Origin of the sequence: Photorhabdus tasmaniensis, from assembly GCF_011189505.1 — a bacterium.
Lineage (GTDB): Bacteria > Pseudomonadota > Gammaproteobacteria > Enterobacterales > Enterobacteriaceae > Photorhabdus > Photorhabdus tasmaniensis.
The window spans coordinates 1-115,343 of record NZ_PUJU01000012.1; the positions used below are offsets into that span (position 1 = coordinate 1).

Sequence of the window (115,343 nt, forward strand, 5' to 3'; positions counted from 1 at the left end):
TGATGAAAAAGCGATGAGTTTATTTTTTCCGCTGAAAAAGCAAGAAAAAGTCATACACAATAAGGTCATTTATTGGTGAGTGCAAAATTGATCTTATTTTTTGTATTGAGAGTTTTTAGAGGTTCCCTGTTGTCAATTTATGTGGCAATGGCTTCAACATGTAAAGGTATTCATGGAACGCCGCATCATGACAACAGCAAAAATCGGGAAGGGTAAAAATGGGTGTATCACTATTATGAAAACCTATTTAACCTGTTATCGGAAATCGTTTTTTACTCAATGGATTTAATTGTTATAAAGTTTTAACCGTTGTTTTACCCCTTTAACACCTGTTTTTTATTAAGTTTAATCATCATCGGATATCGTATTTTATGTTTAACGAACACGGATTATATTCACTTTTTATCTTTTTTGATGCTGTTAAATAACTGGCGAGAAAGCGCTTTAATATCCGTTTATTCGGGTGATGTTATTTTACGTGCGACTTCTTTTCAACTTTGGATTTAATGGGTATAAAGTTTTAACCGTCGTTTTTACCCCTTTCAACACCTGCTTTTTATTAAGTTTAATCATCATCGGATATCGTATTTTATGTTTAACGAACGTGGATTATATTCATTTTTTATCTTTTCTGATGCTGTTAAATAACTGGCTAGAAAGCACTTTAATATCCGTTTATTCGGGTGATGTTATTTTACGTGCGATTTCTTTTCAACTTTGGATTTAATGGGTATAAAGTTTTAACCGTTGTTTTTACCCCTTTTAACATCTGATTTTTGTTAAGTTCAATCATCATTGGATATCGTGTTTTATGTTTAACGAACGCGGATTATATTCACTTTTTATCTTTTCTGATGCTGTTAAATAACTACTGGGAAAGCGCTTTAATATCCATTTATTCGGATAATGTTATTTTACATGCGATTTCTTTTCAACTTTGGATTTAATTAGCATAAAGTTTTAACCGTTGTTTTTATCTCTTTCAACACCTGCTTTTTGTTAAGTTTAATCATCATTGGATAGCGTGTTTTATGTTTAACGAACGTGGATTATATTCACTTTTTATCTTTTCTGATGCTGTTAAATAACTGGCGAGAAAGCGCTTTAATATCCGTTTATTCGGGCAATGTTATTTTACGTGCGATTTCTTTTCAACTTTTGATTTAATGGGTATAAAGTTTTAACCGTTGTTTTTACCCCTTTTAACATCTGATCTTTGTTAAGTTTAATCATCATCGGATATCCTGTTTTATGTTTAACGAACGCGGATTATATTCACTTTTTATCTTTTCTGATGCTGTTAAATAACTACTGGGAAAGCGCTTTAATATCCATTTATTCAGATAATGTTATTTTACGTGCAATTTCTTTTCAACTTTTGATTAATGGTTAATGATTTTCTATTAAATACTATTAACAGAAAACTTAAAATAAATCAGCGAGAAAAAGAATATTATCCAAAAAAACATAACGGAGTATCTTTATACCACCAAGCTATTTAAGGATTGATTTATGAAGATAAAAAACTTATAAAAACCGTTCATAATCACCAGTAAAACAACATCAGTAAAGATAAAAAGCGAATATGATTAACATTGATTAAACTTAATAAAAACCAAGTGTTAAAAACAGTAAAAACAACGGTTAAAACTTTATTATACCAATTAAAACAAGAGGTTTAAAACCTACCCACCATAAATCTATCAGTGAAAATGAGAAAAAGCATTGGCTTTATTAATGCTTATATACCCTGTAAAAAGACACATAATAATATATAATGGATTAATCAGGCAGCATATTAAAAGAAGAACCGAATTTAATAACGCTTTCAACCGGAGAGTGAATTCTTTATCAGCTAGTTAAATAATTATTCGTTAAACATAGGAATAACAAAATCTGCAAATAAATGATTTAATCGAATGCGAATTTGTCTACTCGCAGAGTAATTATATCAAAAATATATTAACCTTAATATCCATAAAGATAATAAGAACTCACCATTCATGGCAATACAGCGGAAAAAAATATGCTCTTACTAAGCGACATTTCTTAATAAGAGCCAATGATTAAGGACGAACACCCAGAGTATGACAAATTGCATAACTCAGTTCCGCACGGTTTAAGGTATAAAAGTGGAAATCCTTCACACCTTCACGACTTAAAATTTTCACCATATCCATTGCGATAGAAGCACCAACCAGATTAGAGCTCTCAGGATCATCATCCAACCCCTCAAACATTCTGGTCATCCAGCTTGGAATACGAACATTGGTCATTGTCGCAAAACGTTTTAGCTGACGGAAGTTGGATACCGGCAAAATACCCGGTACGATTTCCACATCAATTCCGGCGGCAACACAGCGGTCACGAAAACGCAGATAACTTTCCACATCAAAGAAGAATTGAGTAATCGCACGGTTCGCACCCGCATCAATCTTTCGTTTCAGGCAAATCAGATCAGCCTGAGAATTTTTCGCTTCAGGATGAACTTCAGGGTAAGCAGCCACTGAAATATCAAAATCAGCTTCTTTCTTAAGTAATTCAACCAGATCAGCCCCATACATTTTGGGTTTTTCACTGTTATCAGGTAAATCACCCCGCAGAGCCACAATATGACGAATACCATTATTCCAATAATCACGGGCGATTTCGCACAATTCATCGCGGCTGGCATCAATACAGGTGAGGTGCGGAGCAGCCTCAAGACCGGTTTTCTCTTTTATTCCTTTGATAATGCTATGGGTACGGTCACGTTCACCAGAGTTAGCCCCATAAGTAACAGAAACAAATTTAGGCTTGAGGGTGCTCAAGCGACCAATGGATTTCCACAGGGTTTTTTCCATCTCAGCTGTACGCGGTGGAAAGAATTCAAATGAAACACGGATCTGCCCTTCCAGTTCAGCCAGATTCTGATTTAGCGCTTCTCGCTGATTAGCGTGAAAAAAACTCATACCCTGTACCTCGTTAAACAAGCGGAATAATTTCCTGTCTTATAATTTGCCAGTTACTTTTATTTAAACATCTAAACACCTAACCACCTAACCACCTATACGTTTAGACGTCTAAATAAGATGAAGGATTGGGATTTTTTAGTCAACAATAAATTTGAGCTAAGAGAATGAGTAATATTCATACTGAATCGGAAAAAAATTCATCAGAGAATATTTAACTTTGTTTATATCGAGTTGGCAGATCAAGATGCCCAAGGCAACGATGAAGAAGGGTGTCTTTACCAGAACACGCTTCCTCTCGCTACCTCAAATATCAGGCGAAGGAAATCACATCAGATAACAAATGAGGGTTTTGCAACCTAAAGCAGTTGTGACAAACGGTTAAGATCAGACTGAATCGCGCCGGCGGTGACATCACGACCAGCACCCGGCCCACGGATCACCAGCGGATTATCACGATACCAACGGCTCTCAATTGCAAATACATTGTCGCACGGTAACAAGGAAGCCAATGGGTGATCGGGACGTACCGCTTCAACACCGACTTTAGCCTTACCATTCGCATCAAAACGGGCAACATAGCGCAATACCATACCCATTTCTTGTGCCGCAGCCAATCGCTGTACCATTTGCTCATTGATAGCACCGCTGTTATCAAAGAATTGCTCAATAGAACCTGATTTCGCTTCTTTCGGAACTAATGACTCAACACGCACCTGCTCTGGCTCAATCTCATAGCCAGCTTCACGGGCGAGGATAATCAGTTTACGCATGACATCCTGACCAGACAGATCAATACGTGGATCAGGTTCTGTCAGTCCCTGCTGCCACGCCTGTTCAACCAAATCACTGAATGGCACTGAACCATCAAATTGCAGAAACAACCAGGATAACGTACCGGAGAAAATACCACTTATGGACAAAATGGTATCGCCACTCTCGCGTAAATCTCTCACTGTATGGTTGATCGGTAAGCCTGCACCAACAGTTGCATTGTAAAACCAGTGACGACCGGTTTTGGCAAATGCATCACGAATAAGACGATAATCGTTACTACTGGAAGCGCCAGCAATTTTATTAGCACTGATAACGTGGAAACCATAACTGGCAAAATCACTGTAACATTGAGCCAGTTCTTCACTGGCTGTCACATCCAAGATCACCAGATCGTCATAAGGGTGTGCCCGCATCCACAGGAACAACTCATCAACATCATGCTCTGTCGCTTCAGTATCAAAGAAAGCTAATGCCCGGCTGGCATCAATCCCCTGATAGTCGAGTAAACTCCGGCGACTATCCGCCACTCCTGCCAGAATAAATTCAAAATCACTGCGGGCAGAAATATTTTTCTGCTCACGGGCAAATAACTCCAACCAGCGGGAGCCAATATTCCCTTTACCAAACAAAATCAGGCCAATTCGCTTTTCAGCACGGAACAAACTCTGATGCAGCCCCTGAATCACATGTTCCGTCTGATTGGTCCGCAACACCGCGACAAGACTGATACCCTCCTCCGCGTGCCAGATAAATTCTACCGGCTGATCTTTAAGCTGCTGATAAAAACGATGGCAATGCAATGGATTCTTACAGACACCCGCCCCAACCAGCGCCACCAACGCCAATCCTTCTCTCAGGGAAAGTTTCCCCGGCAGCGTAGCATCTTCCAAAACCTCCAGTGCGCTATTCACCACTTCGGAAGTGTAGCAGAGCTGAATCAGATTACAGTCCGGATGGATACCGGTTGCCAATGGGCGGATTTGTCCCCGTTTTAACAACAGATCAATATCTTTATATATCTGTTTAAAATCATTATGAGCAGCCACATGCAACTCAATCAGACAAACGTCATCATGGCTGGTGACAATTTTTGCCCCAGTCCCGGAAGCCAAAACCCTTTCAATACGGGTGGAACCCTGCTCCGGCTGGTAGCTGCAACGCAGCAGTAAATCAATATCACTGACAGAAACAGGCTGTAAGGTACGAGTATGCAGCACAGGTGCGGCAAGACGAGCAAGTTCACTCGCTTCATCCAAACGTAATAAAGGTAACAGACAAGCGTCCTTTACTTTTCTCGGATCAGCACTGTAAACACCAGCGACATCACTCCAGATAGTTACCCGTTTAGCCCCTGCCAGAGCACCAACCTGCGTCGCCGAGTAGTCACTGCCATTTCGCCCCAGTAAAACCGTTTCTCCATCATGATTACTGGAGATAAACCCCGTTACAACCAGTCGCTTATTAAGATTTTGAGTTAACAGCTGATTCAGTAATGGCTGAGAAAGGTCAACATTAACTTGAGGTTGAGCCGCCCGTTCCGCGCGTAAAAACTGACGGGCATCCACCCAGTCACTGGCGATGCCCTGAGCTTCAAGTACCGCTGACATTAAACGTGCAGACCAGATCTCTCCATGACCCACAACTTCTGCATAAGTCACATCACTTACCGGTTTATCCAGTAATGCACTCAACCTTTCAAGATCGGCAATAAAACGCTTCACCAACTCTTCAGCAACAGTTTCAGGCAGCAAACCTCTGATAAGATCCTGCTGATAACGGCGCAAAACCTGCTGTACCTGATGGGCAGAAATACGGTCGTTCTGGCTGAGTTTAAGCCAGTTAATTAACTGGTTGGTTGTGCTGCCTGCCGCAGATACCACCATCAAATCACCAGGTTGGCTATAATTAGCCATAATCTTGGCTACCCGTTGATAACATTTCACATCCGCAAGACTGCTACCACCAAACTTATGTAATTGGCGGCCATTTTCCGCCCCTGCTACTGCCAGTGCACTCATGGTTACTCCTTTAATACTGCCTGAAATGCATTTTCTAAATCAGCGATTAAATCCTGACTATCTTCAATACCCACAGAAACACGCAACAGTGAATCCGTAATACCCGCTTCCGCTCTTGCCTGTGCTGACATTCCCGCATGAGTCATGGTAGCCGTGTGGGAAATCAATGTTTCCACGCCTCCCAACGATTCCGCCAAAGTAAATAATTTCAACTCAGACAGAAAACAGCGTATTGCCGATTCATTGCCATCTAACTCAAAACTGATCATGGCGCCAAAACCGGACTGTTGCTTACAGGCAATTTCATGCCCTGGATGATCTTTTAAAGCAGGATAAAAAAGTTTCTTCACTAACGGTTGCTGTTGAAGATAATTCACAATCTCCCGCGCATTATTTTGCTGTAAAAGGATCCGTGGCGATAAAGTACGCATCCCACGCAACAGAAGATAACTATCAAACGCCGCACCGGTCACACCAATATTATTCGCCCACCAGGCAAGCTCCGTCGCGATATCTTCATCTTTTGCAATAATGGCTCCGGCAATAACATCAGAATGTCCGTTAAGATATTTAGTACAGGAATGAACAACCAGATCTGCCCCCAATGCCAGCGGTTTTTGTAATACAGGACTCAGGAAAGTGTTATCAACAATCACTGTCGCACCGACCTCATGGGAAAGCCGGCATATATGGGCAATATCCACGATACGCAATAAAGGATTACTTGGCGTTTCAATTAATACCAACTTTGGCTTTCTGGACAATACCTGCTTTAACGCCTGTTCATCACTCTGATCGACAAAAACCACGTCATAAGCACCACGTTTACTCTGGCTGTCAAACAAACGGTAGCTGCCGCCATAACAGTCATGGGGAGCAACCAACAGATCACCCGGCTTAAGAAAAACCGTACATAACAGGTGAATCGCTGACATGCCGCTGCTGGTCATAACAGCGCCGACTCCCCCCTCCAGTTCAGCCAATACCCTCTGCACCATATCGCGGCCTGGATTACCCCTGCGGGAATAATCATGTGTTCTCGGCTGATTAAAATCTGTAAAATTATAGGTACTGGAAAGATAAATAGGCGGAACAACACAGCCATACTGCTCATCATTATTCAACCCACTGCGAACTGCTATTGTTGCCTGTTTGCGTGTCATATCAGTCACCACTGCCTGCCATAAATTCAAGTCAAGGAAGAATACCCGCCACCACAATAGACGTCAACACATCTAGACATCTAAACCTCTTTACGGTTAGATTAAGTAATGGGATAATTATCCATTACAACTATGCTGCTTTTATTATTAGTCGTCATTATCTTATCGCATATACTATAACTGTATAATTGATAAGGAAATCACGATAAAATGGCAATATTTTGCAACGAAAGCGGGTTCTGTTATCCGACTTACTTTTATGATTTCACGACTATTTAAGGTACCCCATGGCTGAGTGGAACGGTGAATATGTCAGCCCTTATGCTGAACATGGCAAAAAAAGCGAACAGGTGAAGAAAATCACAGTTTCAATTCCTTTGAAAGTGTTGAGGATCCTCACTGATGAGCGCACCCGCCGCCAGGTAAATAACCTGCGTCACGCGACTAACAGTGAATTGCTGTGTGAAGCATTCCTGCATGCATTTACCGGGCAACCACTGCCCGATGACGCTGATTTACGTAAAGAGCGTAATGACGAAATCCCAGAGGTTGCCAAAGGGATCATGCGGGAATTAGGCATTGACCCCGATACCTGGGAATATTGATAGTGGTATAACGAAACCTCCTGCAAAATTCAGGGGGTTTTTTACTATGTCAAAATACAAAACACCCGATTGTTAAAATACAAAACGCCCGATGCAAAACATCGGGCGTTTGTTCGTACCAGTTGATCTGCTGTATCAGCAGACACAATTTGGCAATTATTTACCAACACCTGGAACATTGAAACGTTTGTTGAAGCGATCAACACGACCACCGGTAGCAACATCACGTTGTTTACCAGTATAGAATGGGTGGCATTGACCACATACGTCCAGATTCAGAGCGCGATTAACGGTAGATTTGATCTGCATTACATTACCGCAAGAACAAGTTGCAGTAATTGCTTCATATTTAGGATGAATATCTTTTCTCATGGGATAACCTCTGTTAAGGCCGTGTCGCTATCCAGCCCTGTTGCCGCCAGACACCACACGTCGTGTTGATAAAATAAGTTTGGTATCTTTTGTACCAAAGGCGGCGGATCATACAGAATATCTGCCTATCCCGCAATGAAATCCGTTGATTGTCTATGATACTCTATAGGCAATTTTTGCTTTATTTATTGATTGCCAGGAATAATTTTATGGCTGTTGTTCAGGTTGCCCTGCCTATCCCTCTTGCCCGCTCTTTTGATTATCTGTTGCCCGCAGAAAGCCAAGTACCCGTTGCAGGAATGCGGGTAGCCGTCCCATTTGGCAACCGCAAGGCGATTGGCATTGTCACAGGAACCTCTGATAGCAGTGATATTCCAACAGAACAACTGAAATCAATAGAATCTATTCTCGATACTCACTCCCTGTTTGCAGAAGATCTCTGGCAATTATTACTCTGGGCATCCAGCTATTACCATTATCCCATCGGAGAAGTGCTGTTCCATGCATTGCCGATACTGCTTCGTCAAGGAAAACCCGCCGAATCTGCCCCGCTCTGGCAATGGCAACTGACTCCGGCGGGAACTGAAATACCCTTGGCACAATTGAAACGTTCACCAAAACAGCAACAGGTACTGGCAGCACTGCGCCAGAAAGCGATATATCGCCATCAGATTACAGAGCTGGAATTAAGCGAAAGTGCCTTCCAGTCACTCAAAAAGAAGTCACTTATTGATTTATACCCGGTGCAACCTGAATCTCAGAACTGGCGAAATCACTTCCAAATCACCGGCGAACGCCTAAAATTAAACACAGAACAAGCCACAGCGGTTGGCGCTATCCGCGCAGAAGATCAGCAATTTTCTCCTTGGTTACTGGCTGGTATTACCGGATCAGGTAAAACAGAAGTTTATCTCAGTGTGCTGGAAAACATTCTGACGCAAGGTAAACAAGCGCTGATACTGGTACCGGAAATCGGCCTGACACCACAGACAATCCATCGTTTCAGAGAACGCTTCAATGCTCCGGTTGATGTTCTTCATTCAGCACTGAATGACAGTGAACGCCTTGCTGTATGGCTACGGGCGCAACGTGGTGAGAACGCGATTGTCATCGGTACACGTTCAGCTTTATTTACCCCCTTTGCCTGCCTTGGCGTCATCATTATTGATGAAGAACACGACAGCTCTTACAAACAACAGGAAGGTTGGCGTTACCATGCCCGTGATTTAGCCGTATTCAGGGCAAAAAAAGAGAATATCCCGGTGATTATGGGTTCTGCCACTCCGGCACTGGAGACACTTTATAATGTACAACAGGGCAAATACCGCCAGCTAACATTATCCAAACGAGCAGGCCATGCCCAATCAGCAACTCAACATCTGCTGGATTTAAAAGGCTTGCCACTCAAAGTCGGGTTATCTCAACCACTGATAAAGCGCATTGAAGAACACCTACAAGCCAGCAATCAGGTCATGCTGTTTCTCAATCGCCGTGGTTACTCACCTGCCCTACTCTGCCATGAATGTGGCTGGATTGCAGAATGCCAACGTTGTGACCATTATTACACCTTGCATCAGCACCATCGTCAGTTGCGTTGCCATCATTGTGACAGCCAACGCCCGGTTCCTCGCCAATGTCCACAATGTGGCTCAACTCATCTTCAACCTGTTGGCTTGGGTACAGAGCAGCTTGAAGACGGTATTGCTGCGCTGTTCCCTGATGTACCGGTTACCCGCATTGACCGGGATACCACCAGCCGCAAAGGAACACTGGAACAACAACTGGCCGACATTCACGCTGGTGGTAGCCGTATATTGATTGGTACCCAAATGCTGGCAAAAGGCCACCATTTCGCCGATGTCACACTGGTCGCTTTGCTGGATGTTGACGGTGCCCTGTTCTCAGCCGATTTCCGGGCAGCAGAACGCTTCGCACAGCTTTATACACAAGTTTCCGGTCGGGCTGGCCGGGCAGGTAAACAGGGAGAAGTGGTTCTCCAAACTCATCATCCTGACCATCCGTTGCTGCAAATTTTGTTAAATAAAGGCTACGACACCTTCGCTACTCAGGCGATGGATGAACGCCAAAGTGTATTTTTGCCGCCATTTACCAGCCATATTATCTTGCGGTCAGAAGATCACGATAATCAGCAAGCACCGGCTTTTTTACAGCAATTGCGCCTGCTTTTTGAAAATCATCCTCTGCGTGATGATAACTTATGGATAATGGGGCCAGTTCCCGCATTACAGGCAAAAAGAGGTGGACGTTATCGCTGGCAACTATTGATTCAACATCCATCCAGAATTTTTTTACAAAAAATCATGATGATGGTTTATCCACAAATAATGGCTCTGCCGCAAACCCGGAAAGTGAAATGGAATATTGATGTTGACCCAACGGATGGTTAGTGATTGATCATCTTTATTTTAAAGCATATAACGTTATCAGATTAAGCATACTTCTATTAACGAATTAGTAACATCACACTAAGTCATCCTCAATTAATAAAAAATTATTCACTAATTTGCGAGCCATATCGAATAAATGATTCATATCACACTTTTTTACAAACTAAAGAACAAACGAATTTGCCAAACTGTTTAGAATGGTCCCTTAAAAACATTGTCATCACCTTAAACCAAAATGTCGTGACTTTCCTAAAGTCACTGACGGTCTCCCGGCAACCAGAAAATGACAATCGTTTAACTAATCAGTCAGTAAATGAGGAGTGAGTTTTGGAGCAGAAAAAGAATGGCACCTCCGCAACAATGAAAGATGTCGCTGAAGTGGCTGGCGTTTCTACCGCAACAGTATCAAGAACACTCATGAATCCAGAAAAGGTTTCTTCCCAGACACGACAAAAAGTGGAACAAGCTGCACTGGCTGTGGGTTATTACCCAAATAATTTATCCCGCAATCTTAAACGCAATGAGTCAAAAACGGTTTTAGTCATAGTGCCAAATATCAGTGACCCCTTTTTCACTGATGTGATTTGCGGTATTGAAGAGACAGCAACACAACAAGGTTATCTGGTTTTAGTCGGTGATTGTCAACATCAGCAAAAACAGCAACACACATTTCTCAACCTGATCGTCACCAAACAAATTGATGGCCTGCTGCTGCTTGGATCCAATATTCCGTTTGACGCCAGTAAAGAAGAACAAAAAAACCTGCCCCCCATGGTAATGGCAAACGAATTTGCACCAGAGCTGGAACTGCCGACTATTCATATTGATAACCTGACCGCAGCATTCAACGCCACTCATTACCTGCAAACACTGGGGCATAAACACATTGCCTGCATCTCCGGGCCGGACGATATCCTGCTTTGCCGCTACCGACTTCAGGGATATATTCAGGCGTTGCGTCGTTCTGGCGGGACAATCCGTGAAGATTATATCGTCCAGGGTAACTTTACCCATGAAAGCGGCGCAAAGCTGACCGAGCAGCTGATGTCTCTGCCAGAACCCCCAACAGCTATTTTCTGCCACAGCGATGTGATGGCGATTGGCGTTATGTGGCAGGCTAAAAGAATGGGCTTAAGAATACCGCAAGATTTATCCATCATTGGGTTTGATAACTTAAGCCTGGCCATGTACAGCGATCCGCCATTAACAACCGTTGGACAACCCCGTTATGAGATTGGTCAAAAAGCAATGTTATTGTTGTTGGATCAAATCCAGGGCCATACAACATCTGGCGGTTCTCAATTACTGGAATCTGAATTAATCATCCGGCAAAGCACCTGTTCGCCTAAAAGCTAGGCAAATAACGCCAGGTTAAGTAACATGTCGTTTATTTCCTTTTATTTAAATAACTCAGCGAATTAGACAGTGGCACAACGAGATTATGTGAGTCGCGGGCGTTCAAACGCCCGCCGTAAAAACACCGATAAGAAAAAACACCAGTCCCAGGGTCTGCCAAAAACCACTCTGGCAGTCGCGGTAGCATTGGTCGTTATCTTTATTGGCGGCCTTTACTTTATTACCCATAATGGACAAAAAAGCACGCCAGACGTACTACCAAAACATCCTCAGCAAAATAATGGCTTACCGCCAAAACCAGAAGAGCGCTGGCGCTATATCAAAGAATTGGAAAACCGCCCTGTTGGTATCGTGACGCCACGTGAGCCATCATCCGGTGGGCAGACAAATTCACGAACTCAATTGACCGCAGAACAACGGCAATTACTTGAACAAATGCAGGCAGATATGCGTCAACCAGCGACCTCACTGCCAGAAGTTCCATACAATGGCGTTCAAGTGCCGCGTTCACAAGTGATCATCAAACCATCAGCAGAGACGCAACAACCGCTAGAAACAAGACCACATCCGCAACCTCAGCAAACATTGCCACAACAACAAATACAGACTCAGCCAGTTCAGCCACAGACACCGCCAACGGCAGAAACCAGCAAGCCTAAACCAACAGAAAATGCACAACGTATGATTTTGCAATGTGGTTCATTCCGCAATATGGACCAAGCTGAGTCAGTACGCGCTAGCCTGGCATTTGCGGGTATTGAAAGCCAAATCACCACAGGAGACGGCTGGCATCGTGTCGTTCTTGGCCCTTACAGTAAAAGCACCGCAGGAAAAATGCAGGAACGCCTGAAAGGCGCTGGCGTACCCGGTTGCATTCTCCGTGTTACTGGGGGTTGAAAAATGATAATTCTCCCCCATTTATACTGCTAACACCGTGCACACGGTATTTTCGATAGCCATATACACTGTCGAAAGTACCGTGCGCCACATTTATCTATTTTTGTAACCAAGGGCTTACTCGTGACTACAATTGTAAGTGTTCGCCGGAACGGCCAAGTCGTAATCGGTGGTGATGGACAGGCAACGATGGGTAATACCGTCATGAAAGGCAATGTCCGCAAAGTTCGCCGCCTCTATAATGACAAAGTAATCGCGGGTTTTGCTGGCGGTACAGCCGACGCTTTTACTCTGTTTGAACTGTTTGAACGTAAACTTGAAATGCATCAAGGGCATCTGACCAAGGCAGCCGTTGAACTGGCCAAAGACTGGCGGACCGACCGCATGCTACGCAAACTGGAAGCATTGCTGGCAGTCGCAGATGAAAATACCTCCCTGATCATTACAGGTAACGGCGATGTCATTCAGCCGGAAAATGACCTGATTGCCATTGGTTCCGGTGGTCCATACGCGCAATCCGCTGCACGGGCAATGCTGGAAAATACCGATCTCAGTGCCAGAGAAATCGCAGAGAAAGCCCTGACAATTGCCGGTGATATCTGTATTTACACCAACCATAATCACAACTTCGAAGAACTTCCTTCAAAAGCGTAAGGGTAGATAGTATGTCTGAAATGACTCCACGCGAAATTGTCAGCGAACTTGACAACCACATCATTGGTCAGGACAAAGCGAAACGTGCTGTAGCTATCGCACTCCGTAACCGCTGGCGTCGTATGCAGCTAAATGAAATGCTGCGTTATGAAGTGACGCCTAAAAATATTCTGATGATTGGCCCAACAGGTGTCGGTAAAACCGAAATCGCCCGGCGGCTGGCAAAACTGGCGAACGCGCCATTCATCAAAGTTGAAGCGACAAAATTCACCGAAGTTGGCTATGTTGGTAAAGAAGTCGACTCCATCATCCGCGATCTGACCGATGCTGCGGTTAAAATGGTTCGTCTGCAATCCATTGAAAAAAACCGTTACCGAGCTGAAGAGTTGGCAGAAGAGCGCATTCTGGATGTCTTGATCCCACCAGCAAAAAATAACTGGGGACAAGCGGAGACGCAATCTGAGCCTTCAGCCGCTCGTCAGGCATTCCGTAAGAAGTTACGTGAAGGCCAGCTTGATGACAAAGAAATCGAGATCGATGTTGCCACCACACCGGTGGGCGTAGAGATCATGGCACCTCCTGGCATGGAAGAGATGACTAACCAATTGCAATCCATGTTCCAGAACCTTGCCGGTCAAAAACATAAATCCCGTAAGCTGAAAATCAAAGATGCTTTCAAACTGCTGGTGGAAGAAGAAGCCGCTAAACTGGTTAACCCGGAAGAATTGAAACAACAGGCCATTGATTCGGTTGAACAGCACGGTATCGTCTTCATTGATGAAATCGACAAAATCTGTAAACGCGGCCAGACCTCAGGCCCTGACGTTTCCCGTGAAGGTGTTCAGCGTGACCTGTTGCCACTGGTGGAAGGCTGTACAGTATCCACCAAACACGGCATGGTAAAAACAGACCATATCCTGTTTATCGCCTCCGGCGCATTCCAGGTTTCCAGCCCTTCAGATCTAATCCCTGAATTACAAGGGCGTCTGCCAATCCGTGTGGAATTACAGGCATTAACCACAGAAGATTTTGAACGTATTCTGACTGAACCCAATGCATCCCTGACGGAACAGTACAAAGCGCTGATGGCAACAGAAGGAATGAACATCAGCTTCACCGCTGATGGCATCCGCAAAATCGCTGAATCGGCATGGCGGGTAAACGAATCAACCGAAAATATCGGTGCCCGTCGCTTGCATACTGTTCTTGAGCGATTGATGGAAGATATCTCTTTTGACGCCAGCGAACGTCCTGGTCAATCAGTTGATATCGATGCCAATTACGTCAAAGAACATTTAGATGAGCTGGTTGCAGATGAAGACCTGAGCCGATTTATCCTATAATCGGAATATACGGTTTCTTATCCGCTATAATTATTGATGGGAGGCTTGCCTCCCATTTATTTTTTATAATATTTGAAGGAGTAAGTTAACGTAGAAATGAACTCACCAACTTCCGTCAGTCAAACTCAAGCATGGCTGGAGAGTTTACGCCCTAAAACGCTACCACTCGCCCTCGCAGCCATTATTACCGGCTCCGCCCTTGCTGTCTGGACAGGACATTTCAAGCTGCCTGTCGCCTTACTGGCTCTGTTAACAGCAGCGATATTACAAATCCTGTCCAATCTTGCCAATGATTACGGCGATGTTATCAAAGGAAGTGATACTGAAAAACGTATCGGGCCACTACGCGGTATGCAAAAAGGCGTTATCACCGCCTCACAGATGAAAAAAGCGCTAAAGATTACGGTGCTGTTGGCTTGCCTGTCCGGCATTGCCCTTATTGCCGTTGCCTGTGAAAAACCCAGGGACATATTCGGTTTTCTGGTCCTTGGTCTGCTGGCAATTGTTGCCGCAATTACCTATACCGTCGGCACAAAACCCTATGGCTATATAGGACTTGGCGATATTTCCGTATTGATATTCTTTGGCTGGTTAAGTGTTGCCGGGGCTTATTACCTTCAAGCGGGTTTTTTTAACTCAATTGTTATGCTGCCAGCCACCGCCTGTGGTCTTCTTTCCGCTGCTGTTTTAAATATTAACAATTTGCGTGATATTGAAGATGACAAACGGAATGGCAAAAACACCCTTGCTGTCCGCCTCGGCCCCCAAAAAGCCCGCTACTACCATGCCTGCCTCATCATCGGAGCAATCCTCTGTTTGGTCTTGTTTACCATACAAAACCTGCCAGGCTGGTCCGGTTGGCTGTTCCTGCTCGCATTACCTTTGTTAATCAAACACATGTGGCATGTGCTTAATGAACCCACACCAGAAGGCATGCGCCCAATGCTGGAACACATGGTTAAAGCGGCATTGCTGACTAACATTCTGTTTTCGGCTGGGCTTGTTCTTAATTATTGATGATTTTGCTAACATCAGCCTGAAAGGGATATACTGACTGTTCCATACCTTAACCAGACGTAAATCCTATGAAATATGATACTTCCGAGCTTTGTGACATCTATCAAGAAGAAGTAAATGTGGTAGAGCCTATGTTCTCCAATTTTGGTGGGCGTACTTCATTTGGTGGTCAAATCATCACAGTCAAATGTTTTGAAGACAACGGGTTAATTTACGACCTACTTGAAGACAACGGTCACGGCCGTATTTTACTGATAGATGGTGGTGGTTCTGTACGTCAGGCATTGATTGACGCAGAACTGGCACAACTCGCTGTGCAAAATGGATGGGAAGGCATCGTCATTTACGGTGCAGTACGTCAGGTTGACCAATTGGCAGAGCTCGACCTTGGTATTCAGGCTATAGCGGCCATCCCTGCCGGTTGTCGTGATGAAGGAACCGGTGCAAGCGATATCCGGGTAAATTTCGGTAGTGTAACCTTCTTCTCTGGCGATTATCTGTATGCTGACAATACGGGTATCATTCTATCCGAAGAGCCATTGGCACTTGATGACAGCGAAGATGAAGAGATCATCTAACGACAGCGTAATAAAACCAAGGGCGATTTTTTGGATCGCCCTTTTTTGTCTGCCGGCAATGTGTAATTACTGGACATCTTCCATTTTGCCTAACAAGGCACGCAAACGCTCCTGCCATACTTGCTGCTCTTGTTGTAATTGCTCATTCTCATGAACCAGAGACTCGCGGCTGCTGGCTGCGGTTTCAATCTCCTGAGACAAAGACTTATTTTTTTCTTTTAATTCTTCAATTTCCATTTGTAGCAGGGTAATAGTATCAATCGCCTGCTGAACCTTGGCTTCCAGCTTTTCAAAAACTTCAAATGACATTCTCGGTTCCCCCTTATAAGCAATCGTCTGATTGTATGTAGCCGAAGCGCCCCTGTCTAGCAACATCCCCAACACTTGAAAAATAACTATCAAATAAAAACTACAAAGTGCCTCACACTTTAATTTTTAGCAAAACGCCAGAAAAATGCGGAATTGCTCATTTTGTTGACACAACACACACATTTCAATTTCGCTATTTCTCGTTTCCGCTCATTAACGATAAATTTACAACACCTTCCTTTCAATGCTGAAAGGCGAAAATAATTACCACTCTAAAATCTTCTTCGTAGGATAGAACATATGAGCCAAACCACTAGCACGACATTAACCGGACAATGTATCGCTGAGTTTCTTGGTACCGCACTATTGGTTTTCTTTGGCGTAGGTTGTGTTGCCGCTGCCCGTATTGCTGGCGCACAACTGGGCTTGTGGGAAATCAGTATTATTTGGGGGATGGGTGTCGCACTGGCAGTTTATCTCACCGCAGGTGTTTCCGGTGGTCACCTTAACCCGGCGGTGACAATTGCCTTATGGCTGTTTGCCCGTTTCGAGGGCAAAAAAGTCGTTCCTTTTATTATTGCCCAAATGATCGGTGGTTTTATCGCTGCCGCTATCATCTATATGATGTACTACAGCGTATTCCTTGATTACGAGCAAGTCCATAATATCGTTCGCGGTACCCCTGAAAGCCTGTTTACAGCAGGTGTATTCTCCACTTACCCGATGGCATCACTATCTATTTCTCAAGCATTTATGGTAGAAGCCATCATTGCCGCAGCGCTACTGTGTCTGATTCTGTCACTGACTGACGATGGTAACGGTGTTCCGCGCGGGCCTCTGGCTCCGTTATTGATTGGTATTCTGATTGCCGTTATTGGTGGTGCCTTTGGCCCATTAACCGGCTTCGCCCTGAACCCAGCCCGTGACTTTGGTCCTAAACTCGTTGCTTATCTGGCAGGTTGGGGAGATATCGCCCTGACTGGTGGACGTGAAATCCCTTACTGTCTGGTTACTCTGACCGCACCGATTATCGGCGGTATTATAGGAGCATTCGGCTACCGCAAACTTATTGGCCGCCATTTACCATCTGATGCCAACAAGACTAAAGACCAAAACAATAAAGAAAGCCTAAAGTAGAGCATTACCAAAACAGGTTATTATCATGACAACAAAAAATATGATTGAGAAAAAATATATTGTCGCTCTTGATCAGGGAACGACCAGTTCCCGGGCAGTCATTCTTGATCACGATGCCAATATTATCTCTATTTCCCAAAGAGAATTTACTCAAATTTATCCTAAACCGGGCTGGGTCGAACATGATCCCATGGAAATTTGGGCAACCCAAAGCTCAACGCTGGTAGAAGTACTAGCAAAAGCGGATATTAGTTCTGATCAGATTGCCGGCATTGGCATTACCAACCAACGTGAAACAACAATTATTTGGGAAAAGGAAACCGGTAAACCCATCTACAATGCCATTGTTTGGCAATGTCGTCGTACCGCAGATGCCTGTACCAAACTGAAACAAAAAGAAGGTCTGGAAGAATATATTCGCCAGAACACAGGATTGGTCGTGGACCCTTACTTCTCTGGCACCAAAGCAAAATGGATTCTGGATCATGTTGAAGGTGCCCGTGAGCGGGCAGAAAAAGGCGAGCTACTGTTTGGTACTGTAGACACCTGGCTGGTATGGAAAATGACCCAAGGCCGTGTCCACGTTACCGACTACACCAACGCGTCCCGTACGATGCTGTTCAATATTCACAATCTGGAGTGGGATCAACATATTCTTGATGAGTTACAAATCCCACGAGCCATGTTACCCACTGTTCATTCATCTTCTGAGATTTATGGTCAGACCAACATTGGCGGTAAAGGCGGCACCCGGATCCCCATCGCCGGCATTGCCGGTGACCAACAGGCAGCACTGTATGGTCAGCTTTGTGTCCAACCCGGTATGGCGAAAAACACCTACGGAACAGGCTGTTTCCTGCTGATGAACACGGGGACAGATGCCGTGCGCTCCAACCACGGCTTGCTGACAACCATTGCCTGTGGTCCCCGCGGCGAAGTGAACTATGCGCTTGAAGGTGCGGTTTTCGTTGGTGGTGCCTCTATTCAGTGGCTGCGTGATGAGCTGAAACTTATTGCCGATGCGGCTGACTCCGAATACTTTGCCACCAAAGTTAAAAACAGCAACGGCGTCTATGTGGTTCCCGCTTTTACCGGTCTTGGCGCGCCCTACTGGGACCCTTACGCCCGTGGTGCCATTTTCGGCCTGACCCGTGGTACAAACAGCAATCACATTATCCGTGCAACACTGGAATCCATTGCCTATCAGACTCGTGATGTACTGGATGCCATGCAAGCGGATGCAGGTACCCGATTGCAAGCCCTGCGTGTAGACGGAGGTGCCGTTGCTAATAACTTCCTGATGCAATTCCAGTCAGATATCCTAGGTACCCGCGTAGAACGCCCTATAGTGCGTGAAAGCACGGCATTAGGAGCCGCATTCCTCGCAGGATTGGCTGTAGGCTACTGGCAAGATCTGGATGAAGTGAAAAGCAAAGCCACCATTGAGAAAGAATTCCGTCCGGGTATTGAAACCACCGAGCGTAATTACAAATACAATGGCTGGAAAAAAGCGGTTGCCCGCGCGCAAGTCTGGGAAGATAAAAGCTAAGATTTGCTGATAGCAAAATAAAGAAAGGGTGGAAAATTCCACCCTTTGAAATTCTATTTCTTTCCTATTTTCAGAAATTTTCTTTTAAAACTGAATCGAACATTAAGATCTAACGTAAAGCCTAATTTCGACAAACTTTTTATTATCTCGTAGATAGGATCAGAATATTCCTTTGATAATTTATCTCTACATTTATAGATAAAATCTATAGCATGGCAAACTGTTAGTTTTCTGAATTTTCTACTGAAATTCTTATCAGCCATTAAGATAACCTCAACTATTCAAACCAGCAATTAAGAAAAACAGATTCATTTCCCTATGACACAGAATCGATAATGGTATTTATATCGATAGACTAAAATCACGGCATAAAAACAAACTGTTCCGGGGTTTCAAGATAGGAGATTAATCCCAATGGCAAACTGGATTACAGGAAAAGTCACACAAGTGATTCACTGGACGGATACCTTATTCAGCATCAGGATGCATGCACCGGTTGAAGAGTTTACCGCGGGTCAATTCGCTAAACTGGCGCTGGAAATAGAGGATGAACGGGTTCAGCGGGCCTACTCTTACGTTAATGCGCCGACAGATAATAATCTTGAATTCTATTTAGTGACGGTTCCTGAAGGCAAACTCAGCCCACGATTAGCAGCACTGCAACCCGATGATGACCTATTAGTTACAGAACAAGCCGCCGGATTTTTTATTCTTGATGAAATACCGGATTGCAAAACATTATGGATGCTTTCAACGGGGACAGCCATTGGCCCTTATCTGTCAATCCTTCAGCAAGGGGATTATCTGGACAGATTCGAGAACATCGTATTAGTGCATGCAGTCAGGCTAACACAAGATTTAAGCTACCTGCCCTTAATGGAACAATTAGTGCAGCGCTTCAATGGCAAATTACGAATTCAGACGATTGTCAGCCGCGAGCAAAATCCTAGCTCATTGACTGGCCGTATTCCGGCATTGATTGAAAATGGCGAACTTGAGGCGGCTGTCGGGCTGCCGATGAACAGCGACAACAGCCATATTATGCTATGCGGTAATCCCCAAATGGTGAAAGATACCCAACAACGGCTAAAAGAGCAGCGTGGAATGGCAAAACACCTGCGCCGCAAACCAGGGCATATCACCAGCGAACAGTACTGGTAATTTTAATCATCTTTGGCAGAAATAAAATCCACTTTTTCTGCCCCCTTACCAAACTGGTTTGGCCCATCCGTGCCACGGAATACACCGCAATCAAGCACCATCATAACGATGATTAATGTGGGGATAAAACGGCCAATCCCCCATTGCCAAAAGGGTTCCATTCCACCCCAATCAGCGGCAATCAGCAACCATGCCAGCAATAAAAGCAGCGACCAGCCTCCTCGTTTATTGCGATCATGCAAACGCTTCGCCATTATTGCCGCTGCGGGATACATTACCAAAACCAGCGCAAAAACAGCATAGTGCATGGTCAAAGAACTCATTCCCTGAATAGTCAAGATAACAAACATCAAGGCCAGACAAACACCGATGCCAATCCAGAATTCCCGTCGCCCAATTCGCCCTTTAAATGAAAAACCCCATTGTTGTAATGTCATCTATTCTTTTCCAATCGTGTATTCTATTTTTCGGTGCAGTTTAACCCAAGCGAGCGGCAACATGAAAATGGACATTTATAAATTTCTGGCGATAACGTTAATGGCAAGCAGCGCGGGCTTACCGTTAGTAACCCATGCCGATAAATCCAAAACAACTGGCCCCATCGTACAAGCGGCCTACCTTCTGCCAAATGCCCCCTCTTTTGATGAAACCATTCCGCAGTTTCGTGAAAAATATAATCGCCGCAACCCGGCATTGCCACTACACGAGTATCGGGTCATTACCGGCAAAGACATTTATCTGCCACTGACACGGGCAGCCAGCAAAATCAATGAGAAACTTTACTCCTCGGCGGTATTGGAACGGGGAAGTGAAAAAATCAAAAGTCTGCAACTGACATTACTACTCTCAGAAAATGAAACAGAAACTCAGAAAAATCAAATTCTGACAGAGCAGTACATGATAGCGTTAATGCGCCACTTTAACCCGACCCTTTCACCGGAGCAAGGCAAAGAAAATATTGATAATTTGCTGAAAAACAGCAAAAAATTGCCATTTTACCGCCACAACATCGGTGCCATTCGCTATATTGTGGTAAACAGTCGCGAAAAAGCGCTTACTTTTGCCATTGAACCGATTAAGCTGTCGTTATCTGGACCAGAAAACTAATCAAAATTAGTGATAAAAAGCAAAGCTATTGTTTGTAATGATCACTATACTGTGGACCACTGATCTAACGACTTGATCCCAAGAATGAATTTCATTCAATCCACTACTTAAAAATTCTCTGGTTGGAGGAAAAAACATGCGACATCCATTAGTTATGGGTAACTGGAAATTGAATGGCAATACCCATATGGTCAATGAGCTTATTACTGGCTTGCGTAAAGAACTGAACCATATTGCTGGCTGTGAAGTCGCTATCGCGCCCCCAGCACTTTATCTCTCTCAGGCTAAACAAGCGCTGATTGGCAGTCACATGGCTCTGGGCGCACAAGATGTTGACGTCAACCTGTCTGGCGCATTTACCGGTGAAACTTCCGCTGAAATGCTAAAAGACATTGGCGCAGAATATATCATCATCGGCCACTCTGAACGCCGTACTTACCACAAAGAAAGTGACGAATTCATTGCGAAAAAATTTGCCGTTCTTAAAGAACAAGGCCTGATCCCGGTTCTGTGTATCGGTGAAACTGAACAGGAAAATGAAGCTGGCCAAACTGAAACCGTATGCGCAAGACAAATTGATGCTGTTCTGAACACATTAGGTGTAGAAGCCTTCCAAGATGCGGTAATCGCTTACGAACCCGTTTGGGCGATTGGTACCGGTAAATCAGCAACCCCAGCGCAAGCTCAGGCTGTGCACAAATTTATTCGTGACCACATTGCGAAGAGCGACGCGGCAATCGCAGAGCAAGTGATTATCCAGTACGGTGGTTCTGTGAACGCAGGTAACGCGGCTGAATTATTCACCCAGCCGGATATTGACGGTGCACTGGTTGGCGGCGCTTCCCTGAAAGCTGACGCTTTCGCTGTTATCGTAAAAGCCGCCGCAGCAGCGAAAAGAGCTTGATTCAAATTTTAGTGATCATTGTCCGCCGTGCACCTACGGCGGTTATTCACTGCTGACGTTGAATAATCTCATCAAATACACCGCCAGTCACAAAATGCACTTTTTGCGCTTTTCCCCAGCCATCAAATACTTTATCGACCGTAAATAACGTCAATTCCGGGAAAAAGGCCCGGTATTTATCGGCAATGGCTTTATCACGTGGGCGATAATAGTTTTTAGCCGCTATCTCCTGCCCAACAGGAGAGTAAAGGTATTGCAAGTATTCCGTTGCCAACTGACGACTGCCACGTTTATCCACTACCTTATCAACAACAGAAACTGTCGGTTCAGCAAGGATTGAAACGCTGGGTGTCACAATTTCGAATTTATCTTTATCAAGCTCATTGATAGCCAATAAAGCTTCATTCTCCCAGGCAATTAAGACATCGCCGATCCCACGTTCAACAAAAGTATTGGTCGCTCCTCGCGCGCCGGAATCCAGCACTTCAACATTCTGATAAAGCGCTTTAACAAACGCTTTGGCTTTATTCTGATCCTGATTGTTATGCGCCAACCCATAGCCCCACGCAGCCAGATAATTCCAGCGTGCGCCGCCTGATGTTTTTGGATTTGGTGTCACAACAGCCACACCTGGACGAATTAAATCCGGCCAGTCTTTAATTTGTTTTGGATTGCCTTTCCGCACCAGAAAAACAATTGTTGAAGTATAAGGCGCAGAATTATCGGGTAAACGCTTAACCCATCCTTTATCTATCCGGCCACGCTCGGCAATGGCATCCACATCATAGGCCAGAGCCAGTGTCACCACATCCGCCTCAAGGCCATTAATAACAGATGTTGCCTGCTTACCGGAACCGCCATGAGATTGCCGGATTGTCACTTTATCCCCGGTCTTCTGCTGCCAATAATCACTGAAAGCTTGATTATATTGTTGATATAACTCTCTGGTTGGATCATAGGAAACATTAAGAAGTTGAAGATTCTTTGCCCATACACTGCTACCGGTCATCAACAGTAACGCCAATGCCACATGCCATCTGACTCTCATTTGAATCTCTCCACAAACTGTTTTCACTGTTATGAAATTCAAGGCTGACAGAAAGCGTTATCACTCAGAAATAATTAAAAACATTTACTTATATGCAAGAGGAATATACTGAAAAGTAATTACAGCCTCCAGAGAGGCTGCAACAGATTTAAATTTGCTTGTATTGACGTGATCAATACAGCTTTTTCGCAGTTTCCAGCCAATCCTGTTTAAACACACGTTTCATATTCTGCACCGCATCAATGATGTCATGATGAACAAGTTTCTCATTCTGGATACCAACACAACGGCCACCATAACCTTCCAACAGCAATTGAATGGAATATGCCCCCATACGGGAAGCCAGAATACGGTCGTAAGCGACTGGGGAGCCACCACGCTGAATATGGCCTAAGACGGTTGCACGGGTTTCATGATGAGTCTCTTTTTCGATATGCCGCGCAAGTTCATAGACATCACAAACATGCTCGGTAATCGCCACGATCGCATGGCGTTTACCTTTATCAATACCTGCTTTAATCTCAGCCACCAGTTCATTACGACTAAATGAGACTTCAGGCAAAACGATAAACTCACACCCCCCTGCAATAGCGGCTGACAGAGTAAGATCACCACAATAACGCCCCATCACTTCAACAATGGAAATACGTTTGTGGGAAGTTGAAGTATCACGCAGACGGTCAATGGCTTCAACAACCGTTTCTAGCGCGGTGAAATAGCCGATGGTATAGTCCGTACCCGCCACATCATTATCAATGGTCCCCGGCAAACCGATACATGGGAAACCGGCTTCGGTCAGTTTCTTCGCCCCAAGATAAGAACCATCACCGCCAATAACCACTAATGCATCAAGACCGATTTTTCTCATGTTCTCAATAGCGATAGCACGAACTTTCTCATCCCTGAACTCAGGGAAACGAGCTGAACCCAGAAAAGTACCACCGCGGTTAATCATGTCGGATACACTGAAACGGTCAAGTTTCTTCATGCGGTTTTCATACAAGCCAAGATAGCCATCATAAATACCGAAAACCTCTAACCCTTCGGTTAATCCTGCACGAACCACACCACGAATAGCCGCATTCATACCCGGCGCATCACCGCCACTCGTTAAGACACCGATTCTTTTGATCTCGTTGATCATGATGACCTCTAAACTTGTAGATGTAATAATTGCAAACCCGCTAACGGCGGACTTCGTATGCTATCACTTTGCCTGAAACAGAAATCTGCCTTTTTAACCTGTTATCGCCCAGCGCACTGAGGCAATCATGCTGAATTGATTCAACCTTGCATATAATACGGTAAAAAACCAAGTCTGCATTAACAATGGATCCCTTTTTGAGATCAATTTAACTGAAAATAATTTAATTATAACTCCGCGACTCCTCACACTGATCAGGAATACGCCTTATCAGCAATAAAAAAGAGGCCAGCACTGTGGCAACCTACACCACAGTACTGATCAATCATCTATAACCCTCATTCATTACACTGGTATCTTTCCACTACGTATAGAAATAACGTGTCAGATGGAAAAATACTGGGGCGGCAAAACATAAAGAATCGATTCTGTCTAACATTCCGCCATGACCTTCAATCATTTCACCAAAATCTTTGATGCCACTATCGCGTTTTATCGCTGACATACACAAACCGCCGATAAAACCCATCAACGTAATCGCCAACGACATCAAACCCGCCTCCCACGGAGAAAATGGCGTTACCCAGTAAAGTGACATTCCCAATAAAACGGAAGCCAAAATGCCGCCGGCAAAACCTTCAACGGTTTTATTCGGGCTTAACTTAGGCACAATCGGATGTTTACCAAACAATTTACCAAACACATACTGCAAAACATCCGACATCTGCACCACAATCATTAAAAACAGTAATAATTCGACATTCTCCCCTTCATAGCCTGGAATATCCAACATCAATAAAGCAGGCGCATGGCTAATACAGAATACAGCCACTAACATTCCCCACTGTATTTTAGCTGTCCGCTCCAGAAAGTTTGTCGTATCGCCAGCCAAAGCAATACGGGCAGGTAAAAACAGGAAAACATAAACAGGAATGAAAATAGAAAACACGCCATACCACTGAATACCAACAGCAATATATTGCAATGGCATGAAAATAAAGAAACACCAGAACATGGCCTCATGGTCACTTCGTCGTGTTGGTGTCAAAGTGAAAAATTCCCGTAAAGCAAAAAATGACATACTTGCAAATAATAAAACTGAACCGATTGGCCCAACAATGACGGACAACACACAAACAATGCACATTCCCCACCAACCACGGATGCGGGCATTCAGATTCTCAATTGTCGGATGGCTTCCCCCTGAATGCTTAGAGGCCAACATTGCCCCAACAATACTGGCAACAATTAACGGCACAAACATGCCACCCAGTAACAAAAGCAATTTATTATTAAGCATAGTCATAGTATTAACGCCTCCAATGCCAGGCGAGCTCGCTGTAGAAAATCAGCTTTTTCCTCGTGTTCGCCTAATTTTTCCAACGGCCGGCCAAATGTCGCCGAACAAATAACCGGAACAACAAGTGCCGAACCTTTTGGCAAAACCCGGTTTAAATTCTCCAGATAGACAGGAATAAGCTCAACATCAGGGTATTTCTTGGCTAAATAATACAGACCACCTTTAAATTTATTGATTTGCTCGCCACTTCCCCGCGTCCCTTCTGGGAACAAGATCAAAGACTCCCCACGCCTTAATACATCCTCCATTGGTATCAGCGTATTTTCTTTTAAACCATCCTCCCCTTTGCGATCAATCAGGACAGCCCGAAAAACTTTATTGATAAAATATCTGCGCAGACCTGTCTTACTCCAATAATCACGGGCAGCGACCGGATGCACTCGATAGCGTAATACCCGGGGAAATCCGGCCCAAATAACTAATCCATCCAAATGGCTGGTGTGATTGGCATAATAAATCCGGGCAACGACCGATGGCTTACACCCAATCCAACGAATACTCACCCCGGTTAATAAACGGCAAAGCCCGGACAGAAAAGAGCCCATCCCTTTACTTACCAAAGTCACTTCTTGCGATCTATTCATTCTATTCATCACAAGCATCCTTCTCTTGCAACTCAGCCAATATGACTCTGGTTCGCCGAATACATGTCCAGAGACAACCTAATGTAATAACAACTAATATCGCAAACAAAAGATACTGGCCCCATAACTGAGATAAAAAAGCGGCGACGATTGAACCAACCGTAATTAATGCCATCCGGTGCTGTTTCGCCATGGGGCCAAGGAAACGCTGAGGTAAACCACAAGTACCACCTAATAAACGAATATAAGCTGTCAAAACAGCCAATAATGCAGCAATACAGCCAAGAGAAATCGCAAATGGAAAAAGTGTTAAACCATATCCCAATCCAATCAGAATAAAAGAATCCGCAATACGATCTGGAAGATCATTAAAAACCGCGCCAGCAGCCGTCTTCAATCCCCCTTCAACAGCAACCATCCCATCCAATAAATTACACATTAGCCTGGCTTGAATAAGTAGCGCCCCAGTAATCAATAAAATTGAAGTTAGCCAGAAAGGTCTAATCAGAAAACAAACCGCAAAACACAACCCAGCTAATACAGCAAAAACAACACTGGCAACAGATATACCATTTGGTGTCACCCCTCTATATTGCAGCCATTTAGCCGTTTTCCCGACCCATATTGCATTACGTGTTTTTATCGGACGCCTATCTTTTACCTCATTACCAGACATATCATTTCCCTTTCAAAAAACAAATGAACAATCAAATCCACTTAAGTTAAATGAAATAAGATAAACAGGATTGGTTAGAATAACAACAATAAAAAAACCTGCCGGAGGGAGGAGGGAAAGATTTTGGTATCAGCATCATCTAAGCCCAACTGACCTAAAGAGCAAGCAACCCATGTCCTCAGACACACTTTTGCCAGCCACCTCATGATGAATGGAGGGAATATAATTGCATTATTAGGGCACGCCAGCATAATCCAAACAAAATGGTCTATGCACACCTTGCCCCGGACTATCTGCAACACGCCATTACATTAAATCCTCTTAATGGCGGAATTGAGCTAGAGGGCGTAGAGAGCGTCCACACTCAAAAACTTTCGTATACTTTCCAGCCCCCCTCATACTTTTTTATGTTGCTGTTTTACAAAGAAATGTGTTGTAAGTAACTTAAAAAAGCCCGGTTACTCTTCTGGAGGTGTGCAATATTCTGAGAATTTTTATATTTTCTATATCCTCATCGTAACGGTAGAGCATGATGAAAGGAAAATGAGGGACAATGAGTTTTCTATAACGTTCATCTGGGCTGTTACGAGCCTTTATGCCTACATATGGGCTAACTTTCAAAAGTTCAGCCATTTCCGAAAATTTTGTATTAATTTCATCAGCCAATAACAACTCAGCCTGTTCAAAGAAGTAGAGATAAATTTGCTCCCGGTCAGTGTGGGCGGTTTCTTCCCATGAAATACGTATCACTTTATCCCCTGCTCAACTTATTACGCAGTAGAGCCATCCGGCGATGACTTTCTGAATCATCAATAAAATGAGCCAAGCCGTTTTCACATCGGTCAATTGCTTTCTCAATTTCCGCTTCTAACCAGTGAGCATGGGTATTTTTTTGATACTCACGTTCTTCATTCGCCAACTCTTCGGCTTTTTGTCTCATTAACTTTGTTAAGTCTGTCTGATGGCGTTTGGCAGTTTGCATGGCTAAACGCTTGGTTTCTTCATCAATACGAAAATGAATCGTCTCCATTCATCCTCCTTAGTTCACTATTGCCTCAAAACATGTTGTCATTTGTGTTGTCACATTAGCACAATAGCCTATAACAACAATGTTGTTTTCAAAGAAAACAAAAAAATGATAACCCGCCATATCTGGGAGACCAGTAAAGAACAGGCCAGAGAAAACCGATTAACCCTATGGGGGAATAAAGATCTACAAACGACGAAAGGAGGTGATAGAGCGCAGTTTTGCGGATGCGAAGCAACATCACAGACACCGTTATACCCGTTTTCGTGGGTTGCAGAAAGTGCAAATATAGTGTTTTTTGGCAGCAACAGCCCAAAATATCAAGAAGATAACATTACTGATCGGGTTGGTAGGACTAAGCAGAACGTTGGTAATGCGGCCTGATCTGCCGTATACTTGACGTATTAACTATTAATACATTGGTGAGATATGAGAAAAATTACTACTGTCAGTATGGGCGAACAGCTTGACAGGTTCGTACAGCACATGATTGAAAGTGGTCGTTATGGAAATGCCAGTGAAGTTATGCGTTCAGCTCTGCGTTTGCTGGAGCAACAAGAAACTTACGATGAGATTGTACGCAAGGCGGTTACTGCTGGCTTGGAAAGTGGGGAAAGCTCGCTGACCCTACGGGATATAGCGGAACAACGGAAACGCAGACATAATGTATAAGCTCACGGATCAGGCTGCTGAAGATTTTGCTGGGATTTATGATTATACACTTTTGCAGTTCAGTGAAGCTCAAGCTGACCATTATACGGAGGCACTGGAAGCATTTTTTGACACGCTAGCTGAGATGCCACATATAGGGAGGGAATACCCATTTGTCCCAGGTGTAATGCGGGTTGAGTTTCACCGCCACACGGTTTTCTATACTATCCGGGATACCGATATTCTGATTGCGCGTATCCTTCATCAACAGATGAATCACCCCCGTCATCTTCTTTGAGCGGGCGGATGCTACGTTGTTAAGCAACCGTAGCACTCAAAAGTGTCCACACTTAAAAATTTCCACGCTACTTATGGGAAATTATAGTTAGCAGGTCTGAATTGCAGCCTGATTTATGATAACGATGATCTTCGATATGAAAATCATAAATCGCTGTTAACTATCAGAACATAACTGGCACATCATGTTCGAATTTAAAAATGGTGATGCTTATACTTTAAACTTGGAGGATTATCACTAATGAGACAAGCTATTGTTTCTCATCCGGGCGTTATGGTATCCAACATGCTGGAGGATTTGGGGGGTTGGCGTTCGCTAGTTTGCTAAAAACATCGGCGTAACTCCAGCGTTTTGGATGCGCTTACAGACGAACTACGACTTGCGCCAACTGGAAGATGAAATCGACACGTCAGAGATTGTTCTCTACGGCGACAATGACGAAACACCGCAGATCACTTCAAAGCATTAAGCAAAAGTAAAAAACCAACAAATGTAGGGACCAGTATAGCCCACATTAACTACATCTTTAATAACTGACGGTTAAGTTTATGATTAACATAAGTCACTATTGCAGTATCTGTTATCGCTGGGGTGGTTGAGTAGACCCCAACAACCCCAAGCAGCAATAAAAACAAGTTTCGTCACTGTCCGGCGTTATCTATTTTATTGAAGTTCCCGCTCAAGCAGCTGAACTATGAACTGGTTCTTTGAGACTGCGTGTGATATTGTCACCGCAGTCAAGCGAGCTTCCAGCCAGCCAGGATAACGAAGAGTAAAAGATTTTAGCTTGCCCTCTTCCTTGAATGGGTTAATTCCCTCTTCCTCGCACGTTTCTATATATTCAGCCAGTGAGATTTGTCCCTCTTTTTCAAGCCCGTCAATACTGTTTGATACGAAATCACAATATCCGGTGACATCCAGAAATTTGCCGCGAAAGGCCCTAATTTCTGCTTCGTAGGTAACAGAAGCGGGATGGCCGTCGATAGTCATAATGTTGTTGCTTTTAATCATGTTCGACTCCTATTACATTTTCGAACCACTCACGAAGGCCATTGACTGCGCCTTTATCCATTACGTTACCAGGATGAGGTTGATGAGTCTGATAGACTGAGCCCATGAGGATAAACTTCCGGCGTGATCCGTTGCCGTTCTTGATCTTCCCCCCCCCCCCCAGTTTGTTAATCAGGCTGACTACATCAGCCCATTTTATGCCGGATTTCGGCGGGATGGTCAGCACATCCGCAAGGATCTTGCGGTGCTTTGAACTCAGCTCTTTAACCTTAATCATCTTTCATCCCATTGACGTCATTTGATGATATCATTCTATTTTGGTCCCATTTTGATGTCAAACAATGACGTCATTTTTCGCTTCTTAAGTTTGTTAATTGGGGCTTGAGTTGAGTAGACCCGCCGGTTACCCGGACGGACCCCTCCTTAGAACCGGACGTGCGGAACTACCGCATCCGGCTCCCAACAGATCAGAACCCCCACACATATTCAGCGAGCCCTGAATATTGATCGGGTTTTCCATTTCGTTGGATAACCCATCATTTTCAGGATCAGATTCAGCTTTTTCCACGTCAGTTGGCGACGACCACCTTTACGGTTGAACCATCTTCATTTATCAAGGCCGAACAGGAAAATACCCTCGATAAGTCACTATTGCAGTATCTGTTATCGCTGGGGTAGGAGCATATCAACCTAGCTGGGGATTACCTCTGGCGCAACAGCATAGACCACTACGACCACTGTTGCCGAATTAACGTGCTTTATTTAGTGAACCATCCACCACGAATGATAAGACACAACTGAGTGATTTCATCAATATTTGGTGGCTATATTACGGACAAAACACAGACAATGGAGCAATAGAGAAGCGACATCTCACCAAAACAATGAGGCAGCTTAACAACCCCACAATAGGTCACCTCACAAAGAGAGTCATCATGGAACATCGGGGAAAACGGCTGGCTGATGGAATAAGCGAGAAAAATGTTGCTATGACCTATCTCACAACACCAGAGATAGAACTACTGCTTAATTCTCTAAATAAAGAGGAAAAAAAGCTGGCTTTACTTTGCCTTAGCACTGGCGCTCGCTGGGGGGAAGCGGAAAGTCTGGCCGCTCAACAGGTACTAAAAGGCCGTGTAATTTTTCTAAATACCAAAAATGGAGATCAACGCATCGTTCCCATTTCTGACAAATTAGAGAAAGAAATTCGCGGCAAAAAGAAAATGGGCAAGCTGTTCAATGTTGACTACATAAATTTCTGTAAGATCTTACATGTAGTAAAGCCCGACTTACCTAAAGGACAAGCAACTCATGTCCTCAGGCTCACTTTTGCCAGCCACTTCATGATGAATGGAGGGAATATAATTGCATTACAACAGATATCAGGACACGCCAGCATAATCCAAACAATGGTCTATGCACACCTTGCCCCGGACTATCTGCAACATGCCATTACATTAAACCCTCTTAAGGGTGGGATAGAAGTAGAATAAAGCTAGAGAGTGTGGCGAACGTCCACCAAGCGTCCACACTCAAAAACTTTCGTATACTTTCCAACCCCCTCATACTTTTTTATGTTGTTGTTTTACAAAGAAATGCGTTGTAAGTGACTGAAAAAAAAGGCCCTAAAAAGGGCCTGAAAGACAGGGATGGTGTCTATGGCAAGGAAAAATTTCGTTTGCTACTATTTACTGCTTACTGCTATGGGTATTACAAATCAGTTCGGTAACTGAGACATACGCTGCTGATGATGTTGCTCCAATTGCACCTGCTGCTCAGGAGTCAGCAACTGATACATCTGATGATGAATACGGGCCATTTCTACCTGACGTTCAACATTATATTTGAGCATCTTTTCAACCTGAGCCTTTACTGCCGCTTCATTAAAATCTTTCGCAGTGACCAGCTTACGCATCTCTTCACGTTCTGCACGACTCATGGACATTGATGAACGCTGTTGATGTTTTTGCCCCACCAAATCACGCATTTGCTGACGCTGTTGCTCAGTCAAAGTAATACCATTAAACATATGGTCGTTATCACCGATTTCACTATTACGGTAATGATGGTTGCCCTCACTCTTATAACCACAAGGTACACAATGACCAGGTATCGTAGCAGCGTGTACTATACTTGCTGTTTCAGCTAAAGATGCCGTCGAACCAAGAACAAATATTGACGCTAAAACTGACACTGCTATGTTACGCATTAAACAACTCCTCGTTTCCCCGAACGATGCTATTCGATTCAAATTATAGACAACTATACCTACGTGGCTGCAAACTAGCGTCAAAGCTTGTAAAAGAACGTAAAGTCGTGGAATAGCAAAGTTCGTTATCGTATTTTGCTCTTGGAGGAAGTAATCAATGCATAAAATCCTATTAGTTGATGATGACCGAGAACTGACATCACTATTAAAAGAATTACTTGAAATGGAAGGATTTAACGTTGTTATCGCTCATGACGGAGAGCAGGCATTAAAATACCTTAACGATTCAATTGATCTGCTATTACTCGACATTATGATGCCGCGTAAAAATGGCATTACAACGCTGAAAGAACTCCGGCTAGACCATCAAACCCCGGTGATTATGCTGACAGCACGGGGAAGCGATCTAGATCGTGTTCTGGGACTGGAATTAGGGGCAGATGACTATCTCGCCAAACCATTTAACGATCGTGAATTGGTAGCACGTATACGCGCTATTCTGCGCCGTTCAAACTGGAGTGAACAGCAACAGGTAGAAAACGGCCCTCCCCCCGTTCAGGTTGATAAACTGCACTTAAACCCAGGCCGACAGGAAGCCAGCTTTGCTAATCAAATATTAGATTTAACCGGGACTGAATTCACCCTACTCTATTTATTGGCTCAACACTTAGGCAAAGTTGTTTCCCGCGAACAACTGAGCCAGGAAGTATTAGGTAAACGACTGACTCCGTTTGACCGGGCAATTGATATGCATATTTCCAACCTGCGCCGTAAATTACCTGAACGGGAAGATGGCCTGCAATGGTTTAAAACGTTACGTGGCCGCGGATATTTAATGATTTCCCCAACATGATAAACAGTCTAACAGCACGCATCTTCGCCATTTTCTGGTTTACCCTGGCATTAGTCCTAATGTTGGTCTTAATGGTGCCGAAACTGGATTCCCGGCAACTAACCTCCCTGCTGGAAAATGAATACCGGCAGGGCGTCATGCTGGAACAACATATTGAAGCAGAATTAGCTCAAGATCCGGCTAATGATTTACTTTGGTGGCGCCGTTTATTTCGCGCAATTGAAAAATGGGCGCCACCAGGACAACGCCTAATACTGGCGACAAGTGAAGGACGGATTATTGGTGCCCAGAGAAGCGAAATGCAAGTTGTCCGCAACTTTATCGGCCAATCCGATAACGCGGATCATCCGAAAAAGAAAAAATATGGCCGTTCTGAGATGTTAGGACCATTTTCTATCCGGGATGGGGAAGATCATTACCAACTTTATTTAGTTCGCCCGGCGAACAGCCCGCAATCAGACTTTATTAACCTGATGTTTGACCGGCCACTATTATTATTAACGGCCACCATGTTAATCAGTGCGCCATTACTATTATGGCTGGCATGGAGTTTAGCCAAACCTGCCCGTAAATTAAAAAATGCCGCAGACGACGTTGCGAAAGGTAATCTGCGTCAGCATCCCGAATTGGAAGCTGGACCACAAGAGTTTTTGGCGGCGGGTAACAGCTTTAACCAAATGATCAGGGTATTAGAGAGAATGGTCACAGCACAACAACGGCTCATCTCCGACATCTCCCATGAACTGCGTACGCCTCTTACCCGTCTGCAACTGGCAACGGCATTACTTCGCCGCCGTCACGGTGAAAGCAAAGAATTGGAAAGAATCGAGACAGAAGCCCAACGTCTGGACGGCATGATTAACGATCTGCTGGTGCTCTCCCGCAGCCAGCATAAAAACGAACTCCTGCGGGAAAATATCAAAATCACCGATTTATGGAACGATATTCTTGATAACGCCATCTTCGAAGCTGAACAAATGGATAAAACCCTTGAGGCAACCTTACCACCGGGCTCCTGGACCATTTACTGCAACCCATTAGCGCTTGGCAGTGCTTTTGAAAATATCGTGCGTAATGCCTTACGCTACTCTCACCACCATATTGCGGTCACATTCCATGCTGATCATCAAGGGATCACCATTACCGTTGATGATGATGGCCCAGGCGTCAACCCGGAAGACCGCGAACACATATTCCGTCCTTTCTACCGTACAGACGAAGCCCGCGACCGGGAATCCGGCGGCACAGGCCTTGGCCTGGCGATTGTTGAAACCGCCGTTAGCCAGCACCGCGGCTGGGTACGTGCTGAAGACAGCCCATTAGGCGGCTTACGTCTGGTCATCTGGCTACCGCTTCATGGGCGGTAATACAAATATCAAGATCGCCTAACCTTATTCTATCAATTCATCAAACAAGTATTCTGTCAGGCTTGACCCAGAAGGGCTGACAGTTTACTCTTTTTAACAATCATTAATAAACCTTATCTTTACCTGCTTATTGCTACGACAAGCGGCAGAAAAAAACACTGAAAAATCAAAACATTAAATGAATTTATAGAATTATATGGATTTCTGGGAACCAATAACCTAGTGCGGTAGCTTTATTATTATTTCACTATTTATTATTTCAACAATAGACCTTACGCAAACTATTTAAAAATAGCCTGTTAAAGTTTCATCTGCCAAATAGCACTTGTGAAAATAAATAGCATCCTAATTAAAAACTGCGAAATATTATTTATTTTCACAAGTTCATTTTCAGGTCATAATATTAAAGGCAAAATATGTCATCACTAAACATTCTCACCGATAAATTTGATAATAAAACCGCCATTATTGCCATTGTTGGTCTTGGCTATGTTGGTCTACCTTTAATGCTGAGATATAACGATATTGGCTTTAAAGTTATTGGGTTTGATATTGATAAAGCAAAAACAGATAAATTAAATCAAGGCCAGAGTTATATTGAACATATTCCCGCAGCCAAAATTAATCAGGCCATCCATACCGGTTTTGAAGCTACCACAGATTTCGAAAAAATAACCGAATGCGATGCGATTATTCTTTGCGTCCCCACGCCGTTAAATAAATACCGGGAACCCGATATCAGTTTCGTGATTAATACCACCGAGATGATAAAACCCTATTTAAGAGCCGGACAACTCCTCTCCCTGGAAAGTACCACTTATCCCGGCACCACCGAAGAGGAATTATTACCCCGGGTAGAAGAAAACGGGTTAAAAGTGGGAGAAGACTTCTTCCTGGTCTATTCACCCGAGCGCGAAGATCCCGGTAATCCTGATTTCGAAACCCGTACCATCCCAAAAATCATTGGCGGTCATACTGAAAACTGCTTAAAAGCCGGGATAGCCGTTTACCAACAAGCCATTGACCGGGTGGTTCCCGTCAGTTCAACCAAAGCAGCCGAAATGACTAAATTGCTTGAGAACATACACCGGGCGGTCAACATTGGTTTAGTCAACGAAATGAAACTGGTTGCCGACAAAATGGGCATTGATATCCATGAAGTGATTAAAGCTGCGGCAACCAAACCTTTCGGCTTTGTCCCCTATTACCCCGGCCCGGGATTAGGCGGTCACTGCATCCCCATTGATCCCTTCTATTTAACCTGGAAAGCCAGAGAATACGGTATCAATACCCGCTTTATTGAACTCTCCGGTGAAGTCAACTCATCCATGCCCGACTATGTTGTTTCCAAAACCGTCTTAGCCCTGAATAAAGCGAATAAATCCATTAATAATAGCCACATTTTAGTTTTAGGTATCGCCTATAAAAAGAATGTCGATGACATGCGAGAAAGCCCTTCGGTACATATCATGGAGAAATTAAAAGAACTGGGTGCCAACGTAGAATATTCCGATCCTCACGTCCCGGCATTCCCTAAAATGCGTGAACACCATTTTAACTTAATCAGCCAGCCTATCACTGAAAAGAACCTAAAAGAATTTGACTGCGTTATTTTAGCCACCGATCACGACAAATTTAATTATGAACTCATCATCAATAACGCAAAACTAATCGTTGATACCCGCGGTAAATATTCCCCGAATCACCCAAACGTGATCAAAGCTTAATCCAGGACAAACCATGCTTAACATAATTAAAGACCGAAAAATAAAATTCGCTTTAGTGGGTTGTGGCAGAATTGCTAAAAATCACTTTCATTCTCTGGCAACACATCAGGAAAACGCTGAATTAGTGGCAATCTGTGATAACGATCAAACGGTATTAAAAGCGGCAATAGAAACAACCGGTGTCCCGGGTTTTAGCAGCCTCAATGCGATGCTGGATAATATCACTGCCGATATCATTATCCTGACCACCCCCTCCGGGCTGCATCCCGAACAAGCCATTGCCTGCTTTAATAAAGGCTTTCATGTCGTCACAGAAAAGCCCATGGCGACACGACTGGCCGATGGCGAAAACATGGTCAAAGCCGCAGATAAAGCCGGAAAACGTCTCTTCGTCGTCAAACAGAATCGCTTGAACGCCACATTACAATTACTGAAACGGGCGGTCAGTGAAAAACGGTTTGGCAAAATCCATCTGGTTCACCTCAATGTTTTCTGGACCCGACCGCAAGAATATTACGATCAAGCCGCCTGGCGGGGCACATGGGAATTTGATGGCGGTGCCTTCATGAATCAGGCCAGCCATTATGTTGACTTAATTGAATGGTTAATCGGCCCGGTCAAAGATGTACAGGCCATGACATCAACCCACCTGGATATCGAAACCGAAGATACCGGGGTACTGAACATCCGCTGGCGAGACGGAACACTAGGCTCGATGGCCGTCACCCTGTGCACTTACCCTCAAAACCTTGAAGGCTCCATCACCATTCTGGGTGAAAAAGGCACCGTCCGGGTGGGAGGTTTAGCCGTCAATGAAATCCAGGAGTGGCATTTTTCCGACGAAAAAGAGTATGACCGGCAAGTCAAAGAAGCAAATTATGAAACCACTTCCGTTTATGGCTTTGGTCACCCACTTTATTATAAAAATGTCATTGAGGTCATGAAAGGCGAAGCTAATCCCATCACGGATGGCCGGGAAGGATTAAAATCATTAGAACTGCTTATCGCTGCCTATCTCTCAGCCAGAGATAATAAAACCCTCTCGTTACCTTTAACGTATTAAATAAAGGGAAAAGATCTCATGTCAACTGAACACATAATGATACATCCCAGTGCCATCGTTGATGAAGGGGCCCAAATCGGGAAAAACAGCCGCATTTGGCATTTTACCCATGTGTGTTCCGGTGCCCAAATTGGTGAAGGCTGCTCTTTAGGACAAAATGTCTTTATTGGTCATCAAGTCACCCTCGGCAATCATTGCAAAATACAAAATAACGTCTCTGTTTATGACAACGTGCATTTAGAAGAGGGGGTATTTTGTGGCCCAAGCATGGTATTTACCAATGTGTATAATCCACGTTCATTGATTGAAAGAAAAAGTGAATATAAAACCACCCGGGTGAAAACAGGTGCCACATTAGGTGCCAACTGCACCATTGTGTGTGGTATCACCATCGGTGCCTATGCCTTTATTGGTGCCGGTGCGGTCGTCAATAAAGATGTACCGGATTATGCCCTGATGGTCGGCGTGCCGGCCAAACACATTGGCTGGATGAGTGAATTTGGTGAACAATTAGATTTACCGCTGCACGGGCAAGCCATAACAACCTGCCCGCACACGCAGCATATTTATCAACTCAACCATCATACCGTGACCCGAATTAAAGTATAAAAGGTAAAGAACAATGCAATTCACCGATCTCGCGGCCCAGCAACGCAGAATTAAAGATAAAATTGACGCGAATATCCAGAAAGTCCTCACCCACGGAAAATATATTTTAGGGCCCGAAGTGGCGGAATTAGAAGAAAAGCTGATAGCCTACACCGGAGCCAAATATTGTATTACCTGTGCGAACGGCACTGACGCCCTGCAAATTGCCTTAATGGCCATTGGCCTCAAACCCGGCGACGAAGTTATCACCCCCGGATTTACCTATATCGCCACCGCAGAAACTGTTGCACTACTGGGTGGCATTCCGGTCTATGTTGATGTCAAGCCCACAACCTATAACGTAGATCCGGCCCTGCTGGAAGCCGCGATTACCCCGAAAACCAGGGCAATTATTCCGGTTTCTTTATTCGGCCAATGTGCCGATTTTGATGAAATTAATGCCATCGCAGAAAAATACAACCTGACCGTAATAGAAGACGCGGCCCAAAGTTTTGGCGCAACTTATAAAGAGAAGCGCTCCTGCAATTTAACCACGCTCTCGTGCACCAGCTTCTTCCCCAGCAAGCCCTTAGGGTGCTACGGTGATGGCGGGGCTATTTTCACCAACGATGAAGAACTGGCGAAAATTATTCGTCAAATTGCCCGTCATGGTCAAGACAGACGATACCATCATATCCGAATAGGCATTAACAGCCGTTTAGATACGCTACAAGCGGCCATTCTGCTGCCCAAACTGGACATCTTTGAGGAAGAAATAGCATTACGTCAATGTGTGGCAGAAAACTACAATCAAGCGTTAAACAAAATCGGCATCACAACCACACCATATATTGAACCCCACAATCTCTCTGCCTATGCACAATATACTATTCGGGTTAAAAACCGCGATGAATTGCAACGCAGACTAAAAGAACAAGGCATTCCAACCGCAGTGCATTACCCCATTCCCTTGAATAAACAACCTGCGGTTGCCAGCAATATTACTCTGCCTGTCGGTGACGAAATAGCCCAGGAAGTGATTAGTTTGCCTATGCATCCTTATTTATCCATAGATTTAATTAACAAAATCTCCAGCTCAATTTAAATTCTATGAATAATAAATTTCTAAGGAATCTATCTGGCTTATTACTTTCGTCATTAATAAGCCAGATATTACTACTGCTATCAACACCAGTACTGACAAGATTATTTTCACCTGAAGAATTAGGGATTTATGCTTCACTTTCCTCCATTTTAAGTATTTTGGCAGTAGGTGCTTGCCTCCGTTATGAATTTTCAATCAGCGCATCAGAAAAAGAACGTGAAATTAATTCATTAGTCACATTATCTTGTATAATTTCAATCATCATTAGTTTTATAGCAATCACTATTTTTGCAATAGTTAATATCCCAGAAAAAACAATCATAGGAAACCACCTATACTATATACCTCTAGGCATTATTACTTATGGGTTTTATAGAGCAATGAGCTTCAACAGTATAAGAAAAAAACAATACCGTGAATTCTCTATCACTAAAATAGCTCAAACGGTCACGATGATTAGTGTTCAAATAATCGGGGGTATCGCTAGTTTAGGCGCAAGCAGTCTTATCCTGGGGCAAATATTAGGCCAATCATTAGGTGTGATATTTTTGAGTAAAAAATCTCAATATCGTCTGGTGATAAAGAAAAACGAGTTTAGAAAAATAAGACTACTTGCTAAGAAATATTACAAATTTCCAGTTTATGACTTCCCAGCCAGCTTAATTAATACGGTTAGTAATGAACTCCCTCAATTGTTCATAATGTCTGCCTACGGGCTAAAATCCGCAGGATTTTATTTAATCGCATCTAAAATATCAGGTGCGCCGATTACACTACTAAACCAAACCGTTTCATCTATATTACAAGGATATTTAAAAGGTACTCCTGCATCATCTTTCTTAAAAATCAAAAAAACATGCTATTACCTAACACTCATTTCTCTCTTATTTGCCACAGTAACATACTTGGTTGGCATACCAATTATAACATTTATTTTTGGTGAAGAATGGCATGAATCAGGTAAATATCTATTATGCCTAATACCTCATTTATCTGGACAAATAATATATTCATCATTATCAATATATTTATCCATTTATGAATACCAGAAGAGCAATTTATTTATTCAAACAACATCTATTATATTAAGATTTATGGCTCTTTCCATTGGATACATATTAGGAGACATTTATCTCTCCATTCTATTATTCTCATTCACCAGTCTTACCCTTTATCTGATCAGTACTGCTTATATTTTAAAATTATCGTTCATACGCAAAAAAGAAGGTTAACATGCAGAAAAAAAAGAAAATAATGAAAATAATTCCCTATATCATTATCGTGATGCTTGTGAGCTATGCATTCAATAAATATGCTTATGAATTAGATGAATTCAATAGTAGTGTCAGAAATTTAGTCATAAATGGGAAATTTACTCAACGCGAATTTAATAGCAATGGCTTTCCCTTATCACATTCACCACATATTCCCGAGCCGTTTCTATCTCCGTTTTATGTCGTTCACTATGGAATAATATACTCTTCTTTAGGCTCAGGAAAAGATAATACCAATATATTATGGAGAACGGATTCCTCCTTACCAGGATGGAACGTGCCACCACCTAAATTCAATAAAGAGGAACTAATTGCTAATTTTAAATTCTCAGCCGATTGGCTATTAAACAACATTCAGTTATTCCAAGGTGAAAATCATTATTTATATGATTTTGATTGGCCATATAAAGGATATGAAAATAATAAACTCTCCGCCCCTTGGTGGTCTGGATTAACCGATGCATATGCAATAATTCTCTTATTGAGAGCGCATGACTATTTCAGTGATGATAAGTATCTATTAACCTCCCATTTACTATACAAATCATCACTAGCGCCGATCAATAAAGGGGGTAGCCTAACCACTTTAAATAATATGCCCTGGATTGAAGAATATGTCGATCCTAAAGCAAGTTCAGATAAATTGGCTTTTGTATTAAATGGAATGATTTACTCTACTTATGGCATTGAATCCTTCGAAAATCATATTAATATAGATAAAAGTGAAAGAATGTCAGAAAGTTTATATCAATCAATCAGTAGCAATATATTTAAATTCGACATAAAAAATGAATGGTCGAGCTATGATTTAATTGGTAACCCAAGCAATATGAAATATCATAGAATACATACCCTTCTGTTAAAAGATCTTATAAATAGAAATCAATATTTTAAAAACAAAGAAATAATAAACTTATATAACAATTGGAATAGATCCGTGTCTAATATCGGCTATTATTACATAAAACATGGGCCTATCAGTTGGGCATACTATCAGTTTATCACCATGTACTTTCTGTCCATATTAGTATTATCAATCATTTACTTTTTCATTAGAAAAAAATGCAAAACAAAATCAAAATAATACTAAAAATATTCCTATATCAGGTAATTATATATCTAAATGCTGTGCTTATATTAGACACATTCCAAGAGGTAAAAGGCTATAATATTAGCCCACAAGGTCACTTAAGTATCTTATTCTGCTGGATATCATTATTACCACTAATCTTACTTAATAACCAAAAAAATCCAATTATGGTTTTTTTATGGTTAATATATATAATTTACATCATACCCATATCAATTATATTTCCTTTAATTAATTCAGCTTCTATATACTCAGTGATTTTCATATCCACAATAAATATATTATTCCTATTATCTATATTATTTTTTCGAATAGTAAATAGAATTACGTTACCAAAACTACAAATCCCCTGGGATTTATATAAAATAATCATAATAGGATGCGGCATTATTGTTTTATTCTTTGTTATTACTAACCCTGCATTCAGTTTAATACCACCTAATATATTTAAAGTTTACTCCGTGAGAGAAAACTTTAAAGAAAATACATCACTATTAACCATGTATATTATAACAAGTGGGGGATACGTAATTTCACCCTTATTATTATTAGCTTCATTTTATGTAAAAGGTTTTGTTAAATATCTGTTTATTGCAATAAGCATTATAATTTCTTATTTAATCTATTGCTCTTCAGGATTAAAAAGTATCGCATTCATGAATCTCACCGTTATAACACTATTCTTCTATATAAAAGGGAAAAGAAACATAAGTAACTCCGTGATAAATATAATCCTCTACACATTCCTTGCTGCCGGATTACTGTATTTTATTTTCGATTTCTATGACCCACTTATACACTGGTTACGCAGAATATTCTTCACACCAACATTAAATACCTTTTATTTTTATGATTATACCTTCAATAATAATAAGGAATTCACTAAAGACGCACCTAAAATAATTTCTCATATATATTATGGCACCATAGGATCTGCGAATACTGGCTTTATTGGGGACGGTATAGCCAGATATGGTGTCATTGGCTTAATAATAAATTTCTTTATATTTAATATGCTCATCTTCGCAATGAACCTGAGTGCAAAAAAAGTTCCATTTGAATTTTCAACAACATTATATTTACCGTTCGTATACACGGCATCAAACACGGCAATTACAGCACTACTCCTGACATATGGGCTGCTAATATTAAGCATACTATTATTCTTATTTCCTACGAAAAATAACAAGAACTCCTTATGAAAATCACACATATGACATCGGCACATCCGCGTTTTGATACACGTATTTTCCTAAAAGAATGTTCTGGTTTACAAAAAAAGCATGAAGTATCTCTTATTGTTGCAGATGGTAAAGGTAATGAAGTAAAGAATAATATAACTATCATTGACGTGGATATACTGCCAGGCCGATTAAATAGAATCTTTAAAACAACCGAACGAGTTTATAAAAAAGCGTTAGAATTAGATTCTGACCTATATCATTTCCATGATCCGGAATTAATACCTATAGGATTACGACTTAAAAAGAAAGGTAAAACAGTCATCTTTGATGCCCATGAAGATGTCCCCAAACAGATTCTTAGTAAACCTTATTTAAATAAATTAACAAAAACAATTATCTCTAAAACATTCTCCCTCTATGAAAATTATGCTATCCCTAAATTTAACGGAATTATTACTGCGACACCCGCAATAAGAGATAAATACTTAAAATTAAATAAAAACACAATAGACATTAATAATTACCCAATATTAGGCGAACTAAGTAATAATAACAAAAATTGGGATAAGAAAGAAAAACAAATATGCTATGTAGGAGGTATATCTGCCATTAGATGCATAGAAGAAATGGTGGAATCAATATCTTACCTGAAAACTGACACAAAAATGAAATTAGCAGGCAGTTTCTCTGAACAAGATTTAGAAAATAAAATAAAAAGCATGGGGAATTGGCATAAAATAGATGAACTTGGCTTTCTAAATCGGATAGAAACAAAAGAACTTTTATCTAAATCTATTGCTGGAATTGTTCTATTTCATCCATTACCCAATCATATCGATGCCCAACCGAATAAAATGTTCGAATATATGAGTGCAGGTATTCCTGTTATCGCTTCAAATTTCACATTATGGAAAGATATTATTGTCACAAACAATTGTGGAATTTGTATTGATCCATTAAACCCTAAAGAGTTAGCTGATGCGATAGATTATTTATCGAATAACTATGATATAGCGGAAGAAATGGGTAATAACGGGTTTTTAGCAGTAAATAAAAAATACAATTGGGATATTGAACAAAATAAACTTGTTGAATTTTATCAACAATTTGGAAATTAATCAAATATGAAGAAAATCATAACGGTATTAGGAGCAAGACCCCAATTCATTAAAGCCAGCCCGGTGTCTCGCGCCTTACAAAATCATAATAAATTTAAAGAAATTATCATTCATACCGGCCAGCATTTTGATACTAATATGTCTGATATCTTTTTCAATCAATTAAAAATCCCTCAACCTGATTACACTCTCAATATTCATGGTGGCACGCACGGTGAAATGACAGGAAAAATGTTAATTGAAATTGAAAAGGTACTTATCACAGCAAAACCCGATGCAGTCATGGTATATGGTGATACGAACTCTACTTTAGCGGGAGCATTATCTGCATCCAAATTACATATTCCAGTGATCCATATTGAAGCCGGTTTACGTAGCTTTAATATGGAGATGCCAGAAGAGATCAATAGAATACTCACAGATAATGTTAGCTCAATTCTTTTCTGTCCCACAGAGACAGCAATCAATAACCTACAACGAGAAGGATTCAGTTCAAAGCCGGTTAATATAAAAAAAGTGGGTGATGTAATGGAAGATGCTGCTTTATATTTTAGCCGAATAGCAAAAAGACCTGATGAACTTATTCCCACACAACATTTCATATTAACAACACTCCATCGCGCTGAAAATACCGATAATCAAAAACGATTAACTGAAATAGTGAACGCATTAAATGACATACATAAAACAATTTACCCCGTTGTGCTTCCTCTTCACCCAAGAACTAAAAAAATGTTGGAGAAATATAACTTACATTTAGATGTTCACTTAATCGAACCGGTTGGATATTTAGAAATGTTATGGCTACTTAAAAATACAGATCTGGTTATTACCGATAGTGGAGGACTACAAAAGGAAGCTTTTTTCTTTAGAAAACCGTGTGTAACAGTGAGAGATCAAACTGAATGGGTAGAATTAATTGAAACAGGTGTGAACAAATTATCCGATGCTGAGAATAAAAAAATAACCCAATCAGTTCATAATATGATTAATACTAATATACACGCTGTTCAATCTATATATGGTGGCGGCGTTGCTGCCATAAAAATTGCTGACGAATTAGAAAAATCACTATGAATATAGTCTACATAAACCATTATGCCGGTTCGCCAGATCTTGGTATGGAATTTCGACCATATTATCTAGGCCAAGAGTGGCTTAAATCTGGACATAATATTACCATACTTGCAGCTTCTTATTCCCATGTCCGTACAAAACAGCCCGAACTCACAGAGAATAAAAAAACCACCGAAAATATTTGTGGATTAAAGTTTATCTGGTATCCGACCCCTAATTACTATAATAATGGATTAGACCGGATAAAAAATATATTCTCTTTCTTAAAGCAGATATGGTTCGATACAAATAATATAATAAAAGAGAATAAACCAGATATCGTTATTGCATCAAGTACTTACCCCTTGGACATTTGGATCGCAAAACACCTGGCAAAAAAGGCTAAAGCTAAATTAGTTTATGAAGTTCACGATTTATGGCCTCTCTCTCCTATCGAAATAGGCGGCATGTCGCCAAAACATCCTTTCATAAGATTATGTCAATTTGCTGAAAATTATGCTTATCGCCATTCAGATACGGTAATTTCAATACTCCCTAATGTACATGATCATATGAAAAAACATGGCTTAGACCTGAAAAAATTGCATATTATACCTAATGGTATCGTTGAAAATGATTGGCAAACTGAAAATATCGATCCTATTTCACCTCATATCAAAGCAATAATCAATCACTGCAAAGCAGAGAATAAAATCATTGTGGGTTATGCCGGATCGCTTGGAAAACCCAATGCCATGAACTACCTGATTGATGCTGCAAAATTATTAGAAGAACAAAATTTTCATTTTCTGCTGGTAGGTTCTGGGCTGGAAAAAGAAAATCTGGTAAAACAAGCTAATTTACTTAATTTGAGAAACATTACCTTTAGTGATCCAATACCGAAAACACAGATCCCTGCTCTGCTCCCATTATTCGATATTGCTTATATAGGTTGGCATAGAAAATCTATATATAGATTTGGAATTTCACCGAATAAACTCATAGATTATATGATGGCAGGATGCATAGTATTACATTCTGTTGAAGCGGGTAATGACATTGTTGCTGATGCAAATTGCGGATTATCTATCCCACCTGAATCGCCGCAAGCCATTGCGAATGGATTACTTAAATTAAATAAACTGCCAAAGGAAAAGAAAATTGAATTAAGAAATAACGGTACAAAATACGCATTAAAAAACCACACATATAATAATTTATCAAATAAATTCTTAAAGGCAATAATAAATCACAAATAACAAATGCCGTTCTTTCGCATTACCTGAAATTAAACAATCTAAAATAGATAAAATTATTGATTGACTTAAAACTGGTTGGATAATTACCGGCCCAAAGCCAGAAGATTTGAACAAAATATAGAAATTACACTTAAATAACTATTATTACTGTCCAAATAGAGGTTATTATTCAATCATGATAAATATATCAGTAATTTGCCCTATATTAAATGAAGAGAAATATATAAAAGGATGTATCGAATCACTTCTAAAACAAGATTATCCTACCGAACAATTAGAAATTATCTTTATAGATGGCTATAGCTCAGACGGTACTTTAAAAATCATTCAAAGTTATACCGAGAAATATGAATTCATCAAGCTACTATACAACCCTGAGAAACATGTACCTACTGCTCTGAATATTGGTATAAAAAATTCATCAGGAGAATATATAGCCAGAATTGATGCTCATTCTAACTATCCTAGCAATTACTTATCCAAACTATATAATTTATCAAAACAATTTGACATTGATAATATAGGTGGAGTTCTTAGTACAAAACCATGCAATCCTACGATTACTGCTCATACTATTGCATATGCCTTAAGTAGTCACTTTGGCATGGGTAATTCCCATTTTCGAATTGGTGTCAATAATATAAAAAAAGTTGATACAGTACCTTTTGGTTTTTTCAGAAGAAATATATTCGATAAAATAGGGCTATTTGACGAGGATTTAACTAGAAACCAAGATGATGAATTTAACAGCAGAATTATAAAACATGGAGGTAATATATATCTTGTGCCCGATGTTATTATTGATTACTACCCCAGAGATTCAATTAAAAAAATCTGCTCTATGTTCTATCAATACGGTTTATTTAAACCATTAGTCAATTTAAAATTAAAAAAAACAACATCATTCCGACAATTAATACCACCGACTTTTGTTTTAGGGTTAATCCTGGGGCTAATCTTCTCATTCATTAACCCAATATTTTTATATCTATATATAAGTTGTATTTTTATCTATTTATCTCTGGCTTTACTGATATCAATAAAAGCCCATATTAAAAATAAAAAAAATTACATGTCCTTACCCTTAATATTTCTGTGCATACATTTATCTTATGGATCAGGGTATCTCATTGGAATAATTAAAATTATATTCAATAAGAAATTCCACGTAAAAAATAAAAGATAAGGATTATATCATGAACTCTTTTTTTCTCCCTTTCGCACTTCCAGAGCTCGGCCAAGAAGAAATTGATGAAGTCATTGACTCACTTAAAACGGGTTGGATAACTACTGGGCCTAAAGCCAGAAGATTTGAACAAGATTTTGCTCAATATTTAGATTCTGATGTTGAAGCAATCGCGGTAAATTCAGCAACGGCTGGATTACATTTAGCGTTGGAAGCCATTGGTATCCAACCTGGTGATGAAATCATCGTCCCTACCTACACCTTTACTGCAACGGCAGAAGTTGTCCGTTATCTGGGTGCTCACCCTATTTTTGTTGATTCTTTACCTAACAGCCTGAATATTGATCCAACCGCAATAAGAAAAGCAATCACATCCAAAACTAAAGCGATTATACCAGTACACTTTGCCGGTTTATCCTGTGATATGGATGAAATCATTGCTCTAGCTAAAGAATTCAATCTACGAATAGTTGAAGATGCCGCTCATTCATTCCCAACCTTATACAAAGGAAAAAAAATTGGCACTCTGGACACCGATGTCACCGTATTTAGTTTCTACGCCAATAAGACCATGACAACGGCTGAAGGCGGGATGCTAGTAACCCGAAATCCAGACATTATAAAAAGAGCAAAAGTCATGCGTTTGCACGGCATTAGTAAAGATGCTTTTGACAGATATCAATCTAAAACACCCGCCTGGTACTACGAAGTGATTGAACCAGGCTACAAATATAATATGCCAGATATTTGTGCAGCCATTGGTATTCACCAATTACAGAAAATAGACTCTTTTCAGAAGAAAAGGGAAGAGATGGCTAAATTTTACGATAGTGAATTAAAAAACTTACCCATTATTTTACCGACTAAACCTAAAGAACCTAATAGCCAACATGCCTGGCATTTATATACTATCAGACTGAATGATAAAGTTAAGATATCAAGAGACGACTTTATCATAAAAATGGCAGAAAAAAATATAGGTTGCTCTGTCCATTTTATCCCACTACATAAACAACCCATATGGAAAAACACCTATTCTCTTGATAAAAAAAACTTTCCTGTAGCAGAAGAAAACTTTAAAAGAATTGTATCCATTCCTTTATACACAAAAATGACCCAAGAAGACCAGATCTACGTTATCAAAACAATTAAAGGGATTCTTGAATAAATGAAAATAACTTATTCAATAATAAAAACAGTTTTTGATTTCATTGCATCTTCAATTGGGCTAATTATTCTCTCTCCTATATTAATCGCAATTGCCATTTGGATAAAAATAGACTCGGAAGGGCCTATTTTTTTCCGGCAAAAACGCGTAGGTCAATATAATAAAGATTTTTATATTCACAAATTTAGAAGTATGACTACCGGTTCAGAACAAAAAGGCCAACTCACTGTAGGTCATGATCGACGTATTACAAACTCTGGAAAATTTATACGCAAATACAAACTTGATGAATTAGCTCAACTCATTGATGTTGTTCAAGGAACAATGAGTCTAGTCGGGCCAAGACCAGAAGTCCCACAATTTATGGATAAATACCCAGATGACGTAAGAAACAAAATATTATCTGTCAAACCTGGGATAACAGATTTGGCTTCTATAGAAATGATCGATGAAAATCAAATATTAGCTAAATATGCAAATCCTCATCAAGCCTATATTGATATTGTGATGCCTATAAAAGCCAAATACTACTTAGAATATGTTAATGACAAATCATTTTTCCATGATCTGAATATTATTTTTAAAACCATTTATAAAGTAGTTTTTAGGTAATTAAAAATTATGAATAAAAGAATAGTATTTAGCCAAGATAGATTAATAAAAACCATAACTCTCCTGGCAGTAGATATACTGATGATCAGTATTTCATACTGGTTAAGTATGTGGCTACGGCTTGATAGAGAAGTGCCAATCTCTAGTTTACAACATTGGCTAGTTATTATATTTGTCATCCCCTGCACGCTCTTTATTTTCTTAAAAATTGGCTTTTACCGATCTATAATAAAATACGTTAATATGAGAATATTAAAATGGGCTATTATCGGTTCATTTCTATCTTCTCTACTACTAGCAGCACTCTCCTTATATAAACAGGCATTCTTACCCAGAACTGTACCGATTATTTACTTCTCTTTTCTAGTAATATCACTCTGTGGTACAAGATTCTTATACAGGACACTGCGTAATTTATTAAAAAATAAAGGCTCTCCAGTAATTATATATGGGGCAGGAGAATCTGGCCGGCAACTTCTACCGATATTAAGAGAACATAGAGAGTTCAATCCTATTGCTTTTATTGATGATAACACTAAATTACATAATTTATCTATTCATGGAGTTTATGTCTTCCCTCCAGGAGGAATAACATCTTTAGTAGAAAAATATAATATAAAGAAAATATTACTCGCCATACCTAGTGCATCAATATCTGATAGAAAAAAAATACTTGAAAGACTTCAAAAAGAACATTGTGAAATACTCACCATTCCAAGCTTCAACGATCTGGTTGAAGGAAAAGCCCAAATAAACTCACTAAAACGGGTTTCTATTAACGATCTGCTAGGAAGAGAACAAGTTAACCCATTACAAGATTTACTCAGCAAAAACATCAAAAATAAAAACGTCCTTATTACAGGCGCTGGCGGCTCAATAGGATCTGAACTGTGTAGACAAATCATCAACCAGTCACCATCTCAGATAATATTATTTGAGCTAACAGAGTATTGCCTTTACTCAATAGAAATGGATCTGCAAAAAATAAATCTGGAAAGAGAACTCAATATAAATATCATTCCAATTCTAGGTGATATAAAAGACTCAGAAAAAATAAACAAAATCATAAACAAATTCAATATTAACACAATATACCATGCTGCTGCATATAAACACGTCCCACTGGTAGAAATGAACACACTGGAGGGTATAAATAATAATATCTTTGGCACACTCTCACTTGCACAAGCAGCAATTAAACAAAAAGTTGAAAAATTTGTATTAATCTCTACCGACAAAGCTGTCCGCCCGACCAATACAATGGGGGCAACAAAAAGATTTGCAGAACTTATACTGCAAGCCTTTGCTAAAGAAAACAGCCATACAAAATTCTCGATGGTTCGTTTCGGCAACGTACTTGGCTCATCTGGCTCAGTGGTACCCCTTTTCGAGCAACAAATGGCAAATGGAGGACCAATAACACTAACTCACAAAGATATTACACGTTACTTCATGACTATCCCAGAAGCCGCCCAATTAGTCATCCAGGCGGGAGCGATGGGTAACAACGGCGACGTTTTTGTTCTGGATATGGGCGAATCAGTAAAAATTTATGACCTTGCCCGAAAAATGATTAACCTCTCTGGCCTGACAGTTAAAGATACAACCAATCCTCATGGTGATATAGAAATCAAAATAACAGGATTAAGACCAGGTGAAAAACTTTATGAAGAGTTACTCATTGGTGATAACGTTTCTATCACCAATCACCCGAGGATAATGACGGCAAACGAAATATTTTTACCTTGGGATAAATTAGATTCATTATTAAATGACTTAAAGATATCTTGCGAAAATTATGATTTCGAAAACATTAGAAAGACTCTTATTAATGCGCCTATTGAGTTTCAACCCAAAGAAGATTGTATTTACGATCTTTTAAAATAGCATCGACGCTTTCTCACCGGCTACATCCGCTCATACACAGCATCTGTTAATATATTCATGTCATAGAGCCGACTGAAAGCCATATTGCCGACATTAACCATCTGGATAAACAACAATCCTATAAAACGCTTAACATACAAGTCATTAAAAATCATATAATTCAAAAAATTAAAATAACAAGCCAACAAAAACCTCATCATTGGATATATCATATGCATTATACTTCCTTCAATTCTAGCCTCAAAAAAGGAAAATAGAAATTATGGAACTAACCTCTTAATATGAGCCGATAAACTTATGAAAAAGTATCCAAATAGCTATGCTCACAAACCATAAAATAACAGCCAATACCTATGGATTATTCTCTGGTGTTTTTTGGGGACTCACTGGTGTTCTTTTAGCTATTTTATTAAAAAGCAACACTCTTTCCTCTTATTTCCTCATTCCTATAATCATTGCCTTCTTAAATGACCTGATTTCATGTGCATACATGTTTATATACCTATTATATCAACAAAAATATCGGACAATAATCGCCATCACCAAGAATAAAAAATACTGGATAATCGTACTGGCCGCTATGCTGGGTGGCCCAATAGGCATGTCTTGTTATATCCTCGCCATTCAACATATTGGTGTTGGTTATACCGCAATTATCGCTGCAACCTACCCTGCCATTGGTTCTCTAATTTCATTCTGCCTATTTAAAGATAAAATTCACCTGATAGGAACATTAGGCCTAATATTAGCCGTTGTATGTACCATAATACTAGGCTATTCAACAACAACCCAAACAATATCTAACTGGACAGGTTTCCTTTTTGCCTTCATCTGCGCATTGGGCTGGGGATCTGAAGTTGTCATCAGCTCCTACGGAATGAACAAAAACATCCCGGCTGACATCGCCTATTTTATAAGACAACTCTCCTCTTCGGTAGGTTATATTATCCTTATCATAACCTTCATATTCTCACTACCTAATGCAAGACACATCTTCTCAAGTTTCACACTATCCAGCCTGCTACTAATAACCTCACTGACAACTACCGTCTCATACCTCTTCTACTATCGAGCAATCAGCATACTCCAACCCATTCGTGCGATGGCTTTAAACATCACCTACACCGTTTGGGCAATATTCTTTGCTTACTTCCTTCTGGATGAATCTATATCCATAAAATTATTTATCCTATGTATCGGCGTTTCCTTAGGCTCATTCTTAACCGCCATCAACCCCCGAAATATCAAAAAATTAATATTGGACCTCAAGTGAGTGCAATTATAAAGAATTTCTTTACAATGTAATGGAACGAAAGATCCACAATTGTAGCCATACCTTTGAAATACTGAGAAATTCACTATAGTTTAAAATTAAAACTAACCAATATTCTAAAAATAGCAAATAGAAATAGCGGACTATCATTGAGAACAGCATTGAATGGAGGGAATGCCTTATGTACTGATTCTAGATGACCCTACGCCAAAGGCACTGGAAAAACATAGGTGTTATAATATAGAAGAACTCAATAAACAACTTAAATTGTATTATTCTAAAGCTCTTCAAAGTGACCCCCTGATCAGAAAAGATGGCATTTTCACACCTTTCTTTAATTAAACAACTAACTAAATCCTCCTTAAGACTACCGGCCTTGACTCTTACCTAAAAAATAACCTCGAATTCAACTGCGGGAACGATTCCAACAAAAAAACATCAAAATCCCCGATTGGCAGCCTTATTCTATCAATTAATTAAACAAGCGGCGTATTAAGCTTGACCTGGAGAAACTTACAGTTTACTCTCCCCCCAAATAGTTACAAAATCTTATCCCCCATTACTTTCTTGTTACGGCAGGAAGAAGTACTGAAAAATCAATGCAATGGATAAGATTATAGAACCCTACAGGCGTTCTGGGAGCCAACAACCTAGTGCGGTAGCTTTGATGTTACATTTTTTATCACCGTCATAGGCACACCTTACACAAATAACTTAACAAACTTTATTAAAGATTCAGCTACCAAAAGTAAAACCTGTGAAAATAAATAGCATTCTACTAAAAATCAAATGTTATTTAATTTCACTAGTTCATTTTTAAATAAGAACCTTAAAAGGCAAAATATGTCATCACTCAATATTCTCACCGATAAATTTGATAATAAAACAGCAATTATTGCCATTGTTGGTCTTGGTTATGTTGGCTTACCTTTAATGCTCAGGTATAACGATATCGGATTTAAGGTTATTGGTTTTGATATTGATAAAGCAAAAACAGATAAATTAAGTCAAGGCCAAAGTTATATCGAACATATTCCTGCATCCAAAATTAATCAAGCAATCAATACAGGTTTCGAGGCAACGACTGATTTTGCCAGAATCGCTGAATGTGATGCCATCATTCTTTGCGTCCCAACACCTTTGAATAAATATCGTGAACCCGATATGAGCTTCGTTATTAATACTACGGATATGGTAAAACCTCATTTAAGGACAGGACAAGTCCTGTCCTTAGAAAGTACGACTTATCCAGGAACTACAGAAGAAGAGTTATTACCCAGGATTGAAGAAAAAGGCTTAAAAGTGGGTGAAGATATATTCCTTATATATTCACCAGAACGAGAAGATCCAGGCAATCCTGATTTCGAAACCAGAACTATTCCTAAAGTCATTGGTGGCCATACTGAAAACTGCTTAAAAGCAGGTATCGCAGTTTACCAACCAGCTATTGATCAAGTTGTTCCTGTCAGTTCAACCAAAGCAGCAGAGATGACTAAACTGCTTGAGAACATACATAGGGCTGTCAATATTGGTTTAGTCAACGAAATGAAGCTAGTTGCAGACAAAATGGGTATTGATATCCATGAAGTCATTAGAGCAGCGGCAACCAAACCCTTCGGCTTTGTCCCTTACTACCCAGGCCCTGGATTAGGTGGTCACTGTATACCTATTGATCCATTCTACTTAACGTGGAAAGCCAGAGAATATGGTATTAATACCCGCTTTATTGAGCTCTCCGGTGAAGTCAACTCATCAATGCCGGATTATGTTGTCACTAAAATCGTATTAGCACTTAATAAAGCGAATAAATCCATTAATGGTAGCCGTATCTTAGTACTCGGTATCGCATATAAAAAGAATGTTGATGACATGAGAGAAAGCCCATCTGTACATATAATAGAAAAACTCCAAGATTTAGGTGCAACTGCTGAATATTCAGATCCTCATGTTCCCATATTTCCCAAAATGCGTAATCACTTTTTTAATTTAAAAAGTCAGCCAATCACAGCTGAATCATTGAAAAATTTTGATTGTGCTATTTTAGCAACTGATCATGACAAGTTTGACTATGAATTAATTCTTAACCACTCGTTACAAGTTATTGATACTAGAGGTAAGTATAAAAACAATAATAACAAAGTGGTTAAAGCATAAAATTATACAATAACAAAGTATCATACAGCTCCTATGATACTTTGTTTTACTAAAAACTAAGGATAACAATGAATAATTTCATTAAGCAAAAAGAAGCATTAGTTAATTCACCTAAAAAATGGCTTATTACTGGTGTAGCAGGGTTTATTGGATCCAATTTACTAGAAATGTTACTAAAATCAGATCAACTTGTAACAGGTTTAGATAATTTCTCTACAGGCCATGAACATAATTTATTAGAAATAAAAGAAAAAATAACACCTGAACAATGGGCCAGATTTAATTTTATAGAAGGTGATATTCGGGATATCAGTCATTGCCACCAGTCATGCAAAGATATAGATTATGTTTTACATCAAGCAGCTCTTGGCTCTGTGCCACGTTCTATAAACGATCCAATTACAACAAATGCAACTAATATCTCAGGCTTTTTAAATATACTTGTTGCAGCTCGGGATGCCAAAGTTAAAAACTTCACTTATGCTGCAAGTAGCTCGACATATGGTGATCATGAAAGTCTGCCTAAAATTGAAGATACTATTGGAAATCCTCTTTCACCATATGCTATTACAAAATATGTGAATGAACTATATGCAGATATATTCCATAGAGTATATAGGCTCAATACAATAGGTTTAAGATACTTTAACGTTTTTGGCCCTAGACAAGACCCTAATGGAGCATATGCCGCAGTAATTCCTAAATGGATATCTGCAATGGTACATGGCCATGATATTTACATTAATGGTGATGGTGAAACTAGCCGTGATTTCTGTTTTATTAATAATGTAGTTGAAGCAAATATACTGGCTGCAACAACAAATAATAATAAAGCAAAAAATACAGTATATAATGTTGCTTATGGGCAAAAGACAAGTTTGAATAGTTTATTTTCAAAAATAAAGAACGAACTCAAAAAAAACAATTTTATTTATGAAAAAGAACCTATATATAAAGAATTCCGGCAAGGAGATGTCAGACATTCATTAGCATCAATTGCTAAAATTAAAGGCAATTTAAATTATTCCCCAGAATTTGATATAAACTCTGGCTTAGAGAAATCAATTCAATGGTATATAAAAAATAGCTTATGATAAAGAAAGTTATAAACGCTGGAGGTAGTTTTTCTCTTAAACTTATTGTCCAATTAGGAGCTTTCTCTTTATTAGCTCTAAAACTAAATATCAACGATTTTGGCCTAATTAGTTATGCATTTACCGTTGCATGGTTATTAACAAATCTGTCAGATTATGGTTTCAGAATTAAATTAGTAAAGGACATATCCCAAGGAAAGAGAATATCTAATTTAAAAAGACATGACACAATTAAAATTATTCTGTTTGCCATACTTTATATAATACTGAGCCTTTATATTTACTTAGGTATTAATAATTATAGGGAATCAATAACTCTTCATATCTACATGATATCAGCATTATTTCTCAGTCTAGCAAATAGTCGGTTTGCTTTAATTCAAGGAGAGGAAAAATTTAATAAAGAACTTCAAGTTAACTTAGAAAGTACTATTCTATATATAATATTAATTATAGCATCTATATATCTACTACCAAACAATATATTTGTCATTGCTTTAGCATATTTATGTTATTGTCTTTATAATTTGATTAAAGCATCTCTTTATACTAAACAAGCCTTCATATCTATTACCTCTAACTATAAATGTATTAAAAGAGAGTTTCTAGAATCTTTTCCTTATGCAATTCTAGTTATAATAAATATAATTTTGGTAACCGTAGATGTTTTCCTTCTGCAACATTATAAATCGTACGAATCAGTTGCATATTATCAAGTATTTATAAAAATAAATACTGGTTTATTAATATCATTTAATATCTTATATACTGTACTGTTACCAAAAATCTCGCGTGAAATTCATTCAGGAAATAGCAAGGTAATAAATAACATATCAATATGTATAATATCTATCGGTCTAATTACTGTAGGAGCATATTACATTACTGAAAAGTATATTTTATATTATTTTTTTGGAACTAACTATTTAATTTTATCTCAATATACTATATATATTATTATAATAGCTTTATCTAAGTATATATTCTGGTTTACTCCAGAGCTATATCTAGTCACTTCAGGACAGCAAGGAAAAAGAAGTATCATTTTCACTGTAAATACCATATTAGCAGTTATATGTTATTATATAATTATTCCAAAATATGATTGGATTGGTGCTGTAAAAATAAATGCCGCATTTACATTTATAATAGGTATCAGCTTATTTTCTTATATAAAGAGAAATACTTTCACAAAGAAAATTTACACCCTATATATTACGCTATCAATGATTATTTTAATATATCTAATGAAAGAAATATTCTATGCTAGTTAACAACTATTTGATTCATATTATATTTTTCTTAAATTTATTTCCATTGCTATTTTTACCACAACAAAATTCTGACGATGCGAGGATATTTTCAATTCCTTTTGTATATTTATTTTGGTTCCTATTATTTACAATAAGCATAATTAGCTCTATAAGAAAAACATATCCTATCAAATTATTCTTATTCTTATTCTTATTTATTACTTATTTTACAATTCAAAGTATCCTTATCAATGCTTATACAAGTGGATATATATATTTAATTTCAATACTATTCTTATTTTTAGGATTTTACACTCTTAGGATAAAGTTGAATAATATACCAATATATTATATAAAAAAAACAATAGTCAGGTTAAATATGATATTAATCATATTTATAATAATTGCGTTTACTAAATTTCATCTAAATTTATCAGAAGATGTTAATCCCATAGTATTCTACAATAGAAACGCTACAGCCTTAGCCGTTCTTTGCTTATATATGACAACGTTATCACTCTATGATAACAGCAAGAATAGCTATATATTTTATCTTTATATCTTGTTCTTTATGTTATTTTTCATTTTCTTGCAAAGTAGGGCAGGGTTAGTATGTTTCTTAGTCTTTAATGTAATTTCCCTATTCAAATTTAATATTAGATCCACTATTTCTATTTTATTAGTAATAACGATCTTATTATCTATATTATTATTAACTGATTTAGGCTCATTGATAGATGAACGCTTTAAAATTGCTATGCATACAGTTAAAGCTTTACTAGGACAAGCATCACCGCCAGCCGCAGCAGAACATGATTATCGTAGATTTATTTTAATATTCGCAGGTATCGATATACTTAAAAACAACTTTCTAATCGGAACAGGATTAGGAGTTGAAAACTATATTCGTTTTTTTGATATAATGAAATATCCCACTTATCCTGGCCTAGCCCATAACTTCTACCTTGTTTATCCTGCACAAATGGGTTGCGTTGGATTCTTGTTATTTCTTGCCCTATTAAAATATTTTGTATTCCCCCAAAAATTAAACAAAAAAAATCTGTCATATATTTTTACTATTGCGATATATATAATAAATAATGAATATGTATTACTGCCAGAAGTTTGGATTTTCATGGCTTACTTTCAATGTATAAATAGAAATAGTTGAGCGTGGTAATTATATGAGAAAATATAATTTTATAGAGTACAAGATAGCGAACACATTGAGAAAGTTTCCAAAGTTGAAAGCATCCGTAAAAAAAATATATAGTATAATAAATTATTTCATCAACAAAAAAAATTACAGCATAAAAACAGACTTTAAGGTAAAAAAAATATCCGATAATAATAAGGAGTCTTTCTTTGGATATTATGACAAATCGCCTGAGAATTTTAATGGAGAATATATTCTATTTCATAGCGTAGAAAATGGAAATACAACAAAAAAACCAAATACAGTAGAAAAAATATTTATATGCGTTATGAATAGAAAAACAGGAAAAATAGTAGCTAAAATAGAAAGTAGCGCTTTTAATTGGCAACAAGGTTCAAAAGCCCAGTGGCTTAACAATGATACATTTATTTTTAATGATTATAATTATAATACTCAAAATTATATTTCAAATATATACTCAATTAAGGCAAAAAAAATAATAAAAAATAATCATTTCCCTATTTATGATATATCCAGTACATTATTATCTGCAACAATAGATTTTAGAAGATTATCTATCTTACGACCAGACTACGGCTATTTTTCGCATAAAAGTATTTCATTAGAAAAGACATTTTGTAAGATTGATATCTACGATCTTTCCAACCAAAAACTATTATTATGCTTAGAATTAGACAAATTAATCACCCAGTGCCCTAGTAACTTTTTTCAAAATGAAACAATTCATAAATTTAATCATCTAATGTTTTCGCCTGATGGAACTCACTTATTATTTATTCATAGATTCTATAACCTGAGAATTCGGCATGATCGGTTGATTTGCTTTAATTTAAAAACAGAAAAATCAATTGCTCTTACTAAGATAGGTATTGTAAGCCACTGTTTCTGGATAGATAATGAAACTGTCTTTGGGTTTATGGAAATAGATAACAAAAAGGCATATTACTATATAAACATAAATACTTTATTATATAAAGAATATATTCCATTAAGTAACTTTGGTGACGGTCATCCATCAGTAAAATCCTCTTTTATTCTAACAGACACATATCCAGATAGAGCAAGAAACAAATCACTTATTTTATCAAATATTAATAACCAAAAAGCAAAAATTATTGCATCCGTATTTGAACCATTAAAATATAATGGGCAAACAAGATGTGATCTCCATCCAAGATTTTCATATAATAATGGAAACAGGATTTATATTGATTCAGTCCACGAAAACAAACGTCACTTATACCTCTTAGAATTAAAGGAAAATGATGAGTAATAATCCAGAAATATCCTTACTAATGGTTGCTAGAAATTCTGAAAATAGCATATTAAACGCCTTAAGATCTTATACTAAGCAAACATTTAGGAATTCTGAAATAATATTTGTAGATGGGTTGTCTACAGATAAAACAAAAAAATTAGCTGTAGAATTTCTATCACAACAAGAATTACCATTCCAAATATTAGATAACCCTAAGAAAAATTTAGCTGCTGGATGGAATATAGCGATAAGAGAGGCAAAAGGTAAATATATTTTACGCATTGATGCTCATGCAACTATTGAAAAAGACTACGTTTCTCTTGCTTTAGCTTCATTGGAAAATATATCTTCCTTAAATGTTGCAGGTATTGGTGGAGTTCTAAGAAATAAATCTACTTCCAATTTTGGAAAATATGTGATGGACTTTTATTGCTGCCCTTTTGGGGTAGGAAACTCTCCTTTTAGAATTAAATCGTCAGGAGTAAAAGAAACAGATACAGCGGTTTTCGCTATTTACAATAAAGAAATTTGCATTAAAAACAATCTATTTAACGAGAACTTAAAGAGAAATCAAGATATTGAATTTCATAAGAAATTAATAAAAGCAGGATACTCTTTATATACAAATTACAATATGGTGAGTAATTATTTTGTCAGAAGCACATTTACTCAATTCTGTAAAAAAGCATTTTCAGATGGAGAATGGGTAATCCGATCAAAAAACTTTTATTTACGACATATTATTCCTTTATTATTTACTCTATATATGGTATTTTTATCAGCTTTGTTGATATTTTTTTCAGAGGAAGAATCTATATTACTATTATACTTAGTTCCTTTGATCGTATATATTCTTTCTTGCCTGATTTTTAGCCTTCAATATAGTAAACAACATATGTTTAAAAAGTTAGGTCTTATGCCATTATTTTTCAGTTATCATATATCTTATGGTTTCGGATCAATAATAGGCATTACTAAATTACTAAATTACTAAATTACTAAATTACTAAATTACTAAATTAGGATAATGTCATGAAATTCATTCCATTTTCTTTACCTGAAATTGGACAAAACGAGATTGACGAAGTTGTTGACTCTCTAAATAAAGGCTGGATCACAACAGGACCAAAAACAAAAAGATTTGAACAAGATTTTGCTCAGTATTTAGGTTCTGATGTTGAAGCAATTGCTGTAAATTCAGCAACTGCTGGTTTGCATTTGGCTTTGGAGGCAATTGGCATTCAACCTGGCGATGAAGTCATTATTCCCACCTACACCTTTACTGCAACAGCAGAAGTTGTCCGTTATCTGGGCGCTCATCCTATTTTTGTTGATTCTTTGTCTGACAGCCTAAATATTGATCCCGCAGCTATAAAAAATGCAATAACATCCAAAACCAAAGCTATCATACCTGTACATTTTGCAGGTTTATCCTGTGATATGGATGAAATCATTGCTATAGCTAAGGAATTTAATCTAAGAATAGTTGAAGATGCAGCTCATTCATTCCCAACTTTATATAAGGGAAAGAAAATTGGTACTCTGGATACCGATGTGACTGTATTCAGTTTCTATGCCAATAAGACCATGACTACAGCTGAAGGCGGTATGCTAGTATCCAGAAATCCTGATATTATAAAAAGAGCAAAAGTAATGCGCCTCCACGGCATCAGTAAAGATGCTTTCGATAGATATCAATCTAAAACACCTGCTTGGTACTATGAAGTTATTGAGCCAGGCTATAAATATAACATGCCAGATATTTGTGCGGCCATAGGTATTCATCAATTACAGAAAATAGACTCTTTTCAAAAGAGAAGAGAGGAGATGGCTAAATTTTATGATGATGAATTAAAAGATCTACCGATTACCTTACCAACTAAACCTAAAGAACCAAATGACCAGCACGCTTGGCACTTATACACCATTAGATTGAATGATGAAGCTAAGATATCAAGAGATGACTTTATAATAAAAATGGCAGAAAAAAATATAGGTTGTTCTGTCCATTTTATTCCACTACACAAACAACCCATATGGAAAAATACCTATTCTCTTGATAAAGATGATTTCCCTGTAGCAGAAGAAAACTTTAAAAGAATTGTATCAATTCCTTTATATACAAAAATGACCAAAGAAGACCAGATATACGTTATCAGAAAAATTAAAGAGATTCTTGAATAAATGAAAATAAATTATTCAGTTATAAAAATAATTTTTGATTTTATTTCATCTTTAATTGGGTTAATTATTATTTCGCCTATTTTAATCGGGATTGCTATTTGGATAAAAATGGACTCGAAAGGGCCCATTTTTTTCCGGCAAAAACGAGTAGGTCAATATAATAAAATTTTTTATATTCACAAATTTAGGAGCATGACTATCGGTTCAGAACAAAAAGGGCAACTCACTGTAGGTAATGACCGACGTATTACAAACTCTGGAAAATTCATACGCAAATACAAAATTGATGAATTAGCTCAACTCATCGACGTTATTCAAGGAAAAATGAGTTTAGTCGGACCAAGACCAGAGGTCCCACAATTTATGGATAAATATCCAGATGACGTAAGAAACAAAATATTATCTGTAAAACCTGGAATAACAGATTTGGCTTCCATAGAAATGATAGATGAAAATGATATATTAGATAAATACGCTGATCCTCATCAAGCCTATATTGATATTGTTATGCCTATAAAAGCCAAACACTACTTAGAATATATTGATAATAAATCATTTTTCTATGACCTGAAGATCATTTTTAAAACAATTTATAAAGTAGTTTCTAGGTAATAAACAACCATGAATGAAAGAATAATTTTCAATCAAGATAGATTAATAAAGACCATAATTCTTCTAGTAGTAGATATATTTGTAATCAGTATTTCATACTGGTTAAGTATGTGGCTACGTCTTGATAGAGAAGTACCAATCTACAGCTTACAACATTGGCTAACTATTATATTCACAATACCTTGTACTCTGTTTGTTTTTTTAAGAATTGGTTTTTATAGATCGATATTAAAATACGTTAATATGAGTATATTAAAATGGGCTGTCATTGGTTCATTTCTATCTGCTCTATTATTAACGGCATTCTCTTTATATCAGCAGGCATTTTTACCAAGAACCGTACCTATTATTTATTTTTCTTTTTTGATTATATCACTCTGCGGTACAAGATTTTTATATAGAACACTACGTAATTTACTAAAAAACAAAGGAGTTCCCGTTATTATCTATGGAGCAGGAGAATCCGGCAGACAACTCTTACCCATATTGAGAGAGCATAGAGAATTCAATCCTGTCGCTTTTGTTGATGATGATGCTAAATTACATAAATTATCTATTCATGGAGTTTTCGTCTTCTCTCCAGAAAAAATAACATTTTTAGTAGAAAGATATAATATAAAGAAAATATTATTAGCGATACCCAGCGCTTCAATATCCGATAGAAAAAAAATAATCGAAAAACTACAAAAAGAACATTGTGAAATACTCACAATCCCAAGCTTCAATGATCTGGTTGAAGGAAAAGCCCAAATAGACTCACTAAAACGAGTTTCTATTAACGATCTACTAGGAAGAGAACAAGTTAACCCATTACAAGATTTGCTAAGTAAAAACATTAAAAATAAAAATGTCCTTATTACCGGAGCCGGTGGCTCAATAGGATCAGAGTTATGCAGGCAAATCATAACTCAGTCGCCATCTCAGATGATATTATTTGAACTAACCGAGTACTGTTTATACTCAATAGAAAACGAGCTACAAAAAATAAATCTCGATAGAGATCTTAATATAAATATTATTCCTATTTTAGGCGATATAAAACATTCAGATAAGATAAACAAAATAATAAATAAATTCAATATCAATACAATATACCATGCCGCTGCATATAAACATGTTCCACTTGTTGAAATGAACATGATAGAAGGTATAAATAATAATATTTTTGGCACACTTTCACTTGCTAAAGCAGCAGTTAATCAAAAAGTTGATAAATTTGTATTAATATCTACCGATAAAGCTGTCCGTCCGACAAATACAATGGGAGCAACAAAAAGATTTACAGAATTGATACTGCAATCTTTTGCTAAAGAAAATAGTCATACAAAATTTTCCATGGTTCGTTTTGGCAATGTTCTTGGTTCATCTGGCTCTGTTGTACCACTGTTCGAGAAGCAAATAAAAAATGGCGAACCAATCACGCTAACTCATAAAGATATTACGCGTTATTTCATGACAATTCCAGAAGCCGCCCAATTAGTTATCCAGGCCGGAGCGATGGGTAGCAATGGCGATGTTTTTGTTCTGGATATGGGAGAACCAGTCAAGATATATGATCTTGCCTGTAAAATGATTAATCTGTCTGGTTTGGCAGTTAAAGACGAAACAAATCCTCATGGTGATATAGAAATCAAAATCACTGGATTAAGACCAGGCGAAAAGCTTTATGAAGAGCTATTAATTGGTGATAATGTTTCTGGCACAAATCACCCTAGAATAATGACAGCAAATGAAGTTTTTTTACCTTGGAACAAATTGAATTCATTATTAGATGATTTAAAAATGTCCTGTGAAAATTATGATTTCGAGAGTATCAGAAAGATTCTTGTCAATGCTCCTATTGAATTTCACCCCAAAGATCAAATTTACGACCTTTTAAAATAGTAGCTAAACTTTCTAACCTGTTAAAAGAAACGATATGACCATACTAATCACCGGTGGAACCGGCTACATCGGCTCCCACACAGTATTAGCCCTTTTAGAAAAAGGAGCTGATGTTGTTGTTATCGATAATCTCTGCAACTCATCACCAGAATCTCTTCATAGAATTAAAAAGATCACAGGCAAGTCAGTGAAGTTCTACCAAGGCGATGTACTTGATTTAAATTTACTGAATCAAATCTTCCAAGAAAACAAAATAGAATCTGTGATTCATTTCGCAGGTTTAAAAGCCGTTGGAGAATCCACCAGAAAACCACTTGAGTATTATCAAAACAATATTATTGGCACCTTGGTTCTGTTACAGGCTATGCGTGCCAATGGTGTACATCAACTGATTTTCAGTTCGTCCGCAACGGTTTATGGTGATCCTGAATTTGTCCCGCTAACTGAAAATGCCAAAGTAGGTGGTACAACTAACCCTTATGGCACCTCCAAACTAATGGTTGAGCAAGTTCTAAAAGATTTTGCCACTGCCGAGCCAAGTTTCAAAATTACCAGCCTAAGATATTTCAACCCTGTTGGTGCACATCCATCAGGCATGATTGGCGAAGATCCTAATGGTATTCCTAATAACCTGTTGCCTTATATCACTCAGGTCGCGATTGGTCGTCTGGAATGTTTATCCATTTATGGCAATGATTACCCAACCAAAGACGGTACCGGCGTCCGTGACTATATTCATGTGATGGATTTAGCCGAAGGCCATATTGCTGCAATTGATTATCTGGATAAACAACCATCCTATGAAGTTTTCAACTTAGGAACCGGTACTGGTTATTCTGTACTTGAGCTACTTCATGCTTTCGAAAAAGCAGCAGGTAAAACAATTCCGCACAAGATCACAGACAGACGCCCTGGAGATATTGCTGAATGTTGGTCTGATCCATCCAGAGCCCGCGATATCCTTAGCTGGCAAGCAACACGTAATATTGACGATATGATGCGTGATAACTGGAATTGGCAGAAGAATAACCCCAATGGTTTTCGCTCTCATTGAGGTGTATGTTTATTCTGTTTGGAACCTCAAAGGAAGTAAGATTCAGAATAAATCTGAATGACTACCTACTCGATATAGTTTCAATTCAGTATTTGTACGCTGATAAATAAGCAAAATATCTGGCGCTCCGTGGCATTCAAGGTAGCCAATATATTGGCCTGCTAATGAATGTTCACGGTAACGCTCTGGTAAAGGTTCACCAGTCTGTAAAAGCTCAATGGTTTTCAAGATAACAGATTGAGCTTTTTTATTATTAGCATAACGTTTTGCATCTTTTTTAAAACGACTCTGGTAAACAATCTTTAGCATTATTTACCATCCAAGATCACGCTTTAGTTCATCTATCGTATCAACTCGGTGAACACCTACGCCATTTTCCAGATCTCGAATAGCCTGTAATGTCTCCTGATTAAGCTGCAACAACTCAGCAGGTAATTCTGGCTCAACAGCCAGACGATTAACCACCATACGAATTATAGTGGAAAGATTCAGCCCCATCGCTTTCGCATTAGCCATCGCCGCCGCTTTGGATTTAGGATTAACACGGGCACGTACAACGGTATCAGCCATAAGAAACCTCCATCAATGTTTGTCTACATAATAGCCATATTGTAGCCACAAGCAAATGAATGTGTCCAAGTGATGAGTAATTTCTGAAAGATGTTCCAACAGATAAACCAGAGATGAAATCCCCCTGCATCCCTACTCAATTTCTGCTAATCTGTGCCCCTCGTTTCTGGGGGGCATATGCTAAACATCGTTTTATTTGAACCTGAAATCCCGCCTAATACCGGTAATATTATTCGTCTTTGTGCCAATACTGGTTTTCAATTGCATCTGATCCAGCCTTTGGGTTTTACCTGGGATGACAAACGGCTGCGTCGGGCCGGGCTGGATTATCATGAGTTTGCCAATATCAAACAGCATCATGATTATTATACTTTTTTAGAAAGTGAAGGGTTAACAGGAGCATCTTCTGCCCGACTGTTTGCACTCACCACGAAAGGAACGCCAGCACACAGTGCGGTAAGTTATCAGGATGGGGATTATTTGATGTTCGGGCCGGAAACCCGAGGGTTACCACCTTATGTTCTGGATAATATGCCACCCCAACAAAAGATCCGTATTCCAATGCTAGCAGACAGCCGGAGTATGAATCTTTCTAATTCAGTTGCTGTTGTGGTTTTTGAAGCCTGGCGGCAATTGGGTTATTCAGGTGCTTTATTGAAAGAGTAATTGCTGTTAGCTAAAGTTAATGCCGTGCATCTAATCAATTAAAAGACACGGCATTTTTGAGTATTCAGTTTTGTGAACAATATTTCTCAATGCAGTTGTTCACAAATCAAATCCCATCACCATACTCAAAGCCATTGTTGATACCATTAAAATGCTGGTTCATATCCAATGATGGTTTTTCACTTTCAGGTTTACCGACAATACGAGCAGGCACGCCAGCAGCTGTTGTGTGTGGTGGAACCGAACGAAGGACGACTGAGCCTGCGCCAATTTTTGCCCCACGGCCAATTTCGATATTACCCAGTATTGTCGAACCCGCTCCAATCATCACCCCTTCCCTGACTTTCGGATGACGATCACCCCCGGTTTTACCTGTACCACCAAGGGTGACGGATTGCAGGATAGAAACGTCATTCTCCACTACCGCCGTTTCACCAATCACAATACCGGTAGCGTGGTCAAGCATGATGCCACATCCAATCTTGGCTGCCGGGTGAATATCAACACTAAAAGACATCGAGATTTGGTTTTGCAGGTAAATAGCCAGTGCCTTACGCCCTTCGCCCCATATCCAATGGGCAATACGATAAGCTTGCAAGGCATGGAATCCTTTGAGGTAAAGCAGAGGCGTTGAGTATTTATCTACCGCAGGATCACGTAAACGCACCGCTATAATGTCGCGGGCAGCAGAGACTATCATTTTCTGGTCCGAGCTATAAGCCTCTTCTACGATCTCCCTGACGGCAATAGCCGGCATAATCGGCGTAGCCAGTTTATTCGCCAGCATATAACTTAGAGCACTACCCAGATTTTCATGCTTGAGTAATGTCGCATGAAAAAAACTGGCTAACATCGGTTCACATTCAGCCAGTGCTTTCGCCTCTGTTCTTATGTTTTTCCAAACTTCGTCCAATTCTTCCAGCGACATATTTTTTACTCTCACAGTTAGAACCTATCTTTTTTATTAGATTTTTTCTGATTCAAGAGCGTACATTATCGCTCTCGTCCTTTCTGGCTCTTCCTAGCAATGCTTGAGCAGCTTCTATCACATTTTTATCGCAATACAGTATTTGATAGATTTGTTCTGCAATCGGCATTTCAACACCGGCACGTTCGGCCAATGCGCGCACTTCTTTGGTATTGCGGTAACCTTCAACAACCTGCCCAATCTGGCTCTGGGCTTCTTCAACGCTAATTCCCTGCCCCAGCATCATGCCAAAACGACGGTTACGTGATTGGTTATCTGTACAAGTTAAGACCAAATCGCCCAATCCCGCCATGCCCATAAAGGTTGACGGATCAGCGCCAAGCGCAGTACCCAGGCGACTCATTTCTGTTAATCCACGGGTAATCAATGCAGTACGAGCATTAGCGCCAAACCCCATGCCATCAGATATCCCCGCACCTATAGCAATCACGTTTTTTACAGCACCACCAAGTTGAACGCCAATAAAATCAGGATTTTTATAAACACGGAAACTTTTGCCACAGTGGAATAGTTGCTGAAGTTCATCACTAAAAGCAGATTCAGTCGCTGAAATCGCTATCGCTGTAGGTAAACCAGCCGCTAATTCTTTCGCAAAGGTTGGGCCAGAAAGCACCGCTAACGGTATTTTATCGCCTAATATCTCACGGGCCACGTCCTGCAATAACCTGCCAGTATCCGCTTCCAAGCCTTTAGTTGCCCAGACGATTCGCGCATCAGACCGCAAATAGGGTTTTATCTGCTTTAATACCTCACCAAACACGTGACTGGGAACCACAACAAGAATGTCACGGCTTGCTGTGAGTACTTTTGTCAGGTCGGTTTCAAGCAATAAACTGTTAGGGAAGGAGACATCCGGCAGAAATTTCTGATTACAACGTGCCTGTTGCAATGCCTGAATATGCTCTGAGTCATGCCCCCAAAGCACAACATCATGACCATTACGTGCCAACGTGATGGCTAATGCGGTGCCGTATGAACCGGCACCGATAACTGTCATCGAAACAGTACTATTCATTAAGCTTCCTGTTGAGCTTGTTCACCATTCTCAGACTGCTCTGCTTGCTGTTGCAGGTAGTTCATGAACAGAGCATCAAAGTTTACCGGAGCCAGGTTGAGCTGCGGGAAAGTACCACGACTCACCAAACTGGTGATGCATTCACGGGCATATGGGAACAGGATATTCGGGCAATATGCACCCAAGCAATGAGCCAGTTGAGTTCCTTCGATGCCTTCAATAGAGAAAATACCACCTTGCTGTATTTCACACAGGAATGCCGTCTCTTCGCCCAGCGCAGCTGTCACAGTTACACGCAGAACAACTTCATAAACCCCCTGTGCCAACTCACTGGAAGCCGTATCCAGATCGAGCTTTACTTCCGGCTGCCATTCCTGTTGGAACACCTGTGGTGCATTTGGTGCTTCAAAAGAGATATCTTTGGTGTAGATACGTTGGATCTGGAAAGCCATTTCTGTATTGTTTTGTTCTGACATAATAATTGTTACCTTTAGATGTCCTTATTAAATTTTTTATGTGAGTGTCGCCACTCACACCCAAAATGATTACTTTTTACCACGCGCCAATGGCAAGTTTTCACCTGTCCAACCCGCCAAACCTTCTTTTAGGGAACATACGTGCTCAAAACCAGCACGGAGAAGATTCTCAGCCGGAGTACGGGATTCAGTACCATTCGCTGAAACAACAATCACTGGCTGCTTTTTATGTTTTTCCAACTCAGCCAGATTGTTGTCTTTAATTTCAGATGGAGTCAGGTTTATTGAACCAATGATATGCCCTTTGCGGAAATCTTCACGAGAACGTAAATCCACGACGATGGCTTCTTCTTTATTGATCAGATTAATCGCTTGCGCCCGCGTTATCTCTTCAGTTTTAGAGAAGAGACTTTTCATCGTCGTCACAATAACAGCAGCCAGCAGCGCAATCCAGATGAGGCTTAAGGTCATATGCTGATTAATAAATTGCATGATTTCTTGCAGCATGGGGGCAAAAACTCCCGTTGGTTATTAACAAATATCTAAGGCTCCAGAGTATACCTTTGTGTTGCGTCAATTACAGCCAAATAGCATAAGCTCAATGCAAATTTTGCGGAGAGTTTCCAGAAAAAATAAAAATACACTGAAAATGGAACGCGCTAAGTACACGATCAGAAGATTCTCTGTCACACTGAATGAATACAGGAATTTCAGCAATAAATCAGCAGGCCATCTGGTAAGCAATTGTTCAACATGAAATAATCTGATGCTACATAATAGCAAGGTATATTGACAGAAATGACAGACAATAAGGAAATACCTGGCCGTAATGATCGGTTCAATCAGAACTCATGGCAGAATAAAATTCGTGCCTTATTGTTCTGTGCTTTCCTGTCCGCTGTTTTCAGCTTTCATACCTTTGCCAATCCGATTATCGACAATAAAAATCAGCTTAAAAATCTTCAACAAGACATTGCAGAGAAAGAGAAGAACGTGCAACAACAGCAGCAAAAACGCAGTACGTTGTTAAGTCAACTGAAAGATCAGGAAAATACAATTTCTAAGGTTGGCCTCTCTTTGCACAGTACCCAAACGCAGCTCAATAAGCTGAATAAAGAGATCACCGCGCTTAATGCCAATATCAAGAAACTGGCAAAACAACAAACAGCGCAACGGGATATGCTGGCACGTCAATTGGATGCCGCTTTTCGTCAAGGGCAGCATCAAGGGCTCGAGCTCATGTTCAGAGGTGAGGAAGGCAAGAGGGGGGAGCGCATCCTCGCTTACTATAGTTACCTTAATCAAGCCCGCCAGGATACTATTGTTAAGCTTGAGCAAACTACCGTTGATTTGACTGAACAAAAAAAACTTGAGCAGCAAAAACAAAAAGAGCAGAAACAAGTTCTGACGGAACAACAACAACAAAAGCAGCAGATGGAAGTGGCCCGCAGCGCCCGGCAGAAAACCCTGACTGAACTAGAGTCTTCCCTGAAGAAAGATCAAAAAAGTCTCGCTGAATTAAAACAAAATGAAACCCGCCTGCGAGATAAAATTGCCAAGGCAGAACGAGAAGCGAAAGCACGGGCGGAACGAGAAGCCAGAGAAGCTGCCCGCGTCCGTGCTCAGATTGCGGCGAAACAGAAACAAGCGCAGAAAAAAGGCTCTAGCTATAAACCCACTGAAGATGAACGTGCATTAATGGCACGGACGGGTGGCCTTGGTCGTCCGGCTGGTCAGGCAATCTGGCCGGTCCATGGCAGGGTAATACATGAGTTTGGTGAAGCACTGCAAGGTGAACTGCGCTGGAAAGGCATGGTGATTTCTGCCACAGAAGGCACTGAAGTCAAAGCAATATCCGATGGACGGGTACTGTTGGCTGACTGGTTGCAAGGCTATGGGCTGGTTGTCGTTATAGAGCACGGTAAAGGTGATATGAGCCTTTATGGCTATAATCAGAGCGCTCTGGTCAGCGTCGGTCAGCAAGTTCGTGCCGGGCAACCCATCGCCCTGGTCGGTAACAGTGGCGGTCAGGAACAACCCGCCCTGTATTTTGAAATCCGCCGTCAGGGTAGAGCGGTAAACCCACAACCTTGGCTTGGGAGATGATCAGGTGAGACAACCCAAGTTTGCAAAATTCATTGGAACTATCGTCCTGTTGCTCTTGAGCCTGCAAGCCAGTGCTGCCCGTTTGGCAATTGTTATTGATGATTTTGGCTATCGTCCTCATAACGAAAATAAAATATTGCAGATGCCTGTTGCGGTTTCTATCGCAATTCTGCCAGATTCTCCCCATGGCGGGGAAATGGCTGAAAAAGCACATAAACAAGGACGGGAGATTTTAATCCACCTGCCAATGGCACCTTTAAGTAAACAACGGTTAGAACCGGATACTCTCCAGCCAACAATGAGCAGTGAAGAGATTGATCGCATTATCCAGCGCGCAATACAAAAGGTCCCTTATGCGGTAGGAATAAATAATCATATGGGCAGCGCGATGACTTCAAGCTTGCCGGGAATGCAGAAGGTTATGCGCTCGCTGTCCCACTATGAGCTTTACTTTCTCGATAGTGTGACGATTGGAAATACTCAAGCAACAAAGGCAGCAAAAGGCACCCATGTTCGCGTTATTCGCCGCAATGTTTTTCTTGATAATGTGCAATCAGAAGCGGAAACCCGCTATCAGTTAAACCGGGCAATTTCTGTTGCTCGCAAGAATGGTTCAGCTATTGCTATCGGTCATCCTCATCCGACAACCATTCGCGCATTACAACAGATGCTGTCAACGCTTCCCGCGGATATTGAATTGGTCAGCCCAAGTATGCTGTTAAGTAGCACCCCTGTTGGCGACAATCACCGTAAATGGGGCAAGCAGTGTGAAATAAAAGAGGTGCCAACCACAGTTACCAGCCAAGACTATCTGGCGGTCATTAGTAACATGCTGGTTGATAACCCCGTTGTGAATACAATGAGCCAACATATCCAGAAACTGGTTGGAGATAAATCTCAAGATAGAACAGAATAAAAAATCATCCGAAAAAATGGCTAATAAAACAGGCACCCAAAAAACTGCAAGCGCCTGTTAATCTTAGTGGTAATTTATTGATTAATCCCAGCTCAGAATCACTTTACCAGACTGCCCTGAACGCATGGTGTCAAAGCCTTTCTGGAAGTCGTCAATAGAGAAGCGGTGAGTAATAATCGGGGTCAGATCCAAACCAGATTGAATCAATGTCGCCATTTTGTACCAGGTTTCAAACATTTCACGGCCATAAATACCTTTAATAAACAAGCCTTTGAAAATCACCTGATTCCAGTCGATTGCCATATCTGATGGTGGAATACCCAACAGTGCGACACGGCCACCGTGATTCATGGTATCTAATAAGGTACGAAACGCCGCCGGGGCACCGGACATTTCCAAACCAACATCAAAACCTTCCGTCATGCCTAACTCTGCCATGACATCTGTCAGGTTTTCCTTGCTAACATTGACTGCACGGGTAACCCCCATTTTACGGGCCAATTCAAGGCGATATTCGTTAACGTCGGTGATGACAACGTGACGCGCACCAACATGTTTACACACTGCCGCCGCCATAATACCAATGGGACCTGCCCCGGAAACCAGCACATCTTCACCAACCAGATCAAATGAAAGCGCGGTATGAACAGCATTGCCAAATGGGTCAAAAATAGAAGCCAGTTCATCAGAGATGTTATCTGGGATTTTAAACGCATTAAACGCAGGAATAACCAGATATTGAGCAAAACAACCCGGGCGGTTTACCCCGACACCAATGGTATTACGGCATAAGTGAGTACGGCCACCACGACAGTTACGGCAGTAACCACAAGTGATATGCCCTTCGCCAGACACCCGATCACCAATTTTAAAACCTTTCACTTCCTGACCAATAGCCACAACTTCACCAACATATTCATGACCAACAACCATGGGTACAGGAATTGTTTTTTGCGACCAGTCATCCCAGTTATAGATGTGCACATCCGTTCCACAAATCGCCGTTTTACGGATTTTGATCATCACATCATTGTGCCCCAATTCTGGCTCGGGCACATCGGTCATCCAGATGCCTTCTTCCGCTTTTAACTTTGACAATGCTTTCATAAAGATGCCTTATGCAATTACTTTTAATTGCTTACCAATTCGCGTGAACGCCTCAACCGCACGTTCAATTTGTTCTTCCGTATGTGCCGCTGACATTTGCGTGCGGATACGGGCCTGATTTTTAGGGACTACCGGATAGAAGAAACCGGTGACGTAAATGCCTTCTTTCAGTAATTCTGCGGCAAATTCCTGTGCCAGTTTTGCATCGCCTAACATGACCGGGATGATCGCGTGATCAGCACCTGCCAAAGTGAAACCTGCCGCCGTCATTTTTTCACGAAACAGGTTGGCGTTCTTCCACAGGCGATCACGTAACGCATCACCTTCTTTCAGCATATCCAGCACGTTAATGGATGCCGCGACAATCGCCGGAGCCAGTGAGTTGGAGAACAGATATGGGCGTGAACGCTGGCGCAGCCACTCAACAACTTCTTTACGCGCCGCAGTATAGCCACCGGAAGCCCCCCCCAGCGCTTTACCTAATGTGCCGGTAATGATGTCAATACGATCCATGACGTCACAATATTCGTGAGTACCACGACCATGTGCACCAACAAAACCTACGGCATGGGAGTCATCCACCATCACCATTGCACCAAATTCATCCGCCAGATCACAGATAGATTTCAGGTCAGCAATGACGCCATCCATTGAGAACACACCATCTGTTGCAATCACAATATGACGCACATTATCTGCTTTTGCTTGCTCCAATTGTGCTCTCAGTTCCTGCGTATCATTATTGGCATAGCGATAACGCTTCGCTTTACATAAGCGAACACCATCAATTATAGAAGCGTGGTTCAGAGCATCCGAGATAATGGCATCTTCCGGCCCAAACAGCGTTTCAAATAAACCGCCATTGGCATCAAAACAAGAAGAATAAAGAATGGCATCTTCCATACCCAAAAATTCTGCTAGTTTTTGCTCCAGCTCTTTATGAGTATCCTGAGTCCCACAAATAAAACGAACTGATGCCATACCAAAACCATGGCTATCCATTCCCGCTTTAGCGGCAGCAATAAGATCAGGGTGATTAGCCAAACCTAAGTAGTTATTTGCGCAGAAGTTAATAACATGGCTGCCATCGGCTACAGCAATGTCAGCATTTTGGGCAGAAGTGATGATGCGCTCATTTTTGAATAACCCTTCCGAATGGGCTTGCTCTAATTGTTCATTAATTTGCTGATAAAATGATGCTGACATTTATTTTCTCCTGATTTAAGTGAAGGGTCGTTACATATTTTACGCATTGTTCAGGTAACTGACGACTCTATCAGGCAGTTAATATTAACTTTGCTGTATCCGTCACGTCATGCAACCTGAATGACCATAATATTTCAGTATATTCCCCTGCTTAAGCTGCTGTCGTCATAGATGTTAGATGTTATTATAGAAGCAATTTGCTTCATTAACCCGATTGATAGAGGTGATTCTGATGATCATTGTCACTGGCGGTGCTGGATTTATTGGCAGCAATATTGTCAAAGCACTAAATGACGAAGGATATAAAGATATTCTGGTCGTAGATAATCTGAAAGATGGTACTAAGTTCGCCAATCTGGCTGACCTGGATATTGCTGATTACATGGACAAGGAAGAGTTTATTGTTAGCATCCTGGCCGGTGATGATTTAGACGATATTGACGCTGTTTTCCATGAAGGCGCTTGCTCATCCACAACCGAGTGGGATGGTAAGTATATGATGGATAATAACTATCAATATTCAAAAGAGTTGCTGCACTATTGCCTTGAGCGTGGAATTCCCTTCTTGTACGCCTCTTCCGCAGCAACCTATGGTGGCCGCAGTGATAATTTTATCGAGGAGCGTCAATATGAAAAACCGCTCAATGTTTATGGCTACTCTAAATTCCTGTTCGACCAGTATGTCCGGGAGCTCTTGCCTCACGCTGATTCACAGATTTGTGGTTTCCGTTATTTCAATGTGTACGGGCCACGCGAAGGGCACAAAGGCAGTATGGCCAGTGTTGCATTCCATCTGAACAATCAAATCAATCAGGGGCAAAACCCCAAACTATTTGCCGGCAGTGAAGGCTTTCAACGTGATTTTATCTATGTTGGTGATGCCGCTGCGGTTAATCTGTGGTTTTGGAAAAACAGCGTTTCCGGTATTTATAACTGTGGAACAGGTCGCTCTGAATCTTTCCAGGCGGTTGCAGATGCAGTTGTTGAATTCCATCAAGATAAATCACCAGCCGTTGAATATATTAATTTTCCTGAACATTTAAAAGGCCGTTATCAGAGCTTCACTCAGGCAGATCTGACTAAACTTCGCGCGGCTGGTTATGATAGACCATTCAAAACAGTCGCCGAAGGCGTCACGGAATATATGCATTGGCTTAATCAGGATAAATAATCTACTCGTTATGAAAATATTGGTGATCGGCCCTTCGTGGGTGGGTGACATGATGATGTCGCAGAGCCTTTACCGGACATTAAAGGCCCTGCATCCTAATGCAGAAATTGATGTGATGGCACCAGCCTGGTGCCGTCCGCTGCTGGCAAAAATGCCGGAAGTCAATCAGGCACTGGCAATGCCATTAGGCCACGGCGCTCTGGCATTAGGCGAGCGTCGTCGTCTTGGCGTCGCACTGCGTGAACATAAATATGATCGCGCTTATGTGCTGCCAAACTCTTTTAAATCTGCGTTAGTGCCTTTCTTCGCCAATATTCCTCTGCGTACCGGCTGGCGCGGTGAAATGAGATATGGATTGCTCAATGATATTCGTATACTGAATAAAGAAGCTTTCCCATTAATGGTTCAACGCTATGTCGCATTGGCTTACGATGCAAAACTCAGTAGCGCAGTGGAGCTTCCTCAACCATTGTTGTGGCCTCAGTTGGATGTTAGTGATGAAGATGTTGCTGAATCTACTGCGGCATTCAATATTTCTGATCACCGGCCGATTATCGGTTTCTGTCCCGGAGCAGAGTTCGGCCCGGCAAAACGTTGGCCGCACTATCATTATGCCGCGTTGGCTCAACAGCTTATCACTCAAAAGGGATATCAAATTCTACTGTTTGGTTCCGCCAAAGATCATGAAGGTGGAGAAGATATCCGCAAGTCACTGACAGAAGAAACCCGTGAATACTGTATCAATCTTGCCGGACAAACATCGCTTGAGCAGGCGGTCAATATTATCGCGGCCTGTGATGCTATTGTGACCAACGATTCCGGTTTGATGCATGTCGCCGCAGCACTCAATCGCCCCCTCGTTGCCCTCTACGGTCCAAGCAGCCCAGATTTTACTCCGCCATTGTCTGATAAAGCAGAAGTTATCCGCCTGATTACTGGCTATCACAAGGTCAGAAAAGGTGACAGTGCACACGGCTATCATCAGAGTCTGATTGATATTCAACCAGAGCAGGTTATGGTTTCTCTGGATAAATTATTACAAGCGGAGAACCAGGATTAATGCGGGTTTTACTGGTTAAGACTTCTTCTATGGGGGATGTACTCCACTCTCTCCCCGCATTGACTGATGCAGAAAAAAACCTGCCTGGTGTCCGTTTTGACTGGGTGGTAGAAGAAGGATTCGCACAAATTCCCGGCTGGCATAGTGCAGTCGATCAAGTTATTCCTGTTGCTATTCGCCGCTGGCGTAAGAACTGGTTTGGTAAAGAGATCCGCGCAGAACGCCGTTTATTTAAAGAAAAACTAAAATTACATCATTATGATGCCATTATTGATGCACAGGGGTTATTAAAGAGTGCATTTCTGGTAACTCGATTAGCTCATGGCCCTAAACATGGTTACGACCGTAAAAGTATCCGTGAGCCATTAGCGAGTTTTTTTTACGATTGCCGCCATGCAGTCAGCACACAGCAACATGCCGTAGAACGTATCCGCGAGCTGTTTGCTGTCAGCTTGGGTTATGCTAAACCCGCAGAGCTGGGCGATTATGGTATTGCCCGTCACTTTTTAAAGCAACAATCAGAAAATCAAGGTGATTATCTGGTTTTTCTCCATGCCACTACCCGTGATGAAAAACACTGGCCGGAAAGCCATTGGCGTCAGCTTATTGCTGAAATTCAGCCGACTGGTATGCGAATTAAACTTCCCTGGGGAGCTGAACATGAGCACCAACGTGCATTGAGGCTGGCGGAAGATCTCCCTCATGTGGAAGTTCTGCCAAAACTGACTTTGGCACAAGTCGCTCAGGAATTGGCGGGGGCACAAGCCGTTGTCTCTGTTGATACTGGCCTGAGCCACCTCACCGCCGCACTGGATCGCCCTAATATTACGCTGTTTGGCCCAACCGATCCGGGCCTGATCGGAGGATACGGCAAGGAACAGATGTCCTTGAAAGCAGAAGATGGAAATATCAGAAATATTACGCCATCAAAAGTACTCTCCTATCTCTGGCAAGAAATATGAAATTAATTTCAAAATACTGGCTAAAGGCACCCTTTAACCAGTATTCAATCTTTTTTAATTTTATATATTTTTCTAACAAAGATTTTCCATAATATATTTTTAATCTTTACAGAAAATGGCCTTCTTTTCCTTATTTCTGTAGAATGTTTAAGATTAATAATAAAAATTTCCATATTCTGTGCTAATGCTCCATTATTATAACGATTAAGGAAAAATCACTCTTTGTAAGTTGTCTCTATTACACCACCTATTTTTATATTCAAATGTTGGCCGCCCAAAACTGAATCTCATCTCCAAATCATTTTCACGACTATATTCAATAGCATCCTTCACATTAACCCATGTAGAAACCGTTCCTAGCGACAGATTTGGATAACTCAAATCCATTCCGCTATTAACATAGTCATAGCAAATCCATTTTTCACATTGTTCTTTAACAATAAATTGCATTGCGCAAGGATTTCCTTCTAACCATAAAACATTACCAAAAGTTATAGAGGGTATTTCTTCAAGAATTTCCTGCATTTCATTTTTATATGCATGTTCATTCCTGCGTTTAAAATAGAGATAATCATAAATATCCGTTAATTCTTTCGGATCATAATGATCAACATTAACAACACTACCCCCACTTTTTATAAAACGATTCAACTCTCTATTTCTGGTTTCTCTTGTTCTTCTAGAGATATCCTTAACCAAACAGATCTGTCTTTTAGAGTTTAATTTATCCGAACAGTTAATAATATTAACTTTATTTTTTGACGACGTAAACTTTGATTTAAATGGAATAATAGATCTAACATCCGATCTAATCGGTAATATTATCTCATCAAAATTAAGTGGATATTTGTTAATTCCTTCTTTAATGACAATTTTCTGCTCACCAGCGAGGTAACGATCTCTCCAGCTACAGATACCACCAATGATATTTCCTGAACCATCTCTTTTTATATAGAATTTCTCATTTAGCTGAAAACGCTTATGGAAAAAGTCCAAGACTTTTGGAGAAGTGATCACACTTCCCCCATATAAATTATAAGCCTCTCGATAATCATCAAAAGAACCTAATTTCCAACCAAAATTCAGTATCATCAGTTAATCCTGTCAGTTTTATTTTCTCAATTATTACGATTTCTTTAATTGGTAATATTCAGCCAATGTCATCCCTTGAACCTGCGGTTTCAAGTAGTTAAATAATCCCTCCAAATCCTGATAAAGATGCTCAATTTGTTCTTCATTTTTAAATGTCGGGCTACCACCAGGCATAAATTCAGATGAATGCAGCATAAATTCAACATAATCACAGCCTTCTGCCAATGTTTGCTGAATAACTTTCTTCATTTGCTCCAGATTACCGCCTTTTGGCCGTAACCAATTAACAGAAGGAGAACGCTGTTTTCCGCGCAAATTATCGTATTTCTGTTTCAGGGAGTTCATCAACGGAGAGTGCTTATATTGGATGCTCATTGGTACTTCCAACAAAGAAGAACGACCTTCTTTGGCGATATCCTGCAAATCCATAAAATAAGCATAAGATGGAAAGTGGCTATAATCAGTCCCACCGTTACCATTAGGATCACCTTTTGTGAAACGCCAATTAACCCGCGGCGTTACCGAACAATCGACTTGATAACCATATTCCACCAACAATTCAGCATAATACTCATTAAATGCCCAACGACCCGCCCGATGGCTTAACATTTTAGTTTGTAGTTTGTCTTCTAATAAGTTAGTCATTAGACTAACTTTGGCTCTGATTTGTTCTTTCGAGAACTCAATCAGATAAGGTTTATAACGCATATCATCGTCGGTAAGAGGAACAAGTGGTGGATTATTCCAGGCATGTAAATGCATACCGATTTCACCTTGACCTCTGGCGATAATATCTTTGGCAAAGTCAATGTATAAATCATCCATCGCCATCTCATAGTTCGTCAACCAAACCGGTTTAAAACCAAAACGCTCACATAGGCTCTGAAATCTTGGTAAATAATGTGTATTTTCTGTCGATATCTGACTGTGGTTTTGCCACAGATCATCACCTTCAGTATCAATCGTGATTATAAATGCGGGTAAAGTCATTAGAGATGTGCCCAAAGCAGACCCAAAATAATGGTTTTATGGTACGCAGGTCAACGATACAGCGCAATTAACTTATCGTTAAAAGAGTGGTTGTGTGTGATTTTATTTGCTCGGAGTAAACAAAGAATTAGCTTATTCAGCGTTACAAAGATAAATATTTTGCCAAAACGATATCTAAATCAAACTTCTTATACATATCCTCTGTGATGACAGGAGGTTGCTGGTAAACAAGCTTCATTTTCTCTGCAAGTGAGCCAACGGTCAGTTCTGATTTATATTTTTCCAGCTCACCAACCATAATTTCATTCACGCCCCCCGGACATGCCACACTGACAATGGGAGTATCGCAAATCAATGATTCAATCAGTACATTACCCAACCCTTCACTGTCAGAACTCAAGACAACCGCTTTAGCTCCACGAATAACAGGTAATGGATTTTCAAGGAATCCGGTTAAGATGACTTTAGATTGTAAGTTTAAATCCACAATCTTTTGTTTTATTTGTTGAGTAATCGATTCATCTCCATGCCCAACAATCAATAAGTTACATGGCAGAGCTGCTTTCGCAAAAGCCTCCAATAAACGATCATGTCGCTTAACTTGGTGAAATCGGCCAACATGTAATAAATACGTTTCATCCGAATAAGGGTTCTTTTGCAAAGATTTTTCTTTAATGTCAGGAATGTTGAAAGGATTATAAATTGTCACCATCTTCTTAGCCATGAGTGACAGATTAATTGCTAAATCTTTCCCGACGGCATCAGAGACACAAATGAGATTCCGATTATTATATGTCCATTTAATTTTCTGTTTCTTTATCCAACGGGGTAATCCGCTTTTATTGCCAAGATACGAACTTGAGAATACCCCATGAATACAAAACCACACGTTTAATCCCGCCAATACCTTTGATTTCACGACAATGCGATCGGTTTTATGCAAATTTGATACAATCAATAAGGGAATTCCCTTCCGAAGAAATATTTTTTCTAAAGCTTTATCCATAGATTTAGCCCTACGGCAAATCTCAGTCTGTCTTCTAAAAGGCCCATTGTACTCGTCAGCATCAATAACCCGTTCAATACCATCGGGCACTAAATACTCACATTTTTCCGCCAGAGAAAGCAGCGTAATATCATACCCTTTCTGTTGCAGACCATCACAAAGCCGGATAGTGACATTTTCTGCACCTCCACCAGGTAATCCATCAATGATAAATAATATGTGTCCTTTCATGATGAGAGCACCCTTTCGTATAGTCCAATCAGCTGTTGTGATAAATGTTCCGGTGTATAAGGCAGTACCTTAGTTCTCGCTAATTCTGACATTTTATTATTCAAATGATCAGAAGGCGTATTTTGAATCGCTTCTGTAATATCCCGGATATCCAAAGCATCACATATAAACCCGTTACTTCCAGAGGTAACAAATTCAGCACCACCGCATGTCGTACTGGTTATAACCGGAAGCCCACAAGCCATTGCCTCCAATATCACATTTGGGAATGGATCATATAAGGTAGGTAACAACAAACCATCTGCAATCTGATAAAAAGGCAGTGTCTTTTTCTGCATACCCATAAACCTGATCCGCTCATTGCACCCCAGAGAATTGGCTAATTGTTTATATTTCTTCTCTTCTTTATCCTGACCCACAACAATTAAATATGCATCAGTAGCACTAACCGCTTGAATCGCTACTTTTAGCCCCTTTCGCTCAAACCCGGAACCTACATAAACGAAACATTTCGCCTGTCGGGGAAGATCATATTCTTTCCTTAACAGCATTCTCTGAGATTCTATTGCCGGGAAAAATTGATTATGGTTTATCGCATTATAAATAACTGCTATTTTTTTCTCCGAAAGCCCAAAATCTGCCATGACCTCCCGTTTTACCATTTCCGAGTTACAAATAACCATTTTTAGTTCTGGGGCCGAATACATCTTTTGTTCAGCATCCATAACATAACGATGATAACGACTCGCAAAAAGTAATTTGCCTCGCCAGGAGGATAAAACCCGGGCACGCTGCTGCAACCACCGCTGATGAACACCATCACCCGCACGGTAAATATCGCAACCAGCAATGCGTTCGTGACTTTGAACAAGATCAAATTGTTCTTTTTCCCATACTGCTCTGGCCGCTTTAGCAAATCCTCTCTCACGGCTGATTCTTCCCCATTTATGAGGATTTGCTAAATGAACACACCAGTCAGGGCTAATGTCTCCCTGCCAGGAACGCGTAATAACATTGAGCTCCAGATTTTCATTACCTAAAGCGGCTAAGGCGCGGGAGACAAAACGTTCTGCACCACCATCCGAGCGATATTTCTGCCGAACAATCGCAAGACGTACTGATTTCATAATAAATTTCTCCGGGCAGCAGCAATAACCACATCACTGGGAATGACATTCAGATAACGTATGCCCGTTTTAGTGTTAACATCATCAGGATCAGGTAAATCGCCATAATCACCAGCCCAAATTACTTCACCCTTTGCTTCCCATGGGTGCCAGAATACTAACTTTGATGGCCCAAATAAAGCAATACAAGGTGTTTTCAATGCTGCGGCCATATGCATAGAAATAGAGTCTACCCCTATGAATAAATTAGCTTCATCAATCAGCGCTGCAAGTTGAGGCAAGGTTAATAGGCCAGCAAAAGAAATAACTCTTTCTTTTGGGCAGCTTGATAAAATAGTCTCGACCATATCTTCTTCCTTACGATCTGGCCCGGAGGTAACAACAATTGTCCAACCATCAGACTGTAATGCACTAATCGTTTCACCCATCTTTTTCTCATCCCAACATTTGAAAAACCAGCGGGATGTTGGCTGTACAACAATATATTTTTGACTGACCCCATACTGCTCAAGAAATGCCCGGACAGTTTCTCTATCCTCCTGATGGTAACTCATTGTCACTTTAGTACTGATCGATGGAAGATTTAACAGCGAAAGAGTTGACAAGTTTTGCTCAACAATATGCAAAAATTCACTATGCTCTGTCAGCACCAGATTTGTGAAGCATCTTTTCCAAAACAGGCTTCGTCGCTTTGCTAAATCAAATCCAATACGTACTCTGGCACCAGTAAATCGTGTCACAAACGCACTATACCATTGATCAGAGAGATTAATAACTATGTCATATTTACGATTCCTTAATTGTTTAAGTAATCTCCATTCATGACTAAAATGTGCTCTGGTTCCTTGCTTCTTCCATTGCCTATCCATAGAAAATATATTTGCCACAAAAGAAAAGTTGGCTAGTATCGGTTCTGTTTCTTTGTAGAGTAAAACATCAATTTCTACTGAGAGATAATTATCCTTCAGAGTATTAATAACAGGTGTAACTAATAGTACATCACCATGATGTCGTAACTTTATTATCAGAATACGGCTAAATCGAGTTGGTAATTTACTCATGGCATTCCCAGTATAAAGGCACAGATAATAAGGAAAAAGCTGTCTCTATATGTGCGGAAGCTGCAAGAAACCCCCTGCTACTTTTATATATAATAGAAGCACAATTTTACCCAAAAAACCTAATTTACCGTTCTTATTCTGTTCAGATTCTAGAAGCCATACGCATTTTCATACTTTCTTTGAAGCAGTGTGATACTATTGACGCTAATTTATATAAATGAATTTGATAGAATGTTACTGCGTTTATATCAGGTACTTCTCTACCTTATCCAACCTCTGATTTGGTTGCGTTTATTACTTCGCAGCCGCAAGGCTCCTGCTTACCGTAAACGTTGGGGTGAACGTTATGGTTTCTGTGCCGGTAAAGTTGCCGCTGGCGGCATTCTGCTTCACTCAGTGTCCGTCGGTGAGACATTGGCGGCAATCCCTTTAGTTAGAGCTTTACGCCATCATTACCCTTTTTTACCGATTACGGTGACGACGATGACACCAACGGGTTCAGAAAGGGTACTCTCCGCGTTGGGAAATGATGTCAATCACGTCTATTTGCCATACGATCTTCCCGGCTCCATGGAGCGTTTTCTCAATCAAGTTAATCCAAAGTTAGTCATCATTATGGAAACAGAACTTTGGCCTAATCTGATTTTTCAACTCCATCGACGTAACATTCCTCTGGTTATTGCTAATGCCCGTTTATCTGTACGTTCAGCGGCGGGATACCAGAAAATAGGCAATTTCGTAAAAATAATTTTACAAAAAATTACCCTGATTGCGGCTCAGAATCAGGAAGATAGCGAACGTTTTATTGAACTGGGTTTGAAACGCTCTCAACTGGCTGTCACCGGTAGTTTGAAATTCGATATCTCAGTAACACCTGAATTGGCAGCTAAAGCCGTGACATTACGACGCCAATGGGCTGCTCGCCGTCCTGTCTGGATAGCAACCAGTACTCATGATGGAGAAGAGAGCATTATTCTGGATGCTCATTGCAAGTTACTAAAACAATGTCCAAATCTGCTGCTGATCCTGGTGCCACGCCATCCTGAACGTTTTGCTAAAGCTGAAGAATTAACAAAGAAAGCCGGGCTAAGTTATATTCTTCGCAGCTCCGATAAAATTCCTGACGCTAATATTCAGGTTGTTATCGGCGATACGATGGGTGAGCTGATGCTGCTCTATGGTATTGCCGATCTGGCTTTTGTTGGTGGCAGCCTGGTTGAACGCGGTGGGCATAATCCACTGGAAGCCGCAGCTCATGCCATTCCCGTGTTGATGGGCCCACATACCTTTAACTTTAAAGATATCTGCGCCAAACTGGATCAGGCTAATGGTCTGATTACCGTTACGGATAGTCAGACTTTATTTAATGAAATCAAAAGCTTGCTGACTGATGAAGATTATCGTCTGTACTATGGCCGCCACGCAGCAGAAGTGTTACATGAAAATCAGGGAGCGCTTCAACGTCTGCTTAAATTACTGGCACCCTATCTCCCGCCTCGGAGCCACTAAATGAATGAGAGAAAGCGCCTTTCCGTTGTCATGATTGCCAAGAACTCAGCAGATTTGATAGCAGATTGCCTGGCCTCAGTCAGTTGGGCTGATGAGATCATTGTGCTTGATTCCGGCAGTTCAGACGATACCTGCCAGATAGCACAGGCAATGGGGGCAAAAGTATTCTCTAATATTCACTGGCCGGGGTTTGGTCGTCAGCGTCAACTGGCTCAACAATATGCTTCTGGCGATTATATTTTTATGATTGATACCGATGAGCGTGTGACGCCAGAACTGAGAGTATCCATAGAGCAGGTTCTGGCACATACTGATGACAATAAGGTCTATAGTTGCGCCCGCCGGAATCTGTTTCTTGGCCGTTTTATGCAACACAGCGGCTGGTACCCGGATCGGGTTATTCGCCTCTACACCCGCAATCGTTATCAATACAATGATAATCAGGTTCATGAATCCCTTGAAACTCATGGAGTTCCGGTTGTTATTTTGCAAGGGGATTTACTCCATCTTACTTGCCGTAATCTGATGGAGTTTCAGACAAAACAACTGAATTACGCTAAAGCATGGGCAAAACAGCGTCATGAACAAGGTAAACAGTGCAGTTATTTTTCGATTTTCAGTCATACTTTTGGCGCTTTTTTTAAAACTTGGCTGTTGCGTGCTGGTTTTCTTGATGGTAAACAGGGATTAGTACTGGCTATCGTTAACGCTCAATATACGTTTAATAAGTATGTCGCGTTGTGGGAAAAGAGATTGAAAAAGGGTAAAAATTGATGACAACCAAAGCTATTTATCCAGGAACGTTTGATCCTGTTACCTACGGGCATATTGATATCGTTACCCGCGCTGCAAATATGTTTGACCATGTTTTATTTGCTATCGCCAATAGTGCCAGAAAGAACCCAATGTTTACTCTGGATGAGCGCGTTACCCTGACGAAAGAGGTGACCTCACATCTGGACAATGTAGAAGTAGTCGGTTTTTGTGAATTGATGGCTAATTTCGCCAAAAAACAACAAGTCAATGTTCTTATTCGGGGTCTTCGTTCAGTATCTGATTTTGAGTATGAATGGCAGCTCGCCAATATGAACCACCACTTTATGCCTGAATTAGAAAGTGTCTTTTTACTGCCATCACAAAATCTCTCGTTTGTATCTTCATCCTTGATTAAAGATGTTGCCCGCCACGATGGCGATATTTCATCATTCCTGCCAGAACCTGTTGCACAAGCCATACTAAAAAAACTCGGTAAGTAATTTACTGAGCTTACTGGGAGCGCGCGCAGTAGGATCTCTCCCCATGCTACGCCTCCCCCAAGTCTCCGGTAGCAACTAAAACTGACAGCGACGACAAAAGAAAGTACTGCGCTGCCCAAGTTTAATACTTTCTATTTTCTCACCACAAATCCGGCATGATTCTCCTGCTCTGCCATAAACAAACAGTTCCTGAGCAAAATACCCCGGTTTACCATCAGATTGCAGGAAATCCCTGAGTGTTGTCCCCCCCTGCTCAATAGATCGTTGCAAGACCTTTTTAATCGTTTCTGCTAGTAAATTTGCCTCACGTTCAGTTAATGTATGTGCCGGACGATCAGGCCGGATATGAGCAGTAAACAACGCTTCATTCGCATAGATATTACCGACACCGACAACCAGTTTATTATCCATTAACCAGGGCTTAATTAATGTTTTTTTACTACTTGAGCGGGTGTAGAGATAAGCACCGTTAAAATCATTAGAAAGTGGTTCAGGCCCCAAATGCGTTAATACTGAGCACTGATTGAGATCATCACTCCATAGCCACGCCCCAAATCGCCTTGGGTCGGTATAACGCAAAACCTTGCCGTCTGCCATGACTAAATCCACATGATCGTGTTTCTCCGCAGGGCGTTCTTCCAACAGGATCCGCAAACTACCCGACATGCCCAAATGGACAATAATCCAACCATCTGCCAATTCAATCAGCAAATATTTGGCCCGGCGTTGAACACTGAGCACAAGCTGATCACTCAGCTTCATAATTTCTTCCGCTACCGGCCAGCGTAGCCTCCCATTCCGGACTACCGCATGTTGGATCACGTTTCCTACCAGATGTGGTTCTATTCCTCTCCGGCTGGTTTCTACCTCTGGTAGTTCTGGCATGATAATAACTCCTGTATTATGTCTGTTTGTTTCAACTCTATTGCATCTCAGCAGATTAAGATAATCTTTTCATGTATCATTTCCAACCAAGTTCAACAGAAATGAAAACAGATGGATGAATATGTTTACTCTTAAAAATTGTAATAAAAAATCATTATGGAATTTATCCCTTATTGGGATTTATATCATTCTTGTTTATCTACCTGATATAACAAGATATAAAAATATGATTATTATCCTGATTGGCATTACTGCGCTGACCTATCTGGTAACAGATTTTCGTCAGGTAATGCACGCTATGCGTAATTCGCTATTCCTATCCGTTCTGTTATTCATCTTGGCAATGTTCTATTCAGTCGTGATTTCAGTCGATCCCACATTGAGTTTTCAAGAGATGAATAAACCTATTCTAAATGGATTGCTGCTGTTCAGTTTTACTTTTCCGGTTGTATTGTACAAAGAGAATAAAGAAAGCATTGCCAAGATGATTCTGTTCTCATTCGCCATTGGAATGCTGGCAATATGTCTGACTGATATCGGTAGATACATTATTAACTACAATCGGGGTGAAATGCCTTTCACTGGCTATAGCCACCGGGAATTTTCTTATGGTTTTATTTTCTATTTCCCAATATTACTTTGCACCTGGGCATTGTGGAAAAAACATACCTTAGTTAGCTGGCTGATATTGGCTATCGCTTCGGCTATCAGCCTGTTTCTGTTGTTAGGTACCTTAACCCGTGGTGCCTGGGTAGCTGCTGTTGTTATAACGATCTTTATCATCATTATTAACCGGGAATGGAAACTAGTCATAGCAGCAAGTTTAAGCCTTAGTCTCTTAGTTGGAGTTACCCACTTCACTATGACACATAATGCAGATAATAAATTACTATTTAAGCTTACCCAAACAGATAGCAGCTACCGCTATACCAATGGAACTCAAGGAGCTGCTTTTAACCTGATTTTAGAAAATCCAGTCAAAGGTTATGGCTATGGCAATAAAGTCTACCATAAGGTCTACAACGAACGAGTTGCTGACTATCCAAACTGGATATTTCGCACGTCTATCGGCCCTCATAATATCTTTCTGGCACTGTGGTTTGCTGGTGGAATAATCGGCCTGATCACAACATTGTTGATGACCGTTTCAGCGCTGTACACCGGTAGTCATATTATTGGTCATAATGGCGGAATAGTAAGGCAGGCAGGAATTATTCTGCTGACTGGGTTTATCGGACTATTTATTGTCCGTGGTGCCTTTGAAAATACCTATATCAATGAAATAGGTATTTTATTTGGCTTGATGATTGCGCTGTATAAAAAGAAAAGTGACTAGCAAAATATCTCAGCCATATCATCAGTGGCTGTATATAGCCTATCTCTACACCGATTATTATGCAGAAATATCCTTTGATATCGTCTGCATAATAAGCTTGGCCCGTTTATCCCAGTTAAGACGCTCTGTTACCAGCATTTTTGCATAACCGACTTGTGCTTTAACCCTCCCTGCATTGTCTCTCAATAACTGGATTTGTTGAGCAAAACTTTCCGCATTCTCACTGTCAGCAAAACTGACCGCATTTTCATCAACCACATCACGAATAGAAGGAAAATCGGAAATAACCACAGGTTTACCCATCGCCATATACTCAAATAGCTTCAGTGGTGAAGTATAGCGGCTACCAATACTGGTTTTAGTTAATGGCAACAGACAAATATCATTATCTGCAATTATCTGGAAACGCAATTTAGGCTGAATAAACCCAAGAAAATTGACTCGGTCACAAACACCAATCTGTTGAGCAATCAGCTGTAGCTGTTGAATTTGTTCTGGTTCACCACCCGCAATATTCAGTACTGCATTTTCAAGATAACTCATCGCCTTAATCGCCGTCGGAACCCCCTTCCAATGATGCAAACTACCCAGATAAAGAATCTGGGTTGGGAATTCACTCTTAGTTGATGCAAGTTTATTTGATGACATCGACTCTGCTGCCAGCATATCTACACCATCTGGCGCAACAACAATAGATGTATCGACATGATATTCACTGACAATGTCATCACGCAGTAGCGAGGTCAGAACAAAAACAATCCTGGACTGACTATAAACAAAGTGTTCGGTTTCTCTCAACTTCTGATATTTACGCTGATTTTTATTTCTACCCAAATCATGTGACTCCTTAAATGACTGGGCAAAAATCTCATGACTTTCGAAAAACAGAGGAATTTCTGGGTGTTTACATAATAGATACTTCGCAATTTTCAGATTGCGGGTAAAAACGGCATCTACCTCATTCTTTCTCAACCAGCTGGAAACCTGAAAATAGAACATCTTTTGGGTATTCAACGGAAAATACCATTTACGCCGGATATTGCGTAACGATATCAGTTTAGCTGATGATGATAATGAGCGCCCAAGTATCTCCTCTACGGTATTTTTACCTTCAGGCACAACCAGATAAACATCAGCCCCCTGACGAGCAAACGCATCAACATTTTGCAGAATTTGTAGTGATGCAACCCGATAATCAGGAACCGGGTAGGGATCAATATAGGCGATCTTCATTGTTTATTGCTTTCAGTAAACGATTGGCTGAATGTTCCCAGGTATACATTGTTTCAATCCGCTGGCGAGCTTCTTTTCCCATTCTTTGCCCTCTGTCTGGCTGAGACAATAAAAAATTAACTGCATCGGCAATAGCTGAAGCATCCCCTGGCGTGACCAAAATACCTGACTTATTCTCGTTACCGACAACTTCCGGTATGCCTCCGATATAACTGGCAATAACAGGTCTGCCACACGCCATAGCTTCCGCGATCGTTATTCCAAACGCTTCATCACCAATACTTGGGAAGATCCCCGCATCACCAGCAGCATAATATTCAGGCAATTGATCATGTCCTACAGGTGGGTGAAAAATTACCTGTTTTTCCAGTCGCAGTGCCGCAACCCGTTTTTCCAGATGTTTCAGATCTTCACCCGCTCCGATAATCAGTAACTTAACATCTTTATCTTGTAGCTGAACCATTGCATCAATCGCCACATGCATACCTTTCCAACCAACCAAACGCCCGGCAAAGGTCAGTAAAAATGTTTTATTACTGATTCCAAGATGAGTTCTGACAGCAGAGTCAGCCGGCCTGAATTTATTAATATCAACTCCGTTGTAAATAACCTTTGGGAATTGTTTAAAGTGGTGCTGAATCTGCCAGGCATTAAAATGACTGCATGCCACCCAGGCTGAAATTCGTTTACTCAGCGTTCTGTCACCCTTGAAGAAACTGGTACCGCCGCTCATATAACAAAACTTAGTACGGCTCCCTTTTGGCATCATGCGTGGCCAGAAAAAATCAAATGGCTTAGTCAGAATAATCCAGTCAAAATCTTCACTAATAACTGTATTACGGGCATGGCGGGCAAACGAGTAACGTTCAATAATACGCTGAAAACGCCGGCCGATATTAATCACGTTCTCTCTGGGAGTGAATGGAAAAGTATGAATCCGTATTGCTCTTCCATTCAGCTCTGGCCGGACATCACCCGTTCCCCCCAAAATATGGATCTCATGACCGGCATCAGTCAGCGCTTTCGCAAGTTCCCAGACTGCCGTCTGAATGCCACCGTAAGACATAGTCACAGTGACATCAACTAAACCTATTTTCATCTGTTTATTACCCTGCTGACTTGGTTGCCAATAATTTCTGAGTTGCCTGCCAGACTTGTTCAACAGATATAGCAGACATCGGATCTTCACGTGTGGCTTGCATATAATGAACAGGATGCTCAATAACTACCAAATGTGCATGTTGTTGAGGTGCTAAAAAACGGCCCGGGTGAAAACTGTGATACATCGCAACCATCGGGATACCTAATGCGCCGGCTAAATGTGTCGGCCCAGTATCAACACCAATGTACAAATCAAGTTTACTCATCATTGCCGCATTCTGTCGCATTGTCAGTCTCCCTACCAACGAAGTACATTTTTCAGCCCCGAGTCTTTCTGCCAGTGATTGAGCAGCAATTTCACCATCCGTGCTGCCTAATAACATAATATGCGAATGCGGATAACCGCGATAAATGCATTGCGCTAATTTATAAAAATGTTCAACCGGCCAGTCACGATAAGCTTTTGCCGGGAAGCTTTGTAACTGAAAACCAATCAGGAGCTTATTATCCAAATGATGCTGCCGCATAAAACCATCAGCAAAATGGAGTTCCTCTTCGCTAACACAATAATTCAACCGCCAATCACTCACCTCAACATCTATCGCATTAGCCAGCATCGCTCGTTCTTGTTGAGCTGGTATCAATATTTCTGGCTTTTTCACTGCCATCCAACCCGATTGCAACGAAGATTCATCTGAAAATGAAACTGTTAAGCCTGATTTGCGTTTTGCATATTGTAATAGCGTTTTATCGTCGCTATATACTAAAGCCAAATCATAATGTTTACCGGTAAACCAACCACACCATTTTGCCTTGCCTTTTGAAAAAGCAGTCAATTTATTGATACCACTTATATTTTCAAGGATCTGTTTGGTTCTTTTATGCGCCATAACATCAATATTCGCACCAGGCCACTTCTGTTTTAAAGCACGAAGAACCGGTGTCACCAGTAAGGTATCACCGAAACGTGCTATGACAATGACCAGAATATTTTTGATTTGCATAAGACAATTATCTGATTAATCTGCTATAAAATTCAACAAAATATACAACAAAGCTTTTTTGTATGCTATCGTTCGGGGCAGGATAATTAAACTACAATCAACTTTATAGCCATTTAATATCAACAAATTACTTTTCGTCCAGAACCATAAATCAAAGGATAGCACCGAGAATAATCTTAACGAATGTTAATGCTTTTTACCTTTAATGCTGTGAAAAAAGATCTTTTCCATTTTATCTAGCATATTATCCACTCCAAATAAAGCAATTGCTCGCTCTAATGAAGAATGACTGAATTGCAAGCGCAGTTCATTATTATGAATCAACAACTCTAAACTTTCTGTCAATAGCTCTGCGTTTCTGGGTTCCACGATATAACCCGTTTCACCATCAACTACTGCTTCGGTAATCGCGCCAACCGAGGTTGATACAACAGGTATCCCACACGCCATTGCCTGCATAATCCCTTGTGGCACGCCTTCATTACCAAAAGAAGGTAATGCAAATAAATCCATCGCATTCAGGCAATCAGGAACATCCTGACGGTTACCTAAAAAAATGACACTATCCGACAAACCTTCCCGCTTCACCAACGGTTCCAGTGATTTACGTTGTGGACCATCACCAACAAACAGAAGCTGCCAGTCAGGATATTTCTGGTGCAGAACTTTCCAACTTTCTAACAGATAACGATGCCCTTTCCAGGTTCTCATCGTCGCAACAACACCTAATGTCGGTTTATCCTGAATACCAATCCGCTGACGGCAAACTTGCTTATCTTCCGGTCGGAAACGATCTAAATTGATACCGGTGGGTACTGATGTCATATGTTGTAATGGATAACGATTATTAGCATGCAAATGCTGACGTAGTTTTTCACCTGTCGTCGCAATATGCCGGCACGCTTTCAGATACAACCAGCGGGTTGTCATTGAATTAGAAACCTGGGTTGAGACATGCCGGGTTCTGACCATCGGCGGCATATGCCTCAACGTTGTACAAGCCAAAGCAATCAACCATGAATCTGTCGAGCTGTGTGTATTAATAATGTCAAACTGACGACCTTCTTTTTTCAACCAGTGACGCATAGCAAGGAAGCTGGACCGCCGTTTTTTCTCAATAGGCAAAGCTACAACTGGCACACCATAAGATTTTGCTTCACGGTAGATGTTAGAATTTGGACAGCAAACAATAACCACCTTGTGCCCACGTTTTATCATTCCCTGGGATTCCGTCAGAATACGAATTTCCTGACCTCCCCAACCACAAGAAGATTCTGTATGTAAAATATTTAGTTTTTCTTTAGCCATTTCGGCTCCATATCCAACCTGCCGGAAGACGTTAGTATAGCGAAACAGCATTTTACGTCTATGAATAACCGGATATATATGAAACGTTGAGAAGAATGAGTGAATATCGACTATAAAACCTATAGGCAACAAAAAACCCGGCCTAAGCCGGGTTTTTTTATCAAATCAGCCAAAATTATTTAATCTTAGCTTCTTTGTACATTACATGCTGACGAACAACTGGATCAAACTTTTTCATTTCCAGTTTCTCAGGCATAGTGCGCTTGTTCTTCGTAGTGGTATAAAAGTGACCAGTACCAGCTGAAGAAACTAGCTTGATTTTATCGCGAATACCTTTAGCCATTTTTCAGCTCCTTAGTACTTCTCACCACGGGTACGAAGTTCAGCCAAAACTGCATCGATACCCTTCTTATCAATCACACGCATACCTTTAGCAGATACACGCAGAGTTACAAAGCGTTTCTCGGACTCAACCCAGAAACGGTGGGAATGCAGGTTAGGCAGAAAACGACGCTTAGTCGCATTCAATGCGTGAGAGCGGTTGTTACCACTCATCGGGCGTTTGCCAGTAACTTGGCAGACTCGGGACATGTCTATTCTCCAAAAATCAAATCAGCTCGAGCTTTGTATTGGGTATGGCCGCCTCGTCAGGCTTAGGAGCCCATCTCAGCAAATTCTACTGAAAAGACTCACATTTACTCAGAAAATGTGCTGAGATAGGCTCTTCTCGCCAAACCAAAGATCCTCAAAGGTGGCGTAGTATACGCTCTCAATCGCTGACGCTCAAGTCCCGCACAACTAAAGATCCCCAAGGAGCTTGAAAAAGTTGGCTAAATCCAGCCTCGTTCAGCAAATGAGACACAACATTGCCGGCCAATAACCAGATGATCCAGCACTTGTACACCAACCAAATTGCAGGCATCAATGACTTTGTCTGTAACAATTTTATCAGCCAAGCTAGGCTCCGCATGACCTGATGGGTGATTATGCGCCAAAATAATAGATGAGGCATTTACCTTTATCGCCGATCTGACAATTTCACGAGGATGAACTTCAACTTTATTGATTGTGCCTTTAAACATCTCCTCATGGCAGATGACTTTATTTTGATTATTGAGAAACAACACAACAAATATTTCCCTGTCACGCCCTGATAACAGGTTTTGCAAATACTCTTGAGTCACACTTGGGCTGCTCATAATATCTTCATGAACGAACTGACTGGAGAAAAAACGCTTTGCCAATTCTGCAATAGCCTGCAACTGTGCATATTTGGCTAATCCCATCCCTTTATGAGAACAGAAAGTGTCATAATCAGCAGAGAGTAAATGATACAGAGACCCAAATTCTTTCAGCAAAAATTCAGCCATCTGCAAAACCGGAAGCCCTCTGGTCCCGGTACGCAGAAAAATAGCCAGTAGCTCCGTATCTGTTAAAGAAACTGAACCATATGCCAGCAATTTTTCTCTGGGAGCTAAATTTGAATATATTTCTTCTGTATTTTCAGCAATGCCAACTTCCATATATTCATCTCCCTGCCCTGTTGCATCTGATACAAACAGTATTCCATGCCTTAAAAATAAGGACGAACATCATATTCATAAGCTGCGTAGCCGCTCGCAAACTTACCCTTTTTCACTATCAAAGTTCAGACTATCCTCAACTCTGTAATCTCTTGTGATAAAATCCAGAACCCTTGCAACTCAATATTCGGACAATCATGATGTCAGGACTTTCCGGCAAACAAATTGTGCTTGGTATTAGCGGAGGGATCGCCGCTTACAAAACTCCCGAACTGGTACGCCTCCTGCGTGATCGCGGCGCACAGGTACGTGTAGTGATGACACCGGCAGCAGAAGCGTTTATTACACCACTGACGTTGCAGGCAGTTTCCGGTTACCCCGTCTCCGACGACCTGTTAGATCCGACAGCAGAAGCTGCTATGGGACATATAGAACTTGGCAAATGGGCTGAGCTCATTATTCTCGCCCCAGCTACGGCGGATTTACTGGCTCGTCTGGTAGTTGGTATGGCAAATGATCTGGTGACAACTGTCTGTCTAGCTTCCCCGGCACCCGTTGCCGTGTTACCCGCGATGAATCAACAAATGTTTCGCGCTCAGGCAACACAACATAATCTCAAGATCCTTGAAGAACGGGGGATTCTCCTGTGGGGCCCAGACAGCGGCAATCAGGCTTGTGGTGACGTTGGCCCTGGTAGGATGTTGGATCCGATGGCGATTGTTGAACTGGCTGAACAACATTTTCAAGCAAGCCAAGACTTAGCTCACCTAAAACTTGCTATTACCGCCGGACCAACCCGTGAAGCACTAGATCCTGTCCGTTTTATTAGCAATCATAGCTCCGGCAAAATGGGGTTTGCCATCGCCCAAGCCGCAGCAGCGCGGGGTGCAGAAGTCACCCTTATCACAGGCCCCGTTAATTTACCGACCCCTCCGGGTATCAAACGAATCGACATAACCAGCGCCTTGGAAATGAATGAACAAGTACAGGCAGTAGCCGGTTCACAGGACATTTTTATTGGTTGCGCTGCGGTTGCAGATTACCGCGCTAAACAAATTGCCCCAGAAAAAATTAAAAAACAGGGTGAAGAAATTACTTTTACTCTAATTAAAAACCCTGACATTGTTGCCAATGTAGCCACAATGCAAGAAAATCGCCCTTTTGTTGTTGGATTTGCGGCTGAAACCCAGAATGTGGAAGAATACGCACGTAAAAAACTGGACCAAAAACATTTGGATCTGATTTGTGCGAATGATGTATCCCTTACTGGTCACGGCTTTAACAGTGATACTAATGCACTACATTTGTTCTGGCATGAGGGGGATATCCGCTTACCTCATAGTAATAAGTTATTACTCAGCCACTATTTATTAGATGAGATAGTCAGACGCTATGATGAAAAAAATCGACGTTAAAATCCTTGATCCACGTATCGGGCAGAAATTTCCTCTGCCAACTTACGCGACTCCCGGTTCCGCAGGTTTAGATTTGCGGGCTTGCCTCGACAACGCGGTAGAACTGGCTCCAGGACAAACTGAACTTCTTCCAACCGGGCTTGCCATTCATATTGGCGATGAGCAACTGGCAGCCGTTATTCTGCCCCGTTCAGGCCTTGGACATAAACATGGTGTCGTTCTGGGTAATCTGGTTGGTTTGATTGATTCCGATTATCAAGGTCAGCTGATGGTTTCAGTCTGGAACCGTGGTGATAAAACTTTCACTATCGAGCCAGGCGAGCGTATCGCTCAGATGGTTTTTGTACCCGTTGTTCAGACTGAATTCAATCTGGTGGAAGATTTTGAAACCAGCAAAAGAGGCAACGGTGGTTTTGGTCATTCCGGTCGCCAATAAATCTCTGTAAAACCTAATATCATTAACCAATTATCATATTCTTTGCTCAAAATACCCTTGGGCAAAGAGTTGCTGATTTGTTTGTTTTACTGTTCTTAGCAGAGGTCTTGTCAGACATGGCAGAAAACGAAAATACGAAGAAAAAAACAGGCGCGAGGAGATTTTGCAGGCCCTTGCTCATATGTTGCAATCCAGTGATGGCAGCCAGCGGATCACTACCGCTAAACTGGCCGCCAACGTAGGCGTTTCCGAAGCTGCACTGTACCGGCATTTTCCCAGTAAAACCCGGATGTTTGACAGCTTGATCGAGTTTATTGAAGACACATTAATTTCACGGATTAACCTGATTCTGCAAGACGAAAAGGACACCATTACTCGTATCCGCCTGATATTGGTTCTGATTCTGGGCTTCTCAGAAAAAAACCCAGGTCTGACTCGCATCATGACAGGCCATGCTCTGATGTTTGAACAAAATCGGCTGCAAGGGCGCATAAATCAATTATTTGAACGAATTGAAGTACAGATCCGTCAAGTTTTGAAAGAGAAAAAATTACGTGATGGACAAGGTTTCAGTTATGATGAGTCGTTATTAGCTTCTCAGTTACTGGCGTTTTGTGAAGGGATGCTATCACGCTTTGTTCGCTCAGAATTCCACTATCGTCCAACCCAGGAATTTGAAGCACGCTGGCCATTGCTATTGGCTCAGTTACAATAAGCTATTCTACTACTCACCCCGCCCGTTATTGGGCGAGGGCTTTTTTTAAAGCTTACCTGTCAGATACCGTACTGCTCACGATATGCCTTCACTGCATCCAGGTGATCTTTCATCTCTGGCTGACTATCTAAATAACTAATCAAATCATTCAGGGTAATAATGGAAAACACGTTGCAATCATAATCTCTTTCAACTTCCTGAATTGCCGAGATTTCACCCTTTCCTCGTTCCTGGCGATCAAGACAAATCATCACACCGGCAAGAGTCGCATTATGCTGCTTGATAATCTCCATGGATTCACGGATAGCAGTGCCTGCGGTAATAACATCATCAACCAGAACAACATTTCCTTTAAGTGGACTACCGACCAAAGAGCCACCTTCACCATGATCTTTAGCTTCCTTACGATTAAAACAATATGGCATATCAATATCATGGTGATCTGCCAATGCAACCGCCGTTGTTGTTGCGATTGGAATCCCCTTATAAGCAGGTCCGAACAACAAATCACACTGAATACCGCTATCCAACAATGCTGCCGCGTAAAAACGTCCGATTAACGCCAAATCACGCCCGGTATTAAACAGCCCGGCATTAAAAAAATACGGGCTTTTACGTCCTGATTTCAGGGTAAATTCCCCAAACTTCAATACCTGTTTTTTTAGCGCAAGCTCAATAAATTCGCGCTGATAGGCTTTCATTGGTGTCTATCCTCTCTCTTAGTTATGATTATCCGCCATACAACAGGCACAAAAAAGGCGACTAATAAGTCGCCTGAATCAACTTATTGTTTTAACGCATTTCTCTGCGCTTCAAAAATGTCCTCTAATCCCCCCTTGGCAAGGGACAACAAGGACAACAACTCATCATGACTAAACGGTTCGCCTTCCGCAGTACCTTGCACTTCAATCATCCGGCCATCTTCCATCATCACGACGTTCATATCAGTTTCCGCTGCTGAGTCTTCCACATATTCCAGATCGCAACGGCCTTCACCTTCCACAATACCGACAGAGACCGCAGCAACCATTGATTTCAGAGGACTTTCTTTTAGCTTACCCGCTGCAACTATTTTATCCAGCGCATCAACCAGCGCTACACAAGCACCCGTTATAGCCGCTGTACGGGTACCGCCATCAGCCTGAATCACATCACAATCCAGAGTAATGGTATATTCACCCAATTTTTTCAGATCAACAGCGGCGCGCAGCGAACGAGCGATTAAACGCTGGATTTCCATAGTACGCCCCCCCTGTTTTCCTCTGGCTGCTTCACGGGCATTTCGGGTATGAGTAGAGCGCGGCAACATGCCATATTCAGCCGTAACCCAACCTTGTCCCTGGCCTTTCAGGAAACGGGGAACTCCTTCTTCAACGGATGCATTACATAACACTTTGGTATCCCCAAACTCCACCAGAACCGAACCTTCTGCATGCTTAGTGTAATTACGGGTTATAGTGATAGGGCGCACTTGCTCTGCCGCTCTTCCTGCTGGGCGCATAGTGTTATCTCCGTTGTTAAATCATTATTGGGCGCGCATTATACGGCCTAACAGGGCTAATGCCTATCCTGCATCTACAACGAGCGTTATAATCCCTTAATCTTTTATTTGAATGAGAACGAATCATGATTCGTAGTATGACTGCTTTTGCACGGCGAGATATCAAAAATGAATGGGGCAATGCGGCTTGGGAACTGCGCTCCGTTAATCAGCGTTATTTAGAGACTTATATCCGCCTGCCAGAACAATTCAGAAGCTTGGAACCGGTGATCCGTGAACGCATTCGTTCCCGTCTGACTCGCGGAAAAGTTGAGTGCAACCTACGTTTCGAACTGGACTCACGCACTCAAGGCGAACTCATTCTAAATGAAACTTTAGCGAAACAGCTGGTCAATGCGGCGAATTGGGTTAAACAACAGAGTAATGAAGGTAAAATCAATCCTGTTGATATCCTCCGCTGGCCAGGTGTCATGGCAGCGGAAGAGCAGGATTTGGATGCTATCAGTACCCAACTGCTGGAAGAGCTGGAGAAAACACTGGATGCTTTTATTCAAAGCCGAGAAACCGAAGGTACTGCACTTAAGACCATGATTGAACAGCGTCTGGACGCTGTCACCGAAGAAGTCAGTAAAATTCGCCAGCAAATGCCTGAAATCATGCAATGGCAGCGGGAACGCCTGCAAACTAAACTGGAAGAAGCTCAGGTACAGCTCGAAAATAACCGTCTTGAACAGGAGCTGGTCCTGCTGGCTCAACGCCTTGATGTGGCGGAAGAATTAGATCGCCTCGACGCCCATGTTAAAGAAACCCACAATATCCTGAAGAAAAAAGAGGCCGTCGGCCGCCGACTGGATTTTATGATGCAGGAATTCAACCGTGAGTCTAACACTCTGGCATCCAAATCTATTAATGCCGATATCACCAATTCCGCTATTGAATTGAAGGTGCTGATTGAGCAGATGCGGGAGCAGATTCAGAATATTGAGTAATATTCCAAGCGATCTCTAGTCGTCTCACAGAGTCTTACCCGGATAAAAAAGCCATTGTAAATAATGGCTTTTTTGTTTTATATAATCTACGGATCAATACGGCCCTCTCTAATCAGATCGACCCAATTTGAAAGAGTCTTCCAAAGATCCTTACTCTGATTCGCAACGATATTACGGTTTGTAACCGAAACTTTATCTTGCTCAAGGGTTAGCAAGTCTCCTGAATGTTCTTCAACATCATCTAGTATTTCAAATCCCAGATAACTGTTGTTATCCGCTTCCAACAGACGCTGTACAAGTCGATATTCTTGGGATTTATATCCAAGCCATGATGCAATCGCACTAGTATTAGTGGTAGGCATTAGGTCTCCTCGTGCCCAGCTTCCAGAATGTAAATTACCTCCAGTGTATTGTGATATTAAATTTGGAAATCAATCAGTTGGAATTTTTTTATGATTTCGTGATCGGCATCACATAAGATATCGCATACAATAAGAATTGTTATCTTTCCAAAACATCAATCAGGTGCAAAACCAGATGTTGACTTAGTTAGACAAAAAGTTGCTGATTACAAACTCGCTGACTTTGCAAACTTGCTAGAACAACGCATTCAATCCTTACCAATTGTGATTGCCAGTAATGCGTTTATGAACGAAATGAAACGCTTTTTACCAAGCAATGTATTTGAACGCACCTTAGCAAAAGAAAAGTTCAGTAGCTACCTAATCGCGACATTAGAAAGCCAACTCAAAAAGCTCCAGCTTGCTCCCACCACTACATCACAAGTGACTCTAGCCGGGGCTTCTTATGACCCCTATTAGCAACGGCTAATCGCTTTCGTTGCAATACCTGCGCTGACAGCCCTAATCTTCGCCGATCTCCACGCAGTAAACAGCGCCAATAACGGCGCGATAGCAAATAGCAGGAACAACCAGTGTGCGGCAGAAGCGGCACCTGCCACACCACCGGGATCATTCAATCCAGAAAGGTTCACTACCATACCCGCCAATGCTGCACCAAAAGCAGTGGCAAATAACTGTACCGTTGTAATTGAAGCGCCTGCGATATCTTTATCGGCATCCGACGATACTTGTAAGATGCGAGTTAACAAATGCGGCCAGCCAAAGCCAATACCAAATCCCACCAAAGTCAGGGCAATCACAATGGGAATCATCACTTGCCAATGTCCAGCCGAGGGCTGTGATAATATCGATGACAGAATCAGCATACCTATCAGTACCAATATCGGCCCACTGACAATTGCCCGACGCATACCTGCTCCACGCCAACCCGCGCTGATTATCTCAGCGACTGTCCAGCCTGCTGCCATTGCCGCAGCCATATAACCGGAAGCCAGCGGTGACTGACCATGCAATATTTGCAGGAAATACGGGATAAATACTTCACTGGTCATGCCAATCACCAATAATGAAATCGTGGCAAACAGCACCGCATGAGGTGAACCTAAATGTAATGCACCATGAGGCAACAGACGTATCACTGCACGACGTTCATAGCAAATTAGTAATATTATCAAGACTAATGCCAGCATAATCCCTGCAAAATTCAGCTTCACACTGTCAGATACACTACCAGCAGAAACTATCAATACTGCTCCCGCTAATAAAACTAACTGCACCAATGGCAACGCTGCTTTATTCTGATCCTGAGGTTTGCCTTTTGGCAAAATTAAGTAAGTGAAAACCGCATACAACAGCATTATTGGCAGCATGATACCAAAGGCATAACGCCATGCATTTATCTCAGCAAAGATACCACCCACAGCAGGACCAACCAACGTCGCAATGCCCCACATACCGGATGTCAGTGCCATTGCCCGTGGCCAAAGCGCCTGTTCAAATACCAGATTGATCATGGCATAGGAAAGTGCAAACAGTAACCCACCACCAAAGCCCTGAACTGTCCGTCCGATAAGCATCATTTCCATCGTTGGAGCAGACGCGCACAACAAACTACCAAAGAAGAAGAATATTGCTGCAACCAGATAAGCATTACGTGCCCCCTGTGAGCTAAGCAGGCGTGCAGACAGTACCGAACCAATAATAGAAGCGACCACAAACAGCGTTGTATTCCAGGCATAAAGGTTCAAGCCACCAATGTCCTGCACAACCGAAGGTAAGATAGTGGTAGCAATTAAGATATTAATCGCATGTAACGCAACTCCCAGCGATAGAGCCAGAGCACTGGCCGCATTTTTACCGGAGAACAAATCGCTCCAGTGGCTTTCATCGGTTGTTATCACAGTCGTTATCCTGAATTAGCGTTGAGTTAATCTAAGTCTTACGTTAAATTAAACAAGAATTAGCTTGGAATAAATTAAGGCGAGGCGAAGCAATATGTCAAGGAAAAGCTTTGAAAATAGCACAATTTCCACACAATCCGTGGGTGAAAGGTTACTGATGCTATTGAAGACCCGTGGTCCTCAGCAAGCTTCTGACGCCGGAAAAATACTGGGCACAACAGGAGAAGCCGCCCGGCAACAGTTTGTGAAGTTAGCTAAAGAAGGATTAATAGAAGCTGCCGCAGAAGCACAAGGCGTTGGTCGTCCAATACAACGTTGGCATCTGACAGCCGCAGGTCATGCTCATTTCCCGGATGCTCATGCTGAACTGACAGTGCAATTACTAAACACTATTCGTAAGCAGTTAGGTGAGAAAGCGATAGATTTGTTGATTGATACCCGCGAGCAGGAAACCCGTATTAATTACAAGCAGGCAATGAATGGAACAACCAATCTGCAAGAACGCGTCGAACGTCTGGTTGCCATAAGATGCCATGAAGGTTACATGGCTCAATGGTCACATACAGAAGATGGCACCATTTTGCTGATAGAAAACCATTGCCCAATTTGCTCTGCCGCTAAGGTATGCCAAGGTTTTTGCCGCGCTGAACTGAATGTATTTCAGGATATACTTCAAGCTCAGGTAGAACGAGTAGAGTATATGCTCACCGATTCACGGCGTTGTGCTTATCGTATAACTAGCAATATTCACCCGGAATAATTAGATGCGATATTTTACCAGCATGATTAAGCACATCCCGATCATTCAATGTTAAAAATCCATCTAACTTCTTCACCCAATCAGCCATATGCATAGGAATTCGACGCATGGCCTGTCCTTCCGCAAATACCAGATATTGCTCTATTAGATTATTCAATGCTTGTAACTCTTCTTCTGTCAGATAGTTTTTAGCATTCACTACATCACTTTTACGAACTTTAGTACCATGCCAGTTCGTCAAAGTAATCAAATGGCTGGTCCGGGTTTTTCAGACGTTCATCATCCAGCACAAAGCCTTTGACAATATATTCCCGCAAATGACGGGTTGCCCATTGACGAAAACGCGTTGCCGTATGGCTCTGTACCCGATAACCAACTGAGATAATAGCATCCAGATTATAATGTTTAAGACTTCTTCTGACTCTCCTTCATCCTTCTTTTCGAACAACTAAGAAATCCTTAGTTGTTGAATTTTTCTCAAGTTCTCCTTCTGTAAATATATGTTTTAAATGCATTTGCACATTTTCCGGACTTGTCTGAAACAACCCCGCCATCAATGCTTGCGTCAGCCAAACTGTTTCATCCTGAAAACGAACGTCCAATCGGGTTTCCCCATCTTCGGTTTGATAGATAATAAACTGCGAATGATTATCTGTGTTTTCCATTTTTTTCTCTTCAAACAAATACCGAGTATTGCACAAAGCAAACCATGAACACGATGTCTTTGGCAATACCAGCTTTATTAAACTGCTCTGCTACTTTCTCTGTTCTCTTCCCCGTTAAACATAAAAAATATCCCGCCAGTCAGTAATATCAATACACCGGATATCATTAAAAGGAGTTGAATATTAATATAGTCAGCAATTGGACCAAATATCACCATACCTAACGGCAGAGAACAGGACACAGCAATTTGAACCAGACTGAATACTCGCCCCATCATCTCCGGTTCGACTTTTTCCTGTATAACAGAGATCATTGGTGCGTTAAAACAAGGTGTTATAGCGCCCAAAGAGACGTTTAATGCCAGATACAGCGGAAACCAATATGCATTGCCAAGAGCAATCACAAATATACCAAACAGTGTGCAAGCTATTCCCGTTATACGCAGTTTATTTTTATATTCACTCCAAAAAGAAATCAGCAATCCACCTAACAATGCTCCAGCACTAAAGGTCATTTCGTTAACAGCTAAAAGCCATGAATCTTCACCAAATGTCCGGTTAACCAATAGAGGGGTCAAAAAAGTAGCCGGACTAATCAGGAAGCAAAAACAAATCAGGAAAATCAAAATATTTCTGATTATCTTATTCTCTTGCAGATAGCGAAAACCCGCTAGCATCGCCTGAAATTTATCACCCGGTATGGAATCAGAAGCTATTTTGGCAATAGGAATAAATGTAATAATACCGATCCCAATAGCAGCCGTAACAACATCCACTAAAAGAATATTTTCAATCGAAGTCTGAGAATACAAAAAACCACTAATGGCCGGAGAAGCCAACATCGTCAGTGAACTCAGAGAAGTATTAAGACCATTAACCCGCAACAGTTTCTCTTTCGGGACCAGTTGTGGAATGATAGCACTAGCCGCCGGAGCTTGAATGCCCGTACCAAATGAGCGGATAATCAGTGCCACAAATAGCAGCTCAATACTCTTAAACCCAAACATAAAAGAGATCGCCAGACCAAGAGTCACTAATGCAATCAGCGCATCAGAGGCAATACAGAGCAACTTACGGTTGTAAGTATCAGCCCAAACACCAGCAAATAAAGAGATTAATACCTGTGGAAGAAAGGCACAAAGTACCGCAATAGCCAGCATTTCTCCTGATGAAGTATTTAAGGTGATATACCAAATGATCGAGAACTGGACAATAGAAGAACCCAGCAGAGAAATTGTCTCAGCTAATAAAAATAGCGTTGTTTTTCGTTTCCAACCCGCATGTAATGCATTCATTTTAATCACACCCTTTTAAACCTGAATCCCTTGTGTTTAATTAATGATTACTCAAACACAAATTCTTTTAGTTCTTTTGTGGTTGGCGCACCCGCAGCACCAGAACGACTGACAACAACGGCAGCAACACGATTACCCAGTTCAACAGCATTTTTTAGCGACATTCCCTGTGATAAACCAGCAAGCATGCCACTACTATGAGCATCACCAGCACCGATGGTATCCACCACTTTCACTTTATAGGCAGCAACATGTTCTGGGTTACGATCAGGCAAACATATCCATGTACCCTGTGAACCTAATCGACAGATAATAGTGATTTTTCTTTTACTGGAATAATGGCTGGCCTGAGCGACAGGATCACCTTCTCCACACAACATCGTCATTTCATCACGATTCAGTGTCAAAATGGTTCGGCCAACAGGCAATGCATCAATGAAAGCAGAATCTATATTGGGTAAACGGGGACCAAAATCCAACAATAATGTCTGCCCAGGTGGTGACGCCAATAACCAGTCACACAAAATCGCCGTTGTTTTACTCGCCATAACATAACCACTGGAGTAGATATACCCCCTTTCCGGCAAAGCAATAGCCGAGAGCATCGCCGAACTCCAGTCAACTTCACAACCACTAACAGAGACAAAACTTCGCTCACCATCCGGTTCGACCATTGCCAGACACCAGCCATTATCAAGCGATGAGTTGGTTAATGTGACCCCAAGCCCAAGATCCTGCATCTCTTTAGTTATCCGCTTACCCCAATATCCGTTACCAACGGGTATACCATTAACCACAGGGATTTGCAGGCGAGCCAAAGCCCGGGCAACATTAAAACCTGAACCGCCGATCTGTTGATCAATCTCTTTGGCTTCCTGATCTTCACCACTGCGAGGAAGCTTTGGTAAGCTAAGAACAATATCTCCTGCGGCAGCACCAATTACGGTAATCGGCAGTAACCCCCCCATTAGTCCCTCCTTTTACTGGTCAAATATAAGCCACAATTCCATCAGACTGACAAAGAAAGAGGCAAATAATCCAGAACTGGGATCCACATCAACAGACCATCAATAAATCCACTGTTGATAATCCTATTTACAGTAGATAAAGATCGCTTCCCAGAAATGGCCCCGGCCATGGTACCGATGGCATCCGCATCTCCCCCGAGGTTGGCGCAAAAAATCACACACCGAACCGAATGACCATCAACTAAATCCACCATGACCAGAGCACAAGGAACAGACTCCATGATGACCATTCCGGCACCAATAAAGTCATAAAGTTCTTTCAGCTTATTCAGCCAAAATGCAGCCACTTATTACAAAATCCATCGTTCAGAAGACATACCTGTTGCATCACCAATTGCCTGACCATAACCATAGAAATAACCTGGAGTGGTATCTGAGACGGGTTTAGTCATCCTTAATATCCGAATAAAATGCATAAGAAATATTTATACCTTAACATCAATCAGCTTCAATAAAAGTCGGCCTGTATAATTATGTGATATCAATGTGACTGCTCCCTGCCAGATCGGACCAGACTGACTACTTCATCCGTTGTTGCTCTCCCCTGACACGTCTGACATAAGCCTCAATAAGCAGAAACGACGAGTCCCGCTGATCCTAAATCTATTGGTCAATACTAACGCACATCGAATATAATAAATTTCCATTATTATCAATTGGATAAAATGATTTTATTGACTGGATATGCTAACAGCCCGATAAGAAAAGTGATTTTCCCTGCCATATTCTGTCGCAATAAATGATTGAGAGTGAAATGGCAAAGCAGTAGCAGAAAGTTGGAGAGTGTTTACCTGCATCTGAAGTGCAGCAAGCGCCATATTTATATGGCACCCGCTCACTTATTATTTTACGGCTTGCTTTTTACCTGCCACTTCCAATTGCTGATAGATATAGTGTTTGTAACTATCCACCAACGCTTTATCCTGACAATCATCCAGCGCCCCCCGACAAAGGTGGCGCATCGTCATATTCGCCCGGTAAAAAGGTGAAGCATCCAGTTTAGCTCTCTCCATAATCATTCCACCAAGGAATGAAATATCTGTCAGTTCATCAGTCTGAACAGGGTCTTGTTTTAGGTTATCCCGCATAGTGAACTGAGTGATATAACCCGGATTTGAAAATACGCTATTGTACTGACCCAGTTCGAGGTTGGGTTGATGATCGCCAAAGTAGAGAAAAATGGTCGGCTTTTCCCGTTTAGCAACAAACTCACTGAAATCTTTAATTGCCGGGTCAGAAGCCTTGATTTTCTCCATATAGTGACTGAACTTACCAACAGCTTGTGAATTTTTCACATGCCCGGAAAGTCCGTAATCATCTGAATGATCTTCATCATATGGGCCGTGTTCATACATAGTCAGTGAGAAAATAAACAACGGCTTATCGGTTTCCTGTGCCAGAATTTCTTTCACATAACTCAACATCTCTTGTGTAGAGATGGTCCACAGATTTTCATCAGGACTCGCGGGATATCCTAGCTCCTGCGGCTGGATAATACGGTCAACACCCAGCGTCTGATAAGCATGACCAGAATGATAGGAGGATTTATTAAATGGTGTCAGAACAACAGTGTAATAGCCATTCTGTTTCATCTCTCGGAACAGGCTATATTTCAGGTGATCAACGATAAAATAAAAAACAGCATTTTTGCGTGAGCCAAAATCATCGGTATTCAAACCCGTCAGGGCAGAGAATTCAGATAACCAAGTACCCCCACCGAAAGTTTGTACCCGCATTGGACTTTGTGCGCTGACCCCGGGATCCCGCTGGAACATATAAAGATCCGGCAGATGGGCATTATCAGGCAGCTGATAGATATGCGGAGTAACAGTAGACTCCTGCAATAACAACACCACATCGGGTTTGATTTCTGACTGAGGCACAGGCAGCGTGACATTCTTAGCCTGTTGCAGGAAATAATCAGATGATTGCCCAAACTGAGGCACACGATGTTTGGCATCTTTAGCTGACATCACCATATTGGTCACTGTACCACGCCCTTTTGGCAGTGAAGATTCCCATTGATCTCTAAACGCGTTGGCAGTAGCGCTCACTTCCCATGTACAGAACGCAACCAGCACCAGGCTGGCAGTACGCCATTTGAAGCCACGTAAAGGTGATGATTTTTTCCAGCTCAGAGTCATATTAAACATCAACCAGATAAACATAGCGACAACTCCCAGGCCAGCCAGCCAATAGTGTCGCAATGTTTCCTGATTAGAAGGATCAAACATCAGGTTAAGGTCAGAGAACATCAGCTGTTCTTTGTAGTAATGAACCTTTATCTGATTAAGGAATTTAAAAATAATAAATAGTGTTCCGGTAAAGGCGGCAGAAAACAGTAACCGGGCTGACACAAAAAACACCAGACCAAATATCACACCAAACACACCGACAGCTATCAGTGCCGGGTAAATATCTTCACTTTTTTCAAAAACCAGTATTAAAGTTGCAATAAACAATAATCCCAGATAAATACCCGATATTATCTTTCTTTTCATATCGTACTAAATCCCGTTAATAGAAAGCTCACGCCGATAACAGTTAGCAAAAATAACACAAGCTGGTTAAATCAACAGAAACAAAACTGTAATTCTGCCGAAATTGCCCATATTTTAAACAAAAAGATTATCAGAATAGCCCATTATCCCTAAGAATATGTGATTCAGCCTGACGACGGGTAAAACCACTGTGATCAAAGAATTCCAGGATCTGAATAGCTAATTTACGACCAATACCTAATTCATCACGAAAGTCGGCGGCAGTAATCGCACCATGATTTTGATTAAACTTGCGGATAAGTTCCGCGAACTGCTGAATCCGTTGGCTACAATAATAGCGATCCGGAACAATAGCTGTAATATGTCCCAATTGAGCTGATTTTTTCAACAAACTGCGAATTGTCGCCTCTTCTTCCTTTAAATCAGCAGCCAAGTCACGTACCCACCAGGGATCATCTGTAAAATAGGGGGCTACTCGTTGCCACAGTTTTGCCTGTTCATCACTAAAAGCCAAACCATGCTCAGGAAGATATAACCAACCATGTGACTGTTTTAATTGCCCATCCCTGAGCAAGAGATTTATCAGAGTATAAACCAGCGCTTCATTCAGCGTTGGCAAAGCCATCCGTTTCAGGCGCGCCCTTCCCAAACCCAGTTGATCAGCATGTTGTTGATGATATTCAGCCAAAACCTGTAACAATTTCTGTTCCGCCAATCTGGCATTGCTCTGTGATAACACCATACCATCGGCAATAATCACATCCATATCAGCCAGTAACTGATGGAGATCCGCTTCCGTTAACTGGCGTGCCCAGGAAAAATGGCTAAGAGAAAGTGCACCTCGTAGCAAATGGAGCGTTAAGTTAGTCGCATGGTCCGATGTTTTGGCAAGCAGGGTGAGCCAATGCAAAAATTCTGGCTGGCGCTTACCTCGGCGGGGAGAATTGAGGCTTATCACCCGTGCCCCGGCAAGTGTTTTTCTGGCACTGATATCGCGCAATATCAGCCGGTCATGCTCAACCAACCATAATGGGCTGTCAAGCACCAATTCAGCCAACCGAGGCGTATCAGACAGCTGATTCAGTAATGAAATCCGACCCGTTATATGGCTGGTGGCATGATGAATATGAAGAGATTGCCAATTTTGCAAAGGTTCATCAGTTTCCACTTCCACCAGTACCCTCTCCACATTTTCAAAAGGCTTTTGGGAAAGTAGCCAGTCACCGCGGGAAACCTGTTCTTTACTCACATCACCGATGATATTTAGTGCAATACGCTGCCCGGCCTGAGCCGTACTTGTCTGTTGATTCTGAGCGTGCAAGCCACGCACTCTGACTTGTTCATCACTGCCGGTCAGCCAGAGGATATCTCCTACACTAACCTGGCCGGCTAATGCCGTGCCCGTCACCACCAAACCCACGCCTTTTACACTGAAAGCACGATCAATCGCCAAACGAAAACGCTGATGTAATTTTTCATGCTGCTGATTTTGCTGATGTAACTGCAACAGATGTTGCCTCAGAGGGACAACTCTTTCTTCCTCAGCAGCAGCCGTGACAAATAGAGGGGAACCCATCCAACCTTGAGTTACCAGTTCATATTCAATCTGTTGGCGAACGTCAATTATCCGTTGCGGTTCCACCCGATCTGCTTTAGTGAGCACAACGATCACCATCGGGCAGCCAATTAAACGCAGAATGACTAAATGTTCTCTCGTCTGAGCCATTACCCCATCGTCACAGGCGACCACTAACAAAACATGATCGATACCACCGACCCCTGCCAGCATATTAGCGAGGAATTTCTCATGTCCGGGCACATCCACAAAACCAATTGAAGATCCATCCAACTGCGGCCAATAGGCATAACCCAGATCGATGGTCATACCCCGTTTTTTCTCTTCAGGCAAATGTGCCGTATTAACGCCGGTAATAGCTTGAATCAGTGTGGTTTTACCATGGTCAACATGACCTGCTGTGGCAAAAATCATAGTAGTTTCAGAAAATTATGGTAGTTCCAGAAGATTATAGTAATAGTGCCTGCAACAATGCCTTTCCATCTTCAAGACAACGTAAATCGAGCCACAAGCGCCCTCCAGAGATACGGCCAATAACGGGTTTCGCCAGTCCACGCCAACTGCGGGCCAGCTGTTCTAGTGTTCTCCCTTGACCATCAGCGGCAGCGAACGTTAAAGCCCAACTAGGCAGTCGATCAACCGGCAGTGAGCCACTGCCAATCTGTGAATAACATGGCTCACTACGAACCATAAATCGGTCACCATAATATGCCTGAATCTCAGGCAATAGCTGTTGTGCCATATCATGCATTTCTTGCTGTTGGCGGGTTAACAAACGCAACGTTGGCAACTGCTGGCAGAGTTGTTCAGGGCGCTGATACAACCGTAAAGTCGCTTCCAGAGCTGCTAAAGTCATTTTGTCTGCCCGCAAAGCACGTTTCAGTGGATGACGCTGAATAGCTTCTATCCATTGTTTTTTACCAAGAATAATTCCAGCCTGTGGCCCCCCCAGTAATTTATCACCAGAGAAAGTAACCAAATCGATGCCTTGATCCAGATAGTCCCGAGGCATAGGTTCAGCCGGCAACCCATATTGCGCCATATTAATCATGGAGCCACTACCCAGATCAATTGCTGTAGGAATTTGAGATTTCACCCCCAAAGTAGCCAATTCACTACCAGACACTTCCGCAGTAAAACCTTCGATGCTGTAATTACTGGTATGCACCTTCATCAGAAGGGCGGTCTCTTCGTTGATAGCTTGCTGATAATCTCTCAGGTGAGTACGGTTAGTCGTACCAACTTCAACCAATTGGCACCCTGCCTGAACCATCACATCAGGAATACGGAATGCGCCACCAATTTCCACCAACTCACCACGGGAAACGACAACTTGCTTACCTGACGCCACCGTTGCCAACAATAACAACACAGCCGCTGCATTGTTATTAACGATACAGGCATCTTCCGACCCCGTTAATTCACACAGTAAATTCGCCAAAGCGCGATCACGGTGCCCACGCCCTGCGCCATTGAGAGAATATTCTAACGTTACCGGTGAACGCATCACTTGTGTTACCGCTTCAATAACCGGTTCGGCCAATAATGCCCGGCCAAGATTGGTATGAAGCACTGTGCCACTAAGATTAAACACCGGCTTTAAAGCCAAAGCTTGCTTCCGCTCCAGCCGCTGACCAAGTGCCGCAGCCCAGTTATCACACCAATCAGGCAATTCCTGATACTGCTTGATGTTTATTCTGGCCTGCTCCTGCATTCTTCTTAATGTCGCAGTGATTAACGTTTGTCCATATTGTTCCACAAACGGTGCTATCTGTGGCTCATGCAACAGGCGATCAATGGCAGGGATCTGGCTGTATAGCGGGCACGGTTTTTGTGTCATGGCAATTCCGTCAATTAACACTTACTCATTTGGGAACAAGAACGGGTTGATGCTACTGCGGGCAAAACCTTCCTCTTCCATTTTGGCATCAAGGATCAGCGAAGCCAGATCATCAGCAATAGCCTCAACTTTTGGATCCTTTTCCTGATAGAGGATTTTCAGATAACTGCCGCAATCACCGCAACTTTCCGCTTTCACTGCGGCTTGCTCACTCTTTAATGACCAATAATTCAGATCGCGAGTCTGTTCACAGTTACTGCATTTCACCCGTACCATATGCCATTCACTTTCACACAAGCTGCAATGCAGGTAACGCAGCCCGTTGGTTGTGCCAATCTGAACGACACTGGCGACGGGAATACTGCTGCAAACCGGACAAAATTGACGATGCTCACCATATTCTGCCCTCGCCTTTCCTGGAATTTGATTTGCCATTTGTGCCCAATACAGGGAAAGGGCGGCCCAGATAAAGAGTGATTTTTCAGGACTGACTTTACTGAATTCATTTTTCAGCAAAGCATCAGCTATCTGTTCCAGCTCCTGCTCTGACGCTTTTCCCAGATTATCCAGAGCGACACTGACGTGTTCCGGTGCATCCGGCAGTAATTCTGCTATCAGAGAGTGAAACAGTTTCTGCCAATGTTTAGTGCGTGGAAATGTTTTGCAATCCAGAGGTGGTTTGCCTTCAGCGGCAGATTTTTCCAGAATACCCACTATCTCTATTTTCAATGGATTGTCATGCAGCACTTTTTGTTGAGCCTGAGCAACTTCTGCTGCAAAGTTAAGATAGTCAGCAAATGGGTTATCTTCTGCCAATTGTTGTAGACGTTCAGCCCGGCGCTGATAGAGATTTTTCAGATTAGCAAAAAGCAGTGGCGGGATATAATCTGCTGCTTTTTCGTTGGTACGATCTTTGCTCAATTGTTCTTTAGGAACGATGCGAATACTCATTAAGCTTTATCTTCCTGTTATCTGCTTTGCGGCTTTTAGGCTAATAATAATCTTAAGCCTGTTTTTAACCTCAGCATAGATCAAAAGCGGGCTCTGAGCCACAGATAGGATTAGGAAATTACAGTAAAAATTTAGGTAATGATATAGAAAGTTGTGTACTCAACAGCAACCAATATATTCAAAAAACACCTATAATTTTTCAGGTTTTATAATTATTAATTTTTTCCATAAATTAATCTATAAAAAAATATCCCACTATGTTATTTCCTTCCATTTGATTGTAAAAACAAAAATAGTTAATTGTGATCTTCGTCATTTATTTTTATTCTATTTAACATAATCTTTAGTTAATAATTAATTCCTAAAAATGAGTAATTAAGGTGACAGATGCAATACTTTAATAATACATCGTTGATTTACTGCTCTGTTTATGTAATTCTGACATCCCAAATATTATGCTCCCTTGATATTGGATAAATTAACCATGATCAATCAAATTGAGTTAACCAATTGGGAAGCAAACCGAATTAGAACCTCATTACCTAATAAGGAAAAAATAGCAAAGTTAATAATTACATTTTGGTTAAAATATGTTCCAAAGATATCTAATTAGTCATAATGATATTTCCTGGATTTTAGATAAAATACCTTATTTATAAAATAATCACATAAAGGATAACTCAATGCTAATCAACCTGATTACATCGCATAGAAAAACAGCCGCAATTTACGCTTTTGTTGATACAGGATTATCTGATCACTTTAAAAATGGGGCCTGCGTAGATATAGACGAGCTTTCCCATAAATCTGGCATTGACACTTCTCGCCTTAATCAATTATGTGATTACTTAATTGAAATAGGAGTATTGGTTAGCAACAATCACGGAATAACACTTTCTGATGAATGCAGAGCACTTACCGACCCTGAAAGTCTAGAGTCATTAATGATAAAATATGAAACTAACCAAGAGCATTGGAACTCTTGGGTAATGTATTCAAAATCTTTACTTGAAAATAATGGTAAATCAGCATTTGAAATGGTATATGGAAAGACACTCTTCGAACATCTTAGCAATAATAAACCACTCAGAGCAGGTTTCGATGCTCTAATGACAAAAAACTCCAATACATTAATTAAAAACTTGCTTGATGTTTATGATTTTAATAAATATAACAGAATATTAGATGTTGGCGGTGCAAGAGGACACCTTCTGAAAAGCATTAATGAAAAAATGAAAGGAAAAGGAAAATATTATGCTGTATTGGACAGATATAATGAACTTCCTGTTTCAGAAGATATAGATTTCATAAATGGAGATTTTATGAAATCAATTCCCTCAAGTTATGATCTATATATCTTAATGAATATCATCCATAATTGGTCTGATAATGACGTAATATCAATTTTAAATAATTGCCGAAAAGCAATGGATGATAATGCAACTATCGCAATAATAAACATGATGAAAAAACCACAATCCCCAATAGCTAACTCTATGAGCATATTAATGGATATGCTATTTTTATCGAAAGAGCGTTATTTGACTGAAGTTGAATATCTGGCTAATCAAGCAGGACTCACCATTAAAGATAGTAAAGATATAGATGAAACATTTTCACTTATTGAACTAAAAGTGAAATAAATTATAGGTAGTTACGGATTACTTCCAAAGATGATTATATGGATATTGCATTACTAAGAAATTCATATATAAATTGGCATCATAATCTTCGATGCCAATTTTCATTTTATATCAACGTGACATATACGTATTAAAATAATATTCAGCGATCGGGTTATGTTCTGCCAATTGTGATCTTCATCATTTATTTTTATCAGATTTAAGATAATCTAACTCAAACACGTGACCAAATTGAGTTGAACAATTATAAAGTAAGGAGAATTAAATCTTCACTATATCACTAGAAAAAAATAACAAAGCTAATAATTACATTTTAGTGAAAATATCCAATCAGTCATAATGGCACTTCCTGGACTTTAGATAGAACACGTCATTTCTTTATAATATAAAGACATAAAGGATAACTCAATGCTAGTCGAACTTATTACATCATATAGAAAATCAGCTGCAATTTATGCTTTTGTTGATACAGGATTATCGGTCCACTTTAAAGATGGGGCCTATGTCGATATCAGCGAACTTTCTCATAAATCTGGTATTGATCATTCTCGCCTTAGCCGATTATGTGATTTCTTAATCGAAATAGGGGTATTAACGAGCAACAACGATAAAGTTTCACTTTCTGATGAGTGCCATGCACTTGCTGATCCTGAAAGTATGGAATCATTATTTATAAAGTGGGAACTCAGCCCAGATTGCTGGAACGTTTGGTCAATGTACCCAAAATCCTTACTTGAAAATGATGGAAAATCGGCATTTGAAATAGCACATGGAAGACCATTCTTTGAATATTTTGATAACAATCAATTAGTCAGATCAGTTTTTGACTCGGCAATGTCAAAAACCTCAGACAGAATAGTTGAAAAGTTACTTGATATTTATAATTTTAGTCAATACAACAAAATATTAGACGTTGGAGGTGGAGAGGGAAATCTTTTAATAAAAATCAGAGAAAAAGTAAAAGGAAAACACTATGCTGTATTGGACAGATATAATGAAACTCCTGTTTCAGAAAATATAGACTTCATAAACGGAGATTTTCTAAAGTCAGTTCCATCAGGTTATGATTTATATATTTTAAAGAATATTATCCATGATTGGTCTGATAATGACGCAATATTAATTTTAGAAAATTGCCGAAAGGCGATAGACAACGGTGCAACTGTCCTATTGATAAACTACATGAAAAAGCCACAATCCAGTATGATTATATCTTTAGACATATTAATGGATGTATTATTTTCAGGAAAAGAACGTTTCTTAAATGAATTAGAATATTTGGCTAACCAAGCCGGGCTTGTTATTCAGGATACTAAAGATATAGATGAATCATCTTCAATTATCCAACTAGGAATAAAATAAATTATAAATAATCATGAGATTTCACCAATTATCTAGCTGGGTGTAAAATAAGTTATCAGCCAGTCAGGACACCTTTAAAGATAATCATATGGATATTGCGTTTTTAAGAACTGGATATATAAGAAATGGTATCGAAATATTTGATGCCATTTTTATTTTAATATTTAATAAAATCCTGTACTGCTCAAATTTAATCAATAATAGGCAGGACATAGCTACCTAATTATTACATATCAGCGTTTATCTTCCTGTCGCTCCTGTTTCACCACTTCACGATACCAACGTGGATGATGCTTCTTCGCCCAGCCGCGAGTCACCCAACCTTCAACCATCGCCCGAACAGAACCTTTCACCCAAAATGCCGCATAAGCATGAACAAGAATAGTCAGGATCAAACCAATGGCTGACATAGAATGGACCAGAAGAGCAATACGGATCACCGGGATAGAGAAAAAATCAGCAAAATAGGGGCACCAGATAATAATACCACTGACGGCCAGCAATATCAGACAAACACTAATAGGCCAATAGACACCTTTCTGACCCAGGTTATATTGACCGATATCACCGACTTCTTCATTTCACAAAACTTTACGAATATTTCTCAGCCATATAATGTCGTCTTTGTCGATAAAGTTATGTTTGAAATATCTGAAGAACATAAAGATAAACAAAACAAACATCACTGAGCCGGCAAACGGATG

The 115,343-nt window shown here is 40.9% G+C and carries 111 protein-coding genes and 4 pseudogenes (1 of these 115 running past the window's edge); 63 read left to right on the forward strand and 52 right to left on the reverse strand.

All coding sequences use genetic code 11. The features are described 5' to 3' along the window. Positions 1 to 2,066 precede the first annotated feature (2,066 nt). The 3 genes from metF to metB form a co-directional block, all read right to left on the reverse strand. Positions 2,067 to 2,951 carry a methylenetetrahydrofolate reductase gene (metF, locus tag C5471_RS07335; protein ID WP_021325406.1) on the reverse strand — a complete coding sequence of 295 codons (885 nt, stop codon included), beginning with the start codon at positions 2,949 to 2,951 and terminating at the stop codon, positions 2,067 to 2,069. 359 nt (positions 2,952 to 3,310) lie between these two features. Beyond that, positions 3,311 to 5,746, reverse strand: a complete 2,436-nt coding sequence (locus C5471_RS07340) for a bifunctional aspartate kinase/homoserine dehydrogenase II (RefSeq protein ID WP_133813986.1) — start codon at positions 5,744 to 5,746, stop codon at positions 3,311 to 3,313. A 2-nt stretch (positions 5,747 to 5,748) separates the two neighbouring features. Continuing rightward, positions 5,749 to 6,909: a cystathionine gamma-synthase gene (metB, locus tag C5471_RS07345; RefSeq protein WP_133813987.1), complete on the reverse strand. Its 1,161-nt coding sequence runs from the start codon at positions 6,907 to 6,909 to the stop codon at positions 5,749 to 5,751. A gap of 287 nt (positions 6,910 to 7,196) precedes the next feature. On the opposite strand from metB, the gene metJ reads away from it, so the two are divergent. Further along, the gene (gene metJ, locus C5471_RS07350) at positions 7,197 to 7,514 is read left to right on the forward strand and encodes a met regulon transcriptional regulator MetJ (RefSeq protein ID WP_133813988.1); all 318 of its coding nucleotides are present in this window, start codon (positions 7,197 to 7,199) and stop codon (positions 7,512 to 7,514) included. A 156-nt stretch (positions 7,515 to 7,670) separates the two neighbouring features. On the opposite strand, the gene rpmE is transcribed toward metJ, so the two are convergent. After that, the gene (gene rpmE / locus C5471_RS07355) at positions 7,671 to 7,886 is read right to left on the reverse strand and encodes a 50S ribosomal protein L31 (RefSeq protein WP_133813989.1); all 216 of its coding nucleotides are present in this window, start codon (positions 7,884 to 7,886) and stop codon (positions 7,671 to 7,673) included. A 209-nt stretch (positions 7,887 to 8,095) separates the two neighbouring features. Between rpmE and priA the strand changes: the two genes are divergently transcribed. The 7 genes from priA (at position 8,096) to rraA (ending at position 16,139) form a co-directional block, all read left to right on the forward strand. Continuing rightward, entirely contained in the window at positions 8,096 to 10,294 is a 2,199-nt protein-coding gene (priA, locus tag C5471_RS07360; protein WP_133813990.1) for a primosomal protein N', read from the forward strand. 327 nt (positions 10,295 to 10,621) lie between these two features. After that, complete coding sequence (cytR, locus tag C5471_RS07365) at positions 10,622 to 11,650, forward strand: DNA-binding transcriptional regulator CytR (protein WP_133813991.1); 1,029 nt, start codon at positions 10,622 to 10,624, stop codon at positions 11,648 to 11,650. A 69-nt stretch (positions 11,651 to 11,719) separates the two neighbouring features. After that, complete coding sequence (ftsN, locus tag C5471_RS07370; RefSeq protein ID WP_133813992.1) at positions 11,720 to 12,547, forward strand: cell division protein FtsN; 828 nt, start codon at positions 11,720 to 11,722, stop codon at positions 12,545 to 12,547. Positions 12,548 to 12,670: 123 nt separating this feature from the next. After that, positions 12,671 to 13,201 (forward strand): ATP-dependent protease subunit HslV, encoded by a 531-nt coding sequence (gene hslV / locus C5471_RS07375; protein ID WP_133813993.1) that lies wholly within the window; start codon positions 12,671 to 12,673, stop codon positions 13,199 to 13,201. A gap of 11 nt (positions 13,202 to 13,212) precedes the next feature. Then, complete coding sequence (gene hslU / locus C5471_RS07380; protein WP_133813994.1) at positions 13,213 to 14,544, forward strand: HslU--HslV peptidase ATPase subunit; 1,332 nt, start codon at positions 13,213 to 13,215, stop codon at positions 14,542 to 14,544. 96 nt (positions 14,545 to 14,640) lie between these two features. Then, positions 14,641 to 15,561 carry a 1,4-dihydroxy-2-naphthoate polyprenyltransferase gene (locus C5471_RS07385; protein WP_133813995.1) on the forward strand — a complete coding sequence of 307 codons (921 nt, stop codon included), beginning with the start codon at positions 14,641 to 14,643 and terminating at the stop codon, positions 15,559 to 15,561. A gap of 68 nt (positions 15,562 to 15,629) precedes the next feature. After that, on the forward strand, positions 15,630 to 16,139 hold the full coding sequence (gene rraA, locus C5471_RS07390; RefSeq protein WP_133813996.1) for a ribonuclease E activity regulator RraA: 510 nt from the start codon (positions 15,630 to 15,632) through the stop codon (positions 16,137 to 16,139). Positions 16,140 to 16,205: 66 nt separating this feature from the next. On the opposite strand, the gene zapB is transcribed toward rraA, so the two are convergent. Further along, positions 16,206 to 16,448: a cell division protein ZapB gene (gene zapB / locus C5471_RS07395; RefSeq protein WP_133813997.1), complete on the reverse strand. Its 243-nt coding sequence runs from the start codon at positions 16,446 to 16,448 to the stop codon at positions 16,206 to 16,208. 300 nt (positions 16,449 to 16,748) lie between these two features. Between zapB and C5471_RS07400 the strand changes: the two genes are divergently transcribed. From C5471_RS07400 to fpr, 3 genes are all read left to right on the forward strand, one after another. Continuing rightward, entirely contained in the window at positions 16,749 to 17,585 is an 837-nt protein-coding gene (locus tag C5471_RS07400) for an MIP/aquaporin family protein (RefSeq protein WP_133813998.1), read from the forward strand. A 25-nt stretch (positions 17,586 to 17,610) separates the two neighbouring features. Further along, on the forward strand, positions 17,611 to 19,134 hold the full coding sequence (glpK, locus tag C5471_RS07405) for a glycerol kinase GlpK (protein ID WP_133813999.1): 1,524 nt from the start codon (positions 17,611 to 17,613) through the stop codon (positions 19,132 to 19,134). Between the two features lie 414 nt (positions 19,135 to 19,548). Beyond that, the gene (gene fpr, locus C5471_RS07410) at positions 19,549 to 20,295 is read left to right on the forward strand and encodes a ferredoxin--NADP(+) reductase (RefSeq protein ID WP_133814000.1); all 747 of its coding nucleotides are present in this window, start codon (positions 19,549 to 19,551) and stop codon (positions 20,293 to 20,295) included. Between the two features lie 2 nt (positions 20,296 to 20,297). Here fpr and C5471_RS07415 read toward each other — a convergent pair whose 3' ends face one another. Further along, the gene (locus tag C5471_RS07415; RefSeq protein ID WP_133814001.1) at positions 20,298 to 20,732 is read right to left on the reverse strand and encodes a DUF805 domain-containing protein; all 435 of its coding nucleotides are present in this window, start codon (positions 20,730 to 20,732) and stop codon (positions 20,298 to 20,300) included. Between the two features lie 67 nt (positions 20,733 to 20,799). Between C5471_RS07415 and C5471_RS07420 the strand changes: the two genes are divergently transcribed. Together C5471_RS07420 and tpiA are read left to right on the forward strand one after the other, a co-directional pair. Continuing rightward, entirely contained in the window at positions 20,800 to 21,402 is a 603-nt protein-coding gene (locus C5471_RS07420; RefSeq protein ID WP_133814002.1) for a DUF1454 family protein, read from the forward strand. Between the two features lie 136 nt (positions 21,403 to 21,538). After that, on the forward strand, positions 21,539 to 22,306 hold the full coding sequence (gene tpiA, locus C5471_RS07425) for a triose-phosphate isomerase (RefSeq protein ID WP_133814003.1): 768 nt from the start codon (positions 21,539 to 21,541) through the stop codon (positions 22,304 to 22,306). 46 nt (positions 22,307 to 22,352) lie between these two features. Here the strand turns inward: tpiA and C5471_RS07430 are convergent, their stop codons facing one another. The 5 genes from C5471_RS07430 to C5471_RS07450 all read right to left on the reverse strand — a co-directional run bounded on the left by C5471_RS07430 (position 22,353) and on the right by C5471_RS07450 (position 27,118). Beyond that, positions 22,353 to 23,354 (reverse strand): sulfate ABC transporter substrate-binding protein, encoded by a 1,002-nt coding sequence (locus C5471_RS07430; protein ID WP_133814004.1) that lies wholly within the window; start codon positions 23,352 to 23,354, stop codon positions 22,353 to 22,355. Between the two features lie 172 nt (positions 23,355 to 23,526). Beyond that, positions 23,527 to 24,498 carry a 6-phosphofructokinase gene (gene pfkA, locus C5471_RS07435; protein WP_133814005.1) on the reverse strand — a complete coding sequence of 324 codons (972 nt, stop codon included), beginning with the start codon at positions 24,496 to 24,498 and terminating at the stop codon, positions 23,527 to 23,529. Between the two features lie 364 nt (positions 24,499 to 24,862). Then, positions 24,863 to 25,804 carry a phosphatidate cytidylyltransferase gene (locus C5471_RS07440; protein WP_133814006.1) on the reverse strand — a complete coding sequence of 314 codons (942 nt, stop codon included), beginning with the start codon at positions 25,802 to 25,804 and terminating at the stop codon, positions 24,863 to 24,865. Next, on the reverse strand, positions 25,801 to 26,442 hold the full coding sequence (locus C5471_RS07445) for a lysophospholipid acyltransferase family protein (RefSeq protein ID WP_133814262.1): 642 nt from the start codon (positions 26,440 to 26,442) through the stop codon (positions 25,801 to 25,803). Before C5471_RS07445 ends, C5471_RS07440 begins: the two co-directional genes overlap by 4 nt. A gap of 1 nt (position 26,443) precedes the next feature. After that, positions 26,444 to 27,118, reverse strand: a complete 675-nt coding sequence (locus tag C5471_RS07450; protein WP_133814007.1) for a CDP-alcohol phosphatidyltransferase family protein — start codon at positions 27,116 to 27,118, stop codon at positions 26,444 to 26,446. A gap of 153 nt (positions 27,119 to 27,271) precedes the next feature. Between C5471_RS07450 and C5471_RS23915 the strand changes: the two are divergent. Beyond that, positions 27,272 to 27,459 (forward strand): annotated as a pseudogene (locus C5471_RS23915) (tyrosine-type recombinase/integrase); the annotation flags it as partial. A gap of 103 nt (positions 27,460 to 27,562) precedes the next feature. Here the strand turns inward: C5471_RS23915 and C5471_RS07455 are convergent. Further along, positions 27,563 to 27,868, reverse strand: a complete 306-nt coding sequence (locus tag C5471_RS07455; protein WP_133814008.1) for a type II toxin-antitoxin system RelE/ParE family toxin — start codon at positions 27,866 to 27,868, stop codon at positions 27,563 to 27,565. 1 nt (position 27,869) lies between these two features. Further along, positions 27,870 to 28,148 (reverse strand): damage-inducible protein J, encoded by a 279-nt coding sequence (locus C5471_RS07460; RefSeq protein ID WP_133814009.1) that lies wholly within the window; start codon positions 28,146 to 28,148, stop codon positions 27,870 to 27,872. A gap of 102 nt (positions 28,149 to 28,250) precedes the next feature. Here C5471_RS07460 and C5471_RS07465 point away from each other — a divergent pair. From C5471_RS07465 to C5471_RS07475, 3 genes and pseudogenes are all read left to right on the forward strand, one after another. Continuing rightward, positions 28,251 to 28,545 (forward strand): annotated as a pseudogene (locus C5471_RS07465) (transposase); the annotation flags it as partial. A gap of 29 nt (positions 28,546 to 28,574) precedes the next feature. Continuing rightward, a complete protein-coding gene (locus tag C5471_RS07470; protein ID WP_133814010.1) occupies positions 28,575 to 28,817 on the forward strand; it encodes a type II toxin-antitoxin system ParD family antitoxin in 243 nt (80 codons plus the stop codon). After that, positions 28,810 to 29,094 (forward strand): type II toxin-antitoxin system RelE/ParE family toxin, encoded by a 285-nt coding sequence (locus C5471_RS07475; protein WP_133814011.1) that lies wholly within the window; start codon positions 28,810 to 28,812, stop codon positions 29,092 to 29,094. Before C5471_RS07470 ends, C5471_RS07475 begins: the two co-directional genes overlap by 8 nt. Before the next feature lie 663 nt (positions 29,095 to 29,757). On the opposite strand, the gene C5471_RS07485 is transcribed toward C5471_RS07475, so the two are convergent. Then, complete coding sequence (locus tag C5471_RS07485; protein WP_065388623.1) at positions 29,758 to 30,105, reverse strand: type II toxin-antitoxin system HicB family antitoxin; 348 nt, start codon at positions 30,103 to 30,105, stop codon at positions 29,758 to 29,760. Next, positions 30,098 to 30,382: a toxin HicA gene (locus C5471_RS07490; protein ID WP_133814012.1), complete on the reverse strand. Its 285-nt coding sequence runs from the start codon at positions 30,380 to 30,382 to the stop codon at positions 30,098 to 30,100. Before C5471_RS07490 ends, C5471_RS07485 begins: the two co-directional genes overlap by 8 nt. 520 nt (positions 30,383 to 30,902) lie before the next feature. Here C5471_RS07490 and C5471_RS07495 point away from each other — a divergent pair. Further along, positions 30,903 to 31,598, forward strand: a complete 696-nt coding sequence (locus C5471_RS07495; protein ID WP_133814013.1) for a phage integrase — start codon at positions 30,903 to 30,905, stop codon at positions 31,596 to 31,598. Between the two features lie 224 nt (positions 31,599 to 31,822). Here C5471_RS07495 and cpxP read toward each other — a convergent pair whose 3' ends face one another. After that, positions 31,823 to 32,314, reverse strand: a complete 492-nt coding sequence (gene cpxP, locus C5471_RS07500) for a cell-envelope stress modulator CpxP (RefSeq protein WP_133814014.1) — start codon at positions 32,312 to 32,314, stop codon at positions 31,823 to 31,825. A gap of 157 nt (positions 32,315 to 32,471) precedes the next feature. Here cpxP and cpxR point away from each other — a divergent pair, with 157 nt between their 5' ends. The 27 genes from cpxR (at position 32,472) to galE (ending at position 64,794) form a co-directional block, all read left to right on the forward strand. Continuing rightward, positions 32,472 to 33,167: an envelope stress response regulator transcription factor CpxR gene (cpxR, locus tag C5471_RS07505; protein ID WP_133814015.1), complete on the forward strand. Its 696-nt coding sequence runs from the start codon at positions 32,472 to 32,474 to the stop codon at positions 33,165 to 33,167. Further along, entirely contained in the window at positions 33,164 to 34,534 is a 1,371-nt protein-coding gene (gene cpxA / locus C5471_RS07510) for an envelope stress sensor histidine kinase CpxA (RefSeq protein ID WP_133814016.1), read from the forward strand. The genes cpxR and cpxA overlap by 4 nt, the downstream gene beginning before the upstream one ends. A 416-nt stretch (positions 34,535 to 34,950) precedes the next feature. Next, positions 34,951 to 36,261, forward strand: a complete 1,311-nt coding sequence (locus tag C5471_RS07515; protein ID WP_133814017.1) for a nucleotide sugar dehydrogenase — start codon at positions 34,951 to 34,953, stop codon at positions 36,259 to 36,261. Positions 36,262 to 36,274: 13 nt separating this feature from the next. After that, complete coding sequence (locus tag C5471_RS07520) at positions 36,275 to 37,324, forward strand: Gfo/Idh/MocA family protein (RefSeq protein WP_133814018.1); 1,050 nt, start codon at positions 36,275 to 36,277, stop codon at positions 37,322 to 37,324. Positions 37,325 to 37,342: 18 nt separating this feature from the next. After that, positions 37,343 to 37,933 (forward strand): acyltransferase, encoded by a 591-nt coding sequence (locus C5471_RS07525; RefSeq protein WP_133814019.1) that lies wholly within the window; start codon positions 37,343 to 37,345, stop codon positions 37,931 to 37,933. Between the two features lie 13 nt (positions 37,934 to 37,946). Next, complete coding sequence (locus C5471_RS07530) at positions 37,947 to 39,017, forward strand: DegT/DnrJ/EryC1/StrS family aminotransferase (RefSeq protein ID WP_133814020.1); 1,071 nt, start codon at positions 37,947 to 37,949, stop codon at positions 39,015 to 39,017. A 5-nt stretch (positions 39,018 to 39,022) separates the two neighbouring features. Further along, positions 39,023 to 40,249: an oligosaccharide flippase family protein gene (locus C5471_RS07535; RefSeq protein ID WP_133814021.1), complete on the forward strand. Its 1,227-nt coding sequence runs from the start codon at positions 39,023 to 39,025 to the stop codon at positions 40,247 to 40,249. Between the two features lies 1 nt (position 40,250). Further along, entirely contained in the window at positions 40,251 to 41,375 is a 1,125-nt protein-coding gene (locus C5471_RS07540) for a D-glucuronyl C5-epimerase family protein (protein ID WP_133814022.1), read from the forward strand. Then, positions 41,354 to 42,583: a hypothetical protein gene (locus C5471_RS07545; RefSeq protein WP_133814023.1), complete on the forward strand. Its 1,230-nt coding sequence runs from the start codon at positions 41,354 to 41,356 to the stop codon at positions 42,581 to 42,583. The genes C5471_RS07540 and C5471_RS07545 overlap by 22 nt, the downstream gene beginning before the upstream one ends. Then, complete coding sequence (locus C5471_RS07550) at positions 42,580 to 43,683, forward strand: glycosyltransferase family 4 protein (RefSeq protein ID WP_133814024.1); 1,104 nt, start codon at positions 42,580 to 42,582, stop codon at positions 43,681 to 43,683. The genes C5471_RS07545 and C5471_RS07550 overlap by 4 nt, the downstream gene beginning before the upstream one ends. A 6-nt stretch (positions 43,684 to 43,689) precedes the next feature. After that, the gene (gene wecB / locus C5471_RS07555; RefSeq protein ID WP_133814025.1) at positions 43,690 to 44,760 is read left to right on the forward strand and encodes a non-hydrolyzing UDP-N-acetylglucosamine 2-epimerase; all 1,071 of its coding nucleotides are present in this window, start codon (positions 43,690 to 43,692) and stop codon (positions 44,758 to 44,760) included. Then, positions 44,757 to 45,998 carry a glycosyltransferase family 4 protein gene (locus tag C5471_RS07560; protein ID WP_133814026.1) on the forward strand — a complete coding sequence of 414 codons (1,242 nt, stop codon included), beginning with the start codon at positions 44,757 to 44,759 and terminating at the stop codon, positions 45,996 to 45,998. Before wecB ends, C5471_RS07560 begins: the two co-directional genes overlap by 4 nt. Before the next feature lie 175 nt (positions 45,999 to 46,173). Further along, a complete protein-coding gene (locus tag C5471_RS07565; protein WP_133814027.1) occupies positions 46,174 to 47,184 on the forward strand; it encodes a glycosyltransferase family 2 protein in 1,011 nt (336 codons plus the stop codon). A gap of 10 nt (positions 47,185 to 47,194) precedes the next feature. Further along, positions 47,195 to 48,352, forward strand: a complete 1,158-nt coding sequence (locus C5471_RS07570) for a DegT/DnrJ/EryC1/StrS family aminotransferase (protein ID WP_133814028.1) — start codon at positions 47,195 to 47,197, stop codon at positions 48,350 to 48,352. After that, positions 48,353 to 48,964 carry a sugar transferase gene (locus C5471_RS07575; RefSeq protein WP_207627247.1) on the forward strand — a complete coding sequence of 204 codons (612 nt, stop codon included), beginning with the start codon at positions 48,353 to 48,355 and terminating at the stop codon, positions 48,962 to 48,964. A gap of 9 nt (positions 48,965 to 48,973) precedes the next feature. Next, positions 48,974 to 50,851: a polysaccharide biosynthesis protein gene (locus C5471_RS07580; protein WP_133814029.1), complete on the forward strand. Its 1,878-nt coding sequence runs from the start codon at positions 48,974 to 48,976 to the stop codon at positions 50,849 to 50,851. A gap of 319 nt (positions 50,852 to 51,170) precedes the next feature. Continuing rightward, positions 51,171 to 52,124, forward strand: a complete 954-nt coding sequence (locus C5471_RS07585; protein ID WP_207627248.1) for a DMT family transporter — start codon at positions 51,171 to 51,173, stop codon at positions 52,122 to 52,124. An 843-nt stretch (positions 52,125 to 52,967) separates the two neighbouring features. Then, entirely contained in the window at positions 52,968 to 54,278 is a 1,311-nt protein-coding gene (locus tag C5471_RS07590; protein WP_133814031.1) for a nucleotide sugar dehydrogenase, read from the forward strand. A gap of 68 nt (positions 54,279 to 54,346) precedes the next feature. After that, positions 54,347 to 55,372: an NAD-dependent epimerase/dehydratase family protein gene (locus C5471_RS07595; protein ID WP_133814032.1), complete on the forward strand. Its 1,026-nt coding sequence runs from the start codon at positions 54,347 to 54,349 to the stop codon at positions 55,370 to 55,372. After that, a complete protein-coding gene (locus tag C5471_RS07600) occupies positions 55,369 to 56,646 on the forward strand; it encodes an oligosaccharide flippase family protein (RefSeq protein ID WP_133814033.1) in 1,278 nt (425 codons plus the stop codon). The genes C5471_RS07595 and C5471_RS07600 overlap by 4 nt, the downstream gene beginning before the upstream one ends. A gap of 307 nt (positions 56,647 to 56,953) precedes the next feature. Beyond that, positions 56,954 to 57,796 carry an O-antigen ligase family protein gene (locus C5471_RS07605; RefSeq protein WP_166295757.1) on the forward strand — a complete coding sequence of 281 codons (843 nt, stop codon included), beginning with the start codon at positions 56,954 to 56,956 and terminating at the stop codon, positions 57,794 to 57,796. Positions 57,797 to 57,809: 13 nt separating this feature from the next. Then, on the forward strand, positions 57,810 to 59,075 hold the full coding sequence (locus C5471_RS07610; RefSeq protein ID WP_133814035.1) for a hypothetical protein: 1,266 nt from the start codon (positions 57,810 to 57,812) through the stop codon (positions 59,073 to 59,075). Then, positions 59,068 to 60,054, forward strand: a complete 987-nt coding sequence (locus C5471_RS07615) for a glycosyltransferase family 2 protein (RefSeq protein ID WP_166650290.1) — start codon at positions 59,068 to 59,070, stop codon at positions 60,052 to 60,054. The genes C5471_RS07610 and C5471_RS07615 overlap by 8 nt, the downstream gene beginning before the upstream one ends. 38 nt (positions 60,055 to 60,092) lie before the next feature. Beyond that, positions 60,093 to 61,244, forward strand: coding sequence for a DegT/DnrJ/EryC1/StrS family aminotransferase (locus tag C5471_RS07620; protein ID WP_133814037.1), 1,152 nt, complete (start codon positions 60,093 to 60,095; stop codon positions 61,242 to 61,244). Further along, positions 61,245 to 61,856 (forward strand): sugar transferase, encoded by a 612-nt coding sequence (locus C5471_RS07625; protein WP_133814038.1) that lies wholly within the window; start codon positions 61,245 to 61,247, stop codon positions 61,854 to 61,856. Between the two features lie 9 nt (positions 61,857 to 61,865). Next, positions 61,866 to 63,740, forward strand: coding sequence for a polysaccharide biosynthesis protein (locus tag C5471_RS07630; RefSeq protein WP_133814039.1), 1,875 nt, complete (start codon positions 61,866 to 61,868; stop codon positions 63,738 to 63,740). 34 nt (positions 63,741 to 63,774) lie between these two features. Further along, positions 63,775 to 64,794, forward strand: a complete 1,020-nt coding sequence (gene galE / locus C5471_RS07635) for a UDP-glucose 4-epimerase GalE (RefSeq protein WP_133814040.1) — start codon at positions 63,775 to 63,777, stop codon at positions 64,792 to 64,794. Between the two features lie 42 nt (positions 64,795 to 64,836). Here the strand turns inward: galE and C5471_RS07640 are convergent, their stop codons facing one another. Continuing rightward, on the reverse strand, positions 64,837 to 65,103 hold the full coding sequence (locus C5471_RS07640; RefSeq protein ID WP_133814041.1) for a type II toxin-antitoxin system RelE/ParE family toxin: 267 nt from the start codon (positions 65,101 to 65,103) through the stop codon (positions 64,837 to 64,839). A gap of 3 nt (positions 65,104 to 65,106) precedes the next feature. Continuing rightward, positions 65,107 to 65,364: a type II toxin-antitoxin system RelB/DinJ family antitoxin gene (locus tag C5471_RS07645; protein ID WP_065821829.1), complete on the reverse strand. Its 258-nt coding sequence runs from the start codon at positions 65,362 to 65,364 to the stop codon at positions 65,107 to 65,109. Between the two features lie 177 nt (positions 65,365 to 65,541). Here C5471_RS07645 and trmL point away from each other — a divergent pair, with 177 nt between their 5' ends. Further along, positions 65,542 to 66,030 carry a tRNA (uridine(34)/cytosine(34)/5-carboxymethylaminomethyluridine(34)-2'-O)-methyltransferase TrmL gene (gene trmL / locus C5471_RS07650; protein ID WP_133814042.1) on the forward strand — a complete coding sequence of 163 codons (489 nt, stop codon included), beginning with the start codon at positions 65,542 to 65,544 and terminating at the stop codon, positions 66,028 to 66,030. 106 nt (positions 66,031 to 66,136) lie between these two features. Here the strand turns inward: trmL and cysE are convergent, their stop codons facing one another. The 4 genes from cysE to C5471_RS07670 all read right to left on the reverse strand — a co-directional run bounded on the left by cysE (position 66,137) and on the right by C5471_RS07670 (position 69,016). Next, a complete protein-coding gene (cysE, locus tag C5471_RS07655) occupies positions 66,137 to 66,958 on the reverse strand; it encodes a serine O-acetyltransferase (protein WP_133814264.1) in 822 nt (273 codons plus the stop codon). 52 nt (positions 66,959 to 67,010) lie between these two features. After that, positions 67,011 to 68,033, reverse strand: coding sequence for an NAD(P)H-dependent glycerol-3-phosphate dehydrogenase (gene gpsA, locus C5471_RS07660; protein WP_133814043.1), 1,023 nt, complete (start codon positions 68,031 to 68,033; stop codon positions 67,011 to 67,013). Continuing rightward, positions 68,033 to 68,509 carry a protein-export chaperone SecB gene (gene secB, locus C5471_RS07665; protein WP_133814044.1) on the reverse strand — a complete coding sequence of 159 codons (477 nt, stop codon included), beginning with the start codon at positions 68,507 to 68,509 and terminating at the stop codon, positions 68,033 to 68,035. Before secB ends, gpsA begins: the two co-directional genes overlap by 1 nt. A 69-nt stretch (positions 68,510 to 68,578) precedes the next feature. Next, positions 68,579 to 69,016: a rhodanese-like domain-containing protein gene (locus C5471_RS07670; protein WP_133814045.1), complete on the reverse strand. Its 438-nt coding sequence runs from the start codon at positions 69,014 to 69,016 to the stop codon at positions 68,579 to 68,581. A 291-nt stretch (positions 69,017 to 69,307) separates the two neighbouring features. On the opposite strand from C5471_RS07670, the gene envC reads away from it, so the two are divergent. Next, the gene (envC, locus tag C5471_RS07675) at positions 69,308 to 70,615 is read left to right on the forward strand and encodes a murein hydrolase activator EnvC (RefSeq protein WP_133814046.1); all 1,308 of its coding nucleotides are present in this window, start codon (positions 69,308 to 69,310) and stop codon (positions 70,613 to 70,615) included. Between the two features lie 4 nt (positions 70,616 to 70,619). Further along, the gene (locus C5471_RS07680; RefSeq protein WP_339959246.1) at positions 70,620 to 71,531 is read left to right on the forward strand and encodes a divergent polysaccharide deacetylase family protein; all 912 of its coding nucleotides are present in this window, start codon (positions 70,620 to 70,622) and stop codon (positions 71,529 to 71,531) included. Positions 71,532 to 71,612: 81 nt separating this feature from the next. Here the strand turns inward: C5471_RS07680 and tdh are convergent, their stop codons facing one another. Together tdh and kbl are read right to left on the reverse strand one after the other, a co-directional pair. After that, positions 71,613 to 72,638, reverse strand: a complete 1,026-nt coding sequence (gene tdh, locus C5471_RS07685) for an L-threonine 3-dehydrogenase (RefSeq protein WP_133814048.1) — start codon at positions 72,636 to 72,638, stop codon at positions 71,613 to 71,615. A 9-nt stretch (positions 72,639 to 72,647) separates the two neighbouring features. Then, the gene (kbl, locus tag C5471_RS07690) at positions 72,648 to 73,844 is read right to left on the reverse strand and encodes a glycine C-acetyltransferase (RefSeq protein ID WP_133814049.1); all 1,197 of its coding nucleotides are present in this window, start codon (positions 73,842 to 73,844) and stop codon (positions 72,648 to 72,650) included. 232 nt (positions 73,845 to 74,076) lie between these two features. On the opposite strand from kbl, the gene rfaD reads away from it, so the two are divergent. From rfaD to rfaC, 3 genes are read left to right on the forward strand one after another with little or no spacing between them, the layout of a single operon-like run. Further along, positions 74,077 to 75,015 carry an ADP-glyceromanno-heptose 6-epimerase gene (gene rfaD, locus C5471_RS07695; RefSeq protein ID WP_133814050.1) on the forward strand — a complete coding sequence of 313 codons (939 nt, stop codon included), beginning with the start codon at positions 74,077 to 74,079 and terminating at the stop codon, positions 75,013 to 75,015. Positions 75,016 to 75,025: 10 nt separating this feature from the next. Further along, entirely contained in the window at positions 75,026 to 76,075 is a 1,050-nt protein-coding gene (gene rfaF, locus C5471_RS07700; RefSeq protein WP_133814051.1) for an ADP-heptose--LPS heptosyltransferase RfaF, read from the forward strand. Continuing rightward, complete coding sequence (rfaC, locus tag C5471_RS07705; protein ID WP_133814052.1) at positions 76,075 to 77,037, forward strand: lipopolysaccharide heptosyltransferase RfaC; 963 nt, start codon at positions 76,075 to 76,077, stop codon at positions 77,035 to 77,037. Before rfaF ends, rfaC begins: the two co-directional genes overlap by 1 nt. Positions 77,038 to 77,241: 204 nt before the next feature. Here rfaC and C5471_RS07710 read toward each other — a convergent pair whose 3' ends face one another. The 5 genes from C5471_RS07710 to rfaQ form a co-directional block, all read right to left on the reverse strand. Then, positions 77,242 to 78,129, reverse strand: coding sequence for a GNAT family protein (locus C5471_RS07710; protein WP_133814053.1), 888 nt, complete (start codon positions 78,127 to 78,129; stop codon positions 77,242 to 77,244). Between the two features lie 33 nt (positions 78,130 to 78,162). Continuing rightward, a complete protein-coding gene (locus C5471_RS07715; protein WP_133814054.1) occupies positions 78,163 to 79,119 on the reverse strand; it encodes a polysaccharide deacetylase family protein in 957 nt (318 codons plus the stop codon). A gap of 142 nt (positions 79,120 to 79,261) precedes the next feature. Beyond that, the gene (locus tag C5471_RS07720) at positions 79,262 to 80,356 is read right to left on the reverse strand and encodes a glycosyltransferase (RefSeq protein ID WP_133814055.1); all 1,095 of its coding nucleotides are present in this window, start codon (positions 80,354 to 80,356) and stop codon (positions 79,262 to 79,264) included. Then, a complete protein-coding gene (locus C5471_RS07725) occupies positions 80,353 to 81,483 on the reverse strand; it encodes a glycosyltransferase family 4 protein (RefSeq protein ID WP_133814056.1) in 1,131 nt (376 codons plus the stop codon). Before C5471_RS07725 ends, C5471_RS07720 begins: the two co-directional genes overlap by 4 nt. Beyond that, positions 81,480 to 82,544 carry a putative lipopolysaccharide heptosyltransferase III gene (gene rfaQ, locus C5471_RS07730; RefSeq protein WP_133814057.1) on the reverse strand — a complete coding sequence of 355 codons (1,065 nt, stop codon included), beginning with the start codon at positions 82,542 to 82,544 and terminating at the stop codon, positions 81,480 to 81,482. The genes C5471_RS07725 and rfaQ overlap by 4 nt, the downstream gene beginning before the upstream one ends. A gap of 231 nt (positions 82,545 to 82,775) precedes the next feature. Here rfaQ and waaA point away from each other — a divergent pair, with 231 nt between their 5' ends. Genes waaA through coaD form a run of 3 tightly spaced genes read left to right on the forward strand, consistent with a single transcriptional unit; the run spans position 82,776 to position 85,309 of the window. Further along, the gene (gene waaA, locus C5471_RS07735) at positions 82,776 to 84,053 is read left to right on the forward strand and encodes a lipid IV(A) 3-deoxy-D-manno-octulosonic acid transferase (protein WP_133814058.1); all 1,278 of its coding nucleotides are present in this window, start codon (positions 82,776 to 82,778) and stop codon (positions 84,051 to 84,053) included. Further along, positions 84,054 to 84,827, forward strand: coding sequence for a glycosyltransferase family 2 protein (locus tag C5471_RS07740; RefSeq protein ID WP_133814059.1), 774 nt, complete (start codon positions 84,054 to 84,056; stop codon positions 84,825 to 84,827). It abuts the gene before it with no gap. Continuing rightward, a complete protein-coding gene (gene coaD, locus C5471_RS07745; protein WP_133814060.1) occupies positions 84,827 to 85,309 on the forward strand; it encodes a pantetheine-phosphate adenylyltransferase in 483 nt (160 codons plus the stop codon). The genes C5471_RS07740 and coaD overlap by 1 nt, the downstream gene beginning before the upstream one ends. Positions 85,310 to 85,384: 75 nt before the next feature. Here coaD and mutM read toward each other — a convergent pair whose 3' ends face one another. Beyond that, on the reverse strand, positions 85,385 to 86,194 hold the full coding sequence (gene mutM, locus C5471_RS07750) for a bifunctional DNA-formamidopyrimidine glycosylase/DNA-(apurinic or apyrimidinic site) lyase (RefSeq protein WP_133814061.1): 810 nt from the start codon (positions 86,192 to 86,194) through the stop codon (positions 85,385 to 85,387). Positions 86,195 to 86,315: 121 nt separating this feature from the next. On the opposite strand from mutM, the gene rfaL reads away from it, so the two are divergent. Next, positions 86,316 to 87,530: an O-antigen ligase RfaL gene (gene rfaL / locus C5471_RS07755; protein WP_242688615.1), complete on the forward strand. Its 1,215-nt coding sequence runs from the start codon at positions 86,316 to 86,318 to the stop codon at positions 87,528 to 87,530. Positions 87,531 to 87,587: 57 nt separating this feature from the next. Here the strand turns inward: rfaL and C5471_RS07760 are convergent, their stop codons facing one another. The 7 genes from C5471_RS07760 to radC form a co-directional block, all read right to left on the reverse strand. Then, positions 87,588 to 88,763 (reverse strand): glycosyltransferase, encoded by a 1,176-nt coding sequence (locus tag C5471_RS07760; RefSeq protein WP_133814063.1) that lies wholly within the window; start codon positions 88,761 to 88,763, stop codon positions 87,588 to 87,590. Next, a complete protein-coding gene (locus tag C5471_RS07765; RefSeq protein WP_133814064.1) occupies positions 88,744 to 89,862 on the reverse strand; it encodes a glycosyltransferase family 4 protein in 1,119 nt (372 codons plus the stop codon). Before C5471_RS07765 ends, C5471_RS07760 begins: the two co-directional genes overlap by 20 nt. Before the next feature lie 7 nt (positions 89,863 to 89,869). Further along, positions 89,870 to 90,868: a glycosyltransferase family 9 protein gene (locus C5471_RS07770; RefSeq protein ID WP_133814065.1), complete on the reverse strand. Its 999-nt coding sequence runs from the start codon at positions 90,866 to 90,868 to the stop codon at positions 89,870 to 89,872. 186 nt (positions 90,869 to 91,054) lie between these two features. Next, positions 91,055 to 92,176, reverse strand: coding sequence for a glycosyltransferase family 4 protein (locus tag C5471_RS07775; RefSeq protein WP_133814066.1), 1,122 nt, complete (start codon positions 92,174 to 92,176; stop codon positions 91,055 to 91,057). Between the two features lie 175 nt (positions 92,177 to 92,351). Beyond that, complete coding sequence (gene rpmG / locus C5471_RS07780; protein WP_010847629.1) at positions 92,352 to 92,519, reverse strand: 50S ribosomal protein L33; 168 nt, start codon at positions 92,517 to 92,519, stop codon at positions 92,352 to 92,354. 11 nt (positions 92,520 to 92,530) lie between these two features. Beyond that, on the reverse strand, positions 92,531 to 92,767 hold the full coding sequence (gene rpmB, locus C5471_RS07785) for a 50S ribosomal protein L28 (RefSeq protein ID WP_004265123.1): 237 nt from the start codon (positions 92,765 to 92,767) through the stop codon (positions 92,531 to 92,533). 239 nt (positions 92,768 to 93,006) lie between these two features. Next, a complete protein-coding gene (gene radC, locus C5471_RS07795; RefSeq protein ID WP_133814067.1) occupies positions 93,007 to 93,699 on the reverse strand; it encodes a RadC family protein in 693 nt (230 codons plus the stop codon). 197 nt (positions 93,700 to 93,896) lie between these two features. Between radC and coaBC the strand changes: the two genes are divergently transcribed. The 3 genes and pseudogenes from coaBC (at position 93,897) to slmA (ending at position 96,265) form a co-directional block, all read left to right on the forward strand. Then, positions 93,897 to 95,114: a bifunctional phosphopantothenoylcysteine decarboxylase/phosphopantothenate--cysteine ligase CoaBC gene (gene coaBC / locus C5471_RS07800; RefSeq protein WP_133814068.1), complete on the forward strand. Its 1,218-nt coding sequence runs from the start codon at positions 93,897 to 93,899 to the stop codon at positions 95,112 to 95,114. After that, a complete protein-coding gene (gene dut / locus C5471_RS07805) occupies positions 95,092 to 95,550 on the forward strand; it encodes a dUTP diphosphatase (protein ID WP_166295760.1) in 459 nt (152 codons plus the stop codon). Before coaBC ends, dut begins: the two co-directional genes overlap by 23 nt. A 116-nt stretch (positions 95,551 to 95,666) precedes the next feature. Beyond that, positions 95,667 to 96,265 (forward strand): annotated as a pseudogene (gene slmA / locus C5471_RS07810) (nucleoid occlusion factor SlmA). 59 nt (positions 96,266 to 96,324) lie between these two features. On the opposite strand, the gene pyrE reads toward slmA, so the two are convergent. Together pyrE and rph are read right to left on the reverse strand one after the other, a co-directional pair. Next, the gene (gene pyrE, locus C5471_RS07815; RefSeq protein WP_133814070.1) at positions 96,325 to 96,966 is read right to left on the reverse strand and encodes an orotate phosphoribosyltransferase; all 642 of its coding nucleotides are present in this window, start codon (positions 96,964 to 96,966) and stop codon (positions 96,325 to 96,327) included. Between the two features lie 83 nt (positions 96,967 to 97,049). Continuing rightward, positions 97,050 to 97,766, reverse strand: a complete 717-nt coding sequence (gene rph / locus C5471_RS07820; RefSeq protein ID WP_133814071.1) for a ribonuclease PH — start codon at positions 97,764 to 97,766, stop codon at positions 97,050 to 97,052. Positions 97,767 to 97,891: 125 nt separating this feature from the next. Between rph and C5471_RS07825 the strand changes: the two genes are divergently transcribed. Then, on the forward strand, positions 97,892 to 98,755 hold the full coding sequence (locus C5471_RS07825; RefSeq protein WP_133814072.1) for a YicC/YloC family endoribonuclease: 864 nt from the start codon (positions 97,892 to 97,894) through the stop codon (positions 98,753 to 98,755). Positions 98,756 to 98,841: 86 nt separating this feature from the next. Here the strand turns inward: C5471_RS07825 and C5471_RS07830 are convergent, their stop codons facing one another. Continuing rightward, complete coding sequence (locus C5471_RS07830; RefSeq protein ID WP_207627250.1) at positions 98,842 to 99,117, reverse strand: hypothetical protein; 276 nt, start codon at positions 99,115 to 99,117, stop codon at positions 98,842 to 98,844. Between the two features lie 231 nt (positions 99,118 to 99,348). Here C5471_RS07830 and C5471_RS07835 point away from each other — a divergent pair, with 231 nt between their 5' ends. Next, positions 99,349 to 99,576 (forward strand): hypothetical protein, encoded by a 228-nt coding sequence (locus C5471_RS07835; RefSeq protein WP_133814073.1) that lies wholly within the window; start codon positions 99,349 to 99,351, stop codon positions 99,574 to 99,576. Here the strand turns inward: C5471_RS07835 and C5471_RS07840 are convergent. Continuing rightward, positions 99,573 to 101,018 (reverse strand): MFS transporter, encoded by a 1,446-nt coding sequence (locus C5471_RS07840; protein WP_133814074.1) that lies wholly within the window; start codon positions 101,016 to 101,018, stop codon positions 99,573 to 99,575. The two genes, C5471_RS07835 and C5471_RS07840, sit on opposite strands and share 4 nt — an antisense overlap. A gap of 94 nt (positions 101,019 to 101,112) precedes the next feature. On the opposite strand from C5471_RS07840, the gene C5471_RS07845 reads away from it, so the two are divergent. Continuing rightward, entirely contained in the window at positions 101,113 to 101,778 is a 666-nt protein-coding gene (locus C5471_RS07845) for a helix-turn-helix transcriptional regulator (RefSeq protein WP_133814075.1), read from the forward strand. Here the strand turns inward: C5471_RS07845 and rhuM (C5471_RS23920) are convergent. From rhuM (C5471_RS23920) to fdhE, 10 genes are all read right to left on the reverse strand, one after another. Continuing rightward, positions 101,756 to 102,028, reverse strand: coding sequence for a RhuM family protein (rhuM, locus tag C5471_RS23920; protein WP_207627251.1), 273 nt, complete (start codon positions 102,026 to 102,028; stop codon positions 101,756 to 101,758). The genes C5471_RS07845 and rhuM (C5471_RS23920) overlap by 23 nt on opposite strands. After that, entirely contained in the window at positions 101,997 to 102,173 is a 177-nt protein-coding gene (gene rhuM, locus C5471_RS25265; RefSeq protein WP_207627255.1) for a RhuM family protein, read from the reverse strand. The genes rhuM (C5471_RS23920) and rhuM (C5471_RS25265) overlap by 32 nt, the downstream gene beginning before the upstream one ends. A gap of 33 nt (positions 102,174 to 102,206) precedes the next feature. Continuing rightward, positions 102,207 to 102,443: a virulence RhuM family protein gene (locus C5471_RS23930; protein ID WP_207627252.1), complete on the reverse strand. Its 237-nt coding sequence runs from the start codon at positions 102,441 to 102,443 to the stop codon at positions 102,207 to 102,209. A 77-nt stretch (positions 102,444 to 102,520) separates the two neighbouring features. After that, positions 102,521 to 103,738 carry an MFS transporter gene (locus C5471_RS07855; RefSeq protein WP_133814076.1) on the reverse strand — a complete coding sequence of 406 codons (1,218 nt, stop codon included), beginning with the start codon at positions 103,736 to 103,738 and terminating at the stop codon, positions 102,521 to 102,523. A 47-nt stretch (positions 103,739 to 103,785) separates the two neighbouring features. Then, positions 103,786 to 104,706, reverse strand: coding sequence for a PfkB family carbohydrate kinase (locus tag C5471_RS07860; protein WP_133814077.1), 921 nt, complete (start codon positions 104,704 to 104,706; stop codon positions 103,786 to 103,788). 41 nt (positions 104,707 to 104,747) lie between these two features. Beyond that, complete coding sequence (locus tag C5471_RS07865; RefSeq protein WP_339959250.1) at positions 104,748 to 105,053, reverse strand: ADP-ribosylglycohydrolase family protein; 306 nt, start codon at positions 105,051 to 105,053, stop codon at positions 104,748 to 104,750. 555 nt (positions 105,054 to 105,608) lie between these two features. Beyond that, a complete protein-coding gene (locus tag C5471_RS07870; RefSeq protein WP_133814078.1) occupies positions 105,609 to 107,267 on the reverse strand; it encodes an LTA synthase family protein in 1,659 nt (552 codons plus the stop codon). A 130-nt stretch (positions 107,268 to 107,397) separates the two neighbouring features. Continuing rightward, positions 107,398 to 109,257, reverse strand: a complete 1,860-nt coding sequence (selB, locus tag C5471_RS07875; protein WP_133814079.1) for a selenocysteine-specific translation elongation factor — start codon at positions 109,255 to 109,257, stop codon at positions 107,398 to 107,400. 34 nt (positions 109,258 to 109,291) lie between these two features. Then, positions 109,292 to 110,683 carry an L-seryl-tRNA(Sec) selenium transferase gene (selA, locus tag C5471_RS07880; protein WP_133814080.1) on the reverse strand — a complete coding sequence of 464 codons (1,392 nt, stop codon included), beginning with the start codon at positions 110,681 to 110,683 and terminating at the stop codon, positions 109,292 to 109,294. A 21-nt stretch (positions 110,684 to 110,704) separates the two neighbouring features. Further along, positions 110,705 to 111,634: a formate dehydrogenase accessory protein FdhE gene (fdhE, locus tag C5471_RS07885; RefSeq protein WP_133814081.1), complete on the reverse strand. Its 930-nt coding sequence runs from the start codon at positions 111,632 to 111,634 to the stop codon at positions 110,705 to 110,707. Positions 111,635 to 112,317: 683 nt separating this feature from the next. Here fdhE and C5471_RS07890 point away from each other — a divergent pair. Both C5471_RS07890 and C5471_RS07895 read left to right on the forward strand, forming a co-directional pair. Then, positions 112,318 to 113,277: a methyltransferase gene (locus tag C5471_RS07890; RefSeq protein ID WP_133814082.1), complete on the forward strand. Its 960-nt coding sequence runs from the start codon at positions 112,318 to 112,320 to the stop codon at positions 113,275 to 113,277. 408 nt (positions 113,278 to 113,685) lie between these two features. Next, on the forward strand, positions 113,686 to 114,639 hold the full coding sequence (locus C5471_RS07895; protein ID WP_133814083.1) for a methyltransferase: 954 nt from the start codon (positions 113,686 to 113,688) through the stop codon (positions 114,637 to 114,639). A 233-nt stretch (positions 114,640 to 114,872) separates the two neighbouring features. On the opposite strand, the pseudogene fdoI reads toward C5471_RS07895, so the two are convergent. Continuing rightward, positions 114,873 to 115,343 (reverse strand): annotated as a pseudogene (fdoI, locus tag C5471_RS07900) (formate dehydrogenase cytochrome b556 subunit) (it continues 150 nt past the right edge of the window).

Excerpts from the sequence above, each read along its gene's own strand:
- radC (WP_133814067.1), bottom strand. The coding sequence starts at position 93,699 with ATGGAAGTTGGCATTGCTGAAAATACAGAAGAAATATATTCAAATTTA.
- C5471_RS07420 (WP_133814002.1), top strand. The coding sequence starts at position 20,800 with ATGGACATTTATAAATTTCTGGCGATAACGTTAATGGCAAGCAGCGCG.
- tdh (WP_133814048.1), bottom strand. The coding sequence starts at position 72,638 with ATGAAAGCATTGTCAAAGTTAAAAGCGGAAGAAGGCATCTGGATGACC.
- priA (WP_133813990.1), top strand. The coding sequence starts at position 8,096 with ATGGCTGTTGTTCAGGTTGCCCTGCCTATCCCTCTTGCCCGCTCTTTT.
- C5471_RS23930 (WP_207627252.1), bottom strand. The coding sequence starts at position 102,443 with ATGGAAAACACAGATAATCATTCGCAGTTTATTATCTATCAAACCGAA.
- C5471_RS07825 (WP_133814072.1), top strand. The coding sequence starts at position 97,892 with ATGATTCGTAGTATGACTGCTTTTGCACGGCGAGATATCAAAAATGAA.
- coaD (WP_133814060.1), top strand. The coding sequence starts at position 84,827 with ATGACAACCAAAGCTATTTATCCAGGAACGTTTGATCCTGTTACCTAC.
- C5471_RS07870 (WP_133814078.1), bottom strand. The coding sequence starts at position 107,267 with ATGAAAAGAAAGATAATATCGGGTATTTATCTGGGATTATTGTTTATT.
- selA (WP_133814080.1), bottom strand. The coding sequence starts at position 110,683 with ATGACACAAAAACCGTGCCCGCTATACAGCCAGATCCCTGCCATTGAT.
- tpiA (WP_133814003.1), top strand. The coding sequence starts at position 21,539 with ATGCGACATCCATTAGTTATGGGTAACTGGAAATTGAATGGCAATACC.
- C5471_RS07890 (WP_133814082.1), top strand. The coding sequence starts at position 112,318 with ATGCTAATCAACCTGATTACATCGCATAGAAAAACAGCCGCAATTTAC.
- C5471_RS07440 (WP_133814006.1), bottom strand. The coding sequence starts at position 25,804 with ATGACTATGCTTAATAATAAATTGCTTTTGTTACTGGGTGGCATGTTT.
- galE (WP_133814040.1), top strand. The coding sequence starts at position 63,775 with ATGACCATACTAATCACCGGTGGAACCGGCTACATCGGCTCCCACACA.
- pyrE (WP_133814070.1), bottom strand. The coding sequence starts at position 96,966 with ATGAAAGCCTATCAGCGCGAATTTATTGAGCTTGCGCTAAAAAAACAG.
- C5471_RS07565 (WP_133814027.1), top strand. The coding sequence starts at position 46,174 with ATGATAAATATATCAGTAATTTGCCCTATATTAAATGAAGAGAAATAT.
- C5471_RS07645 (WP_065821829.1), bottom strand. The coding sequence starts at position 65,364 with ATGGCTGATACCGTTGTACGTGCCCGTGTTAATCCTAAATCCAAAGCG.
- rfaQ (WP_133814057.1), bottom strand. The coding sequence starts at position 82,544 with ATGAGTAAATTACCAACTCGATTTAGCCGTATTCTGATAATAAAGTTA.
- cpxA (WP_133814016.1), top strand. The coding sequence starts at position 33,164 with ATGATAAACAGTCTAACAGCACGCATCTTCGCCATTTTCTGGTTTACC.
- C5471_RS07770 (WP_133814065.1), bottom strand. The coding sequence starts at position 90,868 with ATGCAAATCAAAAATATTCTGGTCATTGTCATAGCACGTTTCGGTGAT.
- C5471_RS07590 (WP_133814031.1), top strand. The coding sequence starts at position 52,968 with ATGTCATCACTCAATATTCTCACCGATAAATTTGATAATAAAACAGCA.
- C5471_RS07740 (WP_133814059.1), top strand. The coding sequence starts at position 84,054 with ATGAATGAGAGAAAGCGCCTTTCCGTTGTCATGATTGCCAAGAACTCA.
- C5471_RS07535 (WP_133814021.1), top strand. The coding sequence starts at position 39,023 with ATGAATAATAAATTTCTAAGGAATCTATCTGGCTTATTACTTTCGTCA.
- C5471_RS07475 (WP_133814011.1), top strand. The coding sequence starts at position 28,810 with ATGTATAAGCTCACGGATCAGGCTGCTGAAGATTTTGCTGGGATTTAT.
- C5471_RS07595 (WP_133814032.1), top strand. The coding sequence starts at position 54,347 with ATGAATAATTTCATTAAGCAAAAAGAAGCATTAGTTAATTCACCTAAA.
- pfkA (WP_133814005.1), bottom strand. The coding sequence starts at position 24,498 with ATGATCAACGAGATCAAAAGAATCGGTGTCTTAACGAGTGGCGGTGAT.
- C5471_RS07775 (WP_133814066.1), bottom strand. The coding sequence starts at position 92,176 with ATGGCTAAAGAAAAACTAAATATTTTACATACAGAATCTTCTTGTGGT.
- rpmG (WP_010847629.1), bottom strand. The coding sequence starts at position 92,519 with ATGGCTAAAGGTATTCGCGATAAAATCAAGCTAGTTTCTTCAGCTGGT.
- C5471_RS07415 (WP_133814001.1), bottom strand. The coding sequence starts at position 20,732 with ATGACATTACAACAATGGGGTTTTTCATTTAAAGGGCGAATTGGGCGA.
- C5471_RS07545 (WP_133814023.1), top strand. The coding sequence starts at position 41,354 with ATGCAAAACAAAATCAAAATAATACTAAAAATATTCCTATATCAGGTA.
- rfaC (WP_133814052.1), top strand. The coding sequence starts at position 76,075 with ATGCGGGTTTTACTGGTTAAGACTTCTTCTATGGGGGATGTACTCCAC.
- C5471_RS07895 (WP_133814083.1), top strand. The coding sequence starts at position 113,686 with ATGCTAGTCGAACTTATTACATCATATAGAAAATCAGCTGCAATTTAT.
- C5471_RS07540 (WP_133814022.1), top strand. The coding sequence starts at position 40,251 with ATGCAGAAAAAAAAGAAAATAATGAAAATAATTCCCTATATCATTATC.
- selB (WP_133814079.1), bottom strand. The coding sequence starts at position 109,257 with ATGATTTTTGCCACAGCAGGTCATGTTGACCATGGTAAAACCACACTG.
- C5471_RS07600 (WP_133814033.1), top strand. The coding sequence starts at position 55,369 with ATGATAAAGAAAGTTATAAACGCTGGAGGTAGTTTTTCTCTTAAACTT.
- C5471_RS07550 (WP_133814024.1), top strand. The coding sequence starts at position 42,580 with ATGAAAATCACACATATGACATCGGCACATCCGCGTTTTGATACACGT.
- mutM (WP_133814061.1), bottom strand. The coding sequence starts at position 86,194 with ATGCCAGAACTACCAGAGGTAGAAACCAGCCGGAGAGGAATAGAACCA.
- C5471_RS07715 (WP_133814054.1), bottom strand. The coding sequence starts at position 79,119 with ATGACTTTACCCGCATTTATAATCACGATTGATACTGAAGGTGATGAT.
- rfaD (WP_133814050.1), top strand. The coding sequence starts at position 74,077 with ATGATCATTGTCACTGGCGGTGCTGGATTTATTGGCAGCAATATTGTC.
- C5471_RS07830 (WP_207627250.1), bottom strand. The coding sequence starts at position 99,117 with ATGCCTACCACTAATACTAGTGCGATTGCATCATGGCTTGGATATAAA.
- gpsA (WP_133814043.1), bottom strand. The coding sequence starts at position 68,033 with ATGAATAGTACTGTTTCGATGACAGTTATCGGTGCCGGTTCATACGGC.
- C5471_RS07445 (WP_133814262.1), bottom strand. The coding sequence starts at position 26,442 with ATGAATAGATCGCAAGAAGTGACTTTGGTAAGTAAAGGGATGGGCTCT.
- C5471_RS07765 (WP_133814064.1), bottom strand. The coding sequence starts at position 89,862 with ATGAAAATAGGTTTAGTTGATGTCACTGTGACTATGTCTTACGGTGGC.
- C5471_RS07490 (WP_133814012.1), bottom strand. The coding sequence starts at position 30,382 with ATGATTAAGGTTAAAGAGCTGAGTTCAAAGCACCGCAAGATCCTTGCG.
- C5471_RS07570 (WP_133814028.1), top strand. The coding sequence starts at position 47,195 with ATGAACTCTTTTTTTCTCCCTTTCGCACTTCCAGAGCTCGGCCAAGAA.
- C5471_RS07855 (WP_133814076.1), bottom strand. The coding sequence starts at position 103,738 with ATGAATGCATTACATGCGGGTTGGAAACGAAAAACAACGCTATTTTTA.
- C5471_RS07400 (WP_133813998.1), top strand. The coding sequence starts at position 16,749 with ATGAGCCAAACCACTAGCACGACATTAACCGGACAATGTATCGCTGAG.
- dut (WP_166295760.1), top strand. The coding sequence starts at position 95,092 with ATGATGAAAAAAATCGACGTTAAAATCCTTGATCCACGTATCGGGCAG.
- C5471_RS07430 (WP_133814004.1), bottom strand. The coding sequence starts at position 23,354 with ATGAGAGTCAGATGGCATGTGGCATTGGCGTTACTGTTGATGACCGGT.
- glpK (WP_133813999.1), top strand. The coding sequence starts at position 17,611 with ATGACAACAAAAAATATGATTGAGAAAAAATATATTGTCGCTCTTGAT.
- C5471_RS07760 (WP_133814063.1), bottom strand. The coding sequence starts at position 88,763 with ATGAAGATCGCCTATATTGATCCCTACCCGGTTCCTGATTATCGGGTT.
- trmL (WP_133814042.1), top strand. The coding sequence starts at position 65,542 with ATGCTAAACATCGTTTTATTTGAACCTGAAATCCCGCCTAATACCGGT.
- C5471_RS07515 (WP_133814017.1), top strand. The coding sequence starts at position 34,951 with ATGTCATCACTAAACATTCTCACCGATAAATTTGATAATAAAACCGCC.
- secB (WP_133814044.1), bottom strand. The coding sequence starts at position 68,509 with ATGTCAGAACAAAACAATACAGAAATGGCTTTCCAGATCCAACGTATC.
- C5471_RS07580 (WP_133814029.1), top strand. The coding sequence starts at position 48,974 with ATGAATAAAAGAATAGTATTTAGCCAAGATAGATTAATAAAAACCATA.
- cpxR (WP_133814015.1), top strand. The coding sequence starts at position 32,472 with ATGCATAAAATCCTATTAGTTGATGATGACCGAGAACTGACATCACTA.
- rfaF (WP_133814051.1), top strand. The coding sequence starts at position 75,026 with ATGAAAATATTGGTGATCGGCCCTTCGTGGGTGGGTGACATGATGATG.
- C5471_RS07470 (WP_133814010.1), top strand. The coding sequence starts at position 28,575 with ATGAGAAAAATTACTACTGTCAGTATGGGCGAACAGCTTGACAGGTTC.
- cysE (WP_133814264.1), bottom strand. The coding sequence starts at position 66,958 with ATGTCGCTGGAAGAATTGGACGAAGTTTGGAAAAACATAAGAACAGAG.
- waaA (WP_133814058.1), top strand. The coding sequence starts at position 82,776 with ATGTTACTGCGTTTATATCAGGTACTTCTCTACCTTATCCAACCTCTG.
- C5471_RS07385 (WP_133813995.1), top strand. The coding sequence starts at position 14,641 with ATGAACTCACCAACTTCCGTCAGTCAAACTCAAGCATGGCTGGAGAGT.
- C5471_RS07520 (WP_133814018.1), top strand. The coding sequence starts at position 36,275 with ATGCTTAACATAATTAAAGACCGAAAAATAAAATTCGCTTTAGTGGGT.
- C5471_RS07530 (WP_133814020.1), top strand. The coding sequence starts at position 37,947 with ATGCAATTCACCGATCTCGCGGCCCAGCAACGCAGAATTAAAGATAAA.
- C5471_RS07560 (WP_133814026.1), top strand. The coding sequence starts at position 44,757 with ATGAATATAGTCTACATAAACCATTATGCCGGTTCGCCAGATCTTGGT.
- C5471_RS07340 (WP_133813986.1), bottom strand. The coding sequence starts at position 5,746 with ATGAGTGCACTGGCAGTAGCAGGGGCGGAAAATGGCCGCCAATTACAT.
- C5471_RS07845 (WP_133814075.1), top strand. The coding sequence starts at position 101,113 with ATGTCAAGGAAAAGCTTTGAAAATAGCACAATTTCCACACAATCCGTG.
- C5471_RS07575 (WP_207627247.1), top strand. The coding sequence starts at position 48,353 with ATGAAAATAACTTATTCAATAATAAAAACAGTTTTTGATTTCATTGCA.
- kbl (WP_133814049.1), bottom strand. The coding sequence starts at position 73,844 with ATGTCAGCATCATTTTATCAGCAAATTAATGAACAATTAGAGCAAGCC.
- C5471_RS07585 (WP_207627248.1), top strand. The coding sequence starts at position 51,171 with ATGCTCACAAACCATAAAATAACAGCCAATACCTATGGATTATTCTCT.
- C5471_RS07725 (WP_133814056.1), bottom strand. The coding sequence starts at position 81,483 with ATGAAATCAGTACGTCTTGCGATTGTTCGGCAGAAATATCGCTCGGAT.
- rpmE (WP_133813989.1), bottom strand. The coding sequence starts at position 7,886 with ATGAGAAAAGATATTCATCCTAAATATGAAGCAATTACTGCAACTTGT.
- C5471_RS07640 (WP_133814041.1), bottom strand. The coding sequence starts at position 65,103 with ATGCTAAAGATTGTTTACCAGAGTCGTTTTAAAAAAGATGCAAAACGT.
- metB (WP_133813987.1), bottom strand. The coding sequence starts at position 6,909 with ATGACACGCAAACAGGCAACAATAGCAGTTCGCAGTGGGTTGAATAAT.
- rfaL (WP_242688615.1), top strand. The coding sequence starts at position 86,316 with ATGTTTACTCTTAAAAATTGTAATAAAAAATCATTATGGAATTTATCC.
- rraA (WP_133813996.1), top strand. The coding sequence starts at position 15,630 with ATGAAATATGATACTTCCGAGCTTTGTGACATCTATCAAGAAGAAGTA.
- wecB (WP_133814025.1), top strand. The coding sequence starts at position 43,690 with ATGAAGAAAATCATAACGGTATTAGGAGCAAGACCCCAATTCATTAAA.
- fpr (WP_133814000.1), top strand. The coding sequence starts at position 19,549 with ATGGCAAACTGGATTACAGGAAAAGTCACACAAGTGATTCACTGGACG.
- metF (WP_021325406.1), bottom strand. The coding sequence starts at position 2,951 with ATGAGTTTTTTTCACGCTAATCAGCGAGAAGCGCTAAATCAGAATCTG.
- zapB (WP_133813997.1), bottom strand. The coding sequence starts at position 16,448 with ATGTCATTTGAAGTTTTTGAAAAGCTGGAAGCCAAGGTTCAGCAGGCG.
- cpxP (WP_133814014.1), bottom strand. The coding sequence starts at position 32,314 with ATGCGTAACATAGCAGTGTCAGTTTTAGCGTCAATATTTGTTCTTGGT.
- C5471_RS07485 (WP_065388623.1), bottom strand. The coding sequence starts at position 30,105 with ATGATTAAAAGCAACAACATTATGACTATCGACGGCCATCCCGCTTCT.
- C5471_RS07710 (WP_133814053.1), bottom strand. The coding sequence starts at position 78,129 with ATGATACTGAATTTTGGTTGGAAATTAGGTTCTTTTGATGATTATCGA.
- C5471_RS07670 (WP_133814045.1), bottom strand. The coding sequence starts at position 69,016 with ATGCTGCAAGAAATCATGCAATTTATTAATCAGCATATGACCTTAAGC.
- C5471_RS07630 (WP_133814039.1), top strand. The coding sequence starts at position 61,866 with ATGAATGAAAGAATAATTTTCAATCAAGATAGATTAATAAAGACCATA.
- fdhE (WP_133814081.1), bottom strand. The coding sequence starts at position 111,634 with ATGAGTATTCGCATCGTTCCTAAAGAACAATTGAGCAAAGATCGTACC.
- metJ (WP_133813988.1), top strand. The coding sequence starts at position 7,197 with ATGGCTGAGTGGAACGGTGAATATGTCAGCCCTTATGCTGAACATGGC.
- C5471_RS07525 (WP_133814019.1), top strand. The coding sequence starts at position 37,343 with ATGTCAACTGAACACATAATGATACATCCCAGTGCCATCGTTGATGAA.
- C5471_RS07615 (WP_166650290.1), top strand. The coding sequence starts at position 59,068 with ATGAGTAATAATCCAGAAATATCCTTACTAATGGTTGCTAGAAATTCT.
- C5471_RS07625 (WP_133814038.1), top strand. The coding sequence starts at position 61,245 with ATGAAAATAAATTATTCAGTTATAAAAATAATTTTTGATTTTATTTCA.
- hslU (WP_133813994.1), top strand. The coding sequence starts at position 13,213 with ATGTCTGAAATGACTCCACGCGAAATTGTCAGCGAACTTGACAACCAC.
- C5471_RS07720 (WP_133814055.1), bottom strand. The coding sequence starts at position 80,356 with ATGAAAGGACACATATTATTTATCATTGATGGATTACCTGGTGGAGGT.
- C5471_RS07860 (WP_133814077.1), bottom strand. The coding sequence starts at position 104,706 with ATGGGGGGGTTACTGCCGATTACCGTAATTGGTGCTGCCGCAGGAGAT.
- rph (WP_133814071.1), bottom strand. The coding sequence starts at position 97,766 with ATGCGCCCAGCAGGAAGAGCGGCAGAGCAAGTGCGCCCTATCACTATA.
- C5471_RS07450 (WP_133814007.1), bottom strand. The coding sequence starts at position 27,118 with ATGTCTGGTAATGAGGTAAAAGATAGGCGTCCGATAAAAACACGTAAT.
- C5471_RS07620 (WP_133814037.1), top strand. The coding sequence starts at position 60,093 with ATGAAATTCATTCCATTTTCTTTACCTGAAATTGGACAAAACGAGATT.
- coaBC (WP_133814068.1), top strand. The coding sequence starts at position 93,897 with ATGATGTCAGGACTTTCCGGCAAACAAATTGTGCTTGGTATTAGCGGA.
- rpmB (WP_004265123.1), bottom strand. The coding sequence starts at position 92,767 with ATGTCCCGAGTCTGCCAAGTTACTGGCAAACGCCCGATGAGTGGTAAC.
- C5471_RS07610 (WP_133814035.1), top strand. The coding sequence starts at position 57,810 with ATGAGAAAATATAATTTTATAGAGTACAAGATAGCGAACACATTGAGA.
- C5471_RS07460 (WP_133814009.1), bottom strand. The coding sequence starts at position 28,148 with ATGGAGACGATTCATTTTCGTATTGATGAAGAAACCAAGCGTTTAGCC.
- envC (WP_133814046.1), top strand. The coding sequence starts at position 69,308 with ATGACAGACAATAAGGAAATACCTGGCCGTAATGATCGGTTCAATCAG.